The sequence below is a fragment of the Agrobacterium sp. K11 genome (assembly GCF_059429395.1).
Genome location: NZ_JCAHRB010000013.1, coordinates 1 through 114,801 on the forward strand (window position 1 = coordinate 1; position 114,801 = coordinate 114,801).

The following is a 114,801-nucleotide window of genomic DNA, read 5'->3' on the forward strand; positions in this document are numbered from 1 at the left end:
TCATCAGGGCTAAATCAATCTAGCCGACTTGTCCGGTGAAATGGGGTGCACTCCATCGACACTTACTCGCGCTTCTCGCCGGCAGTCGATGCCCGCTTCAGTTACAAGGGGGAGGATGTCGTTCAGACACTGGAGCGGGTCTGCCGGCAGGTCGTATATCCGACGACCATTCGCGTCGATAACGGCAGCGAGTTCATCTCTCGACACCTTGATCTTTGGGCCTATCACAAGGGTGTCGTGCTCGACTTCTCCCGGCCAGGCAAGCCGACCGACAACAGCTACATCGAGAGTTTTCATTGCAAGTTCCGCGCCGAGTGCCTGAACGCTCACTGGTTCATGACCCTTGACGACGCGCGGGCAAAGATGGGGGATTGGCGTAGAGACTTGTATGAAGCGGTGTTTGTCAATCCATTTTCATCTTTCCCAAAATTTCTTTCCTTCCGTTATTCGCAGTCTTCTGGCGAGCTGGCACCCTGGTGCCTCGACTTGTATGCGGCTGGAGCGATTGCCCCCGACCATAATCCCGATTCATGGTGGCCAAGCGTCTGCTTGAAGCGCGGTACTAAACTACAACTCGGCGTCTGATGTCCATCTCTACGCACGGTAGCCGCGCTTCTGTTTCAACTGCCCGTCGGCAGTCGAACCTTACTTGGCGGCGACAGCCAGTGTAGCCCCTTCAGGGACTTCGCCATCTTCAATGAACCGGCATAAAGCTATTGCCAATTTGCGAGCCAAGGCGACTATTCCGACCTTCCCGGACCGACTTCCATGCCCCGAGAAGCGGGAGCGATACCATCGCGTCAGCTGGCTTTGCGGTTGGTACTTTAGCCAGCACCAGGCCAGTTCGACGAGCATCACTCGAGCCTGTTTGTTTCCGGCTTTACTGATGCCTTGATCCCGATGGACCTCCCCACTGGAATGGGGGCTGGGTGACAGTCCGAGGTGAGAGGCCAGATGCTTTCGGTTCTTAAACGTTCTATGGAACACTTCGACGACCAACTGCGTGGCGCCGACTTCGCCTATGCCGTCAAGCTGCTTCTGCACCCTGATCTTCGCATTGCCGTTGATGGCTCCTTCGGTCTCGCAAGCCTGAATGCGCTCCTTCTCCAAGCTCTTGAGCTGCGAGTGCACGAGATCGAGCCGTTCAAACTGGCGGCAAAGCTCACGGAAGATGAACCGCCCTAATTCCCTGCCATCGCCGGTCCGGATATTCGAAAGTGCCTCCTTCGAGCGTCCTCCCCAAAGACCTGGAACAGAGCGGATACCGTGGAGCACAAGCAAGGCGCGGATACGATTGACGTGCCGCGTGCGCTCCTTCTTCAATTGCGTGCGTTCCCGAGAAAGACGCTTGGCGTCTTCTTCCGCGACTGAGGGCAGCCGAACAGGTCGACAAACCGATCTGTCTCCGAGCAGATATGCCTTCAGCGTGAACACCATCGCTTCGACATCGACGCGATCTGTCTTCACACATCGGCCTCGTCGCGAAACCAGAAAGCTGGATGGGTCGAGTATTGTAGTTTCGATGTCGCGATCGATAAGAAAACGGGCAAGCCAGAAGCCATCATAACCCGCCTCGAAGCAGACGCGCATCGACCCCAAGGCACATCCGGCATACGACAGAGCTCGTGCCAGGCTTTCGATCCGTCCGAGCGCCGACAGAAGAGCTTCGGCATTACCGCCGGCTACTGCCGTAGTCTGCACCTTATCTGAGCCGGGCAGAAGATAACCGATCAGCCAAGTGCGTTGGCTGAGTTCAAGGGCGACATAGCAATCGTTGGCACGTTCGGCGCTCATGATCATCCTCCTTAAAAAGCGGAGGCAGATTATCAAGCTCCGCGGCGAGCTTGCATAGGATCTATAACGAGTTCCGGCCACACAGCGCGATAGGCAACAAAGTGCCGATTTCGCTTATGAACGGCTCATCGGCACCCCCGCCGAACTGAGCCAAAACCCCGGAAAATTCCAGCTCCCGCTGGCCCAAAATCGGGGAGCACGTCACGCCGAAACTGCCGCGGCGCGCCTTCGAGCCGTTCCGCAACAGCCTCGATCATATGGAAGCTTCTAGTTCCAGCGCTAGGCGCAGACATAGGAGCTCACAGTTGTGAATCGTCTATCTGCAATACAGGCACACGCTCCAACTGCACCAGAAGGGGTCAGCTTGCTGCTTACGAAGGAGCCGTTATTAACCTATTTTCATCCCTATACAATCTCAATTACATTATCGCCTCGGCGGAGCTGTCCTTGGACTTGAATGATACGGCGCGAAGCCAGCGGCGCATTTTGGCGACAGGCTTTTCAATATAGATTGCGGCAAAATACGACGCTATCAGAGACACCATTGCAGTGATGAAAACGAGGGGCCAACCCGCGACGGAAATCCCGTAGGCCGATGATATTTTCTCGACAATGCAAATGACGAGGTAGTGAGCAAGGAAGAGGCCATAGCTCATGCTGCCGGCCAGTTGTTCGAGCTGCGAAGATGACACTCTTTTGAATAAGGCAAGCCCGGGGATTCCAAGAACAAGACCCACAACGATCTCTGGATTGCTGTTCAATGCCCTGAGACTTGGTATCATCATAATGATCACAGCAAGGCATACGGCTCCGACCCAGAACGAGATCAGGAAGACTTTCCAGAACTGCCCCTCTCGCGCGAAAGTCATTCCCACAAGGAATATGTACAGCGTGCCTGGCAAATGGCGAAAAGCGTTCGCATCGGTATCAATGATACCCACGAAGGCTTGCCCATAAAAATACAGAGACCAAGCCGCAATCAGCGGGATTGTCCAACGGCTCCAAGTAAGCGCTATAAATGGCACGAAGATATAAAACAACAACTCAAGCGATAGGCTCCAGCTTTGTGGAAGCAGGGTGCAAAGGTACCACTGGTGACCCGAAAAGTACAAAGGAACTAGCGCAAGATTCAGTGCGAATAGTTCAGCGGTACACGCACTGTGCCAGCTAACGTCGCTGGGATTGAGCATTATCCAGAGTATCGTCAGAACGGCGAAAAATAAAAACAGCGGAAAGATACGAAGCAGTCTGTCGGCGTAAAACGGGATAACCCCCGACAGGCTTCCGTATTTCTTTTGGAGCAATCCACCCATCGCGTACCCGCTGATCAAGAAAAACCCAATAACTGCGGATCTTCCTTCGTCGATATAGGGGTTAACTATACAGTGGCTTGTAAGCACGCATAATGCCAAAAACAGTCTATAATACCCCATAGACTGGCCTTTTTGTGTGGAGACGCATGCCTACACTAATCCATTCATGAGGAATTCTCATTCGCAGGTCAACTGATTTGCCGGCTTACTAAAAGTCTTGGCGGTCATCGTAGTGACATTTTCGCGACGGCTAGAAGCTTGCAATTCGTCTCAGATAAACGCCGTAGTCGCCTTTGCCTGCTTTTTCAGCAATTTCGGCAAATTGTGGCTTTGTAATAAAGCCTTTGCTGAAAGCAATTTCTTCCGGACAAGCTATCTTGAAGCCCTGACGCTTTTCCAGCGTGCGCACAAATTCCCCGGCTTCGAGCAGGCTATCCGGCGTTCCGGTATCGAGCCAGGCGTAACCGCGACCCATGATGGAGACTTTCAGCTTGCCGCGTTCCAAATAGATGCGGTTTACATCCGTTATCTCGTACTCGCCGCGTGCGGATGGTTTGAGATTAGCAGCGATGTCCACCACATCTGCATCATAGAAATAAAGACCGGTAACGGCCCAATTGGATTTGGGCTTGACGGGCTTTTCTTCAATGGACAGCGCGCGCATCTCGCTATCGAATTCAACGACACCATAACGTTCAGGATCATTGACGTGGTAAGCGAACACGGTGGCTCCGTCGTTGACGTCGGTACCGCTTTGCAAAAGCTCCGGCAATCCGTGCCCGTAATAGATATTGTCGCCGAGGATCAGGCAGGACGGGGAGCCACCAATGAAGTTGGCACCGATCATGTAGGCTTGGGCAAGCCCGTCCGGGCTTGGCTGAACGGCGTATTCGATCGAGAGGCCCCATTGGGAACCGTCTTTCAGAAGGTTCTGGAAAAGCGGCATGTCATGAGGTGTCGAGATGATCAGGATCTCACGAATGCCGGCCAGCATCAGCGTGGTCAGCGGATAATAGATCATCGGCTTATCGTAGACCGGCAGGATCTGCTTCGAGACTGCCAATGTCATCGGATGCAAACGGGTTCCGCTGCCTCCGGCAAGAATGATGCCCTTCATGGCATTTCCTTTTTGCTCTGCGCTAGGGCGGCCATGACCGCGCGCGTTGATGTCTGCCATTCCGGCAATCTTATTCCATAAACTTTTTCCAGCTTACAGCAATCAAGCAGGGAGTTTGCCGGGCGTCGGGCTGGCGTCGGATATTGTGCGGTCGTGATGTCGTTGACAACAATCGACTTTCCGCCATTTTTCGCAGAAAATGCGAATATCTGCTTGGCAAAACCTGCCCAGTTCGTTTCACCTGTGCCTGACATGTGAAAAACGCCGCGAAGATGTGGGGCTGGATCCGTCGCGAGTTTTCTCGCGATCGACACAATCGCGACGGCGATGTCGTTTGCCGAGGTGGGGCAGCCAAACTGGTCCGCAACCACATTGACCTCGTCGCGGCTCTCGCTTAGCCGCAACATGGTTTTTACGAAATTGCTGCCATATTCCGAATAGACCCATGCCGTTCGCAAAATGGTGTAGTTGTCGGTGTTTTCAGAAACGGCGTGTTCGCCTTCGAGCTTTGAGCGACCGTAAACGGAAGCCGGTCCTGTGGGGTCGTTCTCGACGTAAGCGGTGGTCTTGGTGCCATCGAATACATAATCCGTGGAAATATGAATGACGGGAACACCGATGTCATTTGCGGCTCGCGCTACGGCTTTTGCTCCGTCCCGATTGACGGCAAAAGCGATGTCTGGTTCGCTTTCCGCTTTATCCACGGCGGTGTAGGCAGCGGCCGATACCACGACATCGGGTTTCGCTTCCCGCAGCGCTTTGAAAACGGTGTCAGGTCGCGCAAGGTCAAGCTCCGGCCGGCCAAGAGCAACAATCTCCAGACCGGGTCCGGCCAGTGCCTGAAGGGCACTAACGACCTGTCCATTTTTCCCGGTGACTGCAAGCCGCATCCGGTTCAGTCCTTCGTCAGAACGCCGAGGCGCTCACCTGAGTAGACGCCTTGACGCAGCGGCTCCCACCACCATTCATTGTCGAGGTACCATTCAACGGTCTTGCGAATTCCAGTCGCAAAATTTTCCTGTGCTTTCCAACCCAGTTCCGTTTCGAGCTTTGTTGCGTCGATAGCGTAGCGGGCATCGTGACCAGGGCGATCCGTGACGTATTTGATAAGCTCGGCATAAGGCTTTGACTGCGGGCGCAGTTCGTCCAGAATGGAGCAGATGCAATTCACCACATCGATGTTCTTCTGCTCGTTTCTACCGCCGACATTGTACTTTTCGCCGGCGAGCCCCGTCTGGACAATGAGCCACAGAGCGCGGGCGTGGTCTTCCACATAAAGCCAGTCGCGGATGTTGGCGCCGTTGCCATAGACCGGAAGCGGCTTGCCTTCCAAGGCGTTTAGGATGATCAGCGGAATGAGTTTTTCCGGGAAGTGGAATGGCCCGTAATTGTTGGAGCAGTTGGAAATCACGACCGGAAGGCCATAGGTCCGCTGCCACGCCGTGGCGAGATGGTCGCTTGCGGCTTTCGAAGCGGAATAGGGCGACGAAGGATCGTAGGGCGTTGTTTCTTCGAAGAGGCCATGCTCTCCGAGCGAGCCGTAGACCTCGTCGGTCGAGACGTGAAGCATGCGGAAGGCCGATTTTGCATCTTCAGCGAGTCCGTTCCAATATTGCCGGGCTGCTTCCAGCATCGTGAAAGTGCCATTGATATTGGTCTGAATAAAATCAGCCGCGCCCGTGATAGAGCGATCGACATGGCTTTCGGCCGCCAGATGCATCACGTAGTCCGGCTGAAATGACGCGAAAGCGTCATTCATTGCGGCACGGTCACATATATCAGCCTGAAGAAAGCGGTGGTTTGGCGCGTTTTCAATTGGCTTGAGCGAAGCCAGATTTCCAGCGTAGGTCAGCTTGTCGACGGTAAGAACATCCGCACCCACTTCGCTTACGAGATAGCGCACAAGGGCCGACCCGATAAATCCGGCGCCGCCGGTGACTAGAACGCGCATCATCAGTTTCCAGTTTTTTCGTAGGTGAAATATTCAGGCAATTCAGACAAAGACGGCTGCTTGGCGTCCTTGTCGGAAAGTACGCAACGGTCCAGCTTTGGCCAGTTGATACCGATGGCGGGATCATCCCATTTGACACCGCGATCATGGACGGCGCTATAGGGAGCTGTCACCTTGTATGAGATAACGGTGTCGTCAACCAGCGTCATGAAACCGTGGGCAAAGCCTGCCGGAACCCAGAGCTGTTCGCCTTTTTCCGGTGAAAGCTCAACGGCGGTCCATTGTCCGAAAGTGGGTGATCCTGTTCTGATATCGACCGCAACGTCTAGTAGTCGTCCCCGAAGACAGCGAACGAGTTTGCCCTGTGCAAAAGGTTGCGACTGGAAGTGAAGGCCACGAACAGTTCCGGCCTGCGCAGACAGAGATTCATTGTCCTGCACGAATTCGACATCCGAGACATTCTCACGAAACCATTCCCGTTTGAAAACTTCGCTGAAGTAACCCCTGCTGTCTCCAAAACGAGCTGGAGTTATCTTTTTTAAGCCTGATATCGAGAATGCTTCTACCTGCACGTCGCGGATCCTGTCTGGTCTGCCTGCTTACGGTGATATGACTTCAACGCTTCGGACAGTCAATAACGCTTTATCAGTCTACCACACAAGAGTATCTCGTCTCTGACAGGGAGTATAACGGATAGCTTGCCGGTCCGAACCTCGCCTCGACACTATGTCCGCTTGTGCGGCCTGATCGACGTTCTCAGTTCCACCAGTCTTTCCAGTGTCTCAAGGCTTCGATCGGTGCGGGCAGCGGAGAGGGCGAGCGCCATGGTTTCCATGGCGATGAAGGTTGGGGCGTGTAGCGCTACCCCTTCGTTCTTTGCACGGGGCAGCAGGAGATAAGCGTTGGCGTGTTTTTTGAGCACGCTGTCTTCCTGGCCGAGCAGCATGATAATCGGAATGTCGAGGCGACCAGCCTCAGCGATTGCGGTTTGGGCTTCGCGGTGGGCGCGGCCGTGCAGGAGCATGATGAGGACGTGGCCGTTTTCAAGGTCGAGCAATTGTTCGGCAAGCGTAATGCCGGTGGCGTTCAGCGCATATGAGCGAACGCCTGAGCGCTGGAACAGCCGGGCGGCATAGGTGGCGATGATGCCGGAGGCTCCGATGCCGAGGACGCCGATGCCGCGTGCATCCGCTAGAAGACGCACGGCGGCGGCCATGGCGTCGCGGTTTTCCACAGTGGCCAGCATTTCCAGCGTGTTTTTCTGGTTCTCGAGAACGAAGTCGATTGCCGCGTCGCAGTTGCCCGATATGGATTTCGTGGTAGCGGCCAATTTTTCAACCGGCGAATCCGTCACGCCGAGATAGGCCTCCAGAGTTTCCTTGAGGTCGACCAGCCCCTGAAACCCAAGTGCCTGAATGGCGCGAATGACCGTCGCATCGGAGGTATTGGTCTCAAAGCCGATCTCCAGCGCCGATTTACCGAGAACGGCATGGCGGTGGCCGTCAATATATTCGGCAACGGCAAGCAGCCCTGGCGAAAGACGGTCGCGGCGCTTGCGAAGTTGCTCACCGAAACGGTCTGTATGTCTAGGCCTTGATGTACGGGTTTCGCCAGTCGTCATGGGACTTTCCGTGAAGGTGAGTTTCTTACTCTTCTTCACGGATTAGCAGTGCGCCAAGCTCGCAGGCAAGCGCTTTTGTCGCGGCAATCGTTCCCCCTACTTTTCAGCCGTGGGCCTTACCGTGAGATGCGACTGGATGGCGGAGACCATGAGGCTGAGGGCGGCGTAGGAGTTGGAGATTGCGTCCTCCCGCGGCAGAAGGATGTAGCGACCGTTGCGGCAGGCCTGCAGAAAATTGCAGAAACCCGGCATTACAGCTTCCATCATGTCGATTTCGGCCTGCGGAGAAGCGCCGGTATCGGAACGATAGGGATCGAAAATGAAGTCGGCGTCGAGCTCCGGCAAACGCTCTGCGCTGATCTCGATGCGCTCGCCGTCTGGAATATCGTCGATGATGGCTGGGAAACGAAAACCGGCATCTCGCAGCACCCGGCCGAGCGCACGATACGTATGGTAGACGCTGATCTTGCCATTTAGTGGCTGGAACACCGAGACAGTGCTCGCGCCGGTATCGACCGAGGCCTTCAGCGCTTCGATCTGCGCCCGGTAGCGTCGGTCCAGAACGGCAAGTCGCGCCTGCGTGCCGGTCAGTTCAGCCAGCACCCTGTAGATATGCGGCGCGCCGTCCTTCGTATTGTCGATGGCGACGGTCGGGGCAATCTGTTCCAGTTTTTCGATAGGGGTGGGGCGGTCCGGTTCGGTCAGGATGAGATCGGGCTTGAGGGCGACTATCGCTTCCAGATCGGCGTTGATGGAGCCGATATAGGCGATGTCGCTATTGTCGAAATCGACACCGGTCAGAATGGCGCTGGAGCGCAGGTAGGGTTTGCCGTCTCCACCCATGCGGCCATGGCTACCCACTGGTATCACACCCAATTCTATCAGCGGGATGGTGAGATCGATGTCGTGCAGGGCGACGATACGTTTCGGCTGTAAGGGGACAGATACGGTGCGGCCGAGGTCGTCGGTAAAGGTCCGGCTGCCCTCCGCGTGAGCAACGCATACCCCCAGAAGAAGTCCGGCGGTTGAAACGAAAGCGAGAATGGTATTGCGCATGAAAGACCTATAGGCGGTGCCGGTGAAACCAAAGAAGGGTAAGAAACGTGGGGGCGCCCACGGCCGAAAGAACGAGCCCGGTCGGCAATTCCAGCGGTGAAAAAGCGGTTCGGGCAATCGTATCGGCAATTGCAACCAGCGTCGCTCCTGCCAGACCCGCGCCCATAACAAGCCCGGTATGGGAGCTGCCCGGCAGCAAAAGTCGGGCGATATGCGGGCCGATCAGGCCGACAAAACCGATGCTGCCGATAAAGGAGATACAGGACGCGGTGAGAACGACCGCAAGGATGACATGCAGCGCTGATAGCCAGCGGGTGTGAACGCCGAGTGCCGCTGCATTATTGTCGCCGAGCGCCTGAACATCGGCGGCACGGGCGGTGAGGAGAACAAGACAAAGGGTGATGGCCAGGATGGCTGAAAGGATGGAGACGGCGCTCCAGGATGCGCCTTGCAGGTTTCCTACCATCCAGATCATTGCCGTCTGCAAATTGCGGATATCAAGCGATGCCATAAGGATAAGCAGCAAAGCTGATAAAAACCATGAGAAGCCGATACCCGTCAGAACGAAGCGCAGCCGTGAGGTGACACCGGAAAGCGAAAAGACGATTGCAGCACTCGCCATCCCACCGGCGATACCGGCCAGGGGGCGGAATATCACCGGCAGGGATGGCAACAAAAACAGGCAGCCCAGCACCGCGAGCAACGCGCCTTCGCGCACGCCGAGCAGACCCGGGTCGGCAAGGCTGTTGCGTGTGGTCGCTTGCATGATGGCACCGGCAACGCCCAGCATGGCGCCGGAGACCATGGCAAGCGCCAGGCGCGAAAAGCGAAAGTCGAGAACCATCACGGCGTCATTCGAGGCGGGATCCTTATTTCCAGCGGTCAATAAAGACCACAGGGAGGAGGCCGGGATATATTGGCTGCCGGCGGTGAGCGACCAGACGGCGACAAGCGTAAGGCAAAGGGTAAGCGTCACCATAATAGCCAGCCGCTGCGGCAAGAGGCGAATTGAAAAATGCGCCAGTCTGATGACCCTGTAACGGTTCATTTCAGCACCCTGCGCACCAACCAGAGAAAGACCGGGGCCCCGACAAGGCCGGTCATTGCCCCAGTCGGCAGTTCCTTTGGCGCAAGGATCAGGCGGGCGGCGAGATCGGCGGCGATCAGTAAAACCGCGCCGCCGAGCGCGGCTATGGGAATGGCAAGCAGAAGCCGCCCCGTTCTTAGCCGCGACACGAGTGGCGGCACCACCAGACCGACGAAACCGATAGGCCCGGTGACGGCTATGGCCGCGCCACAGAACAGCGATATTGCGGCAAGCGCCAAGAGCCGGGTCGAGCGGACAGGTACGCCAAGCGTTGTGGCGGTGGTCTCACCCAAAGCGAGCAGATCGAGCCGCGGCGCGACGACAAATGCAAGGAGAAGTGCGATAATGGCAGCGGGCAGGGCGGCGGCGACGGCTGCCATCGAAATGCCTGCCGTATCGCCAACCAGCCAGAAGCGCATCTGCTGTAATGTTTCCTCGTTGAGAATGAGGATGGCGGAGGTAAGGGTTCCGGCAAGCGTCGACAGCGCGATACCGCAAAAGACGAGTTTTGCTGGCGTCAGACCCTGCCGTCCGGCGGACGCGAGCAGAAGGACGAGCGAGAAGCTGATGCCTGCGCCGGTGGCCGCCAGCACAGGGCGCAAGGCCGGCGTTGCGATTAACCCCAGCGGCGTCACGGTCGCCGCGACGACCGCGAGGCTCGCGCCCGCATTTAATCCCAGAATATGCGGCTCGCCCAGCGGGTTTCGAAGCATCGTCTGCAACAAAAGCCCTGCCACTCCAAGGCAGGCGCCGGCTTGCAGCGCCGCAAGCAGACGCGGAAGCCGCAGACGCAGCAAAACCTGCTGGTCAAAATTGCGGGCGTCGTAGGAAAATATCAGGTCGTTCAAAACATGTGGGGCAATGGCGCGCGGGCCAGAGCCAATATGTGCCAGAATCAGAAGCAGCATGGCCAGAAGCATAAGCAGTGTTGCCGCAAGCGCGCGGCCATAGGCCTTTTCCTGCATGGCGGGCTTGCTGTAGCTCATCCTGGCGAACATCATGCCGCGCCAGTCCGTCCGGGCAGGGGAAGAAATACCGGCCTCGCCGTTACCGGATGCGTGAGCTGGGCGACAGGCATGTCGAAAACGTCCGAGATGATTTGGGCATCGCACAGCGTCGCTGTTTCGAGCCGGTGCCGCAACCGTCCATCCTTTAGAAAAACCAGGTGATCGGCATATTGCAGGGCGAGATTGATATCATGCAACACGGCAACGATCGTGCGGTTGTGGTGGGTGACGAGGCCAGCCAGCATATCCAGCACCTCTATCTGGTGATGCAGATCCAGAAATGTCGTCGGTTCGTCCAGCAGGATGATATCTGTCTGCTGCGCGAGCGCCATGGCGATCCACGCGCGCTGGCGCTGGCCGCCGGAGAGGCTGTCGATTGCTCTTTCAGCAAGGCCTGACATTCCGGTCACGGAAAGTGCCTCGTCCACTGCGTCCGCGTCTTCCTCGCTCCACTGCTTCAAAAATCCCTGATGCGGGTAGCGGCCACGGGAGACGAGATCGAAGACCGAAAGCCCTTCCGGCGTGTGGTTCTGCTGTGCCAGCATGCCCAGCCGCTTTGCCACCTCCCGTGTGGGATGATGAAATATGTCGCGGCCGTCGAGAAGGATATAGCCGCTTGCCGGGCGGTGCAGGCGGGCAAGTGCGGAGAGAAGCGTCGATTTTCCCGACCCGTTCGGACCGAGCAGAACGGTGAATCGGTTCGGGGCAACGTCTATGGACACGTCGGCAAGCACGGGCGTGTCGCCATAAGCAAACTCAATTGCCTTGGCCGCAAGACGTATGTCCGCGCGTCTATTTTTGCCACCGTCGTCCAAGATCTTCCCCGTTTGAATGAGCCGCCACCAGAATTATTGATGACTGTAGTAGTCAAGTATACAGCTTTCGAAAAGCCGGTTTTTACGCGGTGATTTGCACAAAAAGCGACGATCTTGGCCTCGAATCAGAACTGTTGAGGCATGAGGGAGCGCGCATTCGCCAGATGTTTCGCCGGTGACAAGCTGAATTAAAGTTGACTACTACATTCATCAATTGAAAGAGCGGTGCATCATCGTCGCGATGACGTAAGGGGCAGCCGGGGACAAGACAGATGCATGACGGTTCGATGATCATTCAGGCAGGCTCGCGAGCGCTGTTGGCGTTGCTTCTGGCCGGAGTTGCCCTGCCTGCTTTTGCGCAGGAGAACACGGCACCGAAGAAAAATGCCGACGGGACGACCGTGCTTGAGACGATAATCGTCAATGCCGACGTCAAAAAAGGCGCGCGCGGCTATCAGCCGATAACCACGGGCACTGCGACGCGCACCGAGACGCCGATCCTCGATATTCCGCAATCGGTCAACGTCTTGACCAATGAAGTGCTTCGCGACCAGCAGGCGCGCTCGCTGGATGATGCTCTCGCCAATGTCAGTGGCGTTACCCAGTCAAACACGCTGGGCGGCACGCAGGATGCCGTTATCCGCCGTGGTTTTGGTGACAATCGCGACGGCTCGATCCTCATCAACGGGCTAAAGACCGCATTGCCGCATTCCTTCAACGATATGGCGGAGCGAGTGGAAGTGCTGAAAGGGCCGGCATCCACGCTCTACGGCATTCTCGATCCGGGCGGCATGGTGAATGTCGTGACGAAGAAGCCTGAAGATACTTTCTCCGCCGAAGCCTATTCGCGCTTCTCAGCCTTTGGGGCGGGCAAGTATGGTACATCCGGCGGTTTCGATGTGACCGGACCTATTGCGGGAACGGATTTTTCCTATCGCCTGATCGGTCAGGGGGAGAACAGCGACTATTGGCGCAATTTTGGTGAGAAGAAGAACTGGCTGATCGCACCCTCGCTAAAATGGAGCGGCGAGGATACCGACATTACGGTTTCCTATATGCATGAGGATTACAGCGTGCCCTTCGATCGCGGCACGATCTTCGATCCGGCGACAGGAAAGGCAATCAATGTCAGCCGACGTCTCAGGCTGGACGAGGCCTATAACATCACCGATGGCAAATCCGATCTGGCGAGTATCTCAATAGACCGCCAATTGTCCGAAGACTGGAAACTGTCGCTGAACTACGCCTATAGCCAAAACGAATATTCCGACAACCAGGCCCGCGTGATGGGTTACAATTCCCGCACGGGGCAGGTGACGCGGCGCGCTGACGCCACGCAATATTCCACCATCTACAACCACGCGGCCCGCGCTGACCTGACCGGTGAGGCTGATATTGGTGGCCTGCGCAACGATCTGCTGTTCGGCATGTCCTACGATTACAGCGACACGCTGCGCACCAACATGTTGCGATGCGCAAATTCCTCGAATTTCAACATTAACAATCCCGTTTACGGCAGGTTGCCGGCGTGCACGACGGTCAGGGACGTCGACAGCGACCAGACGGAGGAGCTTTCCACTGCTTCGATCTATATGCAGGACGCCGTGCATCTGGGCGATCAATGGATCGCTGTCGGCGGTTTGCGCTACCAGTATTACGACATCTATGCCGGCAAAGGCCGCCCCTTCGTCGTCAACACCCAGAACAATGGCGGCGAACTCATCCCCAATGCCGGTCTCGTCTACAAGATCACGCCGGATGCATCCCTTTATGCCAACGTGGCGAAAACCTTCCGCCCGCAATCCTCGATCGGAGCCTATTATGGCGGGCTCGATCCGGAGGAGGGCATTTCCTATGAGGTGGGCGCCAAGTTCGACCTGTTCACCGGTCTGAACGCCAATATTGCCTTGTTTAATGCCCGCAAGCGCAATGTCGCCTATTCGGAGGATGTAGGCGGTGTGTCGACGGTGAAGGCCGCCGGTCTCGTTCGCTCGCGCGGGGTGGAGGTGGATATTGCCGGCAACCTTACCGATAGTCTCGATCTAATCGCAAGTTATGCTTATACGGACGCTCTCGTTCTCGAAGATTCCACCTATGCCGGCAAGCGCTTGCCGAATGTCGCGCGTCACACCGGCTCGCTGTTTCTTGCCTATGATGTCGGTGAGGTCGGGCCGAACGGCAACACGCTGCGGATCGGCGGAGGAGTGCGGGCCGTCGGCCAGCGTGCCGGCATCAACGACAATTCCTATGACCTACCGGGTTATGCCGTCTTCGACGCCTTTGCGACCTATACGCTTCAGCTGGAGAAACCGGTGACCCTACAGCTCAATCTGAAGAACATCTTCGACAAAAGCTATTATACCTCATCCATTGGCTCCACCAGCTACGCCAATGCCGTCGGCGAGCCCTTCAACGTCAGCCTCACGGCCAGCGTGAAATTCTAAGGGTACAGGCGGCGCAGTCCATCTGGGTCTTGCCGCTGCTGATGAAAGTAGACCCGTGCGTTTCTTGCATGGCTGCGCTGCATTAAAGCCTATTTAATATGCGGTAAAACCGGGTATCTTATTTTCATCGAAGCGATGCACCTCCTCCCGCAAAGCTTCGGATTGAGATGACCCTATCCTCCTCCCAAGGGTTGTCTTGTGAACAATGGCACTCCTCCTCCCAGCCGTTGTTCGAAATTTCGGAAAGCCTGCCGCACCTCCTCCCGCGGCGGGCTTTTTCGTTTTCGGGACAGGGGCATCAAAGGCCAAGCGCGAGCTGCGCTTCCTCTTCACTCTCTTCGGTGCTCAGCGAGGAAAGGGTAATCCCCAACAGCCTTACCGGACGTTTGAATGGAAAGACGGAGGCAAGCAGGCTCTCTGACATCTCCTGGATCATTGCGAGATCAGACACGGCTCCCGACACTGTTTTGCTGCGTGTCGCCTGGCTGAAATCCGAATATTTGATTTTCACGGTCACCGTCTTTCCCGTGATGTCGTGGGCCTCGCAATAACGCCAGACTTTCTGAGCCAAAGGGCCAAGCTCCGCCTTCGCCAGATTGAGATCGTCGATATCCTCGACGAATGTGTCCTCGGCGCCGACAGATTTGCGGATGCGATCGGGCTTGACCTGCCGTTCATCGATACCGCGGGCGATGTTATAGAAATAAGGGCCGGATTTCCCGAAATGCTGTTGCAGAAAACCGAGTGATTTCGACTTGAGATCGAGCCCGGTTTCGATGCCGTGCCGTTTCATCCGCTCGGCCGTGGCGGGTCCTACGCCATGGAATTTCTTGACGGCCAGGGCTTCAACAAAGCCAGGCCCATTCTTCGGCGTAATGACGGCCTGGCCATTCGGTTTGTTCAGGTCGCTTGCCATCTTGGCCAGAAACTTGTTGTAGGAGATGCCGGCAGATGCATTGAGTCTGGTGACCGCCTTGATCTTTGCGCGGATCTCCAGCGCAATTTCGGTGGCGATCTCCATGCCTTTCAGGTTTTCGGTGACATCGAGATAGGCTTCGTCGAGCGATAGCGGCTCGATCAGAGGGGTATATTCGGCAAATATCTCGCGTATCTGTTGCGACACCTGCCGGTATACCTCGAAGCGTGGCGGTACGAAGATCAGATCCGGGCATTTCCGTTTGGCAGTGACGGACGGCATGGCTGAATGGACGCCGAAGGTTCTCGCCTCGTAACTTGCCGCAGCCACCACGCCTCGTGCGGCCGATCCGCCGACGGCGACCGGCAGGCCGCGAAGTGCGGGGTTGTCGCGTTGCTCCACCGATGCATAAAAGGCATCCATGTCTATATGGATGATCTTTCGAACAGCCGTGTTATCCATCGTTCCAGCCTGTACGATCTTCCCTATTTCCACATCGCCCGCATCCGCGCGCCTACATCGATGCGGATCTGCTGCGCGCTGCGCTCGGAGGCTGCGGCCGAAACCAGGGGCCAGGTGGCGGTTTCAAAGAACTGCAGCAAAGTTGCCGGTATGAAGCGGGTTCTAGCGGCATAGACATGCCGGTCGCCCTGCGCGTTCTGGCCATGGGTGAAGAACCGTTGCGGGGTTATCAGTGACAGACTGTCCTTGGCGCGAGTCATGGCGACATAGAGCAGCCGGCGTTCCTCCTCTACTTCATGCGTGGAGCCGACGCCCAGATCGGAGGGTATGCAGCCATCGACAACGTTCAGGATAAAGACGGAGCGCCATTCCTGGCCTTTTGCCGAATGAATGGTTGAAAGCGTCAGGTAATCCTCATCGAGCAGCGGCACGCCTGCCTGATCGCTGGTGGCATCCGGCGGATCGAGCGTCAGTTCGGTGAGGAAGCGTTCGCGGGAAGGATAGCCGCCGGCAATCTGCTCGAGTTGCAGCAAATCGGCCTTCCGCGTCTCGGCATCCTCATGGATGCGTTCGAGGTGGGGCTCGTACCAGAGCCGCGCCTGCTCGATATCTGATGGCCAGCCGCCGTGCAATTTTCGCATGTTCGCCAGCAACTGCACGAAGGATACCCAGTCATCACCGGTTTTGGGTGGCGGCGGAATTTCGGCTAGGGCGAGCAGAGGTTCAGGATCTGCCGCAATCGTATCGAGAATATTGCCGGCTTTCTTCGGCCCGATACCCGGCAGCATCTGAAGTAGCCTGAAACCGGCGACGCGGTCACGCGGGTTTTGCGCGAACCGCAATACCGCCAGCATGTCCTTTACATGGGCACTGTCGAGAAACTTCAGGCCGCCAAATTTGACGAAGGGAATATTGCGGCGTGTAAGTTCAACTTCAAGCGGCCCGCTGTGACTGGAGGTGCGAAACAGCACGGCCTGTTGCTTCAGCGTCATGCCGGTCTCACGATTGGCCAGCACCTGGTCAATAATGAAGTTCGCCTGCTCGGTTTCGCTTTTTACTGTCACGAGCTTTGGCCGCTCGAGCGACTGTCGTTCGGTCCAGAGGTTTTTCGTGAACCGCTCACGGGCAAGGTCGATGACACCATTGGCGGCAGCCAGTATCGGCTGTGTCGAGCGATAGTTGCGATCAAGGGTGATAATATCGGCAGCCGGGCTGAAAGATGCCGGAAAATCAAGGATATTGCGCACCGTTGCTGCCCGGAACGAATAGATCGACTGGGCATCGTCACCCACCACGGTCAACCCGCGACCGCCCGGCTTCAGTGCCATCAGCACCGCGGCCTGCAGCCGGTTGGTATCCTGATATTCGTCGACCATCACGTGGTCGAAACGATTGCCGATATCGCCTGCAAGGTCGGGATCGCTGACCATCTGGGCCCAGTAGAGCAGAAGATCGTCGTAATCGAGAACGTTCTGGGCCTGCTTGGCCTCGACATAGGCGGCGAATAATTGCTTGAGTTCTTCTTCCCAGCTGGACACCCATGGATAGTGCTGGCGCAGGATTTCTTTCAGCGGCGTTTGTGAATTGACGGCGCGCGAATAGATCGCAAGGCAGGTGCCCTTTGTCGGAAAACGGCTCTCGGTCTTGGAGAAACCCAGTTCGTGTCGGGCAAGGTTCATCAGATCAGCGCTGTCTTCGCGGTCGTGGATCGTGAAATCCACGTCCAGTCCAATCTGTTCCGCATAGATTCGCAAGAGGCGCGCGCCGATCCCGTGAAACGTGCCGGACCAGGCCATCGCATCGGTGAGGGCTCCGGCGTTAGCGCCGATGACCTGCTTGCAGATACGCTCGACACGACGCGACATTTCAGAGGCGGCACGCCGTGAAAACGTCATCAGCAGGATGCGGCGAGGATCGGCGCCATTGACGATCAGATGCGCCACCCGGTGCGCCAGCGTATTGGTCTTGCCGGAACCGGCACCGGCGATAATCAGCAAAGGTCCCGCCGTGTGTCCGCCTGAAGGCCCAACGCCATGTTCCACGGCCTTGCGTTGCTGCTCGTTCAGTTTGTCCAGATAGGCAACCGCCATGCCTGCATCCTTGATATTTGCCTATCCGCACGACGACGGCATTTTTCAAAAGCACTCTTGTTGCAATGATTAGCAAAAACTCAAACAGCAGGCCAGAACAAATAATGAACGCATGTCTCTTTCCTCCACACTGCGGTGGACAAACCTGGTTGATCGATATTCGCAGCCTCAATCGGGTTCCGCATGGCGTGTTGACCGGCATGCTTTTCAAACCACTGAACCAACCCGACGGCTGATGAGTTCACCAGTCGCGTCTTGGAAGACGTGTTTGTTGGGAGGACAAAAGCATGAAGCATCTGAAACTATGCCTGATCGCTGTTGCGGCACTGGCCACATCGACATTTGCCTTTGCCGAGCAGAAGGCCATGAGGTCTGACGCCACGATCGCGTCGGATATCAATTATCTGCTTTATACGCCCAAAGACTATGCCGGTTCGGACAAAACCTATCCTCTCGTGGTCTGGCTGCATGGCGGCGATCAGGGCGGGAGCGACGTCGAAAAGCTGCGCCGCAGCGGTCTGCCAAAATTGATCGAAGGGGGCCGTGATTTTCCTTTCATGGTGTTTTCGCCACAAAATCCGAATGAGGAACTGCTTTATCCGATCGAGCGCGTCGAAAGCGTCCTGGCTTCCGTTGTGGCGGATCATCGGGTGGACCGCAGCCGTATCTACCTGATTGGATATAGCCGGGGAGGGTTCGGCGCCTGGTCAATGGCCGAGCAGTTTCCACAAACTTTTGCTGCAGTCGTCCCAATTGCCGGTGGCGGCATCCGCCATTACCTCAACCGCACCAATGAAAAGACAGCATTCTGGGCCTTTCACGGCTCAAGGGACGAGGTGATTCCTTTGTCCGATACTGTTGTGCTTGTTCAGCGTCTCCAGGAACTGAAACGCAATGTGCGGCTGACGGTTTTTGAAGATACGAACCATGAAGAGGTGGAGGCAAAAGTGCTCGGCGATGAGGCGATGTGGACCTGGCTTCTCCAGCAAAAGCTTGCAGACGCAAAGACGCCTTCGGCACCCTGAACCCCCAGCGGGCACCGTTTTACCGCTGGTATGGAAGCCCACAACCCAGCGCGGCCGTCATAAGTCCGGGCTGGCCGCCTCATAAGCCTTCGTCAAAACATCTCTCCGCAAGCGTGTCTTTCGCCTCTTGACACAGAGTAGGGAAGTCGTGCTAATACGCATTAACAGATAATACGTATTAGCAGTCAACGAGTGTCGGGGAGGGCATTGCGTGACCAGCCATAAACGGCTTACTCAGAACGATATTGCGAAGCTTGCCGGCGTCAGTCAGGCAACAGTATCGCTTGTTCTGAACGGCGCGCCGACCGCGATTGCGCGTATCCCGGCTGAAACACGCGAACGCGTACAGGCGGTCATTCGCAAGACGGGTTATGTCGCGGACCCGATCGCGCGCCGCATGGCCAAGGGGCTTAATCGCATCCTCGGCGTCTTCACCTACGAGCCTGCCTTTCCAAGCGCACAGGCGGACTTCTTCACGCCGTTCTTGTTGGGTATCGAGGAAGAGGCGCAGCAGCAGGCGTACGATCTTTTGCTGCTGACCAGTGCCGGCGTCGGCAACAACCGCAAGATTTTTTCCGAGGGCAACAGGCTCCGGATCGCCGATGGCTGCCTGGTCCTGGGCCGTGAATTCGACCGCAAGGAGCTTACCCGGCTGGTCTCGGAAGATTATCCATTCGTGGCGATCGGCCGACGCGACGATGCTGGCGGGCCCGTGCCCTATGTTGGCGGCGACTATGCCGCGGGCACACGGCAGCTTGTTGAAGATGCCATGATGCTCGGGCATTCCAAACTCGCCTATATCGGCCCTGCGGGTCCGGCGGAATCGATTGCCGACCGCTGGCGGGGTTTCAGTGATGCGCTCGGCACGGCGGCGACACTTGCCTTGCACATAAAAGCGGTAAACCGGCCTGCCGAAAAGATCCTCGACGCGATCATCGAAAGCGGCGCGACGGTGGCATTTTTTATAGAATTGGCGGATGCGGTGCGCGTCGAGACTTTGGCACGGGAGCGCGGAATTGGGGTGCCCGACGTGTTTTCGATGGTCGTGCTTGGCAGCCATATTCGTGCCGGCCGCAGCCCGGTGCGTTTCACATCCTATGAAATTCCCCGTGAAGAGATGGGCCGGCAGGCGACTTCAATGCTGGTGAACCGCATCGAGACCGGCAGCCCGGGAAGTCAAATTCTGCTCAAGTGCCAACCCGTCAAGGGTGAAACATTGGGGCCGGCTCCAGTGGCCTCCCCAGATAAGTCCCCAGTCAACAAAACGGATGAGACGACGTGAAAGAGATGCAAGCAGACATTCTTGTGGTCGGTGGTGGCCTAGGCGGCGTGGCGGCGGCCCTCGGTGCCGCACGCGCCGGAAAGCGCGTGATCATGACCGAGGAATATGACTGGATCGGCGGTCAGCTGACCAGCCAGGCCGTGCCATCGGACGAACATAGCTGGGTCGAGCAGTTCGGTATCACCCGCTCTTATCGCGCACTACGCAACGGCGTGCGCCAATATTACCGCGACCATTATCCTTTGACGGAAGGCGCCCGCTCCTGGAGTGACCTCAATCCGGGTGGCGGCTGGGTCAGCCGCATCTGCGCCGAGCCGCGCGTCAGCCTTGCGGTGATGGAAAGCATGCTTATGCCCTATATCGGTGCCGACCGGCTGACGGTGCTCAAGCCCTATCGGCCGGTTGCTGCTGATGTGGACGGCGATAGGGTCCGCGCGATCACCGTGCGGCATCGCGACAGCGGAGCGGAGATCGTCATTTCCGCCGACTACATTCTTGATGCCACCGAGCTTGGCGATCTGTTGCCGATGACGGGCACGGAATATGCCAAGGGGTTCGAGGCGCAATCGGACACGGGTGAGCCCAGTGCGCCGGCCAGCGCCCAGCCTGATAATGTGCAGGCGGTGTCGATCTGCTTTGCAATCGATCATGTCGACGGCGATCAGACGATCGACAAGCCCGATAATTACGACTACTGGCGCAAGTACCAGCCGCATTTCTGGGGTGGGCCGATGCTCGGTTTCACCGCGCCGCATCCGCGCACGCTGGAACACACGACCCGCTCCTTCACGCCCAATCCGGACGACGATCCGTTGCTGGTCGATGCCGACCAGCGCAAGGGCGGTGGCGATGAAAACCTCTGGATTTTCCGTCGCATCGCGGCACGCAAGAACTTTGCGCCAGGTTTTTATAAATCCGACATCTGCCTCGTGAACTGGCCGATGATCGACTATATGGACGGCACCATCATCGATGTGTCGGAAGAAGAAAAGACGCGGCATCTGAAAGCGGCGGCCGAACTTTCCTATTCGGTGTTTTACTGGTTGCAGACCGAAGCGCCGCGCCTTGATGGCGGACAGGGTTTTCGCGGCCTGCGTCTCAGAGGCGATATTACCGGCACCGAACACGGCCTTGCCATGGCGCCCTATATCCGGGAAAGCCGCCGCATCAAGCCGGTCACGCGCATCGTCGAACAGGATCTTTCCTACACGGTTCGCGGTGACAGGGGGGCTGTCCGCTATCGCGACAGCATCGGCATCGGCATGTACCGCATCGATCTGCACCCATCGACCGGTGGCGACAACTATATCGATGTGCCTTCCTGCCCGTTCGAGATTCCGCTTGGCGCACTCATACCCGAGCGCGTGAAGAACCTTATTCCGGCGGGCAAGAACATCGGCACGACGCATATCACCAATGGCTGCTACCGCCTGCATCCAGTCGAATGGAATATCGGCGAAGTGGCTGGAATGCTGGCGGCCTATTGCCTGGAAAAAGGTCTCACACCGCATCAGGTGCAGGAAGACGATGACCATCTTCATGCCTTCCAGACGGCGCTGACCCGCGAAGGCATCGAAATACGCTGGCCGGATATCGCGGCCTATTAGGACGGCGGACTGTCGTTCGATCGAACCCATCTTTGGAGGAGGACTGGGAATGAATAGTCATTGGAAAATGCAAACCACGGCCTGCGCGCTGGCCCTTATCGGCTCGTTTGCTCTGGCAGGGGCAGCGGCGGCACAGGATGCGGTCAAGCTGCGCATGACGATCTGGAGTGCCAACGAGGCGCATCTAAAGCTGTTCAACGACATCGCAGCCGGCTTCAAAAAGGACCATCCGAATGTCAGCGTGACCTATGAGTCCCTGCCTTTCGACACCTATACCACTGCGTTGACGACCCAGATTGCGGGCGGCAACGCCCCTGACATGGCCTGGATTTTCGAGACCTCGGCCTATGATTTCGTCAAATCAGGAGCGCTTTATCCGCTCACCGACACGCTGAAGGCCGCACAGGGTTACAATCTCGACGAAGTCAGCGCCGGGGCCATGGAACGCTGGTCGCAGGACGGAAAGCTCTTCGCCTATCCGTTCTCGACCTCGCCCTTTGCAGTCTTCGTCAACAATGATCTCATCAAGGCCGCAGGTGCAAAGACGCCGGCGGAGATGATCGCTGCCGGCGAATGGACCTGGGAAAACGCCATCGCGACCGCCTCGGCGGTCTCGAAATCCGGCAAGGGCGGGCTTGTCGTCCGCGACTTCAATTACCAGAGCTGGCAATATCTGACCTCCGTGTGGAACGGTTGGGGCGCATCGCCCTGGAGCGCGGATGGCGCAACCTGCACCATGTCGGAAAAGCCGATGGCGGATGCGGTGTCGTTCATCCATGACGCCATCTTCAGCAAGAAGGCCATGCCCGGCCCCGGCGAGACGGTCGATTTCTTTGCCGGTAATGCCGCGATGACCATTACCCAGATCAGCCGGGCCTCGCTTTTGCCGAAGGACAAGCCTTTCGGCTGGGACCTCGTGCCGCTGCCAAAGGGACCTGCCGGTGAATACGCGCTGATCGGACAGGCCGGCATCGGCGTCATGCAGTCCGGCAAGAATGCGCAGACGGCGGCCGAATTCGTTGCTTACATGACCAATCCGGAAAATTCGGCAAAGCTCAGCCAGTTCTTCCCCTCGGCGCGCAAGTCGCTGTTGAATGCGGAGGTGTTGAAAAAAACCAATCCGCTGCTCAGCCAGGAACAGATCGAAAAGGTCGTCATATCAGGCATCGCCACGGGCAAGGTCATGCCCGGCCACACCGGCTTTGCCCAGATACAGCAGATCGTGCGCTCAAACCTCGATGCGGTATGGCGGCCGGAGGCCGATGTCGCGGGAGCGCTTCAAAAAATCTGCGGCCAGATCGCGCCGCTCCTGAAGCGCTGAGGAGAAAGCCATGGCTGTCGCGCAGGAGATTACCCGTCCCCGGCATCGCCCTGCATCGGCGTTCTGGACCATCGCGCGGCGCGACAGTCTCGCTGGCTTTCTGTTCATCGCCCCGCAGCTGATCGGGATCATCATCTTCGTGCTGATCCCGCTCGGGCTAGTGTTCTGGTATTCGCTGCATGAGTGGAACGTGCTCGCCAATACCTTCACCTATACCGGTGCGCAGAACTACCGGATGCTCATCGAAGACGGCAATCTTCTGGAGGTGCTGGGCGCGACCGGGATATTCTCAGCCGGCCTCGTCGTGTTCAACCTGTCGCTGGCGCTGCTGCTTGCCGTGCTGCTCAACCAGAAGCTTGCCGGCATTGCGATATTCAGAACGCTGTTCTTCTCGCCCGTCGTCGTGTCTCTGGTTGCCTGGACGATCGTCTGGGGTTTCCTGCTGCAGAAGAACGGCGGCATCAACGGCATGTTGCTGATGGTCGGCATCGAAGGCCCCAACTGGCTGCGCGAGGAGACGACAGCGATGATTTCGGTCATCGTCGTACAGGTCTTCAAGAATGTCGGGCTCAACATGATCCTGTTCCTGGCGGCACTTCAGGGCGTGCCGAAGGAACTCTACGAGGCCGCCCGCATCGACGGTGCGCCAGCCTTCAAACAGTTCCGTCGCATCACCCTGCCGCTGATCAGCCCGACGATCCTGTTGACCTCGATCATCACCATTGTCGGCTCGTTACAGGTTTTTGCTCAGATCGCGGTTTTGACCCAGGGCGGGCCGGGTCTGTCGACCACGGTGCTGGTCTACTACCTCTATCAGCAGGCCTTCCAGTTCCATTTCTTCGGTTACGGCTCGACGCTGTCCATCCTGCTGTTTCTGATCGTTGCCGTGCTGACCTTTGCCCAGTGGCAGATGCGCAAGAGGATCGTCTTTTATGAAAGCTGACCTTTCCCCCCGCATGCAGGTGGCGCTCTACGGGTTGCTGTGCGTGCTGCTTGTCCCCTTCGTCTTTCCAACCTGGTGGATGGTTACCTCGTCCATCAAGCCCATCAGCGACATCTTCGCCTTCCCACCGCAGCTCATCCCGCAGAGCCACGACTGGACGACCTATGCGAAGGTGTTCGAGTTGCAGCCCTTCGTGCGGCAATATTGGAACTCCGCCTACATTGCCGCTGTGGTGACGATCGGCACGATGATCATCTCCTCAATGGCAGGCTATGCCTTCGCACGGATCCGGTTTCCGGGCGCCAATGTGATCTTCATGATCGTGCTGCTTGGCCTGCTGATCCCGTCCGAAGTGACGATCGTGCCGCTCTTCCAGATGTTCCTGAAGGCAGGCATGGTCAACACCCACTGGCCGCTGATCCTCGTGCCGATTTTCGGGGCGCCAAGCGTGTTTGCCACCTTCGTCATGCGGCAGTTTTTTGTGACGCTGCCGGGAGAGCTGGAGGAGGCCGCACGCGTCGACGGTCTTGGACGTTTCAAGATATTTCACAAAATTGCCTTGCCCTTGGCAAAGCCGGCGCTTGCTTCGGTCGCGATCTTTACGTTCCTGCATTCCTGGAACCTGTTCCTCGAACCCATCGTCTTTCTCTCCAGCGCCGAGATGTTCACGCTGCCGCAGGCGCTGACGCAATATACCGACGCCTATGGCGGGCCGATGTGGAACATCCAGCTTGCCGCAGCGACGCTGACTGCGCTGCCCGTGCTCATCGTCTTCGTGATTGCCCAGAAGCAGTTTGTCGAAGGCCTCGCCCATACCGGCCTCAAGGGCTGAAGAACCGGAAACAGATTGATGGCTCACGTTACTCTCTCCGACATCCGCAAAAGCTATGGCGCGGTCAAAACCATTCACGGCATCGATCTCGCCATTAAGGACGGCGAGTTTGTTGTGCTTGTCGGGCCTTCCGGCTGCGGCAAGTCGACCCTGTTGCGGATGATAGCCGGTCTCGAAACGATTACCGGCGGTGAGCTCAGGATCGGCGAACGGGTCGTCAACGATCTCGATCCCAAGGACCGCGATATTGCCATGGTGTTCCAGTCCTATGCCCTATATCCGCATATGACGGTGGCCAGCAATATGGGCTTTTCGCTAGAGCACCGCGGCTCGAGCAAGCAGGAAATTGCTGAAAAGGTGAACTGGGCAGCGGATATTCTTGGCCTTGCGCAGCTGCTCGACCGTTATCCGCGCCAGCTTTCCGGCGGCCAGCGCCAGCGCGTTGCGATGGGCCGGGCCATTGTTCGCAATCCGCAGGTGTTCCTGTTCGATGAGCCCCTGTCAAACCTTGATGCGAAGTTGCGCGTCGTCATGCGCGGCGAGATCAAGGCACTGCACCAGAAGCTGAAGACCACCACGATCTATGTGACGCACGACCAGGTCGAGGCGATGACGATGGCCGACAGGGTCGTGGTTCTCAATGGTGGCAGGGTCGAGCAGATCGGCACGCCGCTCGAACTTTACGACCGCCCGGCAAATCAGTTCGTTGCGGGCTTCATCGGTTCGCCATCGATGAACTTCCTGACCGGCACGATAACTGAAAGAGGTTTTGAAACCGCAGGTATCGTGTTGCCCTTGCCAGTTTCCGCGGCCGGCTTTGCCGGCAAACAGGCCGTTTACGGCATCCGCCCGGAACACTTCCTGCTTGATGCCGGCGGCGTGCCTGCCGAGATAATGCTGGTTGAACCATTAGGATCGGAAACGCAGGTCACCATTAAACTCGGCGATACCAAGGTGCTCGGCGTCTTTCGGGAACGCATAGGGCAGGCAGTCGGCGACAGCATCATGGTCTCGCCGACGCTTAACAGCGTCCATCTGTTTTCGAGTGAAGACGGAGCACGGCTGAACTGATCACGGGGCCATCTGCCTCTTGCGCGGCCCGACGGCCTGATCGACTACTGGACTGCCAGGGAAAACCTCGCAGTCCAGCTGTTCCCATGGCTCACCCCATGACGGCTTTCAAAGGAAGCTGCTCTCGAAGAGTTCGCCTGAATACGCCGCGTGGGTGATGCCCGCTTCAAGATCGGCCTTGGTCAACTCATCGACAAAAACGCCATTCTGCATGACCAGAACGCGGTCGCACATATGGGCTATAACCGACAGGTCGTGGCTGACGAGAACGAAGGTGAGGTTCTGCTCGTCGCGCTGATCGGCCAGCAGGTTCAGGATTTCCGCCTGAATGGAGACGTCGAGAGCGGATGTCGGCTCGTCGAGAAGCAGGATCGGCGGCTCGAGGATAAGCGCGCGGGCGATCGCAACACGCTGACGCTGGCCTCCGGACAGTTCGTGCGGGAAGCGCTCGGCAAAATGCGCTGGCAGGCCAACCTGCTGCAGCGCGGCCGGAACCTTCGACCAGCCGTCACCAAGCCCCATGGAGCGGATCGGTTCGGCAAGAGCCCGGCCGATGCGGTGGCGTGGGTGCAGGGAACCATAGGGGTCCTGGAACACCATCTGCGCCAGCTTCAGCTCGTCGCGGCTACGGACTTTGCCCACAGGCTTGCCTTCGAAAGAGATCGATCCGGTCCAGCCGGATTCCAGGCCGGCAAGCGACCGCAGCAATGTCGACTTGCCGCAACCGCTTTCGCCAACGATGCCGAGTGTCTCGCCTCGGTTGACCCGAAAGCTGACGTCGCGCACGACATGATTGCGGTTTTCCTTCGTGCCGTAGACGACATCAAGCTTGTCTACCGTGATCATCGCATCACCTCCGCATCGATTGCCTGGCGATCCAGCACCTTGAGGCGCCGGACCGGATTGCGGGGATCGGGCATGGCCGCGATCAGGCCCCGTGTATAGGGGTGTTGCGCATCTTCGAGCTTGGAAAGCGTCTCCACGACGCGTCCGCCATACATGACCAGCACACGTTCGCAAAAGGCCGCGACCATGCGGATATCGTGACTGATGAGGATGAGGCCTGAATTGTTTTCGCGCACCATCTCGTCCAGAAGCAGAAGGACATCCTTGCGGACGCTGACATCGAGTGCTGAGGTCGGTTCGTCGGCGATGACCAGCTTTGGTTTGGCAAGCAGCATCATGGCGATCATCACGCGCTGTCCCATGCCGCCTGAGATCTGGTGGGGATAAAGCCCCATGACGCGGTCAGGATCGTTGATGCGCACGCGCAGCAGCATGTCGCGCGCGGCATTTCTGGCGGCCTTGCCCTTGAGGGCCAGATGCAGCTCGGCCGCTTCCGCCACCTGCTTTCCGATCGGCAGGACCGGATTGAGGGAGTAACGCGGATCCTGCATGATGAGCGCCATCTCGCTGCCGCGGATCGCACCCATCTGGCGCTCGGATTTTTCAAGCAGCGGTTCGGAGAGGAAATCCATCCGTTCTGCCGTCACCGTGGCGCTCTTGGGCAGAAGGCGCATGGCGGCACGACCGGTCGTGGACTTTCCGGACCCGGATTCGCCGACGATACCGACACGCTCGCGTCCGACGTCGAAGTTGACATTGGAGACGGCGGGGATGGCGTTGCGGCCAAAGCGAACGTTAAGATCGCGGACCGAAAGAATGGGAGAGCTATCAGGAACGGGCATGACGCGGATCCAGTAGGTCGCGCAGCGTATCGCCAGCGATGTTGAAGGCAAGGCTCGTCAAAAGGATCGCGATGCCGGGCATGACGGCGACCCACCAGTAATCGAGCATGAATTTACGGCCGCTGGAAATCATCGCCCCCCATTCGGGAAGCGGCGGCTGCGCGCCAAGACCGAGGAAGCCAAGCGAGGCGGCCGTCAGGATGATACCGGCCATATTCAATGTCAGTCTGACGATGACCGAAGGAATGCACATCGGAGCGATATAAAGAAACAGGATGCGCATCGGCGAGGCCCCATAGAGGCGTGCGGCCGCAACATAGTCGGTGTTGCGCACGACCAGCGCTTCGGCCCGCGCCAGGCGCGCGATGGGCGGCCAGGCGGTCAGCGAGATCGCGATGATTGCGGTACCGAGACCGGCTCCCATTGCAGCAGCAAAGGCAAGTGCCAGAACGAGCGAAGGGAAGGAAAGGACAATATCGGTCGCGCGCATCAGAATGGCGTCGGTTCTGCCGCCGAAGAAACCGGCCATGACACCGATTGCAAGGCCGATAGGGCCGACGATGACCGAGACCGACAAGACGGTCTGGATCGTGATGCGGGTGCCATAGACGAGGCGGCTGAAAATGTCTCGGCCAAATTCGTCGGTCCCCGCCAGATGCGCCCAACTGGGAGGTTGAAGCGCATTGTCGAGCACCTGGCGCACCGGATCATATGGCGCAATCAGGGGAGCGAAAATGGCAACCACGACCAGAATGGCGAGAATGGCAAAGCCGAACATTCCAAGCGGCTCGTCGCCAAGCTTCCGCAGCGTCCGCACCGTCGTTGTGGATATCCGAGACAATGCGCTGCGGCTCCGCACGGGAGTGTTCTGAGTTATATCGGTCATCGAGCGACCTCCCGTGTCCGCGGGTCAAGCGTGGTGTAGGCCACGTCTGCGAGGAAGTTGAGCATCATAAAGATGAAGCCGATGACGATGGTGGCTGCGAGGATCGCATTCATGTCACCGATAAGCAGTGCATTCGTCATGTATTGTCCGATGCCGGGCCAGGAAAAGACGATTTCGGTCACAACGGCGCCTTCCAGCAGGTTGCCATAGGAGATGGCGAGAACGGTGATCAGCTGCACCGCGATATTCGGCAGTACATGGCGGGTTACGGTGCGCGCCGGGCTGACGCCTTTCGCACGCGCCGCAATCACATAATCCTGGCTGAGCTGTTCGAGGGTGAAGGCGCGGGTCATGCGGGTAATGTAGGCCATTGCCATATAGGCAAGGATGATCGCCGGCAGCATGATATGCGCGAGCGCATTCCAGAAAATCTCTGTCTCACCTGCGAGAAGAGTGTCGACCAGCATCAGCCCTGTTCTCGGCTCCACGAGGCCTTCGTAAAAGACGTCCACGCGACCGGGCCCGGCGACAAGGTTGAGATTCGCATAAAAAATCACGAGCCCGACGATACCGAACCAGAATACGGGTATCGAATGCCCCACCAGCGCAAAGACACGTGCGAACTTGTCGATGAACGTGTCGCGAAACAGGGCCGCGGCGAGACCGAGCGGGACGCCGATGACGGTGGAGATGATGATTGCCAGCGTTGCAAGCTCAAGCGTCGCCGGGAAGGCTTGCGCCAGGTCCCGCGTTACCGGGTTCCCGGTCAGGATAGCTATACCGAAATCGCCGTGCAGCAGGCCGCGGAGATAGATGAAAAACTGCTGGTAGAGAGGGAGATCAAGCCCAAGCCGAGCCCGCATGGCTTCATAGGCTTTGGGATCTGCAAGCTCACCGACGATTGCCCCGACCGGATCGGTCGGCATCACCCGGCCAATGATGAAGGTGATGCAGAGCAGGATGAAGAGGCTGACGACAAGTTGCAGGAAGCGATGTCCAAGGCCGCGCAATGAAATTTCAGTCATCGCAAATCGCACTTCCACGAGAAAACGCTGTCAGCGATGCCACTTTTTGAACGGCTCGCCGCAGACGAGCAATTCTACCCTGCAAAAACTTTTGATGGTACTTCATCCCAACTCCTCCCTGAGCTAACATGAAAACATATGACGTAACGCCACGTCATCATATGAGTAACGAAGGGATTCGTTTTCTGCAAGAGGGAAGAGTGGCATGATGGGCGATAGGGAAAAGCCGCGGGAGCGGCGGGCACAACAGATCATCGATAATCTCAGTGCAGAAATTCGCAGTGGAAAACTGAAGAACGGCGATCAGCTTCCCACGGAACCGCAGCTTGAGCGCACCTACGGCGTGAGCCGCACAGTGGTTCGCGAGGCGATCGCGGATCTGCGCTCTTCCGGCTATGTCATTCCCATCCATGGCAAGGGCGTGTTCGTCAGCAATGTCAGCGAGTGGGCGGGTGTGAAGCTGACGCAATCCGAAGTTGGCACAATTGCAGAAACGCTGGAAATGCTTGAGTTTCGACTCGCAACCGAAGGCGAAGCAGCGGCAATTGCCGCCTATCGCCGCACAGCCCAGCAGGAAGCGGCGATTTCCGCAGCCCATCGGAAAATGGGCCGGGCCATCGATGCGGGCGAAAGCACCGTCAGTGCCGATTACGAGTTTCACACGGCCATTGCGATAGCGACCAACAACCGGTTCTATCTCGAGGCACTGCGCCAGTTCGGGTCACGCTCGATACCGCGCGGTCAGTTTCCAACCCTGCCGGAGACGGGCGACGCGGATTATCTGCGCAAAGTGCAGGCCGAGCATGAGGCAATCCTGCGCGCCATCGTAGAGCAGGATCCGGATGCCGCGCGGAAAGCCATGCGCGATCATATGCTTGCGAGCCAGCGTCGATACAGGTTGCTTTCCGAGGCGCAATAGCATCTCGACACTCATCTTATTTCGTGCGATGTCATATGATGACTAGCATGGAGTGAGGAGAGAATCGATGTATGTCGGCACCCAGGTGACAGCGCGCGATGACGAGGATTTCAAGGTTTGGGCGCAGCTTGGCGTCAAGAATATCAACGCAGATCCGCCTGGTGCACCCGCAAGCTGGACCTTTGAGGATTTTGAGCGCCACCGTGACAAGGTCGAGAGCTTTGGCCTCGTGCTCGACATGGTGCAATTGCCTTTGCCATCAAGGCCGATCGAACAGGCATCGTTTCCCGATATCCTGCTTGCCGGGCCAGAACGCGACCGGCAGATCGATGCCGTCTGCAGAATGATTGAGGATATCGCCAGGGCCGGCATCCCGGCGGCGAAATACAACCTCAATCTCATCGGCATCCCGCGCACTGAAATGGAGCGTGGGCGTGGTGGTTCGCTCAATGAAGCCTGGCGATGGGACAAGGCGGACCATGACGCGGCTCCGGGCCTTGCCGGTGTTCTATCAGAGGACGAAAACTGGGAACGCATCGACTATTTCCTCGAACGCGTGGTGCCGGTTGCCGAAAGCAACAAGGTCCGGCTCGCCTGCCATCCGCATGACCCCTACACCCCGCCCGGCTACAAGGGTGTCACCCGGGTGCTCGGCACCGTCGAGGGCCTGAAGAAATTCGTGCAGATGCGGGAAAGCCCCTATCACGGCCTGAATTTCTGCCAGGGATCGATCGGCGAGATGCTCGACAATCCGCGCGAGGAGATCGACGAGATCATCCGCTGGTTTGGCAGCCGCGACAAGATATTCAATGTCCATTTCCGCAACATCAGCGGCGGCAAGCTGTCTTTCATGGAAACGTTTCCCGACGAGGGTGACATGGACATGGTCCGTTCGCTGAAGCTCTACCATGAACTCGGCTATCGCTACATGATCATGCCCGATCATGTGCCGACGATTGCGGGCCGCGATCCCGTCGGTGTCGCCTTTGCGTTTTGCTACGGCTACATCGCCGCGCTCATCGAGGCGCTTAAGAACAACCATCTTTGACTGTTTCAGGCCGGTGGGCGCACGTGGCGCTGCCGGCTTGCAATTACCGATCTGTAGGAGGAGCAGGTATGAAAAAATCAATGATCCGTCTCGCATTCACCACCGTTCTGGGCGCCATGCTGGTGCAGGCGTCGCCGGTGGCAGCCAAGACCCCCAACGACCAACTCGTTGTCGGGACATCGCTGGCCCAGGTGCTGTCGCTAGACCCCCATCAGGCTACCGAAGCGAAAGCCAACGAAATCATGGCCAATCTTTACGATCGGCTGATCTCGGTTGATGGCTCGGGGAAGGTTTCGCCGCAGCTGGCAGAGCGCTGGGAGACAGATGACAAGGGCATCACGTTTCATCTTCGCGCTGCCAACTTTGCGTCGGGCAATCCCGTTACCTCCGCAGATGTGGTTTATTCGTTCAGCCGCCTTTTGAAGATGAATCAGGCGGCGGCCGCCAACCTCAAGCGCGTTGGTTACAACGCGGAAAATGTCGACAAGCTGGTGAGCGCCCCGGACGAAAAGACCGTCCGCATCGAACTGTCGGGGCAAACGACATCCGAACTGCTGCTCTATCGTCTGGCGATGGTCATTGCCAGCGTTGTCGACAGCAAGGAGCTCAAGTCCCATGAAGTTGACGGCGACTGGGGCAATGCGTGGCTGAGAACAAATTCCGCCGGTTCAGGCCCCTTCACCCTCAATCGCTGGTCGCCGAACGAAATCATCATTCTTGAGGCCAACAAGGACTATGTGGCTGGCAGCCCGAAAATGCGTCGCGTGATCGTGCGGCATGTACCGGAAAGTCAGGTGGAGCGCCTGATGCTGGAGCGAGGCGACATCGACATTGCCAGCGCGCTGACGGCATCCGACCTTGCGACCTTCAACAACAAGGAAGGTTTTCAGATCCAGCGCGTGCCGACGGGTGGTTTCTACGTCCTGTCCATGAATGCGGGCAAGGAGCCTCTTTCCAACCCCAAGGTTCGCGAAGCAATTGCTTACGGCATCGACTACAAGGGAATGGAAAAGACCATCATGGGCCCCTATGGCAGGGCGCGCACGGTGCCGGTTCCGGAGAATTTCGAATATGCCATTCCAAGCCCCGACTGGAAGCTTGATGTCGAGAAAGCGAAATCTCTTCTGAAGGAAGCCGGTTATGAGAATGGCTTCACGCTTAATCTGAAGACAATTGCCCAAACGCCGCGTATCGATCTTGCTACGGCCATCCAGGCATCGCTCAGCCAGGTCGGTATCAAGGTGAACATTCAGCAGGGTAACGGTTCGGACGTGATTGCCGCTCACCGTGCGCGGGACTTCGATCTGCTTATTCCGCAGACGGGCGCATATATGCCCAACGTCCTCGGCTCGATGGAGCAGTTCTCCAGTAACCCCGACAACTCGCTTGCTGCCAACAATGCCGGCAATTTCGTCTGGCGCTCTGCCTGGGACATTCCGGAGCTGACGGCTCTGACCGCAAAGGCTTCCCTTGAGCCCGATGCCAAGAAACGTGGGGAAATCTACACCCAGATGCAGGAAATGTTCGTCGCGCAGAAGCCAGCGGTTCTGCCTCTCTTCGAGAGATACGAGCCGATCGTTTTGACGTCGCGCGTCAAGGATTATGTCGGTCACCCAAGCCAGACGACGCGACTGGAAAACGTGACGAAGCAGTGACTGCAAACCACTAGACGGAAAACATGTGACGGGCGGTGAATTTACCGCCCGTTTTTTTGTGGGTCCCTCGACTGCTTGCTGGCCAATTAAGACAGGGCCGCCGTGCGAACTATTACGCCCGCATCCTTGAATTCTTGGGGTTTTCGCGATGGCTCTAGCGGGTTAGACCGTGCAGCGATCGACTCTTTCCCAGAGCGGGATTCCCAAACCCCGCTCGCTCACATTCCATTAAATGCGTTGGCACCATGAGCTTCCCACAGATAAAACTTCCCGCAAGGCCGCTCAGTTTGAAGCGCGGTGTCATTTCGGTACCGGCGGCCTATTATTTTTCCATTCCCGTGCTGCTGGTGATTACAGTCGTCCTGCTCGTGGCCGAAGGCCCGGGTGTGTTGCGCGACTATCAGATCAGCCGCTACCCGCTGGAGATCGAAAGCGGCGATATCAACGGCAGTTGCAAGACCCGCAAGGCGATCTTCACGAATTGCGAAGCGGAGCTTTCCTACGAGCATGGCGGTGTGAGCTACAATAAGGATGTCGAGGTCATGTTCGTCGATTTCCATTCCGGCGACTATGAAACCGGTCTGGTCATTTCGGCGAAAAATCCCGAACTTGCAACGATTTCACTTGGCCTCGATATGCTCTGGAACCGGATCATAACCCTGGGCGTGTTCGTTGCCCTGCTCGGTTTCGGCTGTTTCGCGCTGCTGCTTACACTTATCCGCACCTTGCGGGCTCGTCTGCGTCTGCGGCACCCGGCGCCATTGACTGTTATTCCGGTGGCGCTGACGGCGGTCGCCGAAAAACGCAGCCGTCTTTTCGTGACCTATGCCGATACGGTCAGGGAAGGGAAGACGAAGAGGCAATCCTTTACCTACTTGGAGAGAGGGCGAATCCCGGTCGTCGTTGGCCACACAGGCAAACACGATGTCGCACTGGCGGTCTGGCACGGTGAAACCCCGCTGCCCGTTCTGCTTGACGATCAGCTGGAGCGAATTGACCTATCGGAACTGGAAAGAGCGGAAGCACTTGCCTCGCTCGAACCGGCGCTTGCGAACCGTGGGCAGGAGGGCGTATCCGCCCCCGGCGCGGCGGTGACAAAGGCCCCAAGCCTTGCGCGACGGCTGGCAACGTTCGTTGCAATTGTCGCCTTTATCGTCGTTGCAACCTTGGGGTACTGGCTGTGGTACGTCACCAGCGCGCCTTCGCAATTCAACTCTCCGGGCATGGACCTCAACAACATGATGCCCGCGGCGCTCAACGAGTGGGGCTGCGCGCGTCTGCAGGAGCGTTTTGCTGATGGTCCGGCACCTTTCGGTTGTGCCGGGGACGATTTTAGAAGCTGGAAATAAAGGCTTTCTCTCTTGGCGTTTATTGGGCCGGTCGCAAGAGCTTGATGGGCTGGCGCGTCGGCCCGGCGTCTCCTGGCTCTTTGTCGATGAGATCGATCAATTATCCAAAGTTGCATTAGAGATTTATAAATAAACCAACTCCATAGTGCGATCGTGGGCGGTTCTCGAGGCTGGGAGAGTGCATCATGTTCACGGTTCTGGAATGCGTTGCGGTACAACACGATCATGCGATCGTGCTGCTTGCAGCGGTTATTTGCCTGCTTGGCATGCATGCTTTTTTCCATTTGTTGTTGCGTGCGGAAGAAAGCCCGGCTGGCCGCAAGCCTTATTGGGTGCTGGTTGCCGCCTTTGCAGCGGGGCTCAGCGTCTGGGCCACGCATTTCGTTGCCATGCTTGCTTATAAGGGTTCAGTCCCGATCGGCTTTGATTTCCAGTTCACGGCGCTGTCGGCGGTTCTGGCCGTTCTGGGGTTCTGGCTGGCGCTCAGGGCGCGCTCGCAGGCGAGCTACAGTCCCGTTATCGTCGGAACGCTGGTTACCCTTTCGGTTGCCGTCATGCATTTCGTCGGCATGGCGGGCATGGATGTGGCCGCTACGATCAGCTATCGCTGGGCCCCCGTTTTGGGCGGTTTTGCCGTTGCCTGGGTATTTTTTCTGCTGGCCTTTTTCCTGTTCCTTCGCTCCGCCGCATGGAAACGCATCGTCATTCCGGCCGGATGTTCGATCTTGGCAATCTGCGCTTTGCATTTCACCGCCATGTCGGCCACGATCCTGTCGCCGGATCCGTCCGTCGCTGGCCCGGATCCCGACAATCTCGCCAGAGTGATCATGATTGCTGCCGTTTCGGGCGTGACTTTCCTGGTCCTCGCAGCCACTGCCACCGCCGCTCTCGTTGACCGTTACCTTGTCGATCTCAAGGGGCTTGTGGATGCGACGCTGGATGGTCTTGCCGTGGTCCGCGATGGCCGCATTGTTGAGCTGAATACCCGTTTTGCCGGGCTTGTCGGCAGTGATGAGGCATCGCTGATGGGTAAAAATCCAGATGATCTCTTCAAGGCCATGGACGGACAGCCCACCTATCTGCCGCGCCTCGCGCCGGTTGAGGCAATCCGCGAACGCAGCGACCGGCCGCAGGTGTTCGAGCTTGCCGTCCGCACCATCGAGTATCGCGGCCATCCTTGCGAAGTGCTGGCCATTCGCGACCTGACGGAAAAGCGGGAGGCGCAAAGGGAGATCGAATATCTGGCCCGCCACGATGTGCTGACCGGCCTTTCGAACCGCACCATGTTCCAGACGCGGCTGCACCAGCAGATCGAACATTGCGACGCGGAGGATGAGTTTGCCTTGCTGGCGCTCGATCTCGACCGGTTCAAGGCGGTCAACGACATTTTCGGCCATGCCGAGGGCGACCGGGTGCTGAAAAAAGTTGCGACCATCCTCGATGAATGCGCAAGGCCGGGAGATATCGTCGCCCGTCTCGGGGGCGATGAATTCGTTATCCTGACTGCCCGGCACACCAAATCGGAGGAGGCACGTCTGCTTGCCGAGACAATCCTTGCCATGTTCGGGTTGAAAATGAATGCGGCCAACGATCCGACCGCTGTCGGCGTCAGCATCGGCATCGCCGTCTTTCCGCGGGACGGGAACAGCAACGAAAGCATCTTGCACGCCGCTGATCTGGCGCTTTACCGCGCCAAGATGGGTGGGCGCGGAATATTGTCCTTTTATGATCCCCTGATGGATCAGGAGGCCCGCGAGCGCCGCCAGCTCGAAACGGATCTGCGGCTCGCCATCAACCGCAACGAATTGGTGTTGAACTATCAACCTGTCCTTTCCGTCGAATGTGGTCAGGTCGTCGGTTATGAGGCGCTGGTACGCTGGCAGCATCCGACTAGGGGTGTCGTACCTCCGGATGTCTTCATTCCGATTGCAGAGGAAAGCGGGATCATCATCTCGCTCGGCGAATGGGTGCTGCGCGAGGCCTGCCGCCAGGCGAGCACCTGGGCGCCGCACCTGAAAATCGCTGTCAATGTTTCACCATTGCAGTTTTCGCTCGCAAATCTCGGCCATGTCGTCTGCACGGTTCTCATGCAGTCCGGCCTTTCGCCGAACCGGCTGGAACTCGAGATCACCGAAGCCGCGTTGCTGAAGGACCGCAAGGCGACGCTGATCATCCTCAACCAGTTGAAGGCGCTGGGTGTGGCCATCGTCATGGATGATTTCGGCACCGGTTATTCCTCGCTCAGCAACTTGCAGAGCTTCCCCTTCGACAAGATCAAGATCGACCGCAGCTTCATCGCCGCCATGAGTGAGGATGATAATGCCCGCGCCATCGTGCGCGCGGTGATCGGCCTCGGTCGCAGCCTCGATCTGCCAGTGACGGCGGAGGGTATCGAAACCGACGCGCAATATCGCATGGTTGTCGATGAAGGTTGCGCGCAGGCGCAGGGTTATCTCTTCGGCAGGCCGGATGTGGCTCCTGCCGCGGCGGCAAGCACTGGCAAGCGGAAGAAACATTCCGTCTGAAAGAGGAGTGCGGCGGCGTGGTGCCGTCGTAATTCCATTCTCCTACGCCAATGGAACGAGAGCGAACGCAGATCGTTAGGATTGTGTGTGGTGCGTCCGTGTCGCCACCGCCGCAGCCGGCGGCAGACGACAGCCCTGACCTTCCGATGATGAATTCGCTGGTCATGAGACGCACCAAGGATGGAATTCTATCTCTGGGAGAAACCAATGACAGACCGCCTTGAGCCGCAGGACCCGCGCAACCAGTATCCGCGCCCGCCCTTTTCAACGCCGACTCAGGAAATGCCGGGGCTGGTCACGAACATGATGCCTTTCCCTGATCATGGTGAAAAGACCTATCGCGGCAGCGGCAAGCTTGCCGGGCGGAAGGCGCTCATAACCGGCGGTGATTCCGGCATCGGTCGCGCCGTGGCAATTGCCTTTGCGCGAGAGGGTGCAGATATCGCGATATCCTATCTGCCGGAGGAAGAATCGGACGCCGGAGAGGTGGTAGCACTTATCGAAGCGGAAGGCCGCGTGGCGGTCGCCTTACCCGGAGATATTACCGATGAGGCATGGTGCCGCGAACTGGTTGAAAAAGCGGTAGGTGATCTCAACGGCCTCGATATTCTTGTGATCAATGCCGCAAGACAACAATATCGCGAGGGTATCGCCGAGCTGTCGACTGAAGATTTCGACCGCACGATGAAGACCAATCTCTACGCGCTGCACTGGATTGCGCAGGCCGCCGTTCCTTACCTTGAGCCCGGATCGTCGGTGATTACCACCGCATCTATACAGGCCTATGAGCCGTCTCCCATTCTTCTTGATTATGCCACTACGAAAGCCGGCATCGCTGCCTATACGAAAGCGCTCGCCAAACAGCTTATCGAAAAAGGCGTGCGGGCAAATGTTGTCGCGCCTGGTCCGTTCTGGACGGCTTTGCAGCCGAGCGGCGGGCAGCCGGACGAGAAGGTCAGGAATTTCGGTAAGGACAGCGATTTTGGCCGTCCAGGCCAGCCTGTGGAACTGGCACCGGTCTATGTGCTGCTGGCTTCGCAGGATGGCAGCTTCATCAATGGCGAGGTCTATGGTGTGACCGGAGGCCGGGGCATTGCCTGATCGGCTTTGAGGACTTGACATGAAACGACAGACAGAACGTTCAGACAGAGATGTGAAGCCCTTCGATGTCCGCGACCGGCTAATACTGGCGCTTTATGCGCAGCTGAAGGCCGAGCGGCAAACGCGCGAGGCTATGGAATGGGTCATCCGCAATGGCGGGCTTTCGCCGGAGGTGCTGGAGGCGATGGCATCCGACCCTGTGCCGGTGCTGGCGGAGGCGGACGTTCCCGCTATCGAGCGCATCCTTGCTGCGGACCGGGGCAGAGGCCAATCCTCTCAAGACGACCATGGGCGGCCATCATGAACCGGAGAGCGAGCTGGAAGGGTCATCTGACATTCGGCGATTTCACCTGTGAAATCGGTCTTTATTCCGCGCTCACTTCATCGGAAAAGATCTCCTTCAACATCGTCAACCGAAAGACCGGCCATCGCGTTGAACGGCAATATGTCGATAGCGATACCGGCGACGCTGTCGACCGCGAGGATCAGGTTAAGGGATATGAACTCGACAATGGCGACCATATCGTCATCGAGGGAGATGAGATCGCAACGCTGATGCCGGAAAACGACAAGGTCATCCGCATCAGGCATTTTCTGAGCCACGACGAGATCGACAAGCTCTATTTCGATAAGTCCTATTATCTGGCGCCGACGCAGGAAGGTGGCGAAGAGGCTTTGACGCTGCTGGCAAAAGCCATGGACGACGAGAAGGTCTTGGCACTTGGCGAAGCGGTACTCTTTCGCCGAAACCGCGTGCTGTTGATCCGTCCAAGCGGCAAGGCGCTCGTGGCGACGACCTTGAATTTCGGCTACGAGGTTCGCTCGCAAACCACCGTTTTCAAGTCCATTCCCGATATTCAGTTCGATGAAGAGATGCTTGAACTCGCCGGTCACATCATCGGGAAACGGGCAGGCACATTCGATCCCGCGGAATATACCGATCGTTACAATGATGCGCTGGCGGAACTGGTGAAGGCGAAGATCGAGGGCAGGGAAATCAGCAAACAGCCGCCGCGCAAGCAAGATAACATCATCGACTTGAAGGAGGCTTTGCGCCGCAGCGCCGGTGACGGCGACAGCGGAAAATCTACCGCTGGTGCGGGGCGCAAATCCTCCCGGAAAGCGAGCTGATCCATGGGTTTGCAGAGCTATAACGCCAAGCGCAGTTTCGACAAGACGCCGGAGCCGAAGGGCGACAAGGTCGATGCGCAGGGATCGAGTTTCGTCATACAGAAGCACGATGCCCGCCGGCTGCATTACGATTTCCGGCTGGAGATGGACGGCGTCCTTAAAAGCTGGGCGGTAACCCGCGGGCCGAGCCTTGACCCTGAGGACAAGCGCCTTGCGGTGCACGTCGAGGACCACCCTCTAAGCTACGGTGACTTCGAAGGCGTAATCCCGAAAGGTCAATATGGCGGCGGCACCGTCATTCTTTGGGATCGTGGTGTCTGGCGCCCGATTGGCGACGCGAAGAAAGGCTACCGCAAAGGCCATCTCGAATTTGAACTGGAGGGCGAAAAGCTTAAAGGCCGCTGGCATCTTGTGCGTATGCATGGAAAGCCCGGTGAAAGCCGTGAAAACTGGCTGCTGATCAAGGGCGACGACGAAGAGGCAAGGCATGATGGCGGCGCCGATATTCTGGAGGAGCGGCCGGAATCCGTGAAGACTGGCCGAAGTGTTGAAGAAGTTGCCGCCAAGCCGAAGGACACCTGGAATTCGAAGCCCGTATCGAAAAAGACCGTTAGTTCTTCCTCGGGCAAAAAACAGGCGCATGCCCTGCCGAAAGGTGGCCGCAAACAGGCGCTCCCATCCTTCGTGCCGCCGGCACTTGCGACGCTGAAACCCAAGCCACCGGAAGGCTCCCGCTGGCTGCATGAGATCAAGTTCGACGGCTATCGCCTGCAGGTCCGTATCGACCACGGCAAACTCCAGCTTCTGACCCGTAGCGGACTGGACTGGACCGAAAAGTTCGGCGATGCCGTGGCGGGAGCGCTCAAGTCGCTGCCGGCCGAAACGCTGATGATCGACGGCGAAATCGTGGTGGAACGGGACAGCGGCGCCTCGGATTTCTCAGCCTTGCAGCAGGACTTGAGCGAAGGGCGCAGCGACCGCTTCGTTTTTTATGCGTTCGATCTCCTATATCTGGATGGCACGGATTTGCGCGGGGCGGCGCTGACGGATCGCAAGGCGCTACTGGAAAAGCTGCTGCCCGCCAGCAACCCACATCTTCGCTACAGCGAACATTTCGAGGAAAGTGGCGGGCTTGTTCTCGATCATGCCTGCCGCCTCAGCCTCGAAGGCGTTATCTCCAAGGTCAAGGACAGCAAATACGTCTCGGGCCGCAAGGGTAACTGGGTGAAATCCAAGTGCTCGATGCGGCAGGAATTCGTTATCGGCGGCTATACGCTTTCCTCCGCGTCGGACCATGCCATCGGCTCACTGGCGCTCGGCGTTTGTGAGGAAGGCAAGCTGCGTCATGTCGGCCGCGTCGGCACCGGCTATACCGCTGACATTGCCGAAATGCTGCTTGGCCGCCTGAAACCGCTCGGCATCGATGATAGCCCGTTCGGCGAAAAGCTCACGGCACTTGCGCGCCGCGACCTGCATTACGTCAAGCCGGAACTGGTTGCAGAAGTGGAGTTTCGTGCCTGGTCCGTAGATGGCAATCTGCGCCATGCATCATTCCGCGGCTTGCGGGAAGACAAGCCGGTGGGTGAAATCGAACGCGAGGATAAAGCAGTGTCGGAACAAGGGACGCCGCAGTCAAAGATCAAGTTCACCCATCCGGAACGGCTTTATTGGCCGGACGATGGCGTGACCAAGGAAGGGCTTGCCGATTATTACACCCAGGTCTGGCGCTATATGGCCCCCTTTGTCGTTAACCGGCCTCTGGCGCTGCTGCGTTGTCCTGAAGGGATCGATGGTCAGCGCTTCTTCCAGAAACACGCCTGGCGCGGTGTGAACAAGGCGATAGAACAGATCAAGGATCCGAAGGACAAGGGCGGGGAACCGCTTATCAGGATTACGGATTTCGATGGCATGATGGCCCTGGTCCAGTCCGCTGCGCTTGAAATTCACCCATGGGGGGCGACAACCGCGAACTGGGAAAAGCCTGACATGATCACCATGGATATAGACCCCGGCGAGGACGTGTCATGGCAGGAGGTAATCGGCGCGGCACTGGAACTGAAGCGGCGTTTCGAAGATGCCGGTCTGGCCGCTTTCGTGAAAACCTCCGGCGGCAAGGGGTTGCATGTCGTGGCACCCTTGAAACCGGAAGCGGGATGGCCGGCCTTGAAGGCCTTTGCAAAGACCATGGCGGATGACATGGCCAAGGCGGAGCCGGAGAAATATCTTGCGGTGGCAACCAAAGCGAAACGCCAAGGCCGCATCTTCCTCGACTATCTGCGTAATGGCAGGGGCAATACGGCTGTTGCGCCCTATTCGACACGTGCCCGACCCGGAGCCGCCATTTCAGCGCCAATCGAATGGGCGGAACTCTCAGATGAGATAGGTCCGGCACACTTCACGGTCAGCAATATCGGCGCGCGCCTTTCTGCCCTGAAGAAGGATCCATGGGACGGCTTTTTCGCTGCCGCGCGACCCCTGCCGAAAAAGGCCCGATGAGCGTCAGCCTTTCTTGTCCGAGGCAAGGCTTTTCTTCAAGGCATCCATGATGTTGATGACATTGCCGCCGGTCCGGGTTTTCGTGCCGGTCTTCTTTTCCGGGGAAGATACGGTCTTGCTCTTGGTTTTTAGCAAAGCGCTGATCTTTTTCTGGATCGGATCCTGCACCAGCGCCGGTTTCCATCCCGTCATCTGTTTGCCGATGCGTTTTTCCATCGCGTCCAGCAGCGGCTTTTCGAATTTCATCTTCGGATCCAGCGCGTCGATGCTTTCGCGCACTTCCTCGCCATAGTGCAGGGTCCACAGAATGATGCCCTTGCCTGACGGTTCCAGCAGAACCGCTCTTTCGCGGCGATAGAGAACAAGCCGCGCAATGCCGACAACGCCGTTTGCCCGCATGGCTTCCCGGATCACGCTGAAGGCTTCCGTGCCGATCTTGTCTTCCGGGCGCAGGAAGTGCGGCCGGTCGTACCATATCCAGTCGATAGAACCTGTGGGTACGAAGGTCTGGATGTCGATGGTGCGGGTGCTTTCGAGCGCGACCGCATCGATCTCGTCATCCTCCAGCAACACATAATTGTCTTCGGCGCGGGGAAAACCCTTCACCTGGTTCTTTGCGGCCACCGGCTTGTGGGTAACGCTGTCGACATAGCGGCTTTCGACGCGATTGCCGGTTTTGCGGTTGAGAACGTGGAAGCGGTATTTGTTGCTTTCGGTCGTGGCAGGCGTCAGCGAAACTGCGGCCGTCACCAGCGACAGCTTCAGATAGCCCTTCCAGAAAACCTGCCGTGCCATGATCCGCGATCCGCCTTGTCGCCTGTTGTCTCCCGGATTAACAACCACAGGGTGGCTTTTGTTCCGGGAGCTTTGGCAGAGAGGGCGGGACTCTGTCTCAGCCGAACAACGATGTAAGACCATAGACAGATGCGGATATCAGGGCAGCGGCCGGCATGGTCACGACCCAGGCAATGACGATATTGCCCGCAAGGCCCCAACGCACCGCCGAGACGCGACGCGCGGCACCGACGCCGATGATGGCGCCGGTGATCGTATGGGTGGTGGACACCGGAATGCCGAGCCACGTCGCGCCAAAAAGTGTCAGCGCACCGCCGGTTTCGGCGCAGAACCCCTGCATCGGGTTCAGCCTGGTGATTTTCGAACCCATAGTGTGCACGATGCGCCAGCCGCCGAAAAGCGTACCGAGCGCCATGGCCGACTGGCACGAGATCACCACCCAGAACGGCACGTAGAAGCTCTCTCCAAGATGCCCCTGGCTGAACAGCAGCACAGCGATGATGCCCATGGTCTTCTGTGCGTCATTGCCGCCGTGGCCGAGCGAATAGAGCGAGGCGGAAATGAACTGCATGATGCGGAAGGTGCGATCCACGGCGAAGGGCGTCTGGCGGACGAACAGCCAGGAGACGGCAAGCACCAGCAGCAGTGCCAGGAAAAAGCCGATGGCCGGCGACATGAAGATCGCGCCCACGGTTTTCAGAAGACCCGACCAGACGATGGAATTGAAACCGACCTTCGCAAAGCCCGCACCGACGAGACCGCCGATCAAGGCATGTGACGAGCTGGAGGGAATGCCGAAAATCCAGGTGACGATATTCCAGACGATGGCGCCCATCAATGCCGCGAAGATGACCTGCGGGGAGACGATGGCCGGATCGATGATGCCGGTGCCGAGCGTTTCGGCCACATGCAGGCCGAAGAACAGGAAGGCGATGAAATTGAAGAAGGCCGCCCATGCCACCGCATATTGCGGGCGCAATACACGGGTGGAAACGATGGTGGCGATGGAATTTGCGGCGTCGTGGAGACCGTTCAGAAAATCGAAGAACAGCGCGATGGCGATAAGGCTGACAAGCAGCGGCAGTGCAAGCGCGACATCCATCAGACGTTCTCGATAACGATGCCGCTGATCTCGTTCGCCACGTCCTCGAAGCGGTCGACGACCTTTTCGAGTTCGCCGTAGATCTCGCTGCCGATCATATAGGCCATGGCATTGCCGGTCGCACCATGGCGCCGGAAGAGGTCCTTCAGGCCCTGGTCATGAAGCTCGTCGGAGCGCCCTTCGACGCGGGTAACCTCTTCGGCAATCACTGACAGGCGCTGGGCATTGGTGCCAACCTTTTCCAGAAGCGGAATAGCTTCGGCGACGAGGCTTGCCGCACGCACGATCTCGTGGCCCATCTCGCGCATCAGCGGGTCGAATTCGGTTTGCTCGAACAGCCGGATCGTCTTAACGGTCTTGTGCATCATGTCGATGGCGTCATCCATGGACTGGATGAGGTCCTTGATATCGCCACGATCAAAGGGCGTTATGAAGCTGCGGCGCACCGCAAGCAGAACGTCGCGGGTAATATCATCCGCCTGGTCTTCGAGGGCGACGATAAGGTCGCAGTTTTTCTCGACGTCGACGCCGCTGAGAAGTTGGTCCAGAGCTGCGGCGGCTTTGACGACCGTTTCCGAATGTTTGCTAAACATGTCGAAGAAACGGTCCTCGCGCGGCATCAGCTTGCGAAAAATGCTCATCATGCGAATTGGCCCTCAATGGCGCTTTATTAGTTGTGGGGGGTGATTGTCATAAAACTGTCATAAATGCACGCGGGGCATTGATGCAACCCGGAAAATCGGCAGTATCAACGGATATGAAATCCATGAAGAAAAGCCGGAAAGCCCGTCCGGCGCGTTCCCTGACATTGCTCCAGCAACTTGCTGCTGTTCCTGATAAGCTGTTCACCGGCTCTTTCCGGCAGCAATATGCCGCCTTATGCTTCCGTTATACCGGAAGCGGAGAAGAGATCGAAATCCTCGTCGTCACCTCCCGCACCAGCGCACGCTGGATCATTCCGCGCGGCTGGCCGATGAAACGCAAGAAACCGCATGAGGCTGCCGCGATCGAGGCGTGGGAGGAAGCGGGCGTTCGTGGCCGCGTGAGGAAGGACGCCGTTGGCCGCTACACCTATCTCAAGATGCTCGACAATGGCGATGTCGTTCCCTGCGTTGTCGATGTCTTCCAGATCGAGATCACAGGGGAGGAAACGAGTTTCAAGGAGCGCGGCGAACGCCTTCTGGAATGGGTTCGCCCGGACGAGGCAGCAAGGCGCGTCCGGGAAATCGAACTGAAATCGCTTCTGGTCGACTTCCGCCCGAGGGGGAAGAGGAAACGCCTGGCCGAGGAAAAGTCCTGACGGCAAACGCCACCATCGAACCTAGGATGGTGATGCTGGTCGTTCGGTCGATCCCGTCTCCCCCATCTCGTCCGGCGCCTTCGGTAGCAGGCGGGCGAAACGCTGGGTGATGCTGTCGATGTAAGACAGGATTGTCGGCACGACGATCAGGGTGAGCAGGGTGGAGCTGATGAGGCCGCCGATTACTGCGTGCGCCATCGGCGCGCGCTGCGCCCCGCCACCGCCAACAGCTAGACCGAGCGGAATCATGCCGAAAATCATCGCAAGCGTCGTCATGATTATCGGGCGGAAGCGGATGATGCCGGCGCTCGCCAGCGCTTCGTTGAGCGAAAGTCCACGCTTCCTTTCGCGGTTGGCGAAATCGACAAGCAGGATGCCGTTCTTTGTAACGAGGCCCATCAGCATGATGAAGCCGATCAGCGAGAACATGTTGATCGTGCTGCCGGCAACCAAGAGCCCGACGAGGACGCCGATGAGAGACAGCGGCAGCGACGCCATGATGGCGAGCGGTTGCAGGAAGCTGCCGAATTGCGAGGCGAGCACGATGTAGATGAAGATGACCGCCATTGAGAGCGCGGTGACCATGTGGCCAACCGTCTCCTCCATGGTTTCGGCGTCGCCGCCGAAGCGGATACGGTAGCCGTCCGGCATGTCGCGGGCGGCGGTAAGGGTTTTCAACACATCTGTCACTTCGCCAAGCGCTCGTCCGGATATGTTGGCCGAAACCAGCACCTCGCGGCGATTGTCGATGCGGCGGATTTCGGCGGGTGCTTCCACGGTGGTGATATCGGCGACCTGATCCAGACGTACCATCAGGGGCGAGCCGTTGGATGCCGTGCGGCTGGTGGCGATCATCAACTCGCTAATCCTCGTCGTGTCGGCACGCCGCTCGCCGGGCAGGCGCACGACGATGTCGTAGCTGTTACCACCCGCATCCGTCCATTTCGACACGTCCTCACCGGCGATGAGCGGCGAGAGCGCTGCGGCAAGATCGGATCGGGAAATGCCGAGATCGCTTGCCGCCTCGCGTTTCAGGCGTACCGAAAGGATGGAGGTCACGTCGCGGGTGCTCGAGGTCACATCCACGAGGCCGGGGATTTTTTTCATGTCTTCCATCAGACCGTCGGCGATCTTCTCGAGGATCGCCCGGTCGTCACCAAGAATGCTGAGCTGGACGGGGCTTTCGCCACCGCCGAGGCCGTTTTGCAGGATCGCGACCTCTATGCCCGATATGGCCGACAGGCGTTTGCGTATCGGATCGGCCAGCGTGACCGGAGTTCGGGTGCGCATCTCCAGCGGCACCAGTCCCACCAGAACGGCGGCGCGATGTTTACCGACGGTGCCGCCGGTATTGACGGTGGAATAGAGCATCTCGACCTCCGGGAATTCCTGGAGTGCCTTCTCGACCTGCCGCACCTTCGCCGTGGTGTAATCCAGCGAGGAGCCGACCGGTGCCGTGACGTTGATCTGGAAGCGGCCTTCATCCGTATTCGGGACGAATTCCGCACCGACCAACGGCACCATGAGCAGGCTGCCGACAAAAATCCCTGATGTGACGAGCAGGGTGACGAGCCGGTGGTGCAATGTCCAGCCGATCACATGCCGATATTGATCGGCGAGCCATTCGAAGCCGTGATCGAAACGGACGATCAGCCGGCCCACCGGCCCACGCCGGGCGTTGGGTTGCGCATCCGGATCGTACCAGACGCTCGACAGCATCGGATCGAGCGTGAAGGCGACGAAAAGCGAGATCAGCACGGCAGCTGAAACGGTGATGCCGAATTCATAGAAGAACCGACCGACGATGCCGTCCATGAAAGCGACGGGCAGGAAGACCGCCACGATTGTTGCCGTTGTCGCGATAACCGCAAGTCCTATTTCGTTCGTGCCGTCGAGTGCTGCGCGGATATGGGATTTCCCCATGTGAAGGTGACGGGTGATGTTTTCGCGCACAACGATGGCGTCATCCACCAGAATGCCGATGGAAAGCGTCAGCGCCAGGAGGCTCAGTGTATTGAGCGTGAAGCCCATAACGTCAATGACCGCCAGCGTGCCGATAATCGCAATCGGCAGTGTCAGTCCGGTGATGACGGTGCTGCGCCAGGAATTGAGGAACAGGAAGACGATGGCTACGGCAAGTGCCGCCCCTTCTATCAACGTCGTCTGCACCTGCGTGACGGATTCCCGGATGGGAATGGATGTGTCCGTAATGACTCGCAATTGCACGTTTTGTGGAACAAGGTCGGCATTGAGGGCGTCGAGGCGCTTTCTCACATCCGCGACAACCTGAACCGTGTTGGCATCCTGAACCTTGACGATGTCGATCGCCAGCGCAGTCTGGCCATTATAGAGGGCACGGTTTTCGGCGTCGGCAGCCCCCTCGGAGAGTGCGGCGATGTCGCGAAGATAAATGGCTGCGCCACCGCGCCGGGCGACGACCATGTCCAGCAGCGCCTGCGGTTCGGCGATGCGGCCCTGCACCTGGATCGTGCGTTCGGAAACGGTATCGACAAGGCTTCCAGCCGGGCTGTTGCTGTTGCCGGTGCGTAGCGCGCTTACCACCTCGTTGATGCCGATCCCAAGCGCGCGCATGCGGGTGTCGTCGATCGTGATGTCGATCTGCCGCTTGCGGGCGCCAACCAGCGTTGCCTGCCCCACGCCGGGAACAGTCGTCAGTTGCCGCAGCACATTCTGGTCGGCAAGGGCGGTGAGTGCGGGTATGTCGAGCGACGTCGAGCTTATCGCCACCGACAGGATAGGCTCGGCGGCGGGATCGAACCGGGATATGACCGGCTTTTTGGCCTCTTGCGGGAAATTCGCGTCGATGGCGGCGATCTTGTCGCGCACGTCCTGTGCAGCGGTTGCGCTCTTAACCTCGAGCTTGAATTTTGCGACGACGACTGAGCGTCCCTCGTAGGAGGTTGACGTGATCTCGTCCAGACCGCCGATGGCGTTCAGCGCATCCTCGACCGGGCGCGTCAATTCTGTCTCCACCGTTTCCGGCGTGGCGCCCGGATAAGCGGTGGACACCACGACGACCGGAACGTCTACATTGGGGTAGAGGTCGAGCCCCAGCCGCTGCAATGAGAAAAGACCCATGACCAGAAGCGCCACCATCATCATGGTGGCGAAAACGGGGTGGGAGACGGATATGCGGGTCAGAAACATCTCAGCCTGCCTTGTCGACCGTAACAGCCATGTCGGGCTGCAATTCGGGAAGCGGTGCGGTCAGGATCGTCTCACCGTCCTCTAGACCGGCGCCTATCTCGATCAGGCTGCCATCGTTCCAGCGCGATCCCACCGCCACCGTCTGGCGGCGAAGATGGCCGTTCAGGACTTTAAGGACGTGATAGCCGGTTTCGTCTTTGCGAAGCGCGATTGCAGGAACGACAAGCGCATCGTTTTTTTCGCGCACGAGGATGGACCCGCTGGCGAACATTCCTCCCCACAGCCGGCCGTCGCGGTTGGCAAGCCGGAGATAGACGGCGACAAAGCGCGTCCCGTCTTCGGCAACCGGGCTGATGCGCTCAACGGTGCTTCTGAGAGGCTGGCCGCCGATGCCGTCAATATCGAGTTCGGCGGTCTGGCCAACGGCGACACGTGGGATGTCGCGCGTGGCAACGAGAACCTTCGCCTCAAGCATGCTTTTATCGACCAGCGTCATGAGTTCACCATCGGCACTGACGCGGGAGCCGGCTTCTGCCTGCCGGCGGGTAATGGTGCCATCAAAAGGCGCGCGGATTTCGGCATTGCGAAGGGCAAGGCGGGCGATATCCACCTGCGCCGAAAGGCTCTGCAGCCTTGCCGTTTTCACAACGACATCGCTCTTCGCCTTGTCGAGCTGTTCAGCCGATGCGATGTTTTTTGACGCTAGCTGTTCGGTTCGGGTGAGGGCCTGCATCGCCAGTGTCAGTTCGGCCTCGGCCGCATCCCGGTCGCTCTGCCGCAGCAGCAGCGTCGATTGCAGTTCCTCGGTTTCGAACCGTACCAGCATGTCGCCCGCCCGCACCGCCTGTCCGTCCCGGACATTCATATCCAGAATTTTTCCAGCCTCGCGGGCGCGGATCACGACACGGCTGACCGGCTGAAGTTCGCCACTGATGCTGAGCCGCTCCGCTATCGCTCGTGTGCCGATCCTTGCGATTTCCGCAGCCGTCAGTTCGAACGGGATACCGGCCGGGCTCATCGAGGTTGACGCCACGATTCCCTTCACGCGCTCGTTCGCATCGACGCTTCCGCGCGCCGGATCAAGAGCCGTGACGACGAGAGCGCAGCCCGCAAGCGCGATCCCCGCCTTGATCGTTCTTTTCACCCACATAACATATTCCTTCCAGGCAAAACTCATCCTGTGACCGCCGATCGAGCGGTCATGTCGCCTGTCTTGCAGGCTGATGGCTTCTGGATAAGTGTTCATAATTGCAGCAGCATTACCCGCCCGCATCTTCTGCGCCGCAATACTGTCGCAACCTTTCTGGCAGACAAGGAGGGGGCGAAGGGACGGTGGCAAATGAGACTTCTGTTGATTGAGGACGAAAAGGAAATGGCGGATGCGCTGTCGGCGACGCTCGGCAAGCAGGGGATCGTCATCGACCATACGATGCGGCTCGGCGATGCGATGGAGCTGGCGCGCCAGCATGTCTATGATGCCATTCTGCTCGACCGTCGTCTGCCGGACGGGGAGGGGCTTACCTTCATTCCAAAGCTGCGCCGCGCCGGTATCGATACGCCGATCATCTTATTGACGGCGATGAATGAACCGGAGGAGCGGATCGAGGGGCTGAATGGCGGCGCCGACGACTATCTCGGCAAGCCGTTTCTCGTCGGCGAACTGCTGGCGCGGCTGCGCGCGGTTTTGAGAAGGCCGGCAAGCATCGCCCCGTCGCAAATCGCTGCAGGCCGAATCGTGATCGATCCGCTTCATCTCAGCGTCACGATCAACTCGCTTCCCTTTGATCTGCCAAGGCGCGAGCTGATGGTCCTCATCACGCTGGCGAAACGAAAGGGCAAATCCGTGCTGCGCTCGACCCTTGAGGCCGCCGTCTACAATTACGAGGAGGAAATCCAGTCCAATGCGCTCGATGCGCATATATCGCGACTGCGCAAACGCCTGCTCGACGCTTCTGCCGGGGTCAGCGTGCATAATATTCGCGGTATCGGTTATCTGCTCAGGGAAGACACATGAAGGCGCAGGGCAAGTCCAATCCGTCCTTGTGGTGGCAATTGAGCTGGCAGCTCAGCATTGTCGTCTCCTCCATGATCGCTGTCGTCATCGTCGGGCTCTGCGTTTACGGGGTGATGAAGCTCTCGCCCAATATCGGGCTCTGGAACGATTTGTCGGCGACACTTGACGAGTCGCTTTCGCTTGATCCGCAAAAGGGTCTGCTCGTTACCGAGGGGCCGGCATTGCGTGCCTTGAAGGCGAAGAATGAAACGTTGTGGTTCGTGGTCTCGACACCTGACGGTCACGCGGCGACCTTCGGAACCGTCCCGGCTGTTTATGCCGAACTGGCACGCTACGTTCATCTGATGACGGACGCCGATATTCGCGGCGGCAGCGGCATATCCGAGGTCGCTTCGGCTGAAAGTATCGAGACGACGTCGGGACCCGTCAGGATCATGTTCGGCGGAACCTCTAATGCACGAGCGTCGTTTCTGACGCTTCTTGCCGGCACCTATCCGATTTATGTCCCCCTGCTGGCGGTTCTTTTGCCTGCGGTGTTTTTCTCCGTGCCGCACATCGTGCGCCGGGCGCTTGCCGGCCTGAGCTCCGTCGTCAAAAAAGCACCGGAGATCGACCCGCGACGACCGGGTTCGAAGCTTCCCGTCGAAGATGTGCCGCGCGAAGTCGTTCCGTTGATCGTTTCCTTCAACAGCATTCTCGAGCGGCTCGAAGAGCAGTTCCAGGCGCGGCAACGTTTTCTGATCGATGCCGCGCACGAATTGAGGACGCCGATTGCAATCATGCAGACCCGGATAGAGGGCCTGCCCGGACCGGACCAACAGCGCCTGATGGGGGATGTCGCGCGGCTCGGTGAAACCGCCGAACAGCTTCTGGCCTTTGAGCGAAACGATCAGGTGAACGACCGGCGCGAGGTGGTGGACCTTGTCGATATCGCCAAAACGGTGGTGGCAGAGCTCGCGCCGCTTGCGCTTTCGGCAGGTTACGACATCTCCTTCGAAACGCAGATCGAAAAATACGACATGCAAGGCAACCCCTTCGCCCTGCCGCGCGCCATCAGCAATATCGTGCGCAACGCCATCGACCATGGTGGAAACAAGGGGCTGATCCATGTCTCGGTTCTCGCAAACGGCGAAATCGCGATTTCCGACGAGGGGCAGGGCATACCCGAAGACCAGCAGGAGCGGATATTTGAACCTTTCTATCGGGTCACGCCGAAAAGCACGGGTGCCGGACTTGGCCTCAGCCTCGTCAAGAAGATCGTCGCCAATCATAACGGCCGTATCGTGCTGGAAAGCAACCCCTCTGGAAGCACGTTCCGGGTTCGATTCTGATTGCGCTTTGCGCGCTGTAGACCGGTCGCGGCGATTGTAATGCTGCCGCAACGTTCGCGGTCATAATGTGTGGGCACGGTATCAACCGTGCCAACCGGAGTACACACAGTGACCCACCCACCGGATCGTTTTCTTCCGGATTGCCGGCGAGAAGACGGCGCGTAGAAAGCGCGTCGGCGGCCCGGAACCTCGGGCAATGCCGTAGTGCCAATGATCGCAGCAGAGCACCAATCCGATTTCATATTCGGTTCATCCTGGGCGCGCACAGTCCCGGCCAAATCACTCCACGCCCCAGTCCAAACAGTCATACTCCCCGGAATTTTACGATGTCGCATACTGAAATCGCCGCATTCGCTGCGGAAAAAAACTCGGCGAAACCCGAGCCGGTCATCGCTGCGCAAACCATGACTGGCGATGGGCTGGAACTCCTCCGTTTTCCCCTGGCCTGGAGCGTTGCGACCTTCGTTATGCGCGCCCACTGGAAACGGAGCTTCCTTTTCTGGATGCGTTTTTTGGCTCATCCGCTTGTAACCCTGCGGTGGTGGCGGTTTCTGTGCCGGTTCTCGGCGACGCAAAAACTGCCACCGCCGCATGACGAGCTTCTTCAGAAACCCCTGTCGAAATTCCTCGTCGGCAAAATCTCTTATGGAAGACGGCTGGATTTTCTCATGAAGAATTTCGTCATCGCCAGCGGTTGTTTTTCCAGAGAGGTTATGGCTGCGCTCTGGAGTGGAAAAACGATCGAAATAGGTACCATAGGCGGCCGTGCTGACGAATATCGCTGCACGCTTGCTCTTGCGGATTTATGTGGCGGCCGCCACGAAGGCGCTCTCGCGGTTCGGTTGATCAGAACCCGTGACGACGTCACCTTGTGGACGACGAAGTTTATCTTCGTGACGCAGGATGGGGGCGGGTACAGGACGATTGCCGTTGGCGGCATGCAGGGGCCACGCGCCGCAAAGCAGGAGATCGTGGCAGTAACGCGCGACCTTGCGGGTCTTCGCCCGAAGGATGCCGTTTTGATGCTGCTGCAAGGCCTAATCGAGACGGAAGCGGGTTCCTATTTCGCAGTCTCCCACGCCAGACATCCGATCAATTATCGTCGCGCGCGGCGGCAGAAAATGTTGCTTTCCGACATAGACGCATTCTGGCGGGAACGTTCCGCCGAGCCGGACGACGTGTTCGGTTTTCAGGTGCCGGTTTCAAGCCTCGAGGGCGCGGACAAACGTAGCAAGATGAAGCTTGCCTTTTTTGCCATGGCCGCCCGGCTTTGCGAGGGCAAAGCTGGGAGTGCTGCGAAGAGTTGAGGCCGCAGATCCGAGTTGGCCCTCGACACCGTCACGCCGCTGCATCGGCAACACGGCCGAGTTTTTGCAGGCCGCATTCGCGGACGATCTCGGCAATGTGGGTAAACTGCGCCGAGAGCGGATTGCTCTTGCGCCACACCATGCCGATGGTGCGGGATGGTCTTGGCTCTGCCAGCCGAAATACCGAGACGGTGGATTGCCGCGTTTCCATATCGACAGCCATCTGCGGAATGAGCGTGACGCCGATGCCGGCGCCGACCATCTGGACCAGCGTCGAGAGCGAACTGCCCTCCATCAGCACGCGCGGCGGCGCGTTCGTTGTGCTGCAGAAAGACAGTGCCTGATTGCGGAAACAATGGCCTTCCTCGAGCAGCAGCAGGCGCATTTCACCGAGCTTGCCGGCACTCGGCACCGGCATCCCCGCATCCTCCATCGGCCGGACCAGAATGAATTCCTCGGAAAACAGCGGAACCTCTTCCAGCGACGCTTCAGATACCGGAAGCGCGACGATTGCCATGTCCAGCCGGGCTTCCAGGAGGTCCTCGATCAGTTTCTGTGTCACCGCTTCGCGCGGACGCGTTTCCAGTCCCGGATAATGCCGGGTGAGCGTCTTGATGACCTGCGGTAAAAGATAGGGCGCGACCGTTGGAATGACGCCGATGCGCAGGCGGCCGCTGAGCGGGCCGTGCCTTGCCCTCGCCAAATCCTGCAATTCATCCACCGAACGCAGGATCACGCGGGTGCGTTCGGCGAATTCATCGCCGAGAGCGGTCAGCCTTATCTGGCGGCTGCCCCGTTCGACGAGAGGCGCGCCGATCAGCTCTTCCAGTTCCCTGATCTGTAGCGAAAGTGCTGGCTGGGAAATGGAGCACGCCTCCGCTGCCCGCCCGAAATGGCCGATCTTCGCCAAGGCGTCGAAATAACGCAGGTGTTTCATCGATAGTCCAATCATAAGCTGAGCATATCGCAGCCTTTAGAATATACAATTGGAAATTATGGAACCCGGCTGTTAGTCATCGTCATGACAGAAAGAGGATGTAGCTGTTCGGTATCACCAGCGTCACTGCGCGGTTTCCGTAAGGATGACCTGCTGTGGGCTGTGGTTCCAACATGCTGCGCATGTCGAATTGACTATGTCGTTTAATTACTAAACCCATCGGAGGGCGAAATGGACGCAACTTCAAAACCGGCTGGCAAGTGTCCCGTCATGCATGGAGGCAATACGGCCTCCGGTAAATCGGTTACCGAATGGTGGCCGAACGCGCTGAACCTCGATATCCTGCATCAGCACGACACCAAGACCAATCCGCTCGGCACCTCCTTCAATTACCGCGAAGCGCTAAAGACGCTCGACGTGGAAGCCCTGAAGGCCGATCTGCGCGCCCTGATGACAGAAAGCCAGGACTGGTGGCCGGCCGACTGGGGCAGCTATGTCGGCATGATGGCCCGCGTGACCTGGCATGCAGCCGGTTCTTACCGCGTAACGGACGGACGCGGCGGTGCCAACACCGGCAACCAGCGCTTTGCACCGCTCAATTCCTGGCCTGATAATGTGAACACCGATAAGGGCCGCCGCCTGCTGTGGCCGATCAAGAAAAAATACGGCAACAAGATTTCCTGGGCCGATCTCATCGCGCTTGCCGGAACAATCGCTTATGACGTTGCGGGTCTGAAGACGTTCGGTTTCGCCTTCGGCCGCGAGGATATCTGGGCTCCCGAAAAGGACACCTATTGGGGTGACGAAAAGGAATGGCTGGCACCGAGCGATGGTCGTTACGGTGACGTGACCAAGCCCGAGACGCTGGAAAATCCGCTTGCCGCCGTGCAGATGGGTCTCATCTACGTCAATCCGGAAGGCGTCAATGGCAAGTCCGATCCGCTTGCGACAGCCGCGCAGATGCGCGAAACCTTTGCCCGCATGGGCATGGATGACGAAGAAACCGTCGCGCTCACCGCAGGCGGCCACACCATCGGCAAGTCGCACGGCAATGGCAGCGCCGCCAACCTCAGCCCCGATCCGGAAGCAGCAGGCCCCGAATATCAGGGTCTCGGCTGGATCAACACCAAGGGTCGCGGCATCGGCCGTGACACCGTGGTGTCCGGTATTGAAGGTGCCTGGACAAGCGAACCGACCAAGTGGGACAACGGCTTCTTCGACATGCTGTTCAAGCATGAGTGGACATTGACGCACAGCCCGGCTGGCGCGTCCCAGTGGGCGCCGATCACCATTGCCGAAGAGGACAAGCCTGTCGACGTCGAGGATCCCTCGATCCGCACCATCCCGATGATGACCGATGCCGACATGGCCCTGAAGGTCGATCCGATCTACCGCGAGATTTCGCTGAAGTTCAAGGATGACCAGGACCACTTCTCCGAGGTCTTTGCCCGCGCATGGTTCAAGCTGACCCACCGCGACATGGGTCCGAAGTCCCGCTACTTCGGCCCGGATGTTCCCGCAGAAGACCTGATCTGGCAGGACCCCATCCCGGCAGGTTCCACGAGCTACGATGTCGCTGCCGTAAAGGCAAAGATCGCCGCTTCCGGTCTGGCGGTCGCCGATCTGGTCTCGACCGCATGGGACAGCGCCCGTACCTTCCGTGGTTCGGACAAGCGCGGCGGCGCCAATGGTGCGCGCATCCGCCTTGCGCCGCAGAAGGACTGGGAAGGCAACGAGCCAGCCCGTTTGGCCCATGTGCTTTCGGTGCTGGAGCCGATTGCCCGTGAAACCGGCGCCAGCATCGCTGATGTCATAGTTCTCGCAGGCAACTACGGTGTTGAGCAGGCGGCGAAATCAGCCGGCTTCGATGTCGCCGTGCCTTTTGCACCCGGTCGTGGCGATGCCTCAGCCGAGCAGACTGATGCAGACAGCTTTGCGCCGCTAGAGCCGCTGGCGGATGGTTTCCGCAACTGGGTGAAGAAGGACTATGTCGTCAGCCCCGAAGAACTGCTGCTGGACCGCGCTCAGCTTCTGGGCCTCACGGCGCCGGAACTGACCGTTCTCATCGGTGGCTTGCGCGTCATTGGCGCCAATTACGGCGGCGCAGCGCATGGCGTGTTCACGCAGACCCCAGGTGCTCTGACAACCGATTTCTTCACAACGCTGACGGATATGGCCTATTCCTGGGTTCCGACCGGCGGCAATCTCTATGAGATTCGCGATCGCAAGTCCGGAGCAACCCGATATACGGCGACCCGCGTGGACCTCGTTATCGGCTCCAACTCCATCCTGCGTGCCTACGCGGAAGTTTACGCGCAGGACGACAACAAGGAAAAGTTCGTGCGTGATTTCGTCGCCGCCTGGGCGAAGGTCATGAACGCCGACCGTTTCGACCTTGTCTGATAAGGTTGACTAGTCCAAAAAGCCCCTCCCTGAGCGATCAGGGAGGGGCAATTTTCTATCTGCGGTCTGAGGATGGAACCGGTTTTTCGGGTGATGGCTTTTCGCTACTATCCCCCGGCGCCTTGCCGCCCTTTTCATTCTCATGCGCATCCGGCCCAGCGACGATGACGCCGCGGCCCTGCTCTTCGCGCTTCTTGTCGGCGAAATCGCCGGGTTCCTTTTTGTCGTTCATACTGATCTCCCTTCGTGATTTCATTTGTCTGGAGATCAAACGGCTGGTCGGGGCAGAGGTTCCAAGGCTCACATTGGAGCGGGATCGACTGGCAGCACAGCAATGTTTTGCATTACAACCATCTTTGCTATTAACATGAATTGATAAGTCATGTTATTGCGGCCTCATCTGGTGGAGCGTGCGGCGCCGTTATCGTGACGCGCATGTCTTACAACCTCGGCTCGACAACTGAACGGTACCCGCATTGAGTTTCTGGCACTCCATGACCTGGCACACGGAAGGGATCAGCGTCACTGCGCCGGTCAAATGGCGCCAGCTGGACGGGCTCGTCAGCGCCTTCTGGGAGGCAGAGAGCCAGATGGGCGCGAAGGGTTATTACCTGGCCGCCGATCCACGTATCATGATATTTTTCAACGATGTCTCGTCGCGCATCAGCATTTCCAACCGCGACGGCGAGTTCACGCAGCACTCCCGCCCCATGACGCGGGCGGTCTATGTGCCGGCCGGTGTTCCGATGTGGACGAGCAGCAATGCTACGCACAGGTTTTCGCATCTCAATCTGCATATCCACAAGGACCGCCTGCTGCGTTTCCTGTCGCCATCGGTCGGCAGTTCGGCGGCTATGACTGCCTTGCGCCGCCCGGTCGAGATACAGGATATCGGCTCTGTCGAAACACTGGCTGGACTGCTCGTCGATGAACTCGCCGAGCCTTCGAAACATGCGGTCTATGCGGAAAGCCTTGTTGGCAGCATCGTTGCCGGTCTTCTCGATATTCCCGGATCTTCGGCGGAACAGGTAAATGGCAGGCTGACGCAGGCGCAGATGAACAAGCTGCTTTTCCGTGTGGAAAGCCGCGGTGAAGACCGCATGACGGTTGCAGAAATGGCAGACATCGTCGGGCTTTCGGAAAGCTGGTTCGCAACCGTGTTCCGCCAGACAACGGGCAAGACGCCGCTGCAATGGCAACTGGAGCGGCGAATAAGCCTTGCCCAAAAACTGTTATTGGAAGGCGATCTCACCGTGGCCGATATTGCCGCCCAGCTAGGCTTTTCCGATCAGGCCCATTTGACCAAGGCCTTCCGCCAGTCCGTGGGCAATACGCCAGCCGCCTGGCGGCGCATGCACAGGCTGCTTTGAACGGGCGCCTTGCCGTGCGCGCGGAGCGGGTTCGGCGCATGCCTTGAGCTTCGTTCCACGTCACCCCAGGGGATGACGTGGAACGTTAGGATGGTTACGTAGTATGTTGAAAAGTAAGGATATACTTACCCTCACCACGTCTTGCGCAGCGTAGCTGAGAACGCTCGGCCGGGGTTGTAGAAGTCTGCGCCGAAACCGCCATAAGAGACGTGCTTCTCGTTGAAGAGGTTGGAAACATTCACCTCCAGCGAGGTGGTTTCCTGGATTTTGTAGCTGAACGCTGCGTCCATGGTCACGCTGCTGCCGGTCGAAACCTTGTTCGCGTCATCAAAATAATACGAGCCGGTGAAGCGTCCGCCGAGCCCGAAGGTCATGTCGCCGCGTTTGTCGTTGCCGGCCAGCGTGTAGTTTACCCAAAGCGAGGCCTGATGTTCAGGCACGAATTGCGGGCGGTTGCCGACATTGCCAGCGATGCCGTTTTCGGTGATTTCCGCGTTGAGATAGGAATAGGCCGCCGTCAGGCTCAGCTCGTCGGTAACCTCCGCCTTGGCCTCGAGGTCGAGACCACGCACGCGCACCTCGCCGATGGTTGTGGGCAGGCTGGTGATCGGGCTGGTGACGGTAATATTGTTTTTCTTGAGGTCGTAGATCGATGCCGTGAACAGGGCAGGGAAGGCATCCGGGCGATACTTCACGCCAAGCTCGATCTGCTCGCCGCGTTCGGGCTCAACGGTCAGGCCCGAGGCCGGCACCACGGATTCGGCGTAGCTGATATAGGGCGCGATCTCGTTCGTGACCTTGTAAGACAGGCCGATGCGCTTTGTCAGTTCGCTGATGTCGCCGCTTGCCGTCGTGCCGTTCAGCCTGTTGGTCTGGTCGGTGTCGATCCAGTCATTGCGCAGACCGGCGCTGACGGTAAGCCTGTCGAAGAAGGTCAGGTCCTGCTGGAGGTAGAGTGCCCTTGTCTTTTGATCCGTCAGCGAGCTGGCGTAGAGCGGCACCGACGCGGGCGCACCGGTATAGACCGGGTTCAGCCAGTTGATGCCTGGCGCAGAACCGAAGTAGCTTTTGCTGCCGGACGAGTAGTCGTTATAAAAAACGCCGACAAGGCTGCGGCTTTCGACGCTTTCGAACGTCGCGTCATATTGCAGCCGGGTGTCGATCAGGAAATTCTCGGTTTCGGTCTCGTTGCCGAAATAGGAACGGTTGGCGATGGTCGAGCCATTGGTCGGTGTGGACGAGATATACGCATAACCGAAATCGGTATTTGCCTTGCTGTAGCGCGCGTTCGAACTCAGCGTCAGGCCAGAGCCGAAATCATGGTCGAACATCACGCTCAGCGAATTGCGGTTGGTGCCGCGGTAATTATAGTCCGGTTCACCGAAGAAACGGCTTCTGTCGAAATGCGAGCCGACCGGATGGCCGCCGCCGCCGGGAACGCCGTCCTTGTTGAGATGATCGTAAACGACGGTGAGGCTGGTGGCATCGGTGGGCCGCCATGTCAGGCCGCCCATGAAGAATTTTTCATCGTCGCGGGAATAGTCATATTCCGCTTCGGCATTTCTGAGCTTGCCAGTCAGTCGGTATGACAGGGTGTCGTCGCTGGTGATGTTGTCGCCGAAATCGAAGCCGGTTTCAGCGCGGCTATAGGAACCGCCTGTCACATAGGCCTCACCAAAGCGGCTGCGTTTGGGAACCTTGGTCGAGTAGTTCACCGAACCGCCGGGATCGGATACGCCAAAGGTCGTGGAATTGCCGCCCTTCAGGACTTCCACGCGCTCATAGGCATAGGTCTCTTCGCGCAGCGCGCCGAAGGGACGGCCGAGCGTCAGCCCATCGCGATAGGTGTAGGCGTCGAAACCGCGAATCTTGAAATAGTCGAAACGGTCGTCCGAGCCGTAGAAATCCGCGGTCACACCTGCCGTGTATTGCAAGGCTTCTTCCACGGTCTGCACGCCACGCTGCTGCATTTCCTTGGCGGTGATGACGGAAACGGCGGCCGGCGTATCGAGAATGTCGGTTGCCATCTTGCTGCCGCTTGTCGTGCGGGTTGCGACGATCGACTTCTGGTCATTGTCACCGCTGTCGATGGTGATGCGCTCGAGAACCGTGCTACCGCCCGTATTGGCGGCCTCCTGCGCCAGCGAACGAGCGGGCAGTACCGTCACAAGCGCCGTGCAGGCAAGAAGGGCTGCCTGCTCGTAGCGCAGTCGCGCGGTCCTGCCGTTGACGCCATTCATTTCAGTGTTCATTGCTAAATTCCAGAAGTTGATGCCCCAATCGCCGCTTCCACGGCCCGCTCTCGAAGCGCCCAATAACTTGAGAAAGTTTGTCCGGTATTGTAACTTTTTGCGGTTTTGTACAAAACCCCGGAAATTTCACCACTGTTGTGGCGGCATTTACTCACCGGGGTTGACGGGGGCATGTGAAGCTGAGAGTTCAAGTCCACTTTTGAACCGTTGAGAGCTTCGCCCATGCTTTTCCTGTTTCGCTGCCTCGCGCCGGCATTCGTGTTTTTCCTGTCGATGATCGCGCCAGCCATTGCTTCGGCGGAAGAGGCGACGCGCTATCCCGTCGTCATCAAACACGCCTTCGGCACGACCACGATTGCGAAGAAGCCTCAGCGTGTCGCGACCGTCGCCTGGGCAAACCACGAAGTGCCGCTGGCGCTCGGCATCGTGCCCGTCGGTTTTGCCGCTGCCAATTTCGGCGATGATGACGGTGATGGATTGCTGCCGTGGGTGGCGAAGCAGCTTTCTGAATTGGGTGCTGCAAAGCCTGTTCTGTTTGACGAGGGTGATGGTATCGATTTCGAGGCCGTGGCGGCAACGCAGCCGGATGTCATCCTCGCCGCCTATTCCGGCCTCAGCCAGTCCGACTACGATACGCTAAGCCAGATCGCACCGGTCGTTGCCTATCCCGTGTCACCGTGGGCAACCGACTGGCGTGAAATGATCCGGCTGAACAGTGCCGGGCTTGGCATGGCGGCGGAAGGTGAGGCGCTGATCAAACGCATCGAGGGTGAGATCGCGCAGGTGGTTGCCGGCCATCCGCAGCTGAAAGGCAAGTCTGCGATGTTCGTCACCCATCTCGACGCCACCAATCTCAGTGTCGTCAATTTCTATACCGCCAATGACAGCCGGGTGAAATTTTTCACCGATCTTGGGCTGACCTCGCCGAAGAGCGTGGCGGAGGCGACGAAACCGGGGCAATTCGCCGCCGGCGTCAGCGCCGAGCGAGTCGATGCCTTTGACGATGTCGATATCGTCGTGACCTACGGCAGCCAGCCACTGCTCAAGGCGATGCGGGCCGATCCGCTGCTTGCCCGCATGCCCGCCGTTGCCCATGACGCAATCGTCATGCTGGGGCGTGATCCGCTCGGCACCGCATCCAATCCCACACCGCTGTCGATTTCCTGGGTTTTGAAGGATTACGCCGATCTTCTGGCGAAAGCAGCGGATAAGTCCTCCGGTAAAGCGAAATGACAATGGAAGGGCCTGCCAAAGGTCCGGTCGTGCTGCCAGGTGGCCGCTCCAACCGCATCCGGACCGCATGGCTCAGCGCCGTGCTGGCGCTTCTGGCGCTGCTATGTGCGCTTTCCGTCGCGATTGGCACCCGAGACGTCACGTTCGCTGACATCACGGCAGCGCTTGCCGGTCGCGTCGAGACGGTGGCGGAAGCGGCTGTCGCGGTTCGCCTGCCGCGAACGCTGCTTGCCCTGCTGTCCGGGGCAGCGCTCGGGCTCGCTGGCGCCATCATGCAGGGCGTTACGCGCAATCCGCTTGCCGATCCCGGTATTCTTGGCGTCAATATGGGCGCATCACTTGCCGTCGTTATCGCCATCGTCTGGTTCGGCATTGCCTCGGCGCAGGCCTTTATCATCACGGCGATTGTCGGGGCAGGTGCGGCTGCAGTTTTCGTTTATGTCGTCGGCTCGCTCGGACGGGGTGGGGCGACGCCGCTGAAACTCGCTCTGGCCGGTGCCGCCACCTCTGTCGCCTTCTCCTCACTCGTCATTGCCGTCGTGCTGCCGCGCAGCGATATTGCCGGCGGCATCCGTTCCTGGCAGATCGGCGGTGTCGGTGGTGCGACCTTTGACCGGATTGAGACCGTGCTGCCGTTTCTCGCCGCCGGTTTTGCCATTAGCCTTCTTTCGGCACGCAAGCTGAATTCGCTGGCGCTTGGTGATGAGTTGGCTGCCGGTCTTGGCGAGAATGTCGTGGTCGCGAGAGCCATTGCATCCTTTGGCGCTATCCTCCTCTGCGGCGCGGCGACTGCCATCTGCGGGCCAATCGGTTTCGTTGGGCTGGTCGTTCCGCATCTCTGCCGCCTGCTCGTTGGCGTCGACAATCGCTGGCTTCTGCCGTTTTCCGCGCTCGGCGGCGCCTGTCTGCTGCTTGCGGCCGATATTGTCGGTCGCATCGTGGCGCGGCCGTCCGAACTCGATGTCGGTATCGTCACCGCCCTTGTCGGCGCACCTTTCTTCATCTGGATCGTCAGACGTCAGCGGGTACGCGAACTGTGAACATGCACACGTCCGTCATGGAAACATTGGTTTCCAACCGTCACGCCCGCCAGCGCCGGCGTCGCCTTGTCATTGCAGCCCTTTCAGCTCTTTTGATCGCGGTTTTCGCATTGACGCTGATGCTGGGACAATCCTTCACGCCGCCCGGCGACGTCCTGCGGGTGCTGCTCGGAGAGGACATTGCCGGCGTCACTTTCACGGTCGGGCAGTTGCGCCTGCCACGCGCGCTGCTTTCCGTTCTCGCGGGACTGAGCTTCGGGCTGGGTGGTGTCGCCTTCCAGATCATGCTGCGCAACCCGCTTGCCAGCCCTGACATTATCGGCATCAGTTCCGGCGCAAGCGTGGCAGCGGTGTTTGCCATCGTCGTCCTGCATCTGAGTGGACCGCTTGTTTCTGTTTTCGCCGTCGTCGCCGGGCTTGGCGTCGCATTGCTGGTCTATCTGCTGTCCTTCCGCAACGGGGTTGCCGGAACGCGGCTGATCCTTGTCGGCATCGGCGTTTCGGCCATGCTCGAAAGTTTCATCGCCTATATCTTGTCCGTTGCACCGGCCTGGACGCTGCAGGAGGCGATGCGCTGGCTGACGGGCAGCGTCAACGGCGCAAAACTTGCCCAGACGCTGCCGCTCTTCGTTGCGCTCATCCTCTTTGGCGGCCTGCTGCTCAGTCGCGCGCGCGATCTCGAGGCATTGAGGCTTGGCGATGATGCGGCCGCGGCGCTTGGGGTCCAGGTGGGGAGAACGCGCATCATCGTGATTATCGCCGCCGTCGGCATGATCGCCTTTGCCACGGCAGTTTCGGGGCCGATTGCTTTCGTCGCCTTTCTGTCCGGGCCGATTGCCGCGCGTGTCGTTGGCAGCAATGGGTCGCTGCTCATTCCGGCTGCGCTCGTTGGGGCAGCCCTGGTGCTGGTGGGCGATTATTGCGGCCAGTTCCTGCTGCCGGGCCGTTACCCGGTCGGCGTCGTCACCGGCGCGCTCGGCGCGCCCTATCTGATCTACCTTATCGTGCGGGTAAACCGCAGCGGAGGCTCGTTATGACCAGCCACTCCCTTTCCGTGAACCGTCTTTCGGCCGGATACGGTGAAAACCTCATCATCGAAGGGCTGGATCTTGTCGTTCCGCGCGGCCAGATAACCGTCATCGTCGGTGCCAATGCCTGCGGCAAGTCCACGCTTCTTCGCAGCATGTCGCGGCTTATCTCTCCCCGCGCCGGTCAGGTCCTGCTCGACGGAAAGTCGATCCACCGTCTTCCCTCGCGCGAACTTGCAAGACGGATGGGTCTTTTGCCGCAGTCACCGATTGCGCCCGAGGGCATTGTCGTTGCCGATCTGGTCAGCCGCGGCCGGCACCCGCATCACGGCCTTTTCGCGCGTTGGTCGCGCCAGGATGATGAGGCCGTGGCCGCAGCCCTCGTCGCCACCGATACTGTCGAACTTGCCGAGCGGCCGGTGGACGAACTCTCCGGCGGGCAACGGCAACGCGTATGGATCGCCATGGCGCTCGCCCAGGAGACCGAGATATTGCTGCTCGACGAACCCACCACCTTCCTCGACATCAGCCATCAGGTGGAAGTGCTGGATCTTCTGACGGACCTCAACCAGGCCCGTCAGACCACCATCGTCATGGTGCTGCACGATCTCAATCTCGCGGCGCGCTACGCTGATCATCTGGTCGCCATGACCGGTGGGAAGCTGCATATCTGCGGCGCGCCGGAGGAGGTGCTGACGGAAGAAAACGTGCGGCACGTCTTCGGCATAGAAAGCCGTGTCGTCGAAGACCCGACGTCGGGCAAACCAATGATGCTGCCGATCGGGCGGCACAGGACGGCGGCGCAACGGCCGCAATAATCCATCTATTTTTGCGGTGACCGTCTGCGTCCAAGGGTGGTGGTTTTAACCGGAACGCTCGCGCCGTACTCGTTCCACCATGCCATCAATGCCTCCATGGTCGGGCCAAGTCCTTTCGCCTTTGCCGTAATTTCATATTCCACGCGTGGCGGAACCTCTGCAAAGACGGTGCGAGATACCAGTCCATCGGCCTCGAGCTCACGCAATTGGGAGGTCAACATGTGCTGTGTGATGCCGGGAATGGCTTTGCGCAGCTCGTTGAAACGATAGATCCGCTGGTTGAGAAGCCACATGATTTCGAGCTTCCACTTGCCGGAAAGCAGCGCGAAAGCGCGACGCATTTCCTCGTGCATGTTAATGGTTTCACCGCCATTAGTCTGGTTTTCCATACTTACCACGCCAAATTCATCCTACTTGCGCATATTCATTCAATAGCACATTTTCCATGTGAACGCCGGATCATGAGCCCCAAGCTGTTCCGGAACAACGAAAATATTGAACAAATCAAGCTGCCGAAGACATTCGGCGGCAATGGATATCCCATGTCTTCATTCTATATCTACTGGGTCGCAACAACCCTTCTTGTCCTGCTCTATCTGGCGTCGGCAGTCACCTACGTCGTCAAATCCGACTGGGTGAGGGAGACGATAACCGGCTTCGGTTACCCTGCCTACCTTGTGCCTCTTCTGACGGCGGTGAAGATCGCCGCCGTCATCGCCATCCTTGCGCGGTTCAACGTCGCCATCAGCGATCTGGCGTATGCGGGGGTACTGTTTCACCTGCTGCTGTCCGGCCTTGCACATATCGGCGTCCGCAAACCTGCCGGCGCACTGCCTGCCGCCATCGGCCTCGGGCTGCTCGTCGTTTCCTTCGCCATGCAGAACGCTGCACGCGAAGTCCCATCCCCCTATGCCCTTGCACGGCAGCTCTGACGCATTCATCACTAAAGGAAATCAAAATGGGAAAACTGACCGGAAAAGTAGCCATCGTGGCGGGCGCAGGCAGAGGGATTGGCCGTGCGACGGCAGAACTCTTTGCAATGGAGGGCGCCAAGGTCGTGGTATTGTCCTTGACGCCTGCAAATGTGAACGCGGTCGTCAGTCAGATACAATCCAGTGGTGGCACCGCGCTCGGCATCGTCTGTGATCTTGGCGATGGCCAACAGATCACCCGGGCTGTGGCTGAGGCAGCGGAGGCATTTGGCGGCATCGACATTCTCGTGAATGTCGCGTTCGACCCGACTGTCGTCCACTCCCCGATCATTGAGCTCACCGTCGAGCAACTTCAACGAAACCTCGATATAGGGCCGATCGCCTATCTTCGCATGATGCAGGCTTGTTATCCGTACTTGAAGGCCAGTGGCGAGGGCCGGATCATTAATTTCGCGTCGCTGGCCGGTATTCTCGGCATGTCGCCGTATGGACCTTACAACCTTGCCAAGGAGGCCGTCCGCGCCCTGACGAGATCTGCTGCGCGCGAATGGGGTCCTGACAATATCACCGTGAACAACCTGCTTCCCGTTGCCGACACCTGGGGTGCGGGCGTCGACGCTCCTGCTCCCACGAATGCCCTTGGTCGTTACGGTTCCCCTGAAGAGGATGTCGCTCCGGTCGCTCTTTTCCTCGCAAGCAGCGATTCGAGGTTCATTACAGGCTCGAGCCTGACCCCCGACGGCGGCCAGATTATCGACAGCGCCCGTTAACGCCCCGTTGGAGTGCCGGGCAAACAGGCCGGCACTTCGCTCCGTTGTTTCTTCTGCCGCTCCTGATTTGCACCTGCCGGGCAGAACTCAAGGCCATGCGGCATAGGACGGCGGTGCTACGTTCTGTATGCGCATCGCCATTCGCCGGAAACGGCCGGGAGACGTGCCTTCATTGCGGGTGAAGAAGCGGTTGAAATACCCAGGATCCTGAAATCCCAATCGAAACGCAATTTCAGCGACTTGCAGTGAAGAGTTAAGAAGAAGGTCACGCGCTTCGGAGAGCAGTTCGCGGTGAATATAGGCCTGTGGTGAAAGCCCCGTTGCCTTGCGTACCACAAATCCAAGACGTTCACGGTTGACGCCGAGTTGACCCGCATAGTCTCCCACGCCCCATTGGTCGCGTTTGTGCTGACTGACCAGTAGCACAAACCGCTCCGTAAGGCTGCCTGCGGTGGAAGCCGCGCCCGCGACGTCGGCCATGGCATGCTGGCAGATGCGGATAAGGGTGACGGATAACAGGCTGGCGATAATCGTATCCGACGCTGTCGATGACCGGAAATTCTCATCCGCGATGGTGTCGAGATAACCCGCCAGTTCCTGGCTGTCCTTTTCAGCCAGCGTCCGGGTCAGAACGCGCTGCAATGTGCTGCGCACCATGATTGCGCTCGTTCCGGTTGGCATGGCATGCGCAAGGCCGATTTCGGTCGTTTTCAGCAGTGATCCGCGGCTTCCGGCATTCAGCCGCAGGCGGCCGGCGGGGCCGGAGGCAGGCAGCCAGGCCAGCCCCGGCGCGGTAACCACAAGTGTCTTTTCGCCCTGAATGATCTCCGCTTCACCGGCTGAGACGAGGACAAGATGGGCTGCGCCCTGTTCCAGCTTGAACTCCGACACGCGCAGGGACGAAGTCAGCATGCGCGCCGTCGTTTCGATCCTGTTAGCAGCTATCTGGCCGTGATGCGGCATTCACCCTCCAAAAGTACAATAATGCATTACATTAGTGCATTTTATATGCGCCTGTCGTTGCTAAACTTCCATCAGCGCAGGGAAGCCTTGAGGAGAACGGCAATCCCGCTACTGCGCCGTTGGAGGAAAATCATGAATGGTATGAAGCGCAGAACGCTATCCTGCCTTGCGCTGGCGCAACAGTGTGTTCGCGGAAGCGTTGCCCTTGTCTATCGCGATTATCTGCTGGAAGCCGGAAGGATCGCAGGGGCGGGGACGGCAGCAGCCTTTTCCTCCCGTCCCACCGTGCAACGGGCGTTTTTCGGCGGTGCCGCCGCCACTATTTTCTGAATTCAGGAGGAAGACTATGCAGACTGTCAATCTTTTCATCGGTGGCGACCATTGCCCAGCCGCAAACGGCAAGCGTTTCGAGCGCAACAATCCAATTACCGGGGACCTGGCAACCAGTGCGGCGGCGGCAACGCCTGAGGATGCCACACGTGCGGCCGATGCCGCAGCCGCAGCCTTTCCCGTCTGGTCGGCAACGCCGCCCGGCGAACGCCGTCGCCTGCTTCTTGCCGCGGCGCAGGCGCTCCGCGATGCCGGGCCGCAGATTACGCTGGCGATGAAAGAGGAGATTGGCGCGACGGATGCCTGGGCCGGTTTCAACGTGATGCTGGCCAGCGACATGCTGGTCGAGGCGGCCAGCCTGACGACCCAGATAAAGGGTGAAATCATTCCCTCCAACCGCCCGGGAACCACGGCGATGGCACTTCGCCAGCCGGCAGGCGTGGTTCTGTCCATCGCGCCATGGAATGCACCGGTCATTCTCGGCGTACGCTCCATCGCCACGCCACTTGCCTGCGGCAACACCGTGGTGATGAAGACCTCGGAGCTTTGCCCGCGCACCCATGCGCTGATCATCGAGGCCATCGCTTCGGCAGGTCTGCCGAAAGGTGTGCTGAACGCCGTCTCCAATGCGCCGGAAGATGCGGCGAAAATCGTTGAAACACTGATCGCCCATCCGGCTGTCAGAAGGGTGAATTTCACCGGTTCGACCCGCGTCGGTCGTGTCATTGCGGAAACGGCGGGCCGTTACCTGAAGCCAGCGCTTCTGGAGCTTGGCGGCAAGGCACCCTTCATCGTGCTTGATGATGCCGATATCGATGCGGCAGTGGCTGCGGCCGCCTTTGGCGCTTACATGAACCAGGGCCAGATCTGCATGTCGACGGAACGCATCATCGTACTCGACAGCGTTGCCGACACCTTTGTCGAGGCCTTTGCCAAAAAAGCGGCGAGCCTGAAGGCGGGAGACCCTCGCGAGGGAAAAATGCCGCTTGGCTCCTTGGTCAGCGCCGAGGCCGCGTCCCGCATCCGGGCGCTGGTGGATGACGCGGTTTCTAAAGGCGCACGCCTTGTGGCCGGCGGAGGCGGCAATGGTACCATGCTGGATGCGCTTGCCGTCGATGGCGTTACCTCTGCGATGCGGCTCTATTCCGAAGAAAGCTTCGGCCCGGTCGTTTCCATCATTCGCGCCGGCAGCGTCGATGAGGCAGTCAGTATCGCCAACGAAACCGAGTTTGGTCTTTCCGCAGCTATTTTCGGCAGGGATCAGGCAAAAGCACTCGCGGTAGCCGGACGCATCGAAAGCGGCATTTGCCACATCAACGGACCCACCGTTCACGACGAGGCGCAGATGCCGTTCGGTGGGGTGAAGGCCTCCGGTTACGGCCGTTTCGGCGGCACGGCGGGCATTGCGGAATTCACCGAACTGCGATGGGTTACGCTGCAGGACGGACCGTTGCATTACCCGATTTAAGCCGGAAGCATCACCGGCTGGCTGGTCACGTCAACGCTTCTCGTCGATCAGCCAGCCGGTGAGTTTTCTGACCGCACTGTCGCTGCTTTTCGGCCTCAGCAACCAGTAGCCGCGACCCGGCGCATCCAGACTCGGGCCTGCGGTCACCAGCACGCCTGCCTCGACCAGCGGATCGACCAGTCCCGCCCAGCCGAGGGCAAAACCCTGTTCGCCGATCGTCGCCTGAACCACCATGGTGTAATTGTTGAAGCTGATGTCTCCGCTTTCGTTTTCCGGGCCTCTCAGCACGCCGAAATGCTTGAAATAGGACGCCCAGTCGAACCAGTGCGCCTGTGAGGTATTTTCGAGGTGGATGAGTTTCAGCCGCGAAAAATCAGCCACTGTTTCTGGCGCCGACTGCTCCGCCAAAAGCGCCGGCGAGCAGACGGGCGTGACCTTCTCCGAAAGCAGCAGCACCGCGCCGTCGCCGGCATCCTGCCGCGTGCCGAAGATGATCATCACGTCGCTGTCGTGTTTGCCCTGTCCGAGCGGATCCTGCGTGGCGACGATCTGGATGTTGATGTCAGGATTGAGCGCGCGAAAACCATGCATGCGTGGGATGAGCCAGAGAGAGGAGAAGGCATAGTCCGTGTGCAGGCGGATTGTCTGCCGCTCCTCCGTTCTGCGAAGTTGCTGGGCCAGAAGGTCGATGGCATCGACATTGCGCGAGACGATCTCGAACAGCTTTAGCCCCTCGGCCGTCAACTCGATGCCGCGATGTTTACGCCGCACCAGTGCAACGCCCAGATCGTCTTCCAGCCGGCGGATCTGATAGCTGACAGCTGGCTGGGTCAGCCGCAGGGACGCCGCCGCTGCCGTCAGGCTGCCGCGCCGGGCGACCTCGGTAAAAATGCGCATCCATCCAAGATCGAGCGGCCGCTCTGTCATAGAAATTCCTTATATCAGTCATCGAAAAATACCCGCTTCACAGGCAAAAACAATGTGGTGTTCAATAAACTGGACTAATAAAAGGGGAGCCGCAATGAAAACCGTTTCTCGCATGCACCGCATCGCCGCCGGACTGTTTTTGTCCGTGGCGGCCTTCTCCACCCCGCTTTATGCCGCCGATGATGCGGCCTGCAAGACCATTCGCCTCAGCGATCCCGGCTGGACCGACATCACCGCCACCAATGGCGTCGCCTCGGTTCTGCTCGATGCTTTGGGGTATGAGGCTGACGTCAAGACGCTGTCGGTGCCGATCGGCTATCAGGCCATGAAAAACGGCGAGATCGACGTTTTTCTCGGCAACTGGATGCCCGCCCAGAAATCCTTCGTTGACGACCTCAACGCCGCCAAGGCGGCCGACGTGATGACGAAAAACCTTGAAGGCGCCAAGTTCACCCTGGCAGTGCCTTCCTATATGGCCGAAAAGGGCGTGAAGGATTTTTCGGATCTTGCCAAACACGCTGACGAATTTGAAAGCAAGATTTACGGCATCGAGCCGGGCGCACCCGCCAACCAGAACATTCAGAAGATTATCGATGCCAATGATTTCGGCCTGAAGGGCTGGCAGCTTGTCGAATCCGGCGAGCAGGCGATGCTGGCGCAGGTGGAACGGGCCGGAAAAGACAAAAAGGCGGTCGTCTTCCTAGCATGGGCGCCGCACCCGATGAACGAGAAGATCGATATCGCCTATCTCTCCGGCGGTGACGCCTATTTCGGCCCGAATTTCGGTGGCGCCGAGGTCTATACGCTTGCCCGTACCGGCTGGCCGCAGCAATGCCCGAATGCGGCGACGCTTTTCAAGAACCTCAAATTCGATATCGGCATAGAAAATGCCCTGATGGGTTCCATTCTCGGTGGCGAGGATTCCAAGGCGGCGGCAGCGACGTGGCTGAAGGCCAATCCGACATCGCTGGATGGCTGGCTGCAGGGCGTTACCACGCTGGATGGCAAGCCGGGTGCGGATGCCGTCAAAGGCAAGCTTGGCCTCTGAGACTGTAGGGTGAAATGCCGCGTCCCAATATCCTTATCCTGATGGCCGACCAGTTCAACGGGACGTTTTTTCCCGATGGCCCGGCCGACTTTCTTCATGCGCCACATCTGAAAGCGTTGTCGGAGCGGTCTGTCCGTTTCGCCAATACCTATACGGCAAGTCCGCTTTGCGCGCCGGCCCGGGCTTCGTTCATGTCCGGTCAATTGCCCAGCCGGACGCGGGTTTACGATAATGCCGCCGAATTCGCGTCGGATATTCCGACCTATGCGCATCACCTGCGGGCAGCTGGTTATTACACCGGCCTTTCCGGAAAGATGCATTTTGTCGGACCGGACCAGCTGCACGGCTTCGAAGAGCGTCTGACGACGGATATTTATCCGGCGGATTTCGGCTGGACGCCTGATTATACCAAGCCGGGCGAGCGGATCGACTGGTGGTATCACAATCTCGGTTCGGTCACCGGCGCGGGCGTTGCCGAAATCACCAATCAGATGGAATATGACGATGAGGTTGCCTATCACGCAACCCGCAAGCTCTACGATCTGTCGCGCCGGCTCGATGATCGCCCGTGGTGCCTGACCGTCAGCTTCACCCATCCGCATGACCCGTATGTGGCACGGCGGAAATTCTGGGATCTCTATGAGGATTGCCCGGCACTCGATCCGCAGATACAGGCGCTTCCCTTCGAGCAGCAGGATCCGCATTCGAAGCGGTTGCTGGAAGCCTGTGATCATCAGGCCTTCGATATTTCACCCGACGAGATACGCCGGGCGCGGCGCGGTTATTTCGCCAATATCTCCTATATCGATGAGAAGGTCGGCGAAATTCTCGACGTATTGAAGGCGACGCGGATGGAGGAGGACACGATCATCCTGTTCCTCTCCGATCATGGCGACATGCTGGGCGAGCGTGGCCTGTGGTTCAAGATGTGCTTTTTCGAGGGTTCGGCCCGCGTGCCCTTGATGATCGCAGCACCCGGCTGGAAACCGGCGCTTATCGACGCGCCGGTTTCGACGCTGGATGTCACACCGACGCTATGCGGTCTGGCAGGCCTCGATATTACCTCACTCAAACGCTGGACGGATGGCGAAGACCTTGCGGCTTTGGCTGCGGGAACAGGCGAGCGCGGGCCGGTGCCGATGGAATATGCCGCCGAAGGTTCGATTGCGCCACTCGTCGCCATCAGGGATGGCCGTTACAAGCTCTCAGTCTGCGAAGCGGATCCGCCGTTGCTCTACGACCTCGAGACGGATCCTGAAGAGCAGATAAACCTTGCCGGCAATCCTGAATTCGCTGATGTGCTGTCATCGCTTTCGGCTGAAATCGGCCGACGCTGGCAGCTGCCCGTTTTCGACGCATCGGTGCGGGAAAGTCAGGCGCGGCGCTGGGTGGTCTACAAGGCGCTGCGAAACGGCGCCTATTTCCCGTGGGATTATCAGCCATTGCAGAAAGCCTCGGAACGCTACATGCGCAACCACATGGACTTGAACGTGCTGGAGGAAAACCAGCGTTTTCCACGCGGGGAATAACGCTGGCAGGGATTATGCGGCGGCGGTCGTTCTCGGCGCGCCGCCCGTGGCCTGCACGGCAAGGCTACCCGCCGCGACGCCTGCCTCAAGGCATTGCTTCTCGTCCGCCTGCCGAAGCCAGGCATCGATGAAACCGGCATTGAAGGCATCACCCGCGCCTGTCGTGTCGACGACGGGTACCTTCTTCGCCGCCGCATGGTGCAGGCCTGTCTGCGAGGACACCCAGGCGCCCTCTGCCCCGCCTTTCAGGGCGACGACAGGAAACGACCCCGACAAGGCTCTGGCCGCCGACTCAGGGTCAGAATGGCCTGTGATCGCCTCGGCTTCTTCGAGGTTGGGCAAAAACACGTCGACGCCATCGCACGCCTTGAGCAGGCCCTTGTCGTAAATCAGCGAGGCATCCCAACTGGGATCGAGCGAGACGGACAGTCCGCTGTCCCTGGCGCGGGCGACGAGATCGGGGATTTCGTGCAGCGTGGCGAATTCCGCGATGTGCAGATGGCAGGCCCCGTTCCACGAAAAGGCGGCATCAAGGGTCGATGGCCGGGCGATACCGGCGCGCCGTGTCAAAAACGCCCTGTCATGGCCAACGACCGTCGCGACGGTGACCTGCGGGCCCGCATCTGCCGAGTGTTCCAGAAATTGCAGGTCTACACCGCTTTGCTGCATTTTCTCGCCGATGGCACGTGAGAAGGTGTCGGTGCCGAGCCTTGCCAGCAGCGTGGCCGTGCGGCCGATATGGGCGAAATGCGCAGCCGCAATGAAAGCCCCGCCACCGGCGGCGATTTCCATGTCGCTGGCAAACAGCTCCCGTCCGAGCACCGGCAATTCGTCAAGCCCGGTGAAAATGAGGTCGCAATAGATTCGGCCGATACTGATGACCGCTGACTTTTCCGTGTCTGTCCTCATCATGCGCGGCCCAGAAGCTTTTCCGTCTTGGCATCGAAGAGATAGAGCGCGCCTGCCTGCGCCTCGCATTGCAAGCGGCTACCCACCTGGGGAATGGCTTTGCCCCTTGCTGTCGCGATGACCGAGGTCGTGGGCGTGTCCATATGAACCAGCGTTTCCGGGCCGAGCGGCTCCACGGCTGTCACAGTTCCCTCCAGCGAGAAGGACCCTTGAGTTGTCTCGCCTTCTCCAACCAGCAGATCATGGGGGCGAATGCCAATCAGCAGATCGCCATCGGCAGACTGTGTAACGCTGTTCGTCGTTCTTTTGCCCCGCAGCAGGTTCATCGAGGGGCTCCCGATGAAACGCGCAGTGAAGACGTCCACCGGCGTCTCGTAAAGTTCCGAGGGCGTGCCGACCTGCAGGATATGGCCGTCCTTCATCACGACAATCCGGTCGGCCATGGTCATGGCTTCCACCTGATCGTGAGTGACGTAGACGGTGGTTGTCTTAAGACGTTGGTGCAAGCGCTTGATTTCAATGCGCATCTGCGATCTTAATTGCGCATCGAGATTGGACAGCGGCTCATCGAAAAGGAAGGCTGAGGGATCGCGCACCATGGCGCGGCCGATGGCGACGCGCTGCCTCTGCCCGCCCGACAAAGCCGCGGGCCGACGGTCGAGCAATGCCTCAAGTCCGAGCACCCGACCGGCCTCTTCGATACGCCGGTTCTTTTCCGCCTTGTCGAGCTTTGAGGTATAGAGCCCGAAGCCGATGTTCTGGCGGACCGTCATATGCGGGTAGATCGCATAGTTCTGGAAGACCATGGCGATGTTGCGCTGTTTCGGTTCTTTCTCGTTGACGACGTTTCCGGCAATTTTCAGCGTTCCGCCCGAAATCTCTTCCAGACCCGCGATCATTCTGAGTGTCGTGGATTTGCCGCAGCCGGAAGGGCCGACGAATACGACGAATTCGCCGTCTTCAATGGCAAGGTCGATGCCTTTGACTGCCTCCACCTTGCCGTAGCGCTTTACGAGTTGATTGAGTTCGATTGTCGCCATTATCGCGCTCCCGTCAGGGCGGTAAATTTCTTTGCAAGCTCAGCGGCTTTTGCCGCTTCGTAGTCGGCGGATCGCTGTGCTTCTGCTTCAAACGCAGCAAGTTTGTCGCGATAGGCCGCAATCGCCTCGCGCATCGGCTCCGGGGCAGGGCCGCCGAAGCGGCTGCGCACGGCGACAAAGTGCTCGGGCGAGACGATCTGCCTAAACTTTTCCTCATCGACACTGGTCTCGCGTCCTGCCAGTTCCTCGAACGCTCTGCGGAACGGCTGGTAACCGTCGTTCGGCAGGTCGCCCTTCAGCGCGACAACGCTTTTGGCGACGGTTGCGGCAATTTCATGGGCCTGGCGGAATGACAGGTCTTCGATGCGGACAAGAGAATCTGCCAGTTCCGTGATGGTGATGCAGGAACGGCGAATATTCTGGTCGACCCTTTCCGGATCGATACTGATCTTGCCGACGAGGCTGGCAAGGAGATCGAGCACCCGGCCGGCAGAGGCGAAGGCTTCGTAGCCCATGCCCTGGGTTTCGCCCTCGCTGTCGTTCATGTCGGTGAAGGGCGTGTTGTGCATCACGTCGAGCATAGTCCTTGCCCGCCCGAATGTCTGGCTTGCAAGGTGGCGCAGATGTTCGATCGGGACCGGGTTTCGTTTCTGCGGCATAATCGACGAAATCTGCACCAGCGAATTCGGTACGTAGATCTGCCCGACTTCGAAACTCGTCCAGAACTGGAAGTCCTGAATGAGCCTGCCGAGATGCAGGAACATCAATTCGATGGCGCCATAGGTCGCTGTCGTATAGTCGACGGCGGCGATGCAGGAATAGGAATTGCGCAAAGGTGCCGCAAAGCCGAGAAGTTCGGCGACACGTGCCCGGTCGATGGGAAAGCCAGACGTGGTGATGGCCGCAGCGCCCATGGGTGAGAGATCGACGATGCGCCGGGCCTCAGTGAAGCGGTCAATATCCCGGATCAGCACTTCGATGGCGGCGGAAAGATAGTGGCCGAAGGTGGTGGGCTGGGCCGGTTGTCCGTGCGTATAGGCGACGATCAACGTCTTCTCATTGCGCTCGGCGGCGTCGATCAGGGCGGCCAGCAGAAGCCGCGCCTTGGCAGTGAGCGTGTCGATCTTGTCTTTCAGGCCGATTTTGAAAAGCGTGTGATCGATGTCGTTGCGCGAGCGTGCCGTGTGCAGGCGGCCTGCCACATCGACACCAATGCGGGCTTTCAGCTCCTTTTCGATCAGGAAGAAGAAATCCTCGACCTCGCCGGTATAGACCAGCTCCGACGGATTGATGGTCCTGTCGATGTCATCAAGCGCTTCGGCGATTTTTGCTGCCGTGTCCGCATCGAGAATGCCGGTCTCGCGTAGCATGACCAGATGGGCGCGGTCGATGCGGCGGAAACCGTCGACATGGTGGTTCTTGGCGCCATCGAAAAGCGGACGCAGCACGGTTTCCTTGTAAACTGGGTCGGGAAACTTGCTGGTATCCGACAGGCGCGGGTTCATATCGGCCATGATGTTATCCTTTCAGGCCTGCCAGCATCACACCGCGAACGATGTAGCGTTGCAGGACGATGAAGACGATAAGGGTTGGGATGGTCGCAATGGCAGCGCCAGTCATGATCATTTCCCACTGGATCTGCTGTTCCACCGCAAAGCTCGATAGGCCGACCGGCAGCGTGTACAGCTCCTTGCTGGTAGTCACGATCAGGGGCCAGAAGAATGCTGTCCAGTTGCCGAGGAAGGTGAAGATTGCAAGCGCCGAAAGGGCAGGCGTCACCAGCGGCAGGGCTACCTTCCACCAGATCTGGAATTCGTTCAGCCCGTCGACACGCGCTGCCTCCAGGAAGTCGTTCGGAACCGTCTCAAAGAACTGCTTCATCAGGAAGGTGCCGAAGGCCGTCATCATTCCCGGGAACATGATGCCCCAGTAGCTGTCGAGCCAGCCAAGCTGGCTGGACATCAGATACCAGGGGATAACAAGCATTTCGGTCGGGATCATCAGCGTGGAAAGGATCGCGAGGAAGATGAAGTAGCGACCCCTAAACTCGAATTTGGCCAGCGTATAACCGACCAGACTGTCGAAGAAGCAGTTGGAGACGGTGACGATGACCGCAACGAACATCGAGTTGAAGAACCAGCGGAGGAAACGGCCGTCGGCCAAGACAGTCATGTAATTCGCAAGCGTCGGTGCTGCGGGAATGAGCCTGAGATCATAGACCTGATCCGCGGTCTTGAACGAGGTCGAAAACATGAAGAGCAGCGGCGAAATCATGATCAGGCCGCCGATGAAAAGCAGCGTCCAGGCAAGGATGCGGCCGGGGCGGACGCGGGCGTGGGAGAGTGGCAACGCTTCGCTCATTTCTTTTCCCTCAGAACCCACAGCTGGACCAGCGACACGACAAGAAGAATGGTGAACAGGACGACCGTCTGCGCGGCGGCGTAACCCATTGCATAGGAGTTGAACGCGGTCTGGTAGATCATCAGCACCAGCGGCTTGGTTGAGCCGAGCGGTCCGCCCGGATCGTTGGTGGTCATGTTGTAGACCTGATCGAAAATGCGCAGGAAACCGATCGAGGAGAAGACGACCAGGAAAACGGTAGTTGGTTTCAGGAGCGGCAGCGTGATCTTTCGAAGGATCGCCCATTCGCCAAGTCCGTCGATGCGCGCGGCCTCATAAAATGTCGTCGGAATGGAGCGCAGGCCCGCCATGAAGATGATGATCTGGAAACCAAGCCCGGCCCAGATGGACGTCACCATGACCGAATAAAGCGCTTGATCGGTGGAACGGATGAATGGCTGCTGCGGAATTCCGATCATGCCAAGCACGTCGTTGATAATGCCGATCGGCGGCGGCTGATAGAACCAGCGCCAGACCCATGCCATTGCCGCTGCCGTTGTCAGATAGGGCAGGAAATAAAGCGCGCGGATGAAACCGTGCAGGATGCGCACCCGATCCAGATAAAAGGCGATGACGAAAGCCAGAACCAGACTGATGGGCGTGCCGACGATGAGATAGGTGAAGGTGTTCTTGAAAACCTTCCAGAATTGCGGATCCTTGAACAGCTTGACGTAATTGGCAACGCCGATGAACTTTGCCGGGCGCAGCAGGTCCCAGTTGGTGAAGGACAACCAGAAGGCCTGCAACGTCGGGTAAAAACGGATGATGCTGTAAAACAGGATCGGGATAGCCAGAAAGCTCCAGATCCACACAAGCCGCTTCGTGCGCATGGAAAAGCGATCCCCGAAGGAGCCGCCGGGGCGGCCGGATGCCGCCCCCTGTTGATCGATCGCTGTCATGATTGGACCTGCGGTTTTACGGTTTGGCCGCGTCGATGATTTCCTGCTCGGCGCTGGCGGCCTGCTTGATGGACTCCTCGACGGATTGACCCTCGAGCAAAATCCGGTTCGTCATGTCGATGGCGTTCTGCCGCTGGGCCGCCTCATCCATGAACCTTGTCGTATGGGCGTATTCGAGACCCTTCAGGAACGGTGCATAGATCGGGTCTTTCAGGTTCTCCTCGGTCAACGCCGCAGATCGCCGCGCCGGCAACTCGCCAACCGTCTTCAGCCAGATCGCCATGGCTTCCGGTGAGGAGATGTAAGCGAGGAATTTCTTCGACGCTTCCAGTTCTTCACCGGTTGTCTTGGCGCTGATGCCATTGGCGAAATAGCTGGCATAGTTGGAGCGGATATTCTTGTCGTTGGTGGGAAGCTCGGTCACGCCCCACTCGAAGTCCTTGATGGTTCTGAAAGATCCAAGCCTGAACGTGCCGTCGATGGTCATGCCTGCCTTGCCCGCACGGAAGGCAGCCTGGCCTTCGTCCATGAAGCCTACCTGACCGATCTTCTTTTCAAGCTGCAGGCTCGTATAGAACTTCAGCGCCTGGATGCCAGCCTCGCTGTCATAGGTGACTTTCTGGTCGTTGTCGGTGTAGGGCTCGCCGCCATATTGGCGGATAAGAACTTCGCGCCACCATTGGTGGTCCTGACCGCCCATATCGAGCGTGGAGCCTGCAACGGTGAGGTTTCCAGCGGCATCGTGCTTGGCGATCTTTTCCGCCGCGGCAACAAATTCGTCCAGCGTCTTCGGCGGATTGGCGGCGTCGAGGCCGGCTTCCGTGAAGAGCTTCTTGTTGTAGAAAAGTGCGAGCGAGCGAACCGCCGTCGGCAGGCCGTAATAATCATCGCCGCGCTTCATGGCGCCGACGATGGGGAAAAATTCGCTTTCGATCTTGTCATGCGGGAAAGCGTCTGTCGGCAGCGGCTGCAAGATACCGCCGGCTGCAAACTTGTCGAGCCAGCCGTAGAAGAGCTGCATCACGTCAGGGCCTTTACCGGACATGTTGGCGGCAATCACTCGCGTCTGGTAGTCGGCATAAGGGAAGGTCACCTGTTTGACGGTGATATCCGGATTGGCCTTCTGAAACTCGGCGATAAGCTCGTCCATCGCTTTGACGCGTGTGTCGAAGACATATTGCCAATATTCGATTTCAACCGCCTGCGCGGCGTTGAATGCAAATGTGCTGAAACCGGCGACCAAGCCGGCGAACAAAGTTGCCCTGCGCATGTAAGCCTCCATTTTCTCCGCCCGGTCTTCCGGATGCGGAGTGATCGTTCCCTTTATCCGCGCTTTCGCGCGCGCTCATCGATTTGCCGGCAGCGGGATTTTTACGCGTTCCGCCCCTTGCAATTCTGACCCCCGGTCGCTCTCTACGGTTCTCTGAAGGCGAGCATTTGTCAATAACATAATTTACTTGAATTATTATATTGCGCTTATCCTCACTTCGACGCTATGAATTTTCTAACGGACGGGAAGTGAAGAGATGACGGTGCACACGGTGGATACCTATCCCGTAGCAATCGGAAAAAATCCTGAGCGCAGCCGCGAACACAACAGGCGAGTCGTCCTCGACATCGTCAGGCGGCACGGCTCGCTCGGTCGCGCCCAGTTAGCCAAGATCACGCATCTCACACCCCAGGCGGTCGCCAATATCGTCGATGAGCTGGTGGGCGAGGGGCTCCTGAAAGAGCTTGGTCGCCGGCGCACCGGCAGGGGCCAGCCGCCGATACAGTTTGCTGTCAACCCGGATGGTGGCGCAACGATCGGGGTTGAGATTGCCGCAGACCATATGGTCACCGTCGGTCTTGATCTGGCCGGCGTGTTGCGCACGCAGCGCGTTACCCCGCTAAAGGACACCACGCCGGACGCCATACTCAAAACCTTTGCGGCGGAGCATGCAGCGGTTGCGAAGAATGTCGGGTGCAGGCTGCTTGGCACCGGCGTCGTCATGCCCGGGCCTTTCGAGATTGACGGCATGACCTCTGTCGGTCCGACGACGCTTTCAGGCTGGGTGGGTATCGATGCCCGCCAGATGCTGAGCGATGCCTGCGGCCAACAGGTCGTGGTGGAAAATGATGCGACGGCCGCTGCCGTCGGCGAGCGCCTGTTCGGCGCAGGGCTGGCTATCCCGAATTTTTGCATGATCTATTTCGGCGTCGGCATTGGTCTCGGCATCATCCAGGATGGTTCGCCCTATCGCGGTGCTTTCGGCAACGCCGGCGAAATCGGCCATGTGACCGTCTCGCCCAAGGGAAGGCCTTGCCCGTCTTGCGGGCAAAGAGGTTGTCTGGAGGCCTATGCTTCCGTCTATGTGCTCAAGGAAAAGCTCGTCTGTGCCGGTGTTGCGGACACGGAGCTTGATGATCTTGAAGTCCTGTTCAGCGCGGGCAATCCGGTCGTGATGGAATGGATCGACGAGGCAGCCGTCCATCTGGCGCCCATGGTGGCGATGCTCGAGAACATTCTCGATCCGCAGACGGTCATTCTCGGCGGTGCGCTGCCTGAAAACATCATCAGCGAGATCATTGCGCGGATGGGGCATCTTCCGACTTCGGTTGCAAGCCGACGGCAAAGAGAGTTGCCGCGCGTCATCCACGGCAAGTCCGGACAGTTGACGGCGGCGCTTGGTGCTGCCGCCTTGCCGCTGTTCGACATTGTCACACCAAAACTTGAGACGTCCCTGGGCGCCGCAGCGCAGGTGCCCGGCTGAATATTGGAGGAGACCGCCCATGCTTAACCCCCGGGAGCGCATCGAACGGCAGATGGCCGATCCATGGCTCGTGCGTCTGCACCGTAGACTGAGCGCACTGAAATCCACTGTCACCGTCATGCACACCGGTGCGCACCCGGACGACGAGCAGAACGGGCTTCTCGCCTACTTCCGGATGGAACTGGGCATGCGGATCATCATCGCCTGCTCGACGCGCGGTGAAGGCGGGCAGAATGCGCTCGGGCCGGAGCGGCTGGGCGCGCTTGGCGTCATCCGGTCGCGGGAGCTGGAGGAGGCGGCCCGCATCATCGATGCGGACATAAGCTGGCTCGGCCATGGCCCGGCGGATATCATCCACGACTTCGGCTTCTCCAAGGATGGCGACCAGACCTTTGGTCGATGGGGGCAGCAGCGCATCGTCGAGCGGCTGGTGCGCGCCTATCGCAAGGAACGGCCCGATATCGTCATTCCGACATTTCTCGACGTGCCGGGACAACACGGGCACCACCGCGCCATGACGCGCGCGGCGAAAAGCGCAATCGCGCTGGCGGCTGATCCTGCCGCCTATCCCGAGCATTTCTCCGAGGGGCTGAAGCCGTGGAAGGTGGCCAAATATTATCTTCCTGCATGGTCTGGTGGTGGTGACACCTATGATGACGAGGTGCCTCCGCCGGAAACGACGCTGACAGTCAATGCAGTGGGCAAGGAGCGGGCAACCGGCGCGCAATACGACCGCATCGGCGAATGGTCGCGTTATTATCATGCCTCACAGGGAATGGGACATTGGCCGAAGCGGGCGCAGGAAGCATGGCCACTGCATCTCGAGCTCTCCAACGTCGCGGGCGGTGAGGAAAGCTCGATCCTCGACAGCCTGCCGTCGTCGCTGGCTGATCTCGCGGCTGTTCCGGGTCTTACCGCCGATTTGGCAAAGGCGCTGGTTGCAGCCGAACAGGCAATCACTGACGCAATCGATGCCTTTCCCGACACGCAGCGGATCACGGCCTCACTTCTGACGGCGGCAGCCCTTTTGCAAGAGGTCGACGAGGCCGCAGCGCAGGACTTCAGGGAGTTGCATGGGCACCGGATCGCGCGCAAACGGGCGCAGGTCGATGCCGCTATCCTGACGGCACTCGATCTTTTCGAGCGGGCCTATGCCGAGCCAGCCGAGATCGTTCCGGGTGGGACGTCATCTCTCTATGTGGAACTCGCGGGAAAGGCGGCTGAATTTGACGTCGAGGTTACCCCGGTCCTTCCGGCTGGCGTATCGTCTTCAGTTCAGTCGCGTGGCCAGACAATGGTCTTCTCGCTTGCCGCCGATCAGGACGCGGCCGTTTCCGGGCTTTACCAGCCCGACTGGAAAGCCTCAGGCGGCAATGGTCATGCCTCGGTGCGCCTGTCCGTAATGATTGGAGGCAGGGAGGTTTCGGCCGCTTTCGATCTGGAGGAGCCGTTTTTCGTGACGCCGGCGCAGTCGCTGACGATTTCGCCCGATGCGCTTCTGGTTCCACTTGGACAGGGGCAGGATTCCCATGTTTTTCAGGCACACATAAAGGGTGCCGATGCACCGCTGTCGTTCAGGAGTACGGGTGGCTGGAACCTGCGCAAGACCGGCAATGACTGGATTGCCGAGCGTACCGGTGAGGCGGCGGTCGGCCTTGCCCAGATCGAAGCGCTTGTCGATTCGCAACCTGCCTTCCAGATCACGCCCATCGCATATCCGCATATAGGCCGGGCGCGGTTTCTGGCACCCTCCGCTCTGAAAATCCTCTCGCTCGATCTCAAGCTGCCCGAGGGCGCGCGCGTCGGTTATATCGGCGGCGGTGCCGACCGGGTCGGGTCATGGCTTTCGCGCATGGGTCTTGATGTCACCGAACTCGATGCGCAGGCGCTTGGCGGTGATCTCTCGTCCTTCACGACGATTGTTGTCGGCATCTTTGCCTTCGGCATTCGCAAGGATCTAGCTGCGGCAACCGAAAGGCTTCACCGCTTCGTCGAAGAAGGCGGCCATCTTGTCACGCTCTATCACCGGCCGACCGACGGATGGAATCCCGAGACGACGCCCGTCAGGCGGCTTGAGATCGGTAAGCCTTCCCTGCGTTGGCGGGTGACGGACCCAAATGCGGAGGTGACGGTGCTATTGCCCGATCACCCATTGCTTGTCGGGCCCAACACGATCGGTGCTGCCGACTGGACGGGCTGGGACAAGGAGAGAGGGCTCTATTTCGCTGCGCGCTGGGATGATGCTTATGAACCCCTGCTCGCCATGCACGATGTCGATGAACAGCCTCTGAAAGGGGCGCTGGTCTCGGCAGCCATTGGCAAGGGCCGGCATACGCATACAAGCCTCGTGCTGCACCACCAGATGGACAAGCTGGTGCCGGGGGCATTCCGCCTCATGGCAAACCTTGTGCAACCCGCGTGAATGGCCAGGACCAGAGTGAAAAACAGGAAAACCCGCGCGAAAACGATGCTCGCGCGGGCATCGGCTGGCTGCTCATGGATATGGCCCTGGTTTCGGGTGGAATGACAGCCCTCGTCAAGGCGCAGGGTGTGACCTATCCGGCATTCCAGCTCGTCTTCATAAGGGCGATGATCGGCCTGATCTTCATCCTGCCGCTTATCTGGCGACACCGGGGGGAAATGGCGCGCGTCAAATATCCCTGGCGCAACCTTTTCCGAATCTGCTGCAACGCCATTGCACTCACCAGCAACTTCGTCGCCATCACCCTCTTGCCGCTCGCCACCGTCAATGCTGTCGGCTTCTCACGCCCGCTGGTGACGATGGCCATGGCGGTTGTCTTTCTCGGTGAAAAGGTGAGCCGATATCGCTGGGTCGGCGCTTGCCTCGCATTTGTTGGCGTTCTTGTAGTCATCGGGCCGGGCGACGCGGAGATTAACGCAGGCGTGCTCGTCGTCCTCGTTTCGGTGGTGTTCGGCGCGCTTGCGGTGATCCAGACCCGGGCGCTGCGGCAGGAAAACACCACTGTCATGATGGTGTTCTACACGGTGGGTCTTGCCGTCATTACCGCCGTTCCGGCGATCTGGACGTGGAAACCGGTCATGCCGCTCGACTGGGGGGCGCTGCTCGCCATCGGCCTGCTTGCGCAAATGGGGCAATATTGCTTCCTGCGGGCCTATCGCATCGCTGACGCCAGTGTTCTGGCGCCCGTCGGATATCTGTCGATATTGTTCGTGACCGCTGTGGGATACTTCCTGTTTGACGAGGTGCCCGAAGCCCGTGTTGTTCTTGGCATTGCCATCATTCTCGTCTCCTTGCAGGCAACCGCCTTTGCGGAATATCTTTTGAAGAAGTTGCGCGGCCGGCGGTGAAAGGTGCCGCTTTTATCTTTGACGCGCCAGAACGCTCAGCCGGATCCAGCCCAGTGTCGCGCGCTTGAAGCGATCGTAAAACGAACGGGCAAACCGCACATATCGCATGATCCATGCGAACCAGGCGTAGGTGAGGAGCTTCTCCCGACCGGCGTGGTAAATGCGCTCGACAATCAGGAATGTGGCGAGGTGAGCGAGGATCGTCAGCGCAATTCCTGTTTTGACGGTGCCGTGCGCGATGAGGAGCAGGCCGATGATTTTCATCGGTTCGGCGATGGCAAATGGCACCGCCAGCAAAAGAAGAATGGCGAGACGCGGCAATCCGCCAATCCGGCTTTCCAGTTTCCTGATGAATGTCAGTCTGGATATCGCCTTGATGATCGGCCGATAGAGCGGGCGAAAAATGCCGTCGAGGATCAGGGCAAACACGATGATTGCCCGAAGCGGAAAGATGAGGATCTTCCTGATTTTGTTGTTCACCTCATTCGGTCTCCAAAAGGGGCTGTATCGCCAATTCTTAATCGCCTGAAACGTGGCAAAACGAAGTTGTTTTTTACGATCTGCTCTGCTGAACGCTCGCATACATGCCGGTGGTGCGGAATTCGCTTGGATTGATGCCATATAGCCTGCGGAAGACCTTCGAGAAATAGTTCGGGTCTTCGAAGCCGCATAGCACGGATACCTCCTTGATGGGGATGTTTTCGGCTGTGGTGAGAAGCTTGGCTGCCCGCCTCAACCGTCGCTGCAATACAAATTCGGCCGGTGGCAGGCCTTCGCTTGCCGTGAAGATGCGGGAAAAATGCGCACGGCTGAGGCCGGCGACGGCGGCAAGATCGCTGACGGAAAGACGCTCTCCGAGATGCCCGTCTATATAGCTCAGCACCTGCTGCATGGTGCGATATTCACCGCCAAAGGAGGGATGCGAGCCGAACACGTCGTCATAAAGCGTCATCGCCGCTTCATAGGCGACGGCGGAGGCCGCCCCTGGTGTTTCCGCGCCGTTGACGAGGCGCGAGCAACAATGGGCGAGATGATCGACGGTTTCCTGTTGCAGCTTGAGGATCGGCCCGGTGACGGCAAGAATATTGCGGTGAATGCGCAAGGCCTCCTCGCCATTCATGGAGATCCAGAAGAACTCCCATTGCTTTCCCGCTTCCAGCCAGTAGCGATGATTGTGCGGGATGAGCAGGAGGAGAGTTTCGCCCGGCTTCACCACGTAATGACGGTTTTCGTAACGAAGGTTTCCCTGTCCGCCAATGCAATATTGCAGCACAGTGAATGGTGTCTGTCCGCGCTTTCGTCCGTCCCAGTCATAATTGCCACTGCTGCGGATTTCATAGCCGCTGCTGGTGGGCATTGTGTGCAGGGTCTGGCGGCCGCGGGGCAGCGAGACGGTCCGCATCCCGGGCCCCTGATCGATCAAATCTTGCAGCACAAAATTACCCATGAAAGCATAATCCTTCTCTGGTTCCGCTCGTCATTATACGCATAATCCCGAACCGAGGAGACAGCCAGTACGATATTGTTGCGGAGAATTTTTCAGGAGTGCCGGTTTTCCGGGGTTCTTACAGGTATATTCTCGCATCGTCTTATTATGATCGTTTGGCCCGTTTCACCCGTTCGATTTGCAACAGAGGTGGCGTTATGAGTTTCAAAATCGCTATAATCGGCGCCGGAAGCGTCGGATTCACGAAAAAACTGTTCACCGATCTCCTGTGCGTGCCGGAGTTTCGCGACATCGAGGTCGCGCTGACGGATATCAGCCAGCACAATCTGGATATGATCAGGGCGATCCTCGACAAGGTCGTGGAGGCCAACGGTTTTCCGGTGAAAGTGACAGCGCATACCGACCGCCGTCGCGCGCTTGAGGGTGCGAAATACATCATAAGCTGTGTGCGGGTCGGCGGTCTGGAAGCCTATGCGGACGACATCCGTATTCCGCTGAAATACGGGATCGACCAGTGCGTCGGTGACACCATCTGCGCCGGCGGCATTCTCTATGGCCAGCGTAACATTCCGGTCATTCTGGATTTCTGCAAGGATATCCGCGAGGTCGCCGCACCCGGTGCCAAGTTCCTGAATTACGCCAACCCCATGGCCATGAATACATGGGCAGCCATCGAATACGGCAAGGTGGATACGGTTGGTCTTTGCCACGGTGTGCAGCACGGTGCGGAGCAGATCGCTGAAATTCTCGGCGCAAAATCCCCGTCCGAACTTGATTACATCTGCTCGGGCATCAACCACCAGACATGGTTCATCGATCTAAGGCTGAATGGCCGCAAGATCGGCAAAGAAGAGCTGGTCGCCGCTTTCGAGGCGCATCCGGTTTTCTCACAGCAGGAAAAGCTGCGCATCGACGTGCTTAAGCGCTTCGGTGTCTATTCGACGGAGAGCAACGGCCATCTGTCCGAATATCTGCCGTGGTACCGCAAGCGCCCGGATGAAATCGCCCGCTGGATCGATATGTCGGACTGGATTCACGGCGAAACCGGCGGTTATCTGCGCCACTCCACCGAGACGCGGAACTGGTTCGAAACGGAATTCCCGCAGTTCCTGGCGTCAGCCGCCAAGCCCATCGAACCGGAGAAGCGCTCCAACGAACATGCGAGCCACATTCTGGAAGCGCTTGAAACCGGGCGTGTCTATCGCGGCCACTTCAACGTCAAGAACAATGGCGTCATAACCAACCTTCCTTCTGATGCGATCATTGAGTCACCCGGTTTCGTGGATCGTTTCGGCATCAACATGGTCTCGGGTATCACGCTGCCGGAAGCCTGCGCAGCGACCTGCATGGCGTCCATCAACGTGCAGCGCATGTCGGTACATGCGGCGGTCAGCGGCGATATCGATCTTCTGAAGCTTGCCGTGCTGCATGACCCGCTAGTCGGCGCCGTCGCCACTCCGGAGGAGGTCTGGCAGATGGTGGACGAGATGGTCGTCGCACAGGCGCGCTGGCTGCCGCAATATGCGGATGCCGTGCCTGATGCCAAGGAGCGGCTTGCGAAATCCACCGTCAAGACCCGCGACTGGGCGGGTGCGGCGCGCCGCAACGTGCGCTCAATCGAGGAACTACGGGCCGAGAAATCGGCGCTGAAAAAGGCCGTTTGAAGGAAAAGGCATGGGAACAGGCCGGTGGTGAAAAGGGAGTTCGCCGCCGTGGCTATCGCGACAACAGAGGGTGGGCGGTCGAAGAGCTGCCATTTGGGAGGAATGACGATGCAACTTCAACGCAAGATCGGTATCATCTCGGCATTGGGTCTTGGTGTTTCGATGATCGCACTCAGTGCGAACGCCTTCGAAACCACCACGCCGCCGGAGCCGCCGCAGTTTCCGGCGGAAGGCAAGATCAATTATGTGGCGCGCGACTCGATCCTCGAATTCAAGGCCCTGCCGAGCTACAGCGAGCCGGACTGGATCACCGAAAAATTCGAGAAGACAGGCAAGCTGCCGCCCTTGAAGGAACGCTTGCCTGAGGAGCCGCTGGTCTACAAGACCGGCAACATGGTGGATGGCATCGGCGTTTATGGCGATACGATGCGCCATGTGATCGGCGGACGGCCCGAGGGCTGGAACTACATTGCCGGCCAGAGCCAGGGCTGGGGCGGCATCGATATTGCGCTTTCCGAATGCCTGACGCGCACAGCGCCGCTGTTTCAGGTGAATGCCAAGGACACCGAACCGCTGCCCAATCTCGCCAAAGGCTGGGAATGGTCGCAGGATGGCCACAAGCTGACGATGCATCTGGTCAAGGGTGCCAAATGGTCTGACGGTGTGCCGTTCAACGCCGATGACGTCATGTTCTACTGGGAAGACGCGGTTCTCGATCCCAACGTGTCGCCGCTCGGCGGCGGCGCTTCGCCTGAAGCCTTCGGCGAAGGCACCACGCTCAAAAAGATCGATGACTATACGGTGGAGTGGACTTTCAAGACCGCTTTCCCGAAGCAATATCTCTATACCATGGCTTATCCGAGCTTCTGCCCCGGACCGGCGCATATTCTGAAACCACAGCACCCGAAATATTCCAAGAACACCTATAACCAGTTCAAGAACGCCTTTCCGCCGGAATATATGAACATGCCTGTCATGGGTGGTTGGGTGCCGGTGGAATATCGCCCCGACGACATCATCGTGCTCAGGCGCAATCCATACTACTGGAAGGTCGACGAGAAGGGCCAGCAGCTGCCTTATCTCAACGAGCTTCATTACAAGCTCTCCACCTGGGCCGATCGCGATGTGCAGGCTGTGGCGGGATCGGGCGATTTCTCCAATCTCGAACAGCCGGAAAACTTCGTCGCTTCGCTGAAACGCGCAGCTGACCCGAATGCGCCGGCTCGCCTTGCCTTCGGACCACGCCTGATCGGCTATAATCTGCAGATGAACTTTTCCGCCAATGGCTGGGGCAATCCGGACGAGCGCGGGCAGGCCATTCGCGAGCTGAACCGCAACGAGGTGTTCCGTCAGGCGGTGACCTCGGCACTCGATCGCAAGGCAATCGGCGACTCGCTCGTCAAGGGCCCATTCACGGCGATCTATCCGGGTGGCATTTCCTCGGGCACCGGTTTTTACGATCGCAATTCCACGGTCTATTACCCCTTCAACCTTAAGGAAGCGAAAGCCGCCCTTGCATCAATCGGCCTGAAGGACACCGACGGCGACGGCTTCTTGAACTTCCCGAAGGAGACACTGGGCGGACGAAACGTCGAGATCATTCTTCTGGTCAATAACGGCTACACGACGGACAAGAGCATCGCGGAAGGCCTTGTCGGGCAAATGGCGAAACTTGGCCTTCGCCTCGTCATCAACAGCCTTGATTCCAACCAGCGCGATGCGGCCCATTATGGCGGTCAGTTCGACTGGCTGGTGCGCCGCAACTCCACCGAGCTTTCGTCCGTGGTGCAGAATACCGAGCAGTTGGCACCCGTTGGCCCGCGCACCAGCTGGAACCATCGCGCACCTGAAGGCAAGGAACTGGATCTGATGCCGTTCGAAAAGGAGATGGCCGATATCGTGCGCAAATTCATCTCCTCGCAGGACAATGCCGAGCGGGCGGAACTGATGAAGCAATATCAGAAGGTCTACACGCAGAACCTCTACACGATAGGGCTTACCGAATATCCCGGCGCGCTTATCGTCAACAAGCGGTTCTCGAATGTGCCGCAGGGCACGCCGATCTTCATGTTCAACTGGGCTGAAGACGCCATCATCCGCGAACGCCTTTGGGTCGCGGCCGACAAGCAGGGCAAATACGAGCTTTTCCCCGAGCAGCTTCCCGGCAAGCCGGGTGAGGGCGGCCCGATCAACTAGAACTCCTCCCGGAGAAAACCCGGTACCGGTCGCGCGTGAAGCGCGGCCGGAGACACACGGACTAGCCAAGCGGAGGATACCCGTTCGATGCTGAGATTCCTGACAATACGCATAGGCTCCGCCATTCCGGTGCTGCTTATCCTGAGCGTGGTGACATTCGCCATCATTCAGGCGCCACCCGGCGACTATGCTGACTACATCCGCTCGCAATTGATGAACCAGGGCGGTGCGTCCTTCGAACAGGCGGAAGCGCAGGCGCAGGCCTACCGCATCGAACACGGTCTCGATAAGCCGATCGTCGTGCAATATTTCAACTGGATCGGCGGTATCATCACACGCGGCGATTTCGGCTACAGCTTCTATTACAACAAGCCGGTTGCCGATGTGGTCGGCGAACGCCTGCCGCGCACCATCGCACTCGCCCTTGTCTGCCACATTCTTTCATCGCTTCTCGGCATCGGTTTCGGCATCTGGGCTGCCACCAGACAATATTCCTGGATCGATAATCTGCTTTCGACCGTCGCCTTCCTCGGCATGACCATTCCGCGCTTCCTGATGGCGCTGATCCTCGTCTACCTGATGGTGTTTCATTTCGACGTGTCGGAAATCGGCAGCTTCTTTTCGCCGCAATATGGCGGTGCGCCATGGTCATGGGGGAAGTTCGTCGATCTCGTCAGCCATGTCTGGCCGGTGGTTGCCATCGCCGTTTTCGGTGGACTTGCCTATAATATGCGGGTGATGCGCGGCAATCTGCTGGATACGCTGAACGCCCAATATGTGGAGACGGCGCGCGCCAAGGGCCTTTCGGAAGGCGCGGTCATCATGCGCCACGCCGTGCCGAACGCCGTGCATCCGCTCATTATGTATCAGGGCGTCGTGCTGCCCTATATGCTGAGCGGCGAAATCGAAACTGCGATCATCTTTGCGCTGCCGACCGTCGGTCCCGCCATCGTCGGGTCCATGGCGGTCGGCGATGTCTATGTCACCGCAACCTTCATGATGGTGCTGGCCGCCACGCTCATCATCGGCAACATCATCGCCGACATGCTGCTCGCCATGCTCGACCCGCGTGTGCGCGAATTCGGGAGGGCTTGAGATGGTGGCCGTTGACGAACTCAAGAATGAATCGGCTGCCGCACCGAAGCCCGAGCGGGGTGTTCAGGGTAACGAGACCTATCTCGCTCTGGTGTGGCGGCGCCTCAGACGCTCTTTCACCGGCATGGTGGGGCTGGTGCTGGTGGTGCTGTTGATCACGATCTCAGTCTTCGCCGATTTCTTCGCGCCGATGAACCCGCTTGAAACCAATGACAGTTTCTCCCCGCCGCAGGTGGTGCGGTTCTCCGACAAGGACGGCAATATCAGCCTGTTCCCTCGGGTCTATGCCACCGCTGAAACGGACGAGCTCGATCCGGTGACCTTCCAGCCTATCGTCGGCCCGGATTACGACAATCCGCTTTATCTCGGCTTTTTCGTGAAAGGCGCGGAATATCGGCTGTTCGGCCTCATCCCGGCAAACCGGCACTTCTTCGGCACCACGGACGGGCAGCCGGTGCATTTTCTCGGAACCGACAAGTTCGGACGCGATGTGCTGTCACGCGCCATTTATGGATCGCGCATCTCGCTTGCCATCGCGCTCAGTGTCGTCACCATCGTTACCGTCATCGGCACCAGCGTCGGGTTGATCTCAGGATATTTCGGCGGGCCGCTGGATGCCTGGGTGCAGCGTTTCGTGGAAGTGGTTCTGGCCTTTCCACAATTGCCGCTCTATCTCGCCTTGACGTCGCTTATCCCGGTCACTGCCCCGACGACTGTTTTCCTCCTCTTCGTGGTCGGCGTCATGTCGGCGCTCGGCTGGGCGCAGATGTCTCGCGAGGTGCGCGGCAAGACGCTGGCGCTGGCGCGTATCGATTATGTCCGCGCCGCGATTGCCGTCGGCGCCACCGACCGGCGCATTATTTTCCAGCACATCCTGCCGAATGTGATGAGCCATGTGATCGTTGCCGTCACGCTGCATATTCCAAGCGTCGTGCTGCTCGAATCCTTCCTTGGCTTTCTCGGTTTCGCGGTCAAGCCGCCGCTGATCTCCTGGGGGCTGATGCTTCAGGATACGGCCACCTATTCAGTCATTGGTTCCTATCCATGGATCCTTGCGCCGGTCGGCTTTGTGCTGGTCACCGTTTTTGCCTTCAACGCGCTGGGCGATGGCCTTCGCGATGCTGTCGATCCCTATTGAGAGGAGCGTAACATGGTTGCTGCACAGAACACCTACGCCCCTGCCATCCGCTTCGATGCTGATAATCGAAACGACCAGGCCATCATCGATGCACGCAATATTGCCGTGACTTTCAAGGTTGAGCACGGCACGGTGGAGGCAGTGAAGGACATTTCCTTCCAGCTTTACCGGGGGGAGACGATCGCCATCGTTGGCGAATCCGGTTCGGGAAAATCGGTGACCGCCCGCACCATCATGGGGCTTTTGACGAAGCGGGCCTCGGTTTCGAAAACCGCGACCGTGCGCTTCAACGGCGACGACATCCTGAAATTTTCAAGCCGCCAGCGGCGGGCGTTGCGCGGCAATCGTATCTCGATGATCTTTCAGGAGCCGATGAGTTCGCTGAACCCGATCTATACAATCGGCAGTCAGATCGTCGAGGCGATCCGCGTCCACTCGAAGCTGAGCAGGAAGCAGGCCGAGGCGAGGGCGCTCGATCTTTTGCGGCAGGTGCAGATTCCGGAACCCGAGGCGCGGCTGAAGCAATTTCCGCACCAGCTTTCCGGCGGTCAACGACAGCGTGTCATGATCGCCATGGCGCTCTCCAACGATCCGGATGTGCTGATCGCCGACGAACCCACCACTGCACTGGATGTGACAGTACAGGCGCAGATCCTCAACCTCATACGCGATCTGCAGAAGAAGCGCGGCATGGCCGTGGTACTCATCACCCATGACCTGACGATCGTGAAGCAGTTTTCCGATTACGTCTACGTCATGCAGCATGGCGAGATGCGTGAGCACAATACCACTGAGCGGCTGTTTGCAGCGCCGAAGCACCCCTATACCCGAAAGCTGCTTGCTTCCGAGCCGCATGGCACCGCCAAACCATTGCCGGAAAATTCCGGTGTGCTGCTGACGGCGAATGGCGTGCGGGTGTCGTTCATGATGCGCTACGGTGGCCTGTTCAAGCCGGAATTGAAGGAACTTGTTGCCGTCGACGATCTTGGTCTTACCCTCAAGCGCCATGAAACGCTGGGAATTGTCGGCGAATCCGGGTCTGGCAAAACGACCTTTGGCCAATCCCTGTTGCGGCTGAACGAGCCGGTGGCCGGAGAGGTGATTTTCGATGGCGAGAGGGTCGACGGCCGCTCCCGGTCTCAAATGCGGCCTCTGCGCTCTCGCATGCAGATCGTCTTTCAGGACCCTTTCGCCTCGCTCAATCCACGCATGACCATCGGCCAGATCATCGAGGAAGGGCTGGTTATCAACGGGCTTGGTAAAACCAAGGCCGAAAGGCTGGAGCGGGTGCGCGACGCGCTGGAGGCGGCAGGCATGCCCGGCAACATCCTCTCGCGTTTCCCGCACGAGTTCTCCGGCGGCCAGCGCCAGCGCATCGCCATTGCGCGTGCAGTCGCGCTGGAGCCGGAATTCATCCTGCTCGATGAGCCGACCTCGGCGCTCGACCTTTCCGTTCAGGCGCAGATCATAGACCTGCTGCGCAAGCTGCAGGACGAGCGGGGCTTGAGCTACCTGTTCATCTCGCACGACCTGAAGGTCGTTCGGGCTCTCTGCCACCGCGTCATCGTCATGCAGCGCGGCAGGATCGTGGAGGAAGGCTCCGTCGAGGAGGTGCTGAACCGCCCGAAAACCGAATACACCCAGCGGCTCGTCCGGGCCGCCTTTGAAATCGCATAGTTCAAGATGCCGGAGGCAAATATGGCACGAGATCCCAAGATCACATTTATCGGCGCAGGTTCCACGGTGTTCATGAAGAACATCATCGGCGACGTGCTGCAACGTCCGGCCCTTTCCGGCGCAACGATCGCGCTGATGGACATCAACCGGGAAAGGCTGGAAGAAAGCGCCATCGTCGTCAACAAGCTGATTTCGACGCTCGGGGCAAAGGCGAAAGCCGAGACTTTTACAGACCAGAAAAAGGCGCTCGCCGGTGCCGATTTCGTCGTCGTCGCCTTCCAGATCGGCGGATACGAACCCTGCACAGTCACCGACTTCGAGGTGCCGCGCAAATATGGTCTGCGCCAGACCATTGCCGATACGCTTGGTGTCGGCGGCATCATGAGGGGCCTGCGCACCGTGCCGCATCTGTGGAAGATTTGCGAGGATATGCTCGCCGTCTGCCCCAATGCGATCATGCTGCAATATGTCAACCCGATGGCGATCAACACCTGGGCGATTGCGGAGAAATATCCGACAATCCGGCAGGTCGGCCTTTGCCATTCGGTGCAGGGCACGGCCATGGAACTCGCCCATGACCTCGATATTCCCTATGAGGAAATCCGCTATCGTTCGGCCGGCATCAACCACATGGCGTTTTTCCTGGAATTCGAGCACCGCCAGCCTGATGGCAGCTACAAGAACCTCTATCCCGATCTCGTGCGCGGCTATCGCGAAGGCCGTGCGCCGAAGCCCGGCTGGAACCCGCGCTGCCCCAACAAGGTGCGGTACGAGATGCTGACGCGTCTCGGCTACTTCGTCACCGAAAGCTCCGAGCATTTTGCCGAATACACACCCTATTTCATCAAGGAGGGGCGCGAGGACCTGATCGAGAAATTCGGTATTCCGCTCGATGAATATCCCAAGCGCTGCATCGAGCAGATCGAGCGCTGGAAGGGGCAGGCGGCTGCCTATCGCTCAGCCGAGAAGATCGAGGTCAAGCAATCCAAGGAATATGCCTCCTCCATCATCAACTCGGTCTGGACCGGCGAACCGTCTGTCATCTACGGCAACCAGCGCAACAATGGCTGCATCACCTCGCTGCCATCAGATTGCGCGGCGGAAGTGCCCTGCCTTGTCGATCATAACGGCGTGCAACCAACCTTCATCGGGGAATTGCCGCCGCAGCTGACCGCGCTGATGCGCACAAACATCAATGTGCAGGAGCTGACGGTGCGGGCGCTGATGAGCGAAAACCGCGAGCATATCTTCCACGCGGCGATGATGGACCCGCATACGGCAGCGGAACTCGATCTCGACCAGATCTGGTCGCTGGTGGACGATCTGCTTGTCGCGCACCGGGACTGGTTGCCGGAATGGACGCAGGTGGAGGTGAAGCGCGCTCGCGCGGTGTAAGCTCGCTTCGCCGAACCGCTGAATGCAAAAGGCCGTGGGTTTCATCCACGGCCTTTTTCTGTTTCACCTATGCCCCCACGACGGCAACGGTGGACGGCTTTTCTCGCCCATTTCCGAATGTGTTAAATTAATTGTGTTCGGTAAGGGTATGTTCGCCTTACGTGAATACCCTTATGAGGGCGGATAAAAGCGGCCATGTTCAGGAGTAGCAAAATGAATATCGCACCAAGTCTGTCACTGGCAGCTATGATTGCCCTGGTCGCGACGCCGTCTCTTTCTTCGGAGGATATGGGCTCTGAGACAAGCGAAGCGATATTCGGTTTTGGCGGCGCCCTCACCACGGAAGACATGCTGAAAAGCGCAGCACTCATTCCGGTCGACTATGAGAAGAACGCCATTCTGGGTGGCGGTTATCAGTTTTATCCCTATCGCATCGGCAATGTGAAACTGGGCGGTGAAATCGGCGTTGCCGTCAGGTTTGGCAAGGGTTTCACCGGTGAAGTCTGGGCGGGGCCTGTCGCGCGTTATGACAAGATCAGGCTCGGGGAACGGTTGTTCGTTTCGCCGAGTTTCACGGCGGGTCTGAGCCTCGTCTCGGATGCGCAGCCGGGGCGGGAGAGGCAAGAAGAAATCAAGGACAACGGCAACGCAAATGTCCTGTTTTACCTCGGCCCGGAAATCAACGTTTCCTTCAGCGATGAATCCTCGACGGAGTTCTTCTGGCGGCTTCACCACCGTTCCGGCGGCGGCAAGACGCTGGGCAATATGAAGGGCGCGACGAATGCCAATGTGTTTGGCGTTCGCTACAAGTTCTGACGACGTGGTGTCGGTAGTCGCCCCCGATATGACTGAATTTACGCCATACTTCTGTTTTTCCGCGCCCCTCGGAGGATGACCCTTGCACTCAGCGCATGGGTGGCCTGCCTTATTCTGTCTGTTCTTTGGTCCCGACAAGGCGTATATAAGTGACATCAAAGGACGCCGGAACGAAACGTTACTGACGTCGCCAACACCTTGAAAGGGTAATGTCATGAACGTAGCACGCAGCTTTAATAACTGGCGCAAGTATCGTCAGACCGTCAACGAACTGGGTCGCATGAGCAGCCGCGAACTGCACGATCTCGGTATCGACCGTAGCCAGATCAACAGCGTCGCCCGCGCCGCCGTCGGCAAGTAATCAGGCAGCTATTGCCGCTTTTGAATGACTAAACGCCCGCTTCGCGGGCGTTTTTGTTTTTGGCGAACCGTCGACGCTTGTGTCTCCCACGGGGCATGCCGTGCAAAGGCGAAAATCAGCCTGTTGCATTGATGTTTCGGGTTGGAAAAATCGCCATGCGTTTGATGCATGTCTGAGGTGCAAGCTTGTGTCTGTGAAATGCAGAAAAAAATGATATCTTCAAATCATCGAAACGGATGTACCTCCTCCCACATTCTTTCGGTAATGCGGGTGATCCTACTCCTCCTCCCAAGGATTGCCCCGGGGACAGCGGTTTCCTCCTCCCATATCGCTGTTCAATCTTTCAAGAAGCCTGCCGCACCTCCTCCCGCGGCAGGCTTTTTTGTTTTCAGCGCCGGGCGCCGTTTTCAAGCACCCCGCTTTTTATCTCCACGAGAATGGTTCAGTCGAAAGCCATCATGCCGATGGGCGTAACGGCACGCGTGCCCGCGCGCTTGGCAAGTGCGTAGGAAAGGCACTGTTCCACGGCGTCCTGCGGCACAGGTTTTACGATAACGCCTGCGCCGATACCGAGATTGACCACCACTTCCGGATTTGCCGTCATGAAGATCACCACGACGCCGTGATCCTGCGAAAGCCGCCTCCCGATCTCCGGGCCGGTCTGGCCGTCGGCGAGATTGACGTCTACAAAGGCAATATCTGCGCGGCTGCCGAGTGCCACGGCCTGATCCAGCCGGTTGGCGATGCCTATGACGTCAGCTTCCTCTTCCGCCTGCATAATGGAATCTTCGATATCCATGGCGATGAGAAATTCGTCCTCCACGATCAGCACACGCGGTTGTTCCGTGCGGAAACCCGGTTCGTTTTGCAGGATGTATGCGGACATATGACTGCCTCCATTCCATGCGCTTTAGCGCGGTCGGAAGGCAAACACCTGCCGAAGCAACTCGTTCCAAAGTGAGATAAACATGGTGAATACAGTGTAAACGGACCGGCTTTTCGGCTATCACCTCTAGATAGCGAAGCAGTTGATTCGGTTTGGTTTTCATCCGGGGAAGGGGTCGGAGACAGTCGCCGTAGCGCATCTTTCGCCCCTGGAGCACAAGCCTTTAGCCGCAAGCGGGGCAAAGGCTTGCATGCAAATTCAAAGCGTTACAGCGTCCTTCACGCGCCAGGAAGGACATGCAGGAACGTTGCCGATCATTCGCGTGCCGCGGTTAAAAAACGGCGCGCGAGACCCTATGAGTTTAGAAAGAGAATAAGACGATGACCCAGTCTCCGCGCGCTCCAATCGCCCGCAATACGCCCAATATCGCTGTTATCGGCGTCGGTGGCGGCGGCGGAAACGCGATCAACAACATGATCGACGAGGGCATCGGCGGCGTTGATTTCATCGCCGCCAACACGGATGCGCAGGCGCTGAAGAAAACCAACGCGCCAAGGCTCGTGCAACTCAGCTCCGAACTTACAGGCGGGCTGGGTGCCGGGGCTGATCCGGAGGTTGGCCGGCAGGCGGCAATCGATTCGCTTGACGAGATCATGGATCACCTCAACGGTTACGACATGTGCTTCATCACCGCCGGTATGGGCGGCGGTACCGGCACCGGTGCTGCGCCCGTCATCGCGGAAGCGTGCCGTGCGAAGAATATCTTGACCGTCGGTGTCGTCACCCTGCCGTTCAGCTTCGAGGGCGCGCGCCGCATGCGTGCTGCCGAATATGGTTTCGCCAATCTGCTTAATACCGCCGATACCGTCATCGTCATTCCCAACCAGAACCTGCTGCGTATTGCGGATGCCGGCACGACCTTTGAAAGTGCCCTGAAGACGGCGGACAAGGTCCTGTCCCTCGGCGTGCGCTGCATTACCGATCTCATCCTGCGCGAAGGCCTGGTAAATCTCGACTTCGCCGATGTGCGTTACGTCATGAAGAATGGCGGACGCGCGCTTATGGGCACGGCGCAGGCCAAGGGTCCAAAACGCGCTTCGGAAGCGGCAGCAGCCGCCATCGCCAACCCGCTGCTCGGCGAACCGTCGCTGAAGGAGGCACGCGGCGCACTTGTGTCGATTTCCGGCGGCAACGACCTGACGCTTTACGAGATCGACGAGGCGATGACGCTTGTGCGCGAGGCAGTCAGCGAAGAGACCGATGTGGTGATGGGCGCGTCCTTCGATCCGACGCTGGACGGCGCTTTCAAGATTTCCGTCGTGGCCACCGGCCTGCGTAACTGAGGTCCCGACCTCGAAGCGGTGCTTTGTAAAAAAGCAGCAATGTCACAAATTGAATTATTGAAGCCGTCGCGGGTAATTTTCGTGACGGCTTTTTGTTGTTTTTGAACAATTATTCCGCCATTCGAAGGGCAGGTGCTGCAACGCGGCGTTGATATGGAAAAAATATAATAGTACTCTTTATGTCGACAAGAGGGATTTGGTTATGACGGATATAATTGCTTCTGCCGAGCGTAAGCGTGGCTCCGGCGTGAAGATGGTCTACGATCTGCTGCGCGACGAGATTCTCGATCTGGTTCTGCCGCCGGGTAGTCCAATCGATGAGGTGCAGCTTGCCGAGCGGTTCAAGATGTCGCGCACGCCCATTCGCGAAGCGCTGGTGCGGCTCTCGGGCGAGGGGCTGATCGATACGCTGCCGAACCGTTCGACCATGGTGTCGAACATCGATTTCCTCAATATGCATACCTATTTCGATGCGCTGGTGCTGATGTACCGGGTGACGACCCAGCTTGCTGCCCAATATCACCGTCCGGAAGATCTGGCCGGCATCCGCGCTCATAATGCGGAATTTGCCATTGCGGTGGAAGAGCAAGACGCGCTGGCGATGATTTCCACCAATGCCGCCCTGCACCTTTCCATCGCCGAAGCCGGGCGCAACCCCTATTTCACCAGTCTGTTCAAGCGTCTGCTGGATGAGGGACGGCGCATCTTGCGGCTGTATTACCAGTCCTATGATGATCGCCTGCCGAAACGTTTCGTCGACGATCACGATGCGATCATAGCGGCGATTGCCGCGCGCGACACCGTTCTGTCCGAGAAACTGGCCCGCGAGCATGCCGAACAGATCGTGCAGCAGGTGCAGAAACTACTGGTGCGCAATGAGCGGCTGGAAATAAATCTGTAGCTTGTCGATTTCTTGTCGACAAATAAAATACAAGATTGTAATGTCCTTGTTGAAAGGGTGGCGCGGAGGTGCGTCCATTCCCGAAAAACTGTCCCTTAGGAGCTAGTAATGACGGCCAGCATTTTTTCCGGCGTGATTCCCGCCTTGATGACCCCTTGCAAAGATGATCGCACCCCCGATTTCGACGCGCTTGTCCGCAAGGGCAAAGAGCTGATCGCCGATGGCATGTCTGCAGTCGTGTATTGCGGTTCCATGGGCGACTGGCCGCTTCTTTCCGATGAGCAGCGCATGGAAGGTGTGGAACGTCTGGTGAAAGCCGGCATTCCGGTCATCGTCGGCACCGGCGCGGTCAACACGGCATCTGCCGTTGCGCACGCCGCCCATGCCCAGAAGGTTGGCGCAAAGGGCCTGATGGTCATTCCGCGTGTTCTTTCGCGCGGCTCGGTCATCGCTGCCCAGAAGGCGCATTTCAAGGCCATCCTTGCGGCCGCTCCCGAAACGCCTGCTGTCATCTACAACAGCCCCTATTACGGTTTCGCCACCCGCGCCGATCTCTTCTTCGCGCTGCGTGCGGAACACAAGAACCTCGTGGGCTTCAAGGAATTCGGTGGTCCGGCGGATATGCGTTACGCTGCTGAAAACATCACCAGCCGCGATGATGAAGTCACCCTGATGATCGGCGTCGATACTGCCGTTGTCCACGGCTTCGTCAATTGCGGCGCAACCGGCGCGATCACGGGCATCGGCAATGTTCTGCCGAAGGAAGTCATCCATCTTTGCAAGCTGTCGCAGGCCGCCGCCAAGGGCGATGCGGACGCCCGCGCCCGCGCGCTGGAACTGGAGCAGGCGCTCGCCGTCCTCTCCTCCTTCGATGAAGGCCCAGATCTGGTTCTCTACTTCAAGCACATGATGGTGCTGAAGGGCGACAAGGAATATACGCTGCACTTCAACGAGACCGATGCCCTCAGCGACAGCCAGCGCGGTTATGTCGAGGCGCAGTTCAAGCTGTTCAATAGCTGGTACGCCGACTGGAGCAAGCTTCCGGGTGCGGTTCAGGCCTGCAAGGCTGCCTGATTACTTTCTGCAGTGAAAAAGGCCCGCATTTGCGGGCCTTTTTTCGTTTTATGAGGTTCGATAGATATCCTTCGTCATGCCTGATTGGGTTCGGCATGACGAAGGACTGATGTCAGGAGACGGCGTCCATCCCCTGTTCCAGCAGCCGGTCGAGACCGGCGATTTCGGCGGCGGTCAAGGTGATGCCTTCGCTTTCCGATTTGGCGCGTGCAGTGAAGCGGCGGCCGGAGGGCAGGCGGGCACCTTGGCCGATAATGGCGTCGAACAGAATTTCCGCCCGCTGGAAAGGATCGCCCGGACGGCCCTTGGCGAAGGCTTCCGGGGAAAAGGCGACGATAAGCTCGCCATGGAAGGGCGCAAGCGTTGTGGTTCCGAGATACTCCAGTACTTCAGGGCTGGTCAGGTCACCGATCATGATACCCGCGAGAAGCTCGATCATGGTGCCGATCGCCGAACCCTTGTGGCCGCCGAACGGAAGCATGGCGCCGGCAAGCGCAGCCTCCGGGTCGGTCGTCGGGTTTCCGTCGGCATCCACGGCCCAGCCTTCAGGCAAAGATTTGCCCGCGCGACGGTGCAGTTCTATCTCGCCGCGCGCCGCAACAGATGTCGCGAAATCAAAGACATAGGGTGAAGTGTTTTTACGGGGCCAACCGAAGGCGAAGGGGTTGGTGCCGAGCAGCGGCTTGGTTCCGCCAGTGGGGGCGACGGTGGAATAGCTCGGGCACATGACCAGACCCGCTAGACCGTTCGCTGTCAGCCCCTCGACTTCCGGCCAGAGCGCCGAGAAATGCGTGCAATCATTGATGACGAGCGCGGCGATGCCGGTGCGTTTCGCCCGCTCCACCAGAACAGGCAGGCCAAGCTCGAAAGCGGGGTTGGCAAAACCGCCATTGGCGCTGACTTTCACGATCGCTGTGCCGTCGTCTCCGGCCACCTCCGGCATCGCATCGGGCTTAACCTTGCCTGCCTTGACGGTGCGCAGGGCGCCTTCGATGCGGTAGATGCCGTGCGATTTGCAGGCGTCGCGCTCACCGGCAACAATAACCCGCGCAAGCGCTCCCGCCTGCACGGCATTGAGCCCCGCCTTGCGGAAAATAGCTTCGACCCGCTGAAAAAGCCCGTCGATGGTCAATGTGGTGTTGTCGCTCATCATAATCCTCCGATATTGGGCTCGCACATTTTGAATACATAAAGTATACAACGGGCATTCTATTGCAACTCGTCTTTTCGGCATTCTGCGTCCGGTGCCCATTCCTGCCACAAGCGCCGGGATGAGAGTAGGGCAGACTTGCCCAACCAGGGCGTCATTTTCACGTGCTCTTCGGTCCCGAATTGCAAGCTGGCTGCCGTAGCACTGTTCGCTGCTGCAAAAATTCTTTTTGTATACTCATTGTATTTTTATGTTGATTTATCGCCTCCATGGGGAAATAGTGACCTCGCCTTCAATGGCAGAGCAATTCTGGGAGCAAATCAACAATGAAAAAATCGGTCATCGTCGCCGGCCTGCTGGCCGCCACTTTCGCTATTACTCCGGCCAAGGCCGACAAGCTTGACGACATCATTTCGTCCGGTACGCTGCGCTGTGCGGTCGTGCTCGACTTCCCGCCCATGGGCGCGCGTGATGACGCCAACAACCCGATCGGCTTCGATGTCGATTATTGCAACGATCTCGCCAAGGCGCTCGGCGTCACGGCTGAAATCGTCGAGACACCTTTCCCGGAACGTATTCCGGCGCTGATGTCCGGCCGCGTCGATGTTGGCGTTGCCTCCACGTCCGATACGCTTGAGCGCGCCAAGACGGTTGGCATGACCGTGCCTTACTTCGCCTTCGAAATGGCTGTCACCGCCAACGACAAGTCCGGCGTCAAGTCCTTTGAGGACATGAAGGGCAAGACCGTCGGCGCGACTGCCGGTACGTTCGAAGCCATTGCGCTCGAAAAGACCGTCAAGGAATGGGGCGTGGGCGAGTTCCGTCCTTACCAGACGCAGGCCGATGTGTTCCTCGCGCTCAGCCAGGGTCAGATCGACGCCACCGTTTCGACCTCGACCGTTGCACAGGCCAACGTTAAGACCGGCAAATTTGCCGGCATCTCGGTGGTCGGCAAGGCACCTTATGACATCGATTATGTCGCTCTCTTCACCAACCGCGATGAATATGGCTTCATCAATTACCTGAACCTGTTCATCAACCAGCAGGTTCGCACCGGCCGTTACGCCGAACTCTACGGAAAATGGGTTGGCGGCGAAGTTCCTTCGCTCACCGTCAACGGCGTCTATCGCTGATCGGAACTTTTCCCAAACGGCGCGGTCGGATCGATCGCGCCGTTGATCGTTTCTGAAAAGGTGAGACGGTTATGTTCAATTATACATTCCACTGGAATCAGGCGCTGAAGGCTTTGCCGCAGCTGCTGGACGGTGCGGTGGTGACGCTGCAGATCGCGATCCTGTCAATGGTGATCGGTCTTTCCTGCGCCATCGTGCTGACCCTGTTCCGGCTTTCCGGTAACCGGATGTTGGGTGCCATTGCCGCCGTCTGGGTGGAAATCGCCCGCAACACGCCGGCGCTGTTCCAGATTTACATGGCCCATTTCGGCCTTGGCAATTTCGGCATTCATCTCAGCCCCTATACGGCGCTTCTGGCCGGCATCGCCTTCAACAATGCGGGCTATCTTGCGGAGAACTTCCGTGGTGCGCTGAAAGCGATACCGGATACGCAAACGCGCTCCGGCCGTTCGCTCGGCATGACGTCGATGCAGACCTTCCGCCTCATCATCATGCCGCAGATGCTGCGCGTCGCCTTCCTGCCTGCCACCAACCAGATGGTCTGGGCAATCCTGATGACCTCGCTCGGTGTCACCGTCGGCATGAATACGGATCTTGCCGGTGTCACGCAGGCCTTGAACGCCCGTTCGTTCCGCACCTTCGAATTCTTCGCGCTTGCCGCGGTCATCTATTACGTGATCGCCAAGATCGTCACGCTTGCCGCCAGATTGCTGGCCGCTCGTCTGTTTCGTTACTGAGAGAGGTGCGCCATGTTTGAAACCGCTCTCACCTGGAGTGATCTTGCCTTCCTTGCCAAGGGCGCGGGGATGACGCTTGCCGTCACCGCCGTTGCCGTGACGGCTGGCACCCTCATGGGTATCATCTTCGGTGTCATCCGCTTCCAGCTCGGGGCCTATTGGTCGCTGCCGCTGACCTTCGTGCTGGATGTTTTCCGCTCCGTGCCGCTCCTCATCCAGCTGGTGCTTGGCAATGCCTTCCAGTCGATCGCCAAGCTCGGCTGGCCGCCATTCACCACCTCATGCGTGGTTCTGTCGCTTTATACGGCGGCCTATTGCACCGAGATCGTGCGTGGCGGCATCGAAGCGGTGCCGTCGAACACGCGCCGCGCCTGCCGTTCACTCGGCATGACCTGGTCGCAGGACATGCGCTACATCGTGCTGCCGCTTGCAACTCGCGTGTCGTTGCCCGCCTGGATCGGCCTGACACTCGGCGTCATGAAGGATTCGGCGCTCGTGCTGTGGCTCGGACTTATCGAGCTTCTGCGTGCCTCGCAGATCCTCGTCACGCGCCTGCAGGAACCGCTGACCATTCTCATGATCTGCGGCGCCATCTATTTCCTTATCAGCTTCCCCATCGCCCGTTTCGGCGGGTATCTCGAAAGACGGTGGTCCCCCAATGATTGAGATCGAAAACGTCCGCAAATCCTTCGGCCCGCTGGAGGTTCTGAAAGGGATCAACCTGACGGTCAACAACGGCGAGGTCGTCACTATCATCGGTGGTTCCGGCTCCGGCAAGTCGACGCTGCTGACCTGCATCAACGGCCTGGAGCCGATCGATAGCGGCAAGATCGTCATCGACGGCACCGAGGTGCATGCCAAATCGACCGACCTCAACAAGCTGCGTCGCAAGGTCGGCATCGTCTTCCAGCAATGGAATGCCTTTCCGCATCTGACGGTGCTCGAAAACGTCATGCTGGCGCCGCGCAAGGTGCTTGGCATTTCGAAAGAGCAGGCGGAGGAAATCGCGGTCAAGCAACTGACCCATGTCGGTCTTGCCGAAAAGCTGAAGGTCTATCCGAACCGCATGTCTGGCGGTCAGCAGCAGCGTATGGCTATTGCCCGCGCTCTTGCCATGTCGCCGGAATATATGCTGTTCGACGAAGTCACCTCAGCGCTCGATCCGATGCTGGTGGGCGAAGTGCTCGATACGCTGAAGATGCTGGCCGACGAGGGCATGACGATGATCTGCGTCACCCATGAAATGGCCTTCGCCCGCGATGTGTCGAACCGTGTCGCCTTTTTCCATCAGGGCGTGATGGCGGAAATCGGCACGCCGGATCAGCTTTTCGGCGCGCCGCAGCACCCCGAGACGCAGAAATTCCTGTCGAGCGTGCGGTAATGTCTGCAAACAATGTCATCGTCATAGGGGCCGGCGTTGTCGGCCTCTCGGCAGCTATTGCCGCCCAGGGACGCGGCCTTTCGGTCACGGTTATCGATCGCGAAGGCCCGGCGGCCGGCGCTTCCGCCGGTAACGCCGGTGCCTTCGCCTTCACCGATATCCTGCCGCTCGCATCCCCCGGCATTCTCTGGAAAGCGCCGAAGTGGCTTCTCGACCCGCTCGGGCCGCTCAGCGTCCCGCCTGCCTATGCGCTGAAGATTGCACCATGGATGTTTCGGTTCTGGCGCGCCTGTGCCGCCTCGAAGGTTGAACATTCCACCGCCGCCCAGACGGCGCTGATGGACCTGTCGAAGTCTGAACTTGAGCCGTTTCTCAGGAGAACCGACACGATTGCCATGCTGCGCAAGGAGGGCAATCTCCAGGTCTATGAAAGCGAAGCCGAATTCGAAGGCTCGCTTGCCGGCTGGAAGGCGCGCGAGCGTCATGGTATCGAATTCAGGCACCTCAATGCCGAGCAGATGGCCGAGATACAGCCCGGCATCGCACCGCGTTTCACCTGCGGCACCTTCACGCCCGGCTGGCATTCCATCGCCGACCCGAAGCTCTATACGCTGGCTCTTGCCGAGCATTTCCGCAGCATCGGCGGTCGTATCGAACGTCTCGATATCGCAGCGCTCAGGCCGCTGGAAGACGGTGTGGAAGTGGTGAGCCATGACGGGCGCACCCGCAAGGCCGGCAAGGCGGTATTGGCGGCGGGCGCGTTTTCGCATCGCATTGCCCGTTCGCTTGGGGAAAAAATTCCGCTGGAAACGGAACGGGGGTATAATACCACCCTGCCTTCAGGCGCCTTCGATCTGCGCACGCAGGTGACCTTCGGCGGTCATGGTTTCGTTGTCACGCGGCTTTCGACCGGCATTCGCGTCGGCGGTGCAGTGGAGCTGGGCGGGCTCGAGCTTCCGGCCAATTTCGCCCGCTCCGAGGCGCTTCTCGCCAAGGCGGCAAGTTTTCTGCCAGGCCTGAAAACCGAAGGCGGCAAGCAATGGATGGGTTTTCGCCCGTCGCTGCCCGACAGCCTGCCGGCGATTGGTGCGGCGCGCCACACGGCGCGGGTGGTCTATGCTTTCGGTCACGGCCATCTGGGGCTGACGCAATCGGCCGGCACGGCCCGCATCGTCGCCGATCTACTGACGGGGCAAAAACCCGCCATCGATACAAGGGCATTTTCGCCACAACGTTTCTAGAGGATTTTGGCTTTTCTCCGAAACGCAAAAATTCTCTAGTTTTTTTTACGCATTTTCCAGACGTAAAACCGCTACGCACTTTTACTGGAAATGCTTTTGGGGAGATTTTCGATGTCTTCTTCCGGTTCGACAACAGCCGTTCCTCAGGCGCGCAGCATCCTGCCGGGCGCGGCTGAAGGCGTGGTGATCGCCACGACAGAGGCGCTGAGTTTCTGGGGCGGTGTCGATCCCGCCACCGGCAAGGTGATTGACGTGCACCACCCGCTGCATGGCGTCTGTCTCACCGGCGGTGTGCTGTTCATGCCGTCAAGCCGTGGCTCCTGCACCGGTTCGGGCGTTTTGCTCGATCTCATCCTGACGGGCCGCGCACCCTCAGCGCTTGTCTTCTGCGAGGCCGAAGACGTGCTGACGCTGGGTGCACTGATCGCTGCGGAAATGTTCGGCAAGCCTTTGCCGGTGCTGCGCCTGGACGCGGAGAATTTCGCGCGGTTCTCCCAAGCCTCTCATGTGCGTATCGATGAAAATACCATTGAGGCTGATGGCGTTTCCCTCGCGATCGCGCAGCCTGCGACGACGCATCTCGATCTCAAGAATGACGACAGGGCAATGCTCGAGGGCCGCGATGGCATCGCCGTGCAGCAGGCAATGCGCATCATTGTCGCCATGGCCGCCCAGCAGGGGGCGTCAGCGCTCGTCGATGTCACGCAGGGTCATATTGACGGCTGCATTTATGCCAGCCCCGCCAATCTCACTTTTGCAGAGAAGATGGCGGAGATGGGCGCAAGCGTGCGCGTGCCGACGACCATGAACGCCATCTCGGTGGACAAGGCGCATTGGCGCGCGCAGGGCGTGCCGGAGGATTTCGGCGATCCCGCCGCAAGGCTGGCAGATGCCTATGTACGCATGGGCTGTCGCCCCACCTTCACCTGTTCGCCATATCTGCTCGACAGCGCGCCGCAGGCCGGCGACATGATCGCCTGGGCCGAATCGAATGCCGTGATTTTCGCAAATACGGTTCTCGGCGCACGCACGGCTAAACATCCGGATTTTCTCGATCTCTGCATTGCCTTGACGGGCAGGGCGCCATTGTCCGGCGTCTATCTTGAGGAAAACCGCCGACCGCAACGCATTGTCGATGTCGCTTTGCCTGAGGATATCAATGACGCCTTCTGGCCGCTCATCGGTTATCTCGCTGGCAAGGCAGCCCCCGATTGCATTCCGCTTCTGCGCGGTCTTGGCGCAGCAAAGCCTTCGCGGGATGATCTGAAGGCGCTCTGCGCCGCTTTCGGCACCACGTCTGCGGCTCCCATGCTGCATATCGAGGGCGTCACCCCGGAAGCGCGACTGGAGCCGGTCGAGACGGCGGAAACCGTCACAGTTTCGCTTGCTGATATGGCCGTAGGTTGGTCGCTTCTGAATGAGGGACCAGAGGATGTGCAACTGGTTGCCATCGGCAGCCCGCATGCCTCGCTGGAGGAATGCCGCGCGCTGGCGTCCGCCTTCAACGGACGCAGGCGTCATGCAAATGTTGCCGTCATCGTCACTGCCGGACAGCAGGTCATCGACGCAGCAGAACGGGACGGCACCCTGCAAAGCCTGCATGACAGTGGCGTCCAGGTACTGCCTGATCTGTGCTGGTGCTCGATTTCCGAACCGGTCTTTCCGACCAGGACGCGCGCGCTGATGACCAATTCGGGCAAGTACGCCCACTACGGTCCTGGCCTCAGCGGCCGCGCGGTGCGTTTCGGCAGCCTTGCCGACTGTGTTGAAAGCGCACTGACCGGCCGTGCTATTTCCCGTCTTCCATCCTGGCTTTCCTGAGGAGCACTAAATGCGCAGTATCAAGACAGTTCACGTCATCTCCGCCCATGCGGAAGGCGAGGTGGGTGATGTGATCGTGGGCGGCGTCAGGCCGCCGCCCGGCGAGACGATCTGGGAACAGAGCCGTTTCATCGCCCGCGATGAGACCCTGCGCAATTTCGTGCTCAACGAGCCGCGCGGTGGCGTGTTCCGCCACGTCAATCTTCTGGTGCCGCCGAAACATCCTGACGCGGATGCCGCCTTCATCATCATGGAGCCGGAAGATACCCCGCCCATGTCGGGCTCCAACTCCATCTGCGTTTCCACCGTGCTTCTGGATGGCGGTATCGTGCCAATGCAGGAGCCGGAAACCCATATGCTGCTTGAAGCGCCGGGCGGGCTTGTGAAGGTGCGTGCCGAATGCCGCAATGGCAAGGCCGAACGCATTTTCGTGCAGAACCTGCCGAGCTTTGCCGCGAAGCTCGATGTAGAACTCGAGGTCGAGGGTCTGGGTACGTTGAAGGTGGATACGGCCTATGGCGGCGACAGTTTCGTCATCGTCGACGCCGAGGCGATGGGCTTCAGCCTGAAGCCGGACGAAGCGCATGAGATTGCCCGTCTCGGCGTGCGCATCACCAATGCGGCCAACAAGGCTCTGGGTTTCAAGCATCCCGAAAACCCGGATTGGCGTCATTTTTCCTTCTGCCTGTTTGCGGGCAAGGTAGAGCGCACCGCTGAGGGCCTGCGGGCAGGTGCCGCCGTTGCCATCCAGCCGGGCAAGGTGGATCGCTCACCGACCGGTACGGCGCTTTCGGCCCGCATGGCGGTGCTGCATGCACGCGGTGAGATGAAAGAAGGCCAGACGCTGACGGCCGTGTCGCTCATCGGCTCCACCTTTACCGGTCGCATTCTGGGAACGACAACGGTGGGCGACCGCCCGGCCATCCTGCCGGAAATTTCCGGCCGCGGCTGGATCACCGGCATTCACCAGCACATGCTCGATCCTTCCGATCCATGGCCGGAAGGATATCGTCTGACGGACACTTGGGGCGCTCGATGAGGACGATACACCGTACTTCCCTCATCCCTCTGACCAGCACAGGGATGAGGGAGGGAACTCCTCACCCGCCCACCCGCTTCGTTGTCTCCCTGACGATCAACTCGAACCCGACATCCACCCGCGCACCTTCGGGAACGGCAGCGCCTTTTTCCGCTTCCAATATGGAAAGCAGCAATTCGCCCGCTTTTCGGCCGATCATCTGGGCGTCTACACGGATCGTTGAAATCGCCGGATAACATTGCCGGCCGATGTCGAAATCGCCGAAGCCGAGGATGGAAATCTGTTCGGGCACATGAATGCCGCGACGATGACACTCCATCAGTGCGCCGACGGCGGAAATATCGGAGACCGCGAAAATGCCTTCGACATCCGGCGCCTTCGCCAGCAATGAGCCGAGCGTTTTGGCCCCATGGTCGTAAGAGACTGGGGCGCTGCCCTCGCGGATGATGAGGTCGTCGGCAATCCCGGCTTCGCGAAGTGCAGCACCAAAACCGAGCAGACGGCTTTCGCCTCGCCAGTCCTTTACATCGCCATCCGCACGCGATCCCAGTGCGCCAATTCTCTTGAATCCAAGCGATATTAGATATTTGGCGGCGTTTCTTCCCACTTCGTAGTTGGAAAAGCCGACCGCGTGGTCGATGGGATGTTCGGGAACGTCCCAGATTTCCACAATTGGGATGCCGGCGCGCATCAAAACTTCGCTCGCCATCTTGGTATGCACCGTTCCGGCAACGACTATGGCGTCTGGCCGGCGCTCCATCATGGTGCGGATGACGCGCTCCTCCTCTTGGAGATCGTACATGGTATAGCCGATCAGCAGTTGGTAGTCGGCCGCCCGCAGAGCATTGGCGAGCCCCTGTGCGCTGTCGGCGAAGTTGGAGTTGGTGAGCGTCGGCAGGATGGCGGTGATGAAATTGGTGCGCCGGGAAGACAGCGAACCGGCGATCCGGTCAGGCACATAGCCAAGCTTCTCGATGGCCTTCATCACCTTTTGGCGCGTGTCCTCAGACACCAGCGCCGGATCGGCCAGCACCCGCGAAACGGTCATCTTGGAGACGCCCGCGAGTTTTGAGACGTCGCTCATGGTTGCTTTTTTTGACGTGACTAACGCTGCGGCCAAGGGCGTGCGCTCCACCAAAGCATGTCTCCCTGAATTAGAACCGGTTCAGGACAAGACATACACGAAGATATCAAGGGAAAGCACGCCGCATGATTGCAGATCGGTGCGGCGTGCACCGGATTTATGCGATGCGGCGGTAGACGAGATGATAGAAACGCCCGTCGCACATGCTCATCATCTCGTCCGTCAGCACCCGGCCTTCCAGTCTAACCGGCGAAACCAGCGCTTCTTCCACAGCCTCAATCGACGGATAGTCGATTTCCTGCACCATAATGATGGCCGCCGCGTCGGGGTCCGTACGCTCGGTGCGCATGACGCGCACCGCCTGCGCGTTCGGCATGCGTTTCCAGACCGGCAGAAGCTTTTCCTCGACGATGCGGAAAAACTCCTCCTCCCGACCGGCGTGGATCTTGCCTTCAAAAATTGCCGAGCGTGTATACATGGTTCCCTCCCGAATGAATGCCCGATGCAACAGTTCTGTAGATCGGACTTGCAATGATACCGATAACATGCATTATTGATCCTGCCAAGAACGCGAAATGGTGTCGACCAGAGGAAAATCGATAACCAGCCAAAATCATTGAATTTCATGGGAAATTCTAACAGTTTTGGATCTTCGCGTCTTCTTGGGAGGAGTTTTTTGCAAATCGGGTTGAAATGTTATCGAGAACATTTTTCGGTTTGCGCAAAGGCCGCTGTTCCCGTGCGGACGGCAAATAAAGGGTTGGAGGAGAAACCATGAGCATTTCCAGATTTTTGAAGAACATGACCGTCGCAGTCGGTGTTGCCGCAGCAACGCTTGCCGCGACCACCTCGGCCCATGCCGTCTCGCTCAGCGAGATCACCGCGCGCGGCAAGGTCAAGATCGGCGTTCTCACCGGCGCGCCGCCGATGGGCATGGTGGACGAGAAGGGCAATCCTTCCGGTTACGACGTTGATGTCGCCAATCTGATCGGCTCTTACCTGTCGCTGCCGGTCGAACTGGTGCCGCTGACGCCGCCGGCCCGCATTCCGGCGCTCCAGACCGGCAAGGTCGATTTCCTTGTCGCGACGCTCGCCCCGACCGGTGAACGCGCCAAGACCGTCATGTTCACGCAGCCCTACAGCGCCTTCAACATGGACATCATCTCCGGCAAGGACCAGAAATTCGAAAATCTTGATAGCCTCAAGGGCAAGCGCGTTTCGGTCAATCGCGGTTCCTCGCAGGAAACCGCGCTGCGCAAGGCCAATGTCGAAGGTCTCGAGATCGTCGTCTACGAAGACGATTCCACCAGCGCCCAGGCTCTGCTTGCCGGTCAGGTGGATGCCGTCGCCCTGCCGTCCACGGTGGGTGAGGCGATCATCAAGCAGCGTCCGGAAGCCGGTCTGCAGGTCGGTTTCACCTTCTTCCAGCAGGGCAATTCCATGGCGACGAAGATTGAGGATTTCGAGCTGCGTCAGTGGCTGAACACCTCCATCTATCTCATGAAGATGTCGGGCGATCTCGACCGCATCTCGGTGAAGTGGACCGGCCGTCCGCTGCCGCAACTGCCAAGCTTCTGATTGAGCCATTCAACGCGCCCGCCGGGAGAAATTCCGGCGGGCCGGGAAATGTCCACGGAGTGACGCATGTCCTATACATTTCAATTCGGCGCACTTGCCCAATATCAGAACGAATTGTTCAGCGGCATATGGCTGACGATCAAGCTATCGGTCCTCTCCATCGTGCTCGGTTGCGCTTTCGGCATTCTTTTAGCCTCGCTGCGTTCCATCAATGGCGGCATCGTCCGCATCATCGTGGACGGCTATGTTGAGGTGATCCGCAACACACCATTTCTGGTGCAGCTTTTCATCGTCTATTTCGGTCTGCCGGGGCTCGGCTTTCGCGTTGGAGCCGATACGGCAGCGCTGATCGGCATGACGATAAATCTTGCCGCCTATTCCACGGAAATCATCCGCGCCGGCATCGAGGCGGTGCACAAGTCGCAGATCGAGGCGGGCGAGGCTCTGGGCTTCACCAAATATCAGATCTATCGTCACGTCATCATCGTGCCTGCCATCGCCAAGGTCTATCCTTCGCTGTGCTCCCAGTTCGTGCTGATGATGCTGGCATCGAGCATATGTTCGGCCATCTCCACCCATGAGCTTGCGGCCGCCGCTGCCTTCGTGGAATCGCAGACCTATCGCTCCTTCGAGGTCTATATCGTCGTCACGCTCATCTATCTTGCGCTGGCGCTCAGCCTGCGGCTCATCCTTGCCCTTGTCGGCATGTGGCTGTTCGGCCGCCGCGTGGCGCGCAAGACGATGACCGCCTTGCCGGAGGTGCAGTCATGACACTCAGAACTTTCGGCTGGAACGAGTTCGGCTTCCTGCTCACCGCCCTGCAATGGACCGTGCTTCTGACGATCATTGCGCTCATCGGCGGCGGCCTCGTCGGTTTCTTCGTGGCGCTTGCCCGCACCTCGGATCTGAAGGCGCTGCGTATCGCTGCCGGCACCTATATCCAGGTCATCCAGGGCATTCCGGTGCTGATGATCCTGTTCCTGTCCTATTACGGCCTAAGCCTTGCCGGACTTGAACTGCCGCCACTGATTGCTGCCGGCGCATCGATGACGATCTATACGTCGGGTTATCTCGCCGAAATCTGGCGCGGCTGCATCCAGGCGGTGCCGAAGCAGCAATGGGAGGCGTCGGAGTCGCTGGCTCTCACCCGCGCCCAGCAATATCGCTACGTCATCCTGCCGCAGGCGATCCGCATTTCCCTGCCGCCGACCGTCGGTTTTGCCGTTCAGGTCGTCAAGAATACGTCCATCGCATCGATCATCGGTTTCGTCGAACTGGCGAGAGCGGGGCAGCTTATCAACAATGCCACGTTCCAGCCGTTCCGCGTCTTCGTCGCGGTGGCCGTGCTTTATTTCATCGTCTGCTACCCGTTGTCCCAGCTGTCTCGTTGGCTGGAAAGGAGGCTTCATGCCGGAAGTAATCGTTGAAAACGTTCACAAGAGCTTTGGCGCTCTGGAAGTCCTCAAAGGCGTGTCGCTTACGGTCGGCCGTGGTGAAGTTTTCGCCCTCATCGGCCGCTCCGGCTCGGGCAAGAGCACGCTGCTGCGCTGCATGAACGGGTTGGAGAAGATCAATTCGGGCCGCATCGAAATTGCCGGCCATGCGCTGGGCGGAGATGCCACTGCGCTGCGCAAGCTGCGCACCGATGTCGGTATCGTCTTCCAGAGCTACAATCTTTTCCCGCATCTGACGGTCGGTGAAAACATCATGCTCGCTCCGCGCATCGTCAAGGACGTGGCAAAGTCGGAAACGAAGGACATTGCCCGCGAGGTTCTGCAACTCGTCGGCCTGTCGGAGAAATTCGATTCCTATCCCGACCAGCTTTCCGGCGGCCAGCAGCAGCGCGTGGCGATTGCCCGTTCGCTTGCCATGCGGCCGAAGGTGATGCTGTTCGACGAGGTGACCTCTGCACTCGATCCCGAACTGACGGAGGAAGTGCTGACGGTCATGGAAAACCTCGCCAAGGGCGGCATGACCATGATCCTTGTTACCCATGAAATGGCCTTTGCACGCCGTGTGGCGACCGAAACCATCTTCATGCACAAGGGTAAGATCTGGGAACAGGGCCGCTCGGCAGAACTCTTCGCCAATCCGCAAACACCGGAACTCCGGCAATTCGTCAAGGCCGATGTGAAATAGCGCCTGATCCACAAGGACATATCCATGACTACTGAAATCGTACAACTGTGCCCGCTGATCCCGGCACTGGAAAAAGAACTCGCGCAGCGCTTCACTGTTCATCGCCTGTTTGAGGCGGCAGAAAAGGCGGCGTTCCTTTCTGAAAAGGGTGCTGCAATCCGCGGCGTCGTCACCGGTGGCCATATCGGCCTGCCGGCGGATATCGGCGCCGCACTCCCCAATCTCGAGATCGTCGCCATAAACGGCGTCGGTTTCGACAAGGTGGATTTGGCGGAAGCCAAGCGACGCGGTTTCCGCGTTTCCAACACACCGGATGTTCTGACGGCGGATGTCGCTGACCTCGCGCTCGGTCTTGTTCTGGCGCAGGCGCGCAAGCTGCCGCAGGCTGACCAGCATGTGCGCACGGGGCAGTGGCTGAAGGGTGATATGGGTCTTTCCACCCGCGTGGCCGGCCGCCGCTACGGCATTTTTGGCCTTGGCCGCATCGGTCAGGCGATCGCCAAAAGGCTGGAAGGCTTTGATGCGCGCATTTCCTACACCGCCAGAAACCGTCGCGACGTTCCCTATGATTATCACGACAGCATCGAGGCGCTGGCCGCCAATTGCGACGTGCTGATCATCGCCGCCGCCGCCACCGCTGAAACGCGCCATATCGTCAATGCGGATGTGCTGAAGGCTCTCGGTCCCCAGGGTGTGCTCGTCAACGTGGCGCGTGGTTCGCTGGTGGATGAAAAGGCACTGGTCGAGGCGCTTTCGAGTGGCACGATCGGTGGCGCAGCGCTTGACGTCTTTGAAGATGAGCCACGTGTGCCGGAGGCGCTTTTCACCTTCGAAAACGTCACGCTCGCGCCGCATATCGGCAGCGGCACGCACCAGACCCGGCGCGCCATGGCCGATCTGGTTCTCGCCAATCTCGACGCGCATTTTGCCGGTAAAGAGCTCCCCACACCTGTCGTGTGATGGATAAGCAATTGACGGTTGCAGTCAAACGCTGCAGCCGTTGCAGCTCATGAGATTGGCTACGAAGTCCTGCAGCTCACGGTTCAGTGCTATGAAGTATTGAATGGGAAAAGCTTGTTTCACGGCGCAGATGCGCCGTGGCTCAATGCCGGCTCAAGGCCGGTATGTTGCAGGAGAGGTTTTGCCTTTGCCGACAATCTGATCGCGCGGTATTTGTCGCGCCATTTCGCTTCAATCCCCCGCCGCCGTTCATATTTATATAATATGTATAATCCTACTATTCTGCTTCCTTATACAGTAACGAGGCGGATAGTTGCGTTCCAAAGGCCCGAAGTCACGCTTGCAGAACCGGCCGCCGCGGACGAAGTCCGATGCGCCGCCATCCGACCGGCATGCGCTGCTTGAAGCGATGATCGATCATGTGCCGGATTTCATCTACGCCAAGGACCTGGAAGGCCGCTTTCTCTTCGCCAACCGTGCCATCGTCACCGAAAACGGCTTTGACACAGTCGAGGAACTGATCGGTCTCACCGATTACGATATTAACGGCGATGCGGCGCAGCGTGCCGGCATTCCAGAGACCGAGGCGCGGGTGATGCGCACGGGAGAGCCGGATCTCGGTTTTGAGGAACGCGCAATGCGCGGCGATATCGACCGCTGGCTGATGATGTCGCGCGTGCCGCTTAAGGACAAGAACGGCGCGATCATTGGTGTGGTTGGTGCATCCAGGGATATTACCCAGAAGAAAGCCTCGGAGCGACTGCTTCAGGCGCAGGCGCATATTCTCGAAATGATTGTTGGGGCGGCGCGTATCGAGGATTTTCTCGAAGAATTCGTGAAAGCCATCGAAAACCTCGCTACGGGTCTTGCCTGCGCTGTTCGCGTGCTCGATGCCGCGGCCGGCGAGCCCTCGGTCTATGCCTCACCGGCGCTTTCACAGCATGCGGGGGTGACAGCACTCATCTCCAGCGTCAGCGATCCCGAAAGCCTGACCTATCCCGCCGGTAATGTGGCCTTCAGTTTCGATATTCCCGCCAGCGAAGGCAATGCGCACGGTTTCGTCTGGTGCATGTTGGCGGGCCGCAAACCGGATGCGGGGCTTCTGGAGTTCATCGCCGCCGCCGCGCGCATGGCGGGTCTTGCGATCGATCGCAAACGGGCGGCCGAACATATCGCGTTTCTTGCCGATCACGACATGCTGACACGGCTGCCCAATCGCCGCTTTCTGGATACGAGACTGCCGGAAATACTGGCAGCATCGGCAAAAGCGAAGCGGCATGTCGGCATCGGCTTTCTTGATCTCGATAATTTCAAGCAGATCAACGATACGCTCGGCCACAGCGTTGGCGATGCTTTGTTGTCCAAAACGGCTGAGCGCATCTCGCGCAGTCTCGGTCGAAACGATCTGGTGCTGCGGGTGGGCGGGGATGAGTTCGTCATCATCCTGCATAAGCACAAGGACGATTTCGAAAGCCGCCTGCAACATATCCGGGCTGCGGTCTCGCAGCCGCTGCGCCTTGGCAACTACGATATCAAGGTCACATGCAGCATTGGCATGGCATTTTTCCCGGA

100 protein-coding genes and 1 pseudogene (1 of these 101 only partly in view) are annotated in these 114,801 nt (G+C 58.8%); 61 read left to right on the forward strand and 40 right to left on the reverse strand.

Translation table 11 applies throughout. The features are described 5' to 3' along the window. Positions 1 to 54 precede the first annotated feature (54 nt). A pseudogene (locus tag AC5SEO_RS22635) lies at positions 55 to 381 on the forward strand (integrase core domain-containing protein); the annotation flags it as partial. A gap of 264 nt (positions 382 to 645) precedes the next feature. On the opposite strand, the gene AC5SEO_RS22640 reads toward AC5SEO_RS22635, so the two are convergent. From AC5SEO_RS22640 to AC5SEO_RS22690, 11 genes are all read right to left on the reverse strand, one after another. Next, positions 646 to 1,794 carry an IS110 family RNA-guided transposase gene (locus AC5SEO_RS22640; RefSeq protein ID WP_495364020.1) on the reverse strand — a complete coding sequence of 383 codons (1,149 nt, stop codon included), beginning with the start codon at positions 1,792 to 1,794 and terminating at the stop codon, positions 646 to 648. Between the two features lie 419 nt (positions 1,795 to 2,213). Next, positions 2,214 to 3,227 carry an acyltransferase family protein gene (locus tag AC5SEO_RS22645; protein WP_495364021.1) on the reverse strand — a complete coding sequence of 338 codons (1,014 nt, stop codon included), beginning with the start codon at positions 3,225 to 3,227 and terminating at the stop codon, positions 2,214 to 2,216. Positions 3,228 to 3,357: 130 nt separating this feature from the next. Next, the gene (gene rfbA / locus AC5SEO_RS22650) at positions 3,358 to 4,224 is read right to left on the reverse strand and encodes a glucose-1-phosphate thymidylyltransferase RfbA (RefSeq protein WP_495364022.1); all 867 of its coding nucleotides are present in this window, start codon (positions 4,222 to 4,224) and stop codon (positions 3,358 to 3,360) included. After that, positions 4,221 to 5,114, reverse strand: a complete 894-nt coding sequence (gene rfbD, locus AC5SEO_RS22655; protein ID WP_495364023.1) for a dTDP-4-dehydrorhamnose reductase — start codon at positions 5,112 to 5,114, stop codon at positions 4,221 to 4,223. The genes rfbA and rfbD overlap by 4 nt, the downstream gene beginning before the upstream one ends. A 5-nt stretch (positions 5,115 to 5,119) precedes the next feature. After that, a complete protein-coding gene (rfbB, locus tag AC5SEO_RS22660) occupies positions 5,120 to 6,175 on the reverse strand; it encodes a dTDP-glucose 4,6-dehydratase (RefSeq protein ID WP_174069170.1) in 1,056 nt (351 codons plus the stop codon). A gap of 2 nt (positions 6,176 to 6,177) precedes the next feature. Continuing rightward, on the reverse strand, positions 6,178 to 6,747 hold the full coding sequence (gene rfbC, locus AC5SEO_RS22665) for a dTDP-4-dehydrorhamnose 3,5-epimerase (protein ID WP_495364024.1): 570 nt from the start codon (positions 6,745 to 6,747) through the stop codon (positions 6,178 to 6,180). A 152-nt stretch (positions 6,748 to 6,899) separates the two neighbouring features. After that, positions 6,900 to 7,796: a MurR/RpiR family transcriptional regulator gene (locus AC5SEO_RS22670; protein ID WP_495364025.1), complete on the reverse strand. Its 897-nt coding sequence runs from the start codon at positions 7,794 to 7,796 to the stop codon at positions 6,900 to 6,902. A 96-nt stretch (positions 7,797 to 7,892) separates the two neighbouring features. Next, positions 7,893 to 8,852, reverse strand: a complete 960-nt coding sequence (locus AC5SEO_RS22675; protein ID WP_495364026.1) for an ABC transporter substrate-binding protein — start codon at positions 8,850 to 8,852, stop codon at positions 7,893 to 7,895. 7 nt (positions 8,853 to 8,859) lie between these two features. After that, on the reverse strand, positions 8,860 to 9,900 hold the full coding sequence (locus AC5SEO_RS22680; protein ID WP_495364027.1) for a FecCD family ABC transporter permease: 1,041 nt from the start codon (positions 9,898 to 9,900) through the stop codon (positions 8,860 to 8,862). Continuing rightward, positions 9,897 to 10,940, reverse strand: a complete 1,044-nt coding sequence (locus AC5SEO_RS22685; RefSeq protein WP_495364028.1) for a FecCD family ABC transporter permease — start codon at positions 10,938 to 10,940, stop codon at positions 9,897 to 9,899. Before AC5SEO_RS22685 ends, AC5SEO_RS22680 begins: the two co-directional genes overlap by 4 nt. Then, a complete protein-coding gene (locus AC5SEO_RS22690) occupies positions 10,937 to 11,761 on the reverse strand; it encodes an ABC transporter ATP-binding protein (RefSeq protein ID WP_495364029.1) in 825 nt (274 codons plus the stop codon). The genes AC5SEO_RS22685 and AC5SEO_RS22690 overlap by 4 nt, the downstream gene beginning before the upstream one ends. A 272-nt stretch (positions 11,762 to 12,033) precedes the next feature. Here AC5SEO_RS22690 and AC5SEO_RS22695 point away from each other — a divergent pair, with 272 nt between their 5' ends. Continuing rightward, positions 12,034 to 14,205 (forward strand): TonB-dependent siderophore receptor, encoded by a 2,172-nt coding sequence (locus AC5SEO_RS22695; protein WP_495364030.1) that lies wholly within the window; start codon positions 12,034 to 12,036, stop codon positions 14,203 to 14,205. A gap of 298 nt (positions 14,206 to 14,503) precedes the next feature. Here AC5SEO_RS22695 and dinB read toward each other — a convergent pair whose 3' ends face one another. Then, a complete protein-coding gene (gene dinB / locus AC5SEO_RS22700) occupies positions 14,504 to 15,583 on the reverse strand; it encodes a DNA polymerase IV (RefSeq protein ID WP_495364031.1) in 1,080 nt (359 codons plus the stop codon). Positions 15,584 to 15,606: 23 nt separating this feature from the next. Further along, positions 15,607 to 17,673 (reverse strand): ATP-dependent helicase, encoded by a 2,067-nt coding sequence (locus AC5SEO_RS22705; protein ID WP_111796681.1) that lies wholly within the window; start codon positions 17,671 to 17,673, stop codon positions 15,607 to 15,609. A gap of 287 nt (positions 17,674 to 17,960) precedes the next feature. On the opposite strand from AC5SEO_RS22705, the gene AC5SEO_RS22710 reads away from it, so the two are divergent. The 7 genes from AC5SEO_RS22710 (at position 17,961) to AC5SEO_RS22740 (ending at position 25,754) form a co-directional block, all read left to right on the forward strand. Continuing rightward, on the forward strand, positions 17,961 to 18,698 hold the full coding sequence (locus tag AC5SEO_RS22710; protein WP_495364032.1) for a carboxylesterase family protein: 738 nt from the start codon (positions 17,961 to 17,963) through the stop codon (positions 18,696 to 18,698). 211 nt (positions 18,699 to 18,909) lie between these two features. Continuing rightward, positions 18,910 to 19,980, forward strand: coding sequence for a LacI family DNA-binding transcriptional regulator (locus AC5SEO_RS22715; RefSeq protein ID WP_112391515.1), 1,071 nt, complete (start codon positions 18,910 to 18,912; stop codon positions 19,978 to 19,980). 5 nt (positions 19,981 to 19,985) lie between these two features. After that, positions 19,986 to 21,587, forward strand: a complete 1,602-nt coding sequence (locus AC5SEO_RS22720; protein ID WP_495364086.1) for an FAD-dependent oxidoreductase — start codon at positions 19,986 to 19,988, stop codon at positions 21,585 to 21,587. A 49-nt stretch (positions 21,588 to 21,636) separates the two neighbouring features. Then, positions 21,637 to 22,908: an ABC transporter substrate-binding protein gene (locus tag AC5SEO_RS22725; protein WP_495364033.1), complete on the forward strand. Its 1,272-nt coding sequence runs from the start codon at positions 21,637 to 21,639 to the stop codon at positions 22,906 to 22,908. Positions 22,909 to 22,918: 10 nt separating this feature from the next. Then, positions 22,919 to 23,851 (forward strand): carbohydrate ABC transporter permease, encoded by a 933-nt coding sequence (locus AC5SEO_RS22730; protein WP_004431155.1) that lies wholly within the window; start codon positions 22,919 to 22,921, stop codon positions 23,849 to 23,851. Beyond that, a complete protein-coding gene (locus AC5SEO_RS22735) occupies positions 23,841 to 24,683 on the forward strand; it encodes a carbohydrate ABC transporter permease (protein ID WP_495364034.1) in 843 nt (280 codons plus the stop codon). The genes AC5SEO_RS22730 and AC5SEO_RS22735 overlap by 11 nt, the downstream gene beginning before the upstream one ends. Before the next feature lie 18 nt (positions 24,684 to 24,701). Continuing rightward, positions 24,702 to 25,754 carry an ABC transporter ATP-binding protein gene (locus tag AC5SEO_RS22740; RefSeq protein ID WP_025594969.1) on the forward strand — a complete coding sequence of 351 codons (1,053 nt, stop codon included), beginning with the start codon at positions 24,702 to 24,704 and terminating at the stop codon, positions 25,752 to 25,754. 108 nt (positions 25,755 to 25,862) lie between these two features. Here AC5SEO_RS22740 and AC5SEO_RS22745 read toward each other — a convergent pair whose 3' ends face one another. Genes AC5SEO_RS22745 through AC5SEO_RS22760 form a run of 4 tightly spaced genes read right to left on the reverse strand, consistent with a single transcriptional unit; the run spans position 25,863 to position 29,353 of the window. Next, positions 25,863 to 26,600, reverse strand: coding sequence for an ABC transporter ATP-binding protein (locus AC5SEO_RS22745; RefSeq protein WP_025594968.1), 738 nt, complete (start codon positions 26,598 to 26,600; stop codon positions 25,863 to 25,865). Further along, positions 26,597 to 27,442, reverse strand: a complete 846-nt coding sequence (locus tag AC5SEO_RS22750) for an ABC transporter ATP-binding protein (RefSeq protein WP_025594967.1) — start codon at positions 27,440 to 27,442, stop codon at positions 26,597 to 26,599. Before AC5SEO_RS22750 ends, AC5SEO_RS22745 begins: the two co-directional genes overlap by 4 nt. Next, positions 27,429 to 28,328, reverse strand: a complete 900-nt coding sequence (locus AC5SEO_RS22755) for an ABC transporter permease (RefSeq protein ID WP_495364035.1) — start codon at positions 28,326 to 28,328, stop codon at positions 27,429 to 27,431. Before AC5SEO_RS22755 ends, AC5SEO_RS22750 begins: the two co-directional genes overlap by 14 nt. Continuing rightward, positions 28,325 to 29,353, reverse strand: coding sequence for an ABC transporter permease (locus AC5SEO_RS22760; RefSeq protein ID WP_004431168.1), 1,029 nt, complete (start codon positions 29,351 to 29,353; stop codon positions 28,325 to 28,327). Before AC5SEO_RS22760 ends, AC5SEO_RS22755 begins: the two co-directional genes overlap by 4 nt. Positions 29,354 to 29,558: 205 nt before the next feature. Between AC5SEO_RS22760 and AC5SEO_RS22765 the strand changes: the two genes are divergently transcribed. The 9 genes from AC5SEO_RS22765 (at position 29,559) to ligD (ending at position 41,577) form a co-directional block, all read left to right on the forward strand. Beyond that, the gene (locus AC5SEO_RS22765; RefSeq protein ID WP_004431172.1) at positions 29,559 to 30,272 is read left to right on the forward strand and encodes a FadR/GntR family transcriptional regulator; all 714 of its coding nucleotides are present in this window, start codon (positions 29,559 to 29,561) and stop codon (positions 30,270 to 30,272) included. 67 nt (positions 30,273 to 30,339) lie between these two features. Next, positions 30,340 to 31,320, forward strand: coding sequence for a mannonate dehydratase (locus AC5SEO_RS22770; protein WP_111803163.1), 981 nt, complete (start codon positions 30,340 to 30,342; stop codon positions 31,318 to 31,320). Positions 31,321 to 31,436: 116 nt separating this feature from the next. Further along, entirely contained in the window at positions 31,437 to 32,975 is a 1,539-nt protein-coding gene (locus AC5SEO_RS22775) for an ABC transporter substrate-binding protein (RefSeq protein WP_370953851.1), read from the forward strand. A 245-nt stretch (positions 32,976 to 33,220) separates the two neighbouring features. Further along, positions 33,221 to 34,324, forward strand: coding sequence for a hypothetical protein (locus AC5SEO_RS22780; RefSeq protein WP_495364036.1), 1,104 nt, complete (start codon positions 33,221 to 33,223; stop codon positions 34,322 to 34,324). 185 nt (positions 34,325 to 34,509) lie between these two features. Next, a complete protein-coding gene (locus AC5SEO_RS22785; protein ID WP_495364037.1) occupies positions 34,510 to 36,849 on the forward strand; it encodes a bifunctional diguanylate cyclase/phosphodiesterase in 2,340 nt (779 codons plus the stop codon). A gap of 207 nt (positions 36,850 to 37,056) precedes the next feature. Next, entirely contained in the window at positions 37,057 to 37,950 is an 894-nt protein-coding gene (locus tag AC5SEO_RS22790) for an SDR family oxidoreductase (protein WP_495364038.1), read from the forward strand. Positions 37,951 to 37,969: 19 nt separating this feature from the next. Continuing rightward, complete coding sequence (locus tag AC5SEO_RS22795) at positions 37,970 to 38,254, forward strand: hypothetical protein (RefSeq protein WP_112191993.1); 285 nt, start codon at positions 37,970 to 37,972, stop codon at positions 38,252 to 38,254. Then, entirely contained in the window at positions 38,251 to 39,081 is an 831-nt protein-coding gene (gene ku, locus AC5SEO_RS22800) for a non-homologous end joining protein Ku (protein WP_495364039.1), read from the forward strand. The genes AC5SEO_RS22795 and ku (AC5SEO_RS22800) overlap by 4 nt, the downstream gene beginning before the upstream one ends. Before the next feature lie 3 nt (positions 39,082 to 39,084). Further along, a complete protein-coding gene (gene ligD, locus AC5SEO_RS22805; RefSeq protein ID WP_495364040.1) occupies positions 39,085 to 41,577 on the forward strand; it encodes a DNA ligase D in 2,493 nt (830 codons plus the stop codon). 3 nt (positions 41,578 to 41,580) lie between these two features. On the opposite strand, the gene ku (AC5SEO_RS22810) is transcribed toward ligD, so the two are convergent. The 3 genes from ku (AC5SEO_RS22810) to AC5SEO_RS22820 form a co-directional block, all read right to left on the reverse strand. Further along, positions 41,581 to 42,372, reverse strand: a complete 792-nt coding sequence (gene ku / locus AC5SEO_RS22810) for a non-homologous end joining protein Ku (RefSeq protein WP_441360670.1) — start codon at positions 42,370 to 42,372, stop codon at positions 41,581 to 41,583. 97 nt (positions 42,373 to 42,469) lie between these two features. Continuing rightward, positions 42,470 to 43,474, reverse strand: coding sequence for an inorganic phosphate transporter (locus AC5SEO_RS22815; RefSeq protein WP_495364041.1), 1,005 nt, complete (start codon positions 43,472 to 43,474; stop codon positions 42,470 to 42,472). Next, a complete protein-coding gene (locus AC5SEO_RS22820; RefSeq protein ID WP_111827917.1) occupies positions 43,474 to 44,118 on the reverse strand; it encodes a DUF47 domain-containing protein in 645 nt (214 codons plus the stop codon). The genes AC5SEO_RS22815 and AC5SEO_RS22820 overlap by 1 nt, the downstream gene beginning before the upstream one ends. A 113-nt stretch (positions 44,119 to 44,231) precedes the next feature. On the opposite strand from AC5SEO_RS22820, the gene AC5SEO_RS22825 reads away from it, so the two are divergent. After that, on the forward strand, positions 44,232 to 44,774 hold the full coding sequence (locus AC5SEO_RS22825) for an NUDIX hydrolase (RefSeq protein ID WP_495364042.1): 543 nt from the start codon (positions 44,232 to 44,234) through the stop codon (positions 44,772 to 44,774). Positions 44,775 to 44,795: 21 nt separating this feature from the next. Here AC5SEO_RS22825 and AC5SEO_RS22830 read toward each other — a convergent pair whose 3' ends face one another. Beyond that, on the reverse strand, positions 44,796 to 47,942 hold the full coding sequence (locus AC5SEO_RS22830) for an efflux RND transporter permease subunit (RefSeq protein WP_495364043.1): 3,147 nt from the start codon (positions 47,940 to 47,942) through the stop codon (positions 44,796 to 44,798). A gap of 1 nt (position 47,943) precedes the next feature. Next, positions 47,944 to 49,092 (reverse strand): efflux RND transporter periplasmic adaptor subunit, encoded by a 1,149-nt coding sequence (locus AC5SEO_RS22835; protein WP_495364087.1) that lies wholly within the window; start codon positions 49,090 to 49,092, stop codon positions 47,944 to 47,946. Positions 49,093 to 49,281: 189 nt separating this feature from the next. Between AC5SEO_RS22835 and AC5SEO_RS22840 the strand changes: the two genes are divergently transcribed. The 3 genes from AC5SEO_RS22840 to AC5SEO_RS22850 all read left to right on the forward strand — a co-directional run bounded on the left by AC5SEO_RS22840 (position 49,282) and on the right by AC5SEO_RS22850 (position 52,594). Continuing rightward, positions 49,282 to 49,956, forward strand: coding sequence for a response regulator transcription factor (locus tag AC5SEO_RS22840; protein ID WP_111788565.1), 675 nt, complete (start codon positions 49,282 to 49,284; stop codon positions 49,954 to 49,956). Further along, entirely contained in the window at positions 49,953 to 51,287 is a 1,335-nt protein-coding gene (locus AC5SEO_RS22845; protein ID WP_495364044.1) for a sensor histidine kinase, read from the forward strand. Before AC5SEO_RS22840 ends, AC5SEO_RS22845 begins: the two co-directional genes overlap by 4 nt. A 326-nt stretch (positions 51,288 to 51,613) precedes the next feature. Next, positions 51,614 to 52,594 carry a DUF535 family protein gene (locus AC5SEO_RS22850; RefSeq protein ID WP_495364045.1) on the forward strand — a complete coding sequence of 327 codons (981 nt, stop codon included), beginning with the start codon at positions 51,614 to 51,616 and terminating at the stop codon, positions 52,592 to 52,594. A gap of 31 nt (positions 52,595 to 52,625) precedes the next feature. On the opposite strand, the gene AC5SEO_RS22855 is transcribed toward AC5SEO_RS22850, so the two are convergent. Then, positions 52,626 to 53,546 (reverse strand): hydrogen peroxide-inducible genes activator, encoded by a 921-nt coding sequence (locus AC5SEO_RS22855; protein WP_112157262.1) that lies wholly within the window; start codon positions 53,544 to 53,546, stop codon positions 52,626 to 52,628. A gap of 216 nt (positions 53,547 to 53,762) precedes the next feature. Between AC5SEO_RS22855 and katG the strand changes: the two genes are divergently transcribed. After that, positions 53,763 to 55,934 (forward strand): catalase/peroxidase HPI, encoded by a 2,172-nt coding sequence (gene katG, locus AC5SEO_RS22860; protein WP_495364046.1) that lies wholly within the window; start codon positions 53,763 to 53,765, stop codon positions 55,932 to 55,934. Between the two features lie 55 nt (positions 55,935 to 55,989). On the opposite strand, the gene AC5SEO_RS22865 is transcribed toward katG, so the two are convergent. Further along, positions 55,990 to 56,166, reverse strand: a complete 177-nt coding sequence (locus tag AC5SEO_RS22865) for a hypothetical protein (RefSeq protein WP_495364047.1) — start codon at positions 56,164 to 56,166, stop codon at positions 55,990 to 55,992. 244 nt (positions 56,167 to 56,410) lie between these two features. Here AC5SEO_RS22865 and AC5SEO_RS22870 point away from each other — a divergent pair, with 244 nt between their 5' ends. Beyond that, a complete protein-coding gene (locus tag AC5SEO_RS22870; protein WP_495364048.1) occupies positions 56,411 to 57,304 on the forward strand; it encodes a helix-turn-helix domain-containing protein in 894 nt (297 codons plus the stop codon). Between the two features lie 131 nt (positions 57,305 to 57,435). Here the strand turns inward: AC5SEO_RS22870 and AC5SEO_RS22875 are convergent, their stop codons facing one another. Continuing rightward, positions 57,436 to 59,556 carry a TonB-dependent siderophore receptor gene (locus AC5SEO_RS22875; RefSeq protein WP_495364049.1) on the reverse strand — a complete coding sequence of 707 codons (2,121 nt, stop codon included), beginning with the start codon at positions 59,554 to 59,556 and terminating at the stop codon, positions 57,436 to 57,438. Positions 59,557 to 59,778: 222 nt separating this feature from the next. Here AC5SEO_RS22875 and AC5SEO_RS22880 point away from each other — a divergent pair, with 222 nt between their 5' ends. Genes AC5SEO_RS22880 through AC5SEO_RS22895 form a run of 4 tightly spaced genes read left to right on the forward strand, consistent with a single transcriptional unit; the run spans position 59,779 to position 63,675 of the window. Then, the gene (locus AC5SEO_RS22880; RefSeq protein WP_495364050.1) at positions 59,779 to 60,789 is read left to right on the forward strand and encodes an iron-siderophore ABC transporter substrate-binding protein; all 1,011 of its coding nucleotides are present in this window, start codon (positions 59,779 to 59,781) and stop codon (positions 60,787 to 60,789) included. After that, complete coding sequence (locus AC5SEO_RS22885) at positions 60,786 to 61,829, forward strand: FecCD family ABC transporter permease (protein ID WP_112161241.1); 1,044 nt, start codon at positions 60,786 to 60,788, stop codon at positions 61,827 to 61,829. The genes AC5SEO_RS22880 and AC5SEO_RS22885 overlap by 4 nt, the downstream gene beginning before the upstream one ends. A 2-nt stretch (positions 61,830 to 61,831) precedes the next feature. After that, positions 61,832 to 62,866, forward strand: a complete 1,035-nt coding sequence (locus AC5SEO_RS22890; protein ID WP_495364051.1) for a FecCD family ABC transporter permease — start codon at positions 61,832 to 61,834, stop codon at positions 62,864 to 62,866. Next, the gene (locus AC5SEO_RS22895; protein ID WP_495364052.1) at positions 62,863 to 63,675 is read left to right on the forward strand and encodes an ABC transporter ATP-binding protein; all 813 of its coding nucleotides are present in this window, start codon (positions 62,863 to 62,865) and stop codon (positions 63,673 to 63,675) included. Before AC5SEO_RS22890 ends, AC5SEO_RS22895 begins: the two co-directional genes overlap by 4 nt. A gap of 5 nt (positions 63,676 to 63,680) precedes the next feature. Here AC5SEO_RS22895 and AC5SEO_RS22900 read toward each other — a convergent pair whose 3' ends face one another. Next, positions 63,681 to 64,064 (reverse strand): winged helix-turn-helix transcriptional regulator, encoded by a 384-nt coding sequence (locus AC5SEO_RS22900; RefSeq protein ID WP_495364088.1) that lies wholly within the window; start codon positions 64,062 to 64,064, stop codon positions 63,681 to 63,683. Between the two features lie 153 nt (positions 64,065 to 64,217). Here AC5SEO_RS22900 and AC5SEO_RS22905 point away from each other — a divergent pair, with 153 nt between their 5' ends. Beyond that, a complete protein-coding gene (locus AC5SEO_RS22905; protein WP_025594944.1) occupies positions 64,218 to 64,607 on the forward strand; it encodes a DoxX family protein in 390 nt (129 codons plus the stop codon). A 26-nt stretch (positions 64,608 to 64,633) separates the two neighbouring features. After that, positions 64,634 to 65,377, forward strand: coding sequence for an SDR family NAD(P)-dependent oxidoreductase (locus AC5SEO_RS22910; RefSeq protein WP_495364053.1), 744 nt, complete (start codon positions 64,634 to 64,636; stop codon positions 65,375 to 65,377). Between the two features lie 87 nt (positions 65,378 to 65,464). Here AC5SEO_RS22910 and AC5SEO_RS22915 read toward each other — a convergent pair whose 3' ends face one another. Beyond that, positions 65,465 to 66,340, reverse strand: a complete 876-nt coding sequence (locus AC5SEO_RS22915) for an AraC family transcriptional regulator (RefSeq protein WP_495364054.1) — start codon at positions 66,338 to 66,340, stop codon at positions 65,465 to 65,467. Positions 66,341 to 66,472: 132 nt separating this feature from the next. Here AC5SEO_RS22915 and AC5SEO_RS22920 point away from each other — a divergent pair, with 132 nt between their 5' ends. After that, positions 66,473 to 66,670 carry a hypothetical protein gene (locus AC5SEO_RS22920; protein WP_495364055.1) on the forward strand — a complete coding sequence of 66 codons (198 nt, stop codon included), beginning with the start codon at positions 66,473 to 66,475 and terminating at the stop codon, positions 66,668 to 66,670. Positions 66,671 to 66,686: 16 nt separating this feature from the next. Continuing rightward, positions 66,687 to 68,138, forward strand: a complete 1,452-nt coding sequence (locus AC5SEO_RS22925) for an aldehyde dehydrogenase (protein ID WP_111842329.1) — start codon at positions 66,687 to 66,689, stop codon at positions 68,136 to 68,138. A 30-nt stretch (positions 68,139 to 68,168) separates the two neighbouring features. On the opposite strand, the gene AC5SEO_RS22930 is transcribed toward AC5SEO_RS22925, so the two are convergent. Beyond that, entirely contained in the window at positions 68,169 to 69,065 is an 897-nt protein-coding gene (locus AC5SEO_RS22930) for a choline sulfate utilization transcriptional regulator (protein ID WP_495364056.1), read from the reverse strand. 94 nt (positions 69,066 to 69,159) lie between these two features. Here AC5SEO_RS22930 and choX point away from each other — a divergent pair, with 94 nt between their 5' ends. After that, a complete protein-coding gene (gene choX, locus AC5SEO_RS22935; protein WP_320187568.1) occupies positions 69,160 to 70,113 on the forward strand; it encodes a choline ABC transporter substrate-binding protein in 954 nt (317 codons plus the stop codon). A 14-nt stretch (positions 70,114 to 70,127) separates the two neighbouring features. Continuing rightward, a complete protein-coding gene (gene betC, locus AC5SEO_RS22940) occupies positions 70,128 to 71,642 on the forward strand; it encodes a choline-sulfatase (RefSeq protein WP_495364057.1) in 1,515 nt (504 codons plus the stop codon). Positions 71,643 to 71,654: 12 nt separating this feature from the next. Here betC and AC5SEO_RS22945 read toward each other — a convergent pair whose 3' ends face one another. The 6 genes from AC5SEO_RS22945 to AC5SEO_RS22970 are packed head-to-tail and all read right to left on the reverse strand — an operon-like array spanning position 71,655 to position 78,172. Next, complete coding sequence (locus AC5SEO_RS22945) at positions 71,655 to 72,554, reverse strand: carbohydrate kinase family protein (RefSeq protein ID WP_495364058.1); 900 nt, start codon at positions 72,552 to 72,554, stop codon at positions 71,655 to 71,657. Next, positions 72,551 to 73,591, reverse strand: a complete 1,041-nt coding sequence (locus AC5SEO_RS22950) for an ABC transporter ATP-binding protein (protein WP_013761105.1) — start codon at positions 73,589 to 73,591, stop codon at positions 72,551 to 72,553. Before AC5SEO_RS22950 ends, AC5SEO_RS22945 begins: the two co-directional genes overlap by 4 nt. Next, positions 73,591 to 75,105 carry an argininosuccinate lyase gene (gene argH / locus AC5SEO_RS22955; RefSeq protein ID WP_495364059.1) on the reverse strand — a complete coding sequence of 505 codons (1,515 nt, stop codon included), beginning with the start codon at positions 75,103 to 75,105 and terminating at the stop codon, positions 73,591 to 73,593. Before argH ends, AC5SEO_RS22950 begins: the two co-directional genes overlap by 1 nt. A gap of 4 nt (positions 75,106 to 75,109) precedes the next feature. Then, positions 75,110 to 75,952 (reverse strand): carbohydrate ABC transporter permease, encoded by an 843-nt coding sequence (locus AC5SEO_RS22960; protein WP_013761103.1) that lies wholly within the window; start codon positions 75,950 to 75,952, stop codon positions 75,110 to 75,112. After that, positions 75,949 to 76,890 carry a carbohydrate ABC transporter permease gene (locus tag AC5SEO_RS22965; RefSeq protein WP_004431252.1) on the reverse strand — a complete coding sequence of 314 codons (942 nt, stop codon included), beginning with the start codon at positions 76,888 to 76,890 and terminating at the stop codon, positions 75,949 to 75,951. The genes AC5SEO_RS22960 and AC5SEO_RS22965 overlap by 4 nt, the downstream gene beginning before the upstream one ends. 16 nt (positions 76,891 to 76,906) lie before the next feature. Then, a complete protein-coding gene (locus AC5SEO_RS22970) occupies positions 76,907 to 78,172 on the reverse strand; it encodes a sugar ABC transporter substrate-binding protein (protein ID WP_019566690.1) in 1,266 nt (421 codons plus the stop codon). A 244-nt stretch (positions 78,173 to 78,416) separates the two neighbouring features. Here AC5SEO_RS22970 and AC5SEO_RS22975 point away from each other — a divergent pair, with 244 nt between their 5' ends. From AC5SEO_RS22975 to AC5SEO_RS22985, 3 genes are read left to right on the forward strand one after another with little or no spacing between them, the layout of a single operon-like run. Continuing rightward, positions 78,417 to 79,643, forward strand: a complete 1,227-nt coding sequence (locus AC5SEO_RS22975; RefSeq protein WP_111799975.1) for an ROK family transcriptional regulator — start codon at positions 78,417 to 78,419, stop codon at positions 79,641 to 79,643. 19 nt (positions 79,644 to 79,662) lie between these two features. Beyond that, on the forward strand, positions 79,663 to 82,065 hold the full coding sequence (locus AC5SEO_RS22980; RefSeq protein WP_174027905.1) for a PIG-L family deacetylase: 2,403 nt from the start codon (positions 79,663 to 79,665) through the stop codon (positions 82,063 to 82,065). Further along, the gene (locus AC5SEO_RS22985; protein ID WP_111799977.1) at positions 82,062 to 82,973 is read left to right on the forward strand and encodes a DMT family transporter; all 912 of its coding nucleotides are present in this window, start codon (positions 82,062 to 82,064) and stop codon (positions 82,971 to 82,973) included. The genes AC5SEO_RS22980 and AC5SEO_RS22985 overlap by 4 nt, the downstream gene beginning before the upstream one ends. Before the next feature lie 12 nt (positions 82,974 to 82,985). Here AC5SEO_RS22985 and AC5SEO_RS22990 read toward each other — a convergent pair whose 3' ends face one another. After that, positions 82,986 to 83,453 (reverse strand): hypothetical protein, encoded by a 468-nt coding sequence (locus tag AC5SEO_RS22990; RefSeq protein ID WP_035200397.1) that lies wholly within the window; start codon positions 83,451 to 83,453, stop codon positions 82,986 to 82,988. A 73-nt stretch (positions 83,454 to 83,526) separates the two neighbouring features. Further along, on the reverse strand, positions 83,527 to 84,420 hold the full coding sequence (locus AC5SEO_RS22995; RefSeq protein ID WP_004431265.1) for an AraC family transcriptional regulator: 894 nt from the start codon (positions 84,418 to 84,420) through the stop codon (positions 83,527 to 83,529). Between the two features lie 197 nt (positions 84,421 to 84,617). On the opposite strand from AC5SEO_RS22995, the gene AC5SEO_RS23000 reads away from it, so the two are divergent. The 8 genes from AC5SEO_RS23000 to AC5SEO_RS23035 all read left to right on the forward strand — a co-directional run bounded on the left by AC5SEO_RS23000 (position 84,618) and on the right by AC5SEO_RS23035 (position 94,762). Beyond that, a complete protein-coding gene (locus AC5SEO_RS23000; RefSeq protein WP_013761095.1) occupies positions 84,618 to 86,084 on the forward strand; it encodes an alpha-glucosidase/alpha-galactosidase in 1,467 nt (488 codons plus the stop codon). A gap of 108 nt (positions 86,085 to 86,192) precedes the next feature. Then, a complete protein-coding gene (locus AC5SEO_RS23005) occupies positions 86,193 to 88,280 on the forward strand; it encodes an ABC transporter substrate-binding protein (RefSeq protein ID WP_097171127.1) in 2,088 nt (695 codons plus the stop codon). Between the two features lie 87 nt (positions 88,281 to 88,367). After that, complete coding sequence (locus AC5SEO_RS23010; RefSeq protein ID WP_004431273.1) at positions 88,368 to 89,375, forward strand: ABC transporter permease; 1,008 nt, start codon at positions 88,368 to 88,370, stop codon at positions 89,373 to 89,375. 1 nt (position 89,376) lies between these two features. Next, positions 89,377 to 90,513 (forward strand): ABC transporter permease, encoded by a 1,137-nt coding sequence (locus AC5SEO_RS23015; RefSeq protein WP_004431275.1) that lies wholly within the window; start codon positions 89,377 to 89,379, stop codon positions 90,511 to 90,513. Positions 90,514 to 90,525: 12 nt separating this feature from the next. After that, on the forward strand, positions 90,526 to 92,190 hold the full coding sequence (locus AC5SEO_RS23020) for an ABC transporter ATP-binding protein (RefSeq protein WP_495364060.1): 1,665 nt from the start codon (positions 90,526 to 90,528) through the stop codon (positions 92,188 to 92,190). A gap of 21 nt (positions 92,191 to 92,211) precedes the next feature. Continuing rightward, a complete protein-coding gene (locus AC5SEO_RS23025; protein ID WP_013761091.1) occupies positions 92,212 to 93,585 on the forward strand; it encodes an alpha-glucosidase/alpha-galactosidase in 1,374 nt (457 codons plus the stop codon). Positions 93,586 to 93,798: 213 nt separating this feature from the next. Continuing rightward, positions 93,799 to 94,401 (forward strand): hypothetical protein, encoded by a 603-nt coding sequence (locus AC5SEO_RS23030; RefSeq protein WP_065660312.1) that lies wholly within the window; start codon positions 93,799 to 93,801, stop codon positions 94,399 to 94,401. 214 nt (positions 94,402 to 94,615) lie between these two features. Continuing rightward, positions 94,616 to 94,762, forward strand: coding sequence for a DUF1127 domain-containing protein (locus tag AC5SEO_RS23035; RefSeq protein ID WP_004431290.1), 147 nt, complete (start codon positions 94,616 to 94,618; stop codon positions 94,760 to 94,762). Positions 94,763 to 95,204: 442 nt separating this feature from the next. On the opposite strand, the gene AC5SEO_RS23040 is transcribed toward AC5SEO_RS23035, so the two are convergent. Further along, on the reverse strand, positions 95,205 to 95,648 hold the full coding sequence (locus AC5SEO_RS23040; RefSeq protein WP_004431292.1) for a response regulator: 444 nt from the start codon (positions 95,646 to 95,648) through the stop codon (positions 95,205 to 95,207). Positions 95,649 to 96,028: 380 nt separating this feature from the next. Between AC5SEO_RS23040 and ftsZ the strand changes: the two genes are divergently transcribed. From ftsZ to AC5SEO_RS23055, 3 genes are all read left to right on the forward strand, one after another. Continuing rightward, entirely contained in the window at positions 96,029 to 96,991 is a 963-nt protein-coding gene (gene ftsZ, locus AC5SEO_RS23045; RefSeq protein ID WP_019566702.1) for a cell division protein FtsZ, read from the forward strand. 202 nt (positions 96,992 to 97,193) lie between these two features. Then, a complete protein-coding gene (locus tag AC5SEO_RS23050) occupies positions 97,194 to 97,892 on the forward strand; it encodes a GntR family transcriptional regulator (RefSeq protein WP_004431295.1) in 699 nt (232 codons plus the stop codon). Positions 97,893 to 98,000: 108 nt separating this feature from the next. Continuing rightward, positions 98,001 to 98,966 (forward strand): dihydrodipicolinate synthase family protein, encoded by a 966-nt coding sequence (locus AC5SEO_RS23055; protein ID WP_013761087.1) that lies wholly within the window; start codon positions 98,001 to 98,003, stop codon positions 98,964 to 98,966. A gap of 112 nt (positions 98,967 to 99,078) precedes the next feature. Here AC5SEO_RS23055 and AC5SEO_RS23060 read toward each other — a convergent pair whose 3' ends face one another. Next, complete coding sequence (locus tag AC5SEO_RS23060; RefSeq protein WP_495364061.1) at positions 99,079 to 100,116, reverse strand: Ldh family oxidoreductase; 1,038 nt, start codon at positions 100,114 to 100,116, stop codon at positions 99,079 to 99,081. Between the two features lie 326 nt (positions 100,117 to 100,442). Between AC5SEO_RS23060 and AC5SEO_RS23065 the strand changes: the two genes are divergently transcribed. The 7 genes from AC5SEO_RS23065 (at position 100,443) to AC5SEO_RS23095 (ending at position 107,468) form a co-directional block, all read left to right on the forward strand. Continuing rightward, positions 100,443 to 101,249 carry an ABC transporter substrate-binding protein gene (locus tag AC5SEO_RS23065; protein WP_013761084.1) on the forward strand — a complete coding sequence of 269 codons (807 nt, stop codon included), beginning with the start codon at positions 100,443 to 100,445 and terminating at the stop codon, positions 101,247 to 101,249. A gap of 71 nt (positions 101,250 to 101,320) precedes the next feature. Further along, positions 101,321 to 101,986, forward strand: a complete 666-nt coding sequence (locus AC5SEO_RS23070) for an amino acid ABC transporter permease (RefSeq protein ID WP_013761083.1) — start codon at positions 101,321 to 101,323, stop codon at positions 101,984 to 101,986. Positions 101,987 to 101,998: 12 nt separating this feature from the next. Continuing rightward, positions 101,999 to 102,652: an amino acid ABC transporter permease gene (locus tag AC5SEO_RS23075; protein ID WP_004431304.1), complete on the forward strand. Its 654-nt coding sequence runs from the start codon at positions 101,999 to 102,001 to the stop codon at positions 102,650 to 102,652. Next, positions 102,645 to 103,367: an amino acid ABC transporter ATP-binding protein gene (locus AC5SEO_RS23080; protein ID WP_004431309.1), complete on the forward strand. Its 723-nt coding sequence runs from the start codon at positions 102,645 to 102,647 to the stop codon at positions 103,365 to 103,367. Before AC5SEO_RS23075 ends, AC5SEO_RS23080 begins: the two co-directional genes overlap by 8 nt. Beyond that, entirely contained in the window at positions 103,367 to 104,608 is a 1,242-nt protein-coding gene (locus AC5SEO_RS23085) for an NAD(P)/FAD-dependent oxidoreductase (protein ID WP_495364062.1), read from the forward strand. Before AC5SEO_RS23080 ends, AC5SEO_RS23085 begins: the two co-directional genes overlap by 1 nt. Before the next feature lie 111 nt (positions 104,609 to 104,719). Then, positions 104,720 to 106,429, forward strand: a complete 1,710-nt coding sequence (gene lhpI / locus AC5SEO_RS23090) for a cis-3-hydroxy-L-proline dehydratase (RefSeq protein ID WP_495364063.1) — start codon at positions 104,720 to 104,722, stop codon at positions 106,427 to 106,429. 10 nt (positions 106,430 to 106,439) lie between these two features. Beyond that, complete coding sequence (locus AC5SEO_RS23095; protein WP_174073064.1) at positions 106,440 to 107,468, forward strand: trans-3-hydroxy-L-proline dehydratase; 1,029 nt, start codon at positions 106,440 to 106,442, stop codon at positions 107,466 to 107,468. A gap of 61 nt (positions 107,469 to 107,529) precedes the next feature. Here AC5SEO_RS23095 and AC5SEO_RS23100 read toward each other — a convergent pair whose 3' ends face one another. Next, on the reverse strand, positions 107,530 to 108,552 hold the full coding sequence (locus tag AC5SEO_RS23100) for a LacI family DNA-binding transcriptional regulator (RefSeq protein ID WP_025594918.1): 1,023 nt from the start codon (positions 108,550 to 108,552) through the stop codon (positions 107,530 to 107,532). Positions 108,553 to 108,709: 157 nt separating this feature from the next. Continuing rightward, on the reverse strand, positions 108,710 to 109,030 hold the full coding sequence (locus tag AC5SEO_RS23105; protein WP_004431319.1) for a hypothetical protein: 321 nt from the start codon (positions 109,028 to 109,030) through the stop codon (positions 108,710 to 108,712). A gap of 296 nt (positions 109,031 to 109,326) precedes the next feature. Between AC5SEO_RS23105 and AC5SEO_RS23110 the strand changes: the two genes are divergently transcribed. The 6 genes from AC5SEO_RS23110 to AC5SEO_RS23135 all read left to right on the forward strand — a co-directional run. After that, positions 109,327 to 110,130 (forward strand): transporter substrate-binding domain-containing protein, encoded by an 804-nt coding sequence (locus AC5SEO_RS23110; RefSeq protein ID WP_004431321.1) that lies wholly within the window; start codon positions 109,327 to 109,329, stop codon positions 110,128 to 110,130. A gap of 66 nt (positions 110,131 to 110,196) precedes the next feature. Next, positions 110,197 to 110,901, forward strand: a complete 705-nt coding sequence (locus AC5SEO_RS23115) for an amino acid ABC transporter permease (protein ID WP_495364064.1) — start codon at positions 110,197 to 110,199, stop codon at positions 110,899 to 110,901. Continuing rightward, positions 110,898 to 111,557 (forward strand): amino acid ABC transporter permease, encoded by a 660-nt coding sequence (locus AC5SEO_RS23120; protein ID WP_003505666.1) that lies wholly within the window; start codon positions 110,898 to 110,900, stop codon positions 111,555 to 111,557. The genes AC5SEO_RS23115 and AC5SEO_RS23120 overlap by 4 nt, the downstream gene beginning before the upstream one ends. After that, positions 111,538 to 112,269: an amino acid ABC transporter ATP-binding protein gene (locus AC5SEO_RS23125; protein ID WP_004431334.1), complete on the forward strand. Its 732-nt coding sequence runs from the start codon at positions 111,538 to 111,540 to the stop codon at positions 112,267 to 112,269. Before AC5SEO_RS23120 ends, AC5SEO_RS23125 begins: the two co-directional genes overlap by 20 nt. Before the next feature lie 24 nt (positions 112,270 to 112,293). Beyond that, complete coding sequence (locus tag AC5SEO_RS23130; protein ID WP_313595995.1) at positions 112,294 to 113,229, forward strand: NAD(P)-dependent oxidoreductase; 936 nt, start codon at positions 112,294 to 112,296, stop codon at positions 113,227 to 113,229. A gap of 340 nt (positions 113,230 to 113,569) precedes the next feature. After that, on the forward strand, positions 113,570 to 114,801 hold the 5' portion of the coding sequence (locus AC5SEO_RS23135; protein ID WP_495364089.1) for a putative bifunctional diguanylate cyclase/phosphodiesterase. The gene runs 919 nt beyond the window's last position; 1,232 of the gene's 2,151 nt are visible here — the first part of the coding sequence; the start codon lies at positions 113,570 to 113,572; its stop codon lies beyond the right edge, outside the window.

Excerpts from the sequence above, each read along its gene's own strand:
- AC5SEO_RS23130 (WP_313595995.1), top strand. The coding sequence starts at position 112,294 with ATGACTACTGAAATCGTACAACTGTGCCCGCTGATCCCGGCACTGGAA.
- AC5SEO_RS23020 (WP_495364060.1), top strand. The coding sequence starts at position 90,526 with ATGGTTGCTGCACAGAACACCTACGCCCCTGCCATCCGCTTCGATGCT.
- AC5SEO_RS22885 (WP_112161241.1), top strand. The coding sequence starts at position 60,786 with ATGACAATGGAAGGGCCTGCCAAAGGTCCGGTCGTGCTGCCAGGTGGC.
- AC5SEO_RS22730 (WP_004431155.1), top strand. The coding sequence starts at position 22,919 with ATGGCTGTCGCGCAGGAGATTACCCGTCCCCGGCATCGCCCTGCATCG.
- AC5SEO_RS22840 (WP_111788565.1), top strand. The coding sequence starts at position 49,282 with ATGAGACTTCTGTTGATTGAGGACGAAAAGGAAATGGCGGATGCGCTG.
- ku (WP_495364039.1), top strand. The coding sequence starts at position 38,251 with ATGAACCGGAGAGCGAGCTGGAAGGGTCATCTGACATTCGGCGATTTC.
- AC5SEO_RS22975 (WP_111799975.1), top strand. The coding sequence starts at position 78,417 with ATGACGGTGCACACGGTGGATACCTATCCCGTAGCAATCGGAAAAAAT.
- rfbB (WP_174069170.1), bottom strand. The coding sequence starts at position 6,175 with ATGCGCGTTCTAGTCACCGGCGGCGCCGGATTTATCGGGTCGGCCCTT.
- AC5SEO_RS23085 (WP_495364062.1), top strand. The coding sequence starts at position 103,367 with ATGTCTGCAAACAATGTCATCGTCATAGGGGCCGGCGTTGTCGGCCTC.
- AC5SEO_RS22945 (WP_495364058.1), bottom strand. The coding sequence starts at position 72,554 with ATGATGAGGACAGACACGGAAAAGTCAGCGGTCATCAGTATCGGCCGA.
- AC5SEO_RS22930 (WP_495364056.1), bottom strand. The coding sequence starts at position 69,065 with ATGACAGAGCGGCCGCTCGATCTTGGATGGATGCGCATTTTTACCGAG.
- AC5SEO_RS23075 (WP_004431304.1), top strand. The coding sequence starts at position 101,999 with ATGTTTGAAACCGCTCTCACCTGGAGTGATCTTGCCTTCCTTGCCAAG.
- choX (WP_320187568.1), top strand. The coding sequence starts at position 69,160 with ATGAAAACCGTTTCTCGCATGCACCGCATCGCCGCCGGACTGTTTTTG.
- AC5SEO_RS22685 (WP_495364028.1), bottom strand. The coding sequence starts at position 10,940 with ATGATGTTCGCCAGGATGAGCTACAGCAAGCCCGCCATGCAGGAAAAG.
- AC5SEO_RS22680 (WP_495364027.1), bottom strand. The coding sequence starts at position 9,900 with ATGAACCGTTACAGGGTCATCAGACTGGCGCATTTTTCAATTCGCCTC.
- AC5SEO_RS22785 (WP_495364037.1), top strand. The coding sequence starts at position 34,510 with ATGTTCACGGTTCTGGAATGCGTTGCGGTACAACACGATCATGCGATC.
- AC5SEO_RS23000 (WP_013761095.1), top strand. The coding sequence starts at position 84,618 with ATGAGTTTCAAAATCGCTATAATCGGCGCCGGAAGCGTCGGATTCACG.
- ligD (WP_495364040.1), top strand. The coding sequence starts at position 39,085 with ATGGGTTTGCAGAGCTATAACGCCAAGCGCAGTTTCGACAAGACGCCG.
- AC5SEO_RS23005 (WP_097171127.1), top strand. The coding sequence starts at position 86,193 with ATGCAACTTCAACGCAAGATCGGTATCATCTCGGCATTGGGTCTTGGT.
- AC5SEO_RS22750 (WP_025594967.1), bottom strand. The coding sequence starts at position 27,442 with ATGCCCGTTCCTGATAGCTCTCCCATTCTTTCGGTCCGCGATCTTAAC.
- AC5SEO_RS22925 (WP_111842329.1), top strand. The coding sequence starts at position 66,687 with ATGCAGACTGTCAATCTTTTCATCGGTGGCGACCATTGCCCAGCCGCA.
- AC5SEO_RS22775 (WP_370953851.1), top strand. The coding sequence starts at position 31,437 with ATGCTGGTGCAGGCGTCGCCGGTGGCAGCCAAGACCCCCAACGACCAA.
- AC5SEO_RS22740 (WP_025594969.1), top strand. The coding sequence starts at position 24,702 with ATGGCTCACGTTACTCTCTCCGACATCCGCAAAAGCTATGGCGCGGTC.
- AC5SEO_RS22795 (WP_112191993.1), top strand. The coding sequence starts at position 37,970 with ATGAAACGACAGACAGAACGTTCAGACAGAGATGTGAAGCCCTTCGAT.
- AC5SEO_RS22640 (WP_495364020.1), bottom strand. The coding sequence starts at position 1,794 with ATGAGCGCCGAACGTGCCAACGATTGCTATGTCGCCCTTGAACTCAGC.
- AC5SEO_RS22915 (WP_495364054.1), bottom strand. The coding sequence starts at position 66,340 with ATGCCGCATCACGGCCAGATAGCTGCTAACAGGATCGAAACGACGGCG.
- AC5SEO_RS22850 (WP_495364045.1), top strand. The coding sequence starts at position 51,614 with ATGTCGCATACTGAAATCGCCGCATTCGCTGCGGAAAAAAACTCGGCG.
- katG (WP_495364046.1), top strand. The coding sequence starts at position 53,763 with ATGGACGCAACTTCAAAACCGGCTGGCAAGTGTCCCGTCATGCATGGA.
- AC5SEO_RS22755 (WP_495364035.1), bottom strand. The coding sequence starts at position 28,328 with ATGACCGATATAACTCAGAACACTCCCGTGCGGAGCCGCAGCGCATTG.
- AC5SEO_RS23105 (WP_004431319.1), bottom strand. The coding sequence starts at position 109,030 with ATGTATACACGCTCGGCAATTTTTGAAGGCAAGATCCACGCCGGTCGG.
- betC (WP_495364057.1), top strand. The coding sequence starts at position 70,128 with ATGCCGCGTCCCAATATCCTTATCCTGATGGCCGACCAGTTCAACGGG.
- AC5SEO_RS22880 (WP_495364050.1), top strand. The coding sequence starts at position 59,779 with ATGCTTTTCCTGTTTCGCTGCCTCGCGCCGGCATTCGTGTTTTTCCTG.
- argH (WP_495364059.1), bottom strand. The coding sequence starts at position 75,105 with ATGGCCGATATGAACCCGCGCCTGTCGGATACCAGCAAGTTTCCCGAC.
- AC5SEO_RS23035 (WP_004431290.1), top strand. The coding sequence starts at position 94,616 with ATGAACGTAGCACGCAGCTTTAATAACTGGCGCAAGTATCGTCAGACC.
- AC5SEO_RS23110 (WP_004431321.1), top strand. The coding sequence starts at position 109,327 with ATGAGCATTTCCAGATTTTTGAAGAACATGACCGTCGCAGTCGGTGTT.
- AC5SEO_RS22910 (WP_495364053.1), top strand. The coding sequence starts at position 64,634 with ATGGGAAAACTGACCGGAAAAGTAGCCATCGTGGCGGGCGCAGGCAGA.
- AC5SEO_RS23040 (WP_004431292.1), bottom strand. The coding sequence starts at position 95,648 with ATGTCCGCATACATCCTGCAAAACGAACCGGGTTTCCGCACGGAACAA.
- AC5SEO_RS23055 (WP_013761087.1), top strand. The coding sequence starts at position 98,001 with ATGACGGCCAGCATTTTTTCCGGCGTGATTCCCGCCTTGATGACCCCT.
- AC5SEO_RS22900 (WP_495364088.1), bottom strand. The coding sequence starts at position 64,064 with ATGGAAAACCAGACTAATGGCGGTGAAACCATTAACATGCACGAGGAA.
- rfbA (WP_495364022.1), bottom strand. The coding sequence starts at position 4,224 with ATGAAGGGCATCATTCTTGCCGGAGGCAGCGGAACCCGTTTGCATCCG.
- AC5SEO_RS23060 (WP_495364061.1), bottom strand. The coding sequence starts at position 100,116 with ATGAGCGACAACACCACATTGACCATCGACGGGCTTTTTCAGCGGGTC.
- AC5SEO_RS23025 (WP_013761091.1), top strand. The coding sequence starts at position 92,212 with ATGGCACGAGATCCCAAGATCACATTTATCGGCGCAGGTTCCACGGTG.
- dinB (WP_495364031.1), bottom strand. The coding sequence starts at position 15,583 with ATGGATAACACGGCTGTTCGAAAGATCATCCATATAGACATGGATGCC.
- AC5SEO_RS22995 (WP_004431265.1), bottom strand. The coding sequence starts at position 84,420 with ATGGGTAATTTTGTGCTGCAAGATTTGATCGATCAGGGGCCCGGGATG.
- AC5SEO_RS22720 (WP_495364086.1), top strand. The coding sequence starts at position 19,986 with ATGCAAGCAGACATTCTTGTGGTCGGTGGTGGCCTAGGCGGCGTGGCG.
- AC5SEO_RS23115 (WP_495364064.1), top strand. The coding sequence starts at position 110,197 with ATGTCCTATACATTTCAATTCGGCGCACTTGCCCAATATCAGAACGAA.
- AC5SEO_RS22725 (WP_495364033.1), top strand. The coding sequence starts at position 21,637 with ATGAATAGTCATTGGAAAATGCAAACCACGGCCTGCGCGCTGGCCCTT.
- AC5SEO_RS23010 (WP_004431273.1), top strand. The coding sequence starts at position 88,368 with ATGCTGAGATTCCTGACAATACGCATAGGCTCCGCCATTCCGGTGCTG.
- AC5SEO_RS22905 (WP_025594944.1), top strand. The coding sequence starts at position 64,218 with ATGTCTTCATTCTATATCTACTGGGTCGCAACAACCCTTCTTGTCCTG.
- AC5SEO_RS22965 (WP_004431252.1), bottom strand. The coding sequence starts at position 76,890 with ATGACAGCGATCGATCAACAGGGGGCGGCATCCGGCCGCCCCGGCGGC.
- AC5SEO_RS23080 (WP_004431309.1), top strand. The coding sequence starts at position 102,645 with ATGATTGAGATCGAAAACGTCCGCAAATCCTTCGGCCCGCTGGAGGTT.
- AC5SEO_RS22845 (WP_495364044.1), top strand. The coding sequence starts at position 49,953 with ATGAAGGCGCAGGGCAAGTCCAATCCGTCCTTGTGGTGGCAATTGAGC.
- AC5SEO_RS22645 (WP_495364021.1), bottom strand. The coding sequence starts at position 3,227 with ATGGGGTATTATAGACTGTTTTTGGCATTATGCGTGCTTACAAGCCAC.
- AC5SEO_RS23100 (WP_025594918.1), bottom strand. The coding sequence starts at position 108,552 with ATGAGCGACGTCTCAAAACTCGCGGGCGTCTCCAAGATGACCGTTTCG.
- AC5SEO_RS22865 (WP_495364047.1), bottom strand. The coding sequence starts at position 56,166 with ATGAACGACAAAAAGGAACCCGGCGATTTCGCCGACAAGAAGCGCGAA.
- AC5SEO_RS23015 (WP_004431275.1), top strand. The coding sequence starts at position 89,377 with ATGGTGGCCGTTGACGAACTCAAGAATGAATCGGCTGCCGCACCGAAG.
- AC5SEO_RS22950 (WP_013761105.1), bottom strand. The coding sequence starts at position 73,591 with ATGGCGACAATCGAACTCAATCAACTCGTAAAGCGCTACGGCAAGGTG.
- AC5SEO_RS23050 (WP_004431295.1), top strand. The coding sequence starts at position 97,194 with ATGACGGATATAATTGCTTCTGCCGAGCGTAAGCGTGGCTCCGGCGTG.
- AC5SEO_RS22705 (WP_111796681.1), bottom strand. The coding sequence starts at position 17,673 with ATGGCGGTTGCCTATCTGGACAAACTGAACGAGCAGCAACGCAAGGCC.
- AC5SEO_RS22980 (WP_174027905.1), top strand. The coding sequence starts at position 79,663 with ATGCTTAACCCCCGGGAGCGCATCGAACGGCAGATGGCCGATCCATGG.
- AC5SEO_RS23125 (WP_004431334.1), top strand. The coding sequence starts at position 111,538 with ATGCCGGAAGTAATCGTTGAAAACGTTCACAAGAGCTTTGGCGCTCTG.
- ku (WP_441360670.1), bottom strand. The coding sequence starts at position 42,372 with ATGGCACGGCAGGTTTTCTGGAAGGGCTATCTGAAGCTGTCGCTGGTG.
- rfbD (WP_495364023.1), bottom strand. The coding sequence starts at position 5,114 with ATGCGGCTTGCAGTCACCGGGAAAAATGGACAGGTCGTTAGTGCCCTT.
- AC5SEO_RS22780 (WP_495364036.1), top strand. The coding sequence starts at position 33,221 with ATGAGCTTCCCACAGATAAAACTTCCCGCAAGGCCGCTCAGTTTGAAG.
- AC5SEO_RS22970 (WP_019566690.1), bottom strand. The coding sequence starts at position 78,172 with ATGGAGGCTTACATGCGCAGGGCAACTTTGTTCGCCGGCTTGGTCGCC.
- AC5SEO_RS22765 (WP_004431172.1), top strand. The coding sequence starts at position 29,559 with ATGATGGGCGATAGGGAAAAGCCGCGGGAGCGGCGGGCACAACAGATC.
- AC5SEO_RS22815 (WP_495364041.1), bottom strand. The coding sequence starts at position 43,474 with ATGGATGTCGCGCTTGCACTGCCGCTGCTTGTCAGCCTTATCGCCATC.
- ftsZ (WP_019566702.1), top strand. The coding sequence starts at position 96,029 with ATGACCCAGTCTCCGCGCGCTCCAATCGCCCGCAATACGCCCAATATC.
- AC5SEO_RS22830 (WP_495364043.1), bottom strand. The coding sequence starts at position 47,942 with ATGTTTCTGACCCGCATATCCGTCTCCCACCCCGTTTTCGCCACCATG.
- AC5SEO_RS22675 (WP_495364026.1), bottom strand. The coding sequence starts at position 8,852 with ATGCGCAATACCATTCTCGCTTTCGTTTCAACCGCCGGACTTCTTCTG.
- AC5SEO_RS23070 (WP_013761083.1), top strand. The coding sequence starts at position 101,321 with ATGTTCAATTATACATTCCACTGGAATCAGGCGCTGAAGGCTTTGCCG.
- AC5SEO_RS22790 (WP_495364038.1), top strand. The coding sequence starts at position 37,057 with ATGACAGACCGCCTTGAGCCGCAGGACCCGCGCAACCAGTATCCGCGC.
- AC5SEO_RS22745 (WP_025594968.1), bottom strand. The coding sequence starts at position 26,600 with ATGATCACGGTAGACAAGCTTGATGTCGTCTACGGCACGAAGGAAAAC.
- AC5SEO_RS22710 (WP_495364032.1), top strand. The coding sequence starts at position 17,961 with ATGAAGCATCTGAAACTATGCCTGATCGCTGTTGCGGCACTGGCCACA.
- AC5SEO_RS22770 (WP_111803163.1), top strand. The coding sequence starts at position 30,340 with ATGTATGTCGGCACCCAGGTGACAGCGCGCGATGACGAGGATTTCAAG.
- AC5SEO_RS23030 (WP_065660312.1), top strand. The coding sequence starts at position 93,799 with ATGAATATCGCACCAAGTCTGTCACTGGCAGCTATGATTGCCCTGGTC.
- AC5SEO_RS22920 (WP_495364055.1), top strand. The coding sequence starts at position 66,473 with ATGAATGGTATGAAGCGCAGAACGCTATCCTGCCTTGCGCTGGCGCAA.
- AC5SEO_RS22960 (WP_013761103.1), bottom strand. The coding sequence starts at position 75,952 with ATGAGCGAAGCGTTGCCACTCTCCCACGCCCGCGTCCGCCCCGGCCGC.
- AC5SEO_RS22670 (WP_495364025.1), bottom strand. The coding sequence starts at position 7,796 with ATGACGACTGGCGAAACCCGTACATCAAGGCCTAGACATACAGACCGT.
- AC5SEO_RS22695 (WP_495364030.1), top strand. The coding sequence starts at position 12,034 with ATGCATGACGGTTCGATGATCATTCAGGCAGGCTCGCGAGCGCTGTTG.
- AC5SEO_RS22760 (WP_004431168.1), bottom strand. The coding sequence starts at position 29,353 with ATGACTGAAATTTCATTGCGCGGCCTTGGACATCGCTTCCTGCAACTT.
- AC5SEO_RS22855 (WP_112157262.1), bottom strand. The coding sequence starts at position 53,546 with ATGATTGGACTATCGATGAAACACCTGCGTTATTTCGACGCCTTGGCG.
- AC5SEO_RS22825 (WP_495364042.1), top strand. The coding sequence starts at position 44,232 with ATGAAATCCATGAAGAAAAGCCGGAAAGCCCGTCCGGCGCGTTCCCTG.
- AC5SEO_RS22890 (WP_495364051.1), top strand. The coding sequence starts at position 61,832 with ATGCACACGTCCGTCATGGAAACATTGGTTTCCAACCGTCACGCCCGC.
- AC5SEO_RS23120 (WP_003505666.1), top strand. The coding sequence starts at position 110,898 with ATGACACTCAGAACTTTCGGCTGGAACGAGTTCGGCTTCCTGCTCACC.
- AC5SEO_RS22820 (WP_111827917.1), bottom strand. The coding sequence starts at position 44,118 with ATGATGAGCATTTTTCGCAAGCTGATGCCGCGCGAGGACCGTTTCTTC.
- lhpI (WP_495364063.1), top strand. The coding sequence starts at position 104,720 with ATGTCTTCTTCCGGTTCGACAACAGCCGTTCCTCAGGCGCGCAGCATC.
- AC5SEO_RS22875 (WP_495364049.1), bottom strand. The coding sequence starts at position 59,556 with ATGAACACTGAAATGAATGGCGTCAACGGCAGGACCGCGCGACTGCGC.
- AC5SEO_RS22735 (WP_495364034.1), top strand. The coding sequence starts at position 23,841 with ATGAAAGCTGACCTTTCCCCCCGCATGCAGGTGGCGCTCTACGGGTTG.
- AC5SEO_RS23065 (WP_013761084.1), top strand. The coding sequence starts at position 100,443 with ATGAAAAAATCGGTCATCGTCGCCGGCCTGCTGGCCGCCACTTTCGCT.
- AC5SEO_RS23095 (WP_174073064.1), top strand. The coding sequence starts at position 106,440 with ATGCGCAGTATCAAGACAGTTCACGTCATCTCCGCCCATGCGGAAGGC.
- AC5SEO_RS22835 (WP_495364087.1), bottom strand. The coding sequence starts at position 49,092 with ATGTGGGTGAAAAGAACGATCAAGGCGGGGATCGCGCTTGCGGGCTGC.
- AC5SEO_RS22895 (WP_495364052.1), top strand. The coding sequence starts at position 62,863 with ATGACCAGCCACTCCCTTTCCGTGAACCGTCTTTCGGCCGGATACGGT.